This is a genomic window from Paucibacter sp. XJ19-41, from assembly GCF_028462495.1.
In the GTDB taxonomy this organism is placed as follows: Bacteria; Pseudomonadota; Gammaproteobacteria; order Burkholderiales; family Burkholderiaceae_C; genus Roseateles_E.
In genome coordinates, this window is sequence record NZ_JAQOWX010000002.1 from 6,989 (window position 1) to 114,997 (window position 108,009).

104 protein-coding genes and 1 pseudogene are annotated in these 108,009 nt (G+C 65.8%); 56 read left to right on the forward strand and 49 right to left on the reverse strand.

What is annotated here, in order from left to right; genetic code table 11:
- Positions 1–596 (forward strand): YbfB/YjiJ family MFS transporter (locus PO768_RS00865; protein ID WP_272644491.1); only part of this gene is annotated, 596 nt, incomplete at its 5' end.
- A gap of 9 nt (positions 597–605) precedes the next feature.
- Here PO768_RS00865 and PO768_RS00870 read toward each other — a convergent pair.
- Positions 606–1,019, reverse strand: coding sequence for a hypothetical protein (locus PO768_RS00870; RefSeq protein ID WP_272644492.1), 414 nt, complete (start codon positions 1,017–1,019; stop codon positions 606–608).
- Positions 1,020–1,211: 192 nt separating this feature from the next.
- Between PO768_RS00870 and PO768_RS00875 the strand changes: the two genes are divergently transcribed.
- Together PO768_RS00875 and PO768_RS00880 are read left to right on the forward strand one after the other, a co-directional pair.
- Complete coding sequence (locus PO768_RS00875; RefSeq protein ID WP_272644493.1) at positions 1,212–2,009, forward strand: lectin; 798 nt, start codon at positions 1,212–1,214, stop codon at positions 2,007–2,009.
- A 14-nt stretch (positions 2,010–2,023) separates the two neighbouring features.
- Entirely contained in the window at positions 2,024–2,395 is a 372-nt protein-coding gene (locus PO768_RS00880) for an EF-hand domain-containing protein (RefSeq protein WP_272644494.1), read from the forward strand.
- On the opposite strand, the gene PO768_RS00885 is transcribed toward PO768_RS00880, so the two are convergent.
- The 5 genes from PO768_RS00885 to ylqF all read right to left on the reverse strand — a co-directional run bounded on the left by PO768_RS00885 (position 2,392) and on the right by ylqF (position 8,454).
- Positions 2,392–4,536: a 3-hydroxyacyl-CoA dehydrogenase NAD-binding domain-containing protein gene (locus tag PO768_RS00885; protein ID WP_272644495.1), complete on the reverse strand. Its 2,145-nt coding sequence runs from the start codon at positions 4,534–4,536 to the stop codon at positions 2,392–2,394. The two genes, PO768_RS00880 and PO768_RS00885, sit on opposite strands and share 4 nt — an antisense overlap.
- A 1-nt stretch (position 4,537) precedes the next feature.
- Positions 4,538–5,743, reverse strand: a complete 1,206-nt coding sequence (locus tag PO768_RS00890; protein WP_272644496.1) for an acetyl-CoA C-acetyltransferase — start codon at positions 5,741–5,743, stop codon at positions 4,538–4,540.
- A gap of 22 nt (positions 5,744–5,765) precedes the next feature.
- Positions 5,766–6,947, reverse strand: coding sequence for an acyl-CoA dehydrogenase family protein (locus PO768_RS00895; RefSeq protein ID WP_272644497.1), 1,182 nt, complete (start codon positions 6,945–6,947; stop codon positions 5,766–5,768).
- A gap of 2 nt (positions 6,948–6,949) precedes the next feature.
- Complete coding sequence (locus PO768_RS00900; protein ID WP_137941434.1) at positions 6,950–7,420, reverse strand: MerR family transcriptional regulator; 471 nt, start codon at positions 7,418–7,420, stop codon at positions 6,950–6,952.
- Between the two features lie 104 nt (positions 7,421–7,524).
- Positions 7,525–8,454 carry a ribosome biogenesis GTPase YlqF gene (gene ylqF, locus PO768_RS00905; protein WP_272644498.1) on the reverse strand — a complete coding sequence of 310 codons (930 nt, stop codon included), beginning with the start codon at positions 8,452–8,454 and terminating at the stop codon, positions 7,525–7,527.
- 191 nt (positions 8,455–8,645) lie between these two features.
- On the opposite strand from ylqF, the gene PO768_RS00910 reads away from it, so the two are divergent.
- Entirely contained in the window at positions 8,646–8,948 is a 303-nt protein-coding gene (locus PO768_RS00910) for a flagellar basal body rod protein (RefSeq protein WP_137941436.1), read from the forward strand.
- 79 nt (positions 8,949–9,027) lie between these two features.
- Positions 9,028–9,801 carry a ferredoxin--NADP reductase gene (locus tag PO768_RS00915; RefSeq protein WP_269838030.1) on the forward strand — a complete coding sequence of 258 codons (774 nt, stop codon included), beginning with the start codon at positions 9,028–9,030 and terminating at the stop codon, positions 9,799–9,801.
- Positions 9,802–9,902: 101 nt separating this feature from the next.
- Here the strand turns inward: PO768_RS00915 and PO768_RS00920 are convergent, their stop codons facing one another.
- The 9 genes from PO768_RS00920 to PO768_RS00960 all read right to left on the reverse strand — a co-directional run bounded on the left by PO768_RS00920 (position 9,903) and on the right by PO768_RS00960 (position 17,749).
- Positions 9,903–11,141, reverse strand: a complete 1,239-nt coding sequence (locus PO768_RS00920) for an HD-GYP domain-containing protein (protein ID WP_272644499.1) — start codon at positions 11,139–11,141, stop codon at positions 9,903–9,905.
- Between the two features lie 93 nt (positions 11,142–11,234).
- A complete protein-coding gene (locus PO768_RS00925; protein WP_262971349.1) occupies positions 11,235–11,567 on the reverse strand; it encodes a copper-binding protein in 333 nt (110 codons plus the stop codon).
- A gap of 14 nt (positions 11,568–11,581) precedes the next feature.
- Positions 11,582–12,049 (reverse strand): DUF411 domain-containing protein, encoded by a 468-nt coding sequence (locus PO768_RS00930; protein ID WP_137941439.1) that lies wholly within the window; start codon positions 12,047–12,049, stop codon positions 11,582–11,584.
- Entirely contained in the window at positions 12,046–12,549 is a 504-nt protein-coding gene (locus PO768_RS00935) for a cupredoxin domain-containing protein (protein ID WP_336297737.1), read from the reverse strand. The genes PO768_RS00930 and PO768_RS00935 overlap by 4 nt, the downstream gene beginning before the upstream one ends.
- A gap of 13 nt (positions 12,550–12,562) precedes the next feature.
- A complete protein-coding gene (locus PO768_RS00940; RefSeq protein WP_272644500.1) occupies positions 12,563–13,942 on the reverse strand; it encodes a multicopper oxidase family protein in 1,380 nt (459 codons plus the stop codon).
- A gap of 13 nt (positions 13,943–13,955) precedes the next feature.
- Complete coding sequence (locus PO768_RS00945) at positions 13,956–15,362, reverse strand: TolC family protein (protein ID WP_272644501.1); 1,407 nt, start codon at positions 15,360–15,362, stop codon at positions 13,956–13,958.
- 10 nt (positions 15,363–15,372) lie between these two features.
- Positions 15,373–15,636, reverse strand: a complete 264-nt coding sequence (locus PO768_RS00950) for a hypothetical protein (RefSeq protein WP_272644502.1) — start codon at positions 15,634–15,636, stop codon at positions 15,373–15,375.
- Positions 15,637–15,707: 71 nt separating this feature from the next.
- Positions 15,708–16,091 (reverse strand): hypothetical protein, encoded by a 384-nt coding sequence (locus PO768_RS00955; protein WP_272644503.1) that lies wholly within the window; start codon positions 16,089–16,091, stop codon positions 15,708–15,710.
- 38 nt (positions 16,092–16,129) lie between these two features.
- Positions 16,130–17,749, reverse strand: a complete 1,620-nt coding sequence (locus PO768_RS00960) for a methyl-accepting chemotaxis protein (protein ID WP_137941444.1) — start codon at positions 17,747–17,749, stop codon at positions 16,130–16,132.
- A 197-nt stretch (positions 17,750–17,946) separates the two neighbouring features.
- Between PO768_RS00960 and PO768_RS00965 the strand changes: the two genes are divergently transcribed.
- The gene (locus PO768_RS00965; protein ID WP_272644504.1) at positions 17,947–19,467 is read left to right on the forward strand and encodes a BCCT family transporter; all 1,521 of its coding nucleotides are present in this window, start codon (positions 17,947–17,949) and stop codon (positions 19,465–19,467) included.
- A gap of 30 nt (positions 19,468–19,497) precedes the next feature.
- Here PO768_RS00965 and PO768_RS00970 read toward each other — a convergent pair whose 3' ends face one another.
- From PO768_RS00970 to PO768_RS00990, 5 genes are all read right to left on the reverse strand, one after another.
- A complete protein-coding gene (locus PO768_RS00970) occupies positions 19,498–19,827 on the reverse strand; it encodes a TonB family protein (RefSeq protein ID WP_262971341.1) in 330 nt (109 codons plus the stop codon).
- Between the two features lie 43 nt (positions 19,828–19,870).
- Positions 19,871–21,427 (reverse strand): methyl-accepting chemotaxis protein, encoded by a 1,557-nt coding sequence (locus tag PO768_RS00975; RefSeq protein ID WP_137941447.1) that lies wholly within the window; start codon positions 21,425–21,427, stop codon positions 19,871–19,873.
- Positions 21,428–21,605: 178 nt separating this feature from the next.
- On the reverse strand, positions 21,606–22,868 hold the full coding sequence (locus PO768_RS00980) for a cytochrome c (RefSeq protein WP_272644505.1): 1,263 nt from the start codon (positions 22,866–22,868) through the stop codon (positions 21,606–21,608).
- Positions 22,865–23,557 (reverse strand): c-type cytochrome, encoded by a 693-nt coding sequence (locus tag PO768_RS00985; protein ID WP_272644506.1) that lies wholly within the window; start codon positions 23,555–23,557, stop codon positions 22,865–22,867. Before PO768_RS00985 ends, PO768_RS00980 begins: the two co-directional genes overlap by 4 nt.
- A gap of 63 nt (positions 23,558–23,620) precedes the next feature.
- Complete coding sequence (locus tag PO768_RS00990) at positions 23,621–24,319, reverse strand: YggS family pyridoxal phosphate-dependent enzyme (protein ID WP_272644507.1); 699 nt, start codon at positions 24,317–24,319, stop codon at positions 23,621–23,623.
- Between the two features lie 26 nt (positions 24,320–24,345).
- On the opposite strand from PO768_RS00990, the gene PO768_RS00995 reads away from it, so the two are divergent.
- From PO768_RS00995 to PO768_RS01005, 3 genes are read left to right on the forward strand one after another with little or no spacing between them, the layout of a single operon-like run.
- Entirely contained in the window at positions 24,346–25,389 is a 1,044-nt protein-coding gene (locus tag PO768_RS00995) for a type IV pilus twitching motility protein PilT (protein ID WP_137941451.1), read from the forward strand.
- Positions 25,390–25,404: 15 nt separating this feature from the next.
- A complete protein-coding gene (locus tag PO768_RS01000; protein ID WP_137941452.1) occupies positions 25,405–26,541 on the forward strand; it encodes a PilT/PilU family type 4a pilus ATPase in 1,137 nt (378 codons plus the stop codon).
- A gap of 22 nt (positions 26,542–26,563) precedes the next feature.
- A complete protein-coding gene (locus tag PO768_RS01005; protein ID WP_272644508.1) occupies positions 26,564–27,463 on the forward strand; it encodes an NAD(P)-dependent oxidoreductase in 900 nt (299 codons plus the stop codon).
- Positions 27,464–27,477: 14 nt separating this feature from the next.
- On the opposite strand, the gene PO768_RS01010 is transcribed toward PO768_RS01005, so the two are convergent.
- From PO768_RS01010 to PO768_RS01020, 3 genes are read right to left on the reverse strand one after another with little or no spacing between them, the layout of a single operon-like run.
- On the reverse strand, positions 27,478–28,122 hold the full coding sequence (locus PO768_RS01010; RefSeq protein WP_137941644.1) for a BON domain-containing protein: 645 nt from the start codon (positions 28,120–28,122) through the stop codon (positions 27,478–27,480).
- Positions 28,123–28,156: 34 nt separating this feature from the next.
- On the reverse strand, positions 28,157–28,729 hold the full coding sequence (locus tag PO768_RS01015; protein ID WP_137941454.1) for an SIS domain-containing protein: 573 nt from the start codon (positions 28,727–28,729) through the stop codon (positions 28,157–28,159).
- 29 nt (positions 28,730–28,758) lie between these two features.
- The gene (locus tag PO768_RS01020) at positions 28,759–29,139 is read right to left on the reverse strand and encodes a YraN family protein (RefSeq protein ID WP_137941455.1); all 381 of its coding nucleotides are present in this window, start codon (positions 29,137–29,139) and stop codon (positions 28,759–28,761) included.
- Between PO768_RS01020 and rsmI the strand changes: the two genes are divergently transcribed.
- The 6 genes from rsmI to htpG all read left to right on the forward strand — a co-directional run bounded on the left by rsmI (position 29,129) and on the right by htpG (position 36,589).
- Positions 29,129–30,049: a 16S rRNA (cytidine(1402)-2'-O)-methyltransferase gene (rsmI, locus tag PO768_RS01025; RefSeq protein WP_272644509.1), complete on the forward strand. Its 921-nt coding sequence runs from the start codon at positions 29,129–29,131 to the stop codon at positions 30,047–30,049. The two genes, PO768_RS01020 and rsmI, sit on opposite strands and share 11 nt — an antisense overlap.
- 21 nt (positions 30,050–30,070) lie before the next feature.
- Entirely contained in the window at positions 30,071–31,438 is a 1,368-nt protein-coding gene (locus PO768_RS01030; RefSeq protein WP_272644565.1) for a TAXI family TRAP transporter solute-binding subunit, read from the forward strand.
- A 40-nt stretch (positions 31,439–31,478) separates the two neighbouring features.
- The gene (tldD, locus tag PO768_RS01035; RefSeq protein ID WP_137941456.1) at positions 31,479–32,942 is read left to right on the forward strand and encodes a metalloprotease TldD; all 1,464 of its coding nucleotides are present in this window, start codon (positions 31,479–31,481) and stop codon (positions 32,940–32,942) included.
- A gap of 194 nt (positions 32,943–33,136) precedes the next feature.
- Entirely contained in the window at positions 33,137–34,261 is a 1,125-nt protein-coding gene (locus tag PO768_RS01040) for a 3-deoxy-7-phosphoheptulonate synthase (RefSeq protein WP_272644510.1), read from the forward strand.
- A gap of 45 nt (positions 34,262–34,306) precedes the next feature.
- The gene (locus PO768_RS01045) at positions 34,307–34,618 is read left to right on the forward strand and encodes a hypothetical protein (protein ID WP_137941458.1); all 312 of its coding nucleotides are present in this window, start codon (positions 34,307–34,309) and stop codon (positions 34,616–34,618) included.
- A 90-nt stretch (positions 34,619–34,708) separates the two neighbouring features.
- A complete protein-coding gene (gene htpG, locus PO768_RS01050; protein WP_272644566.1) occupies positions 34,709–36,589 on the forward strand; it encodes a molecular chaperone HtpG in 1,881 nt (626 codons plus the stop codon).
- A gap of 7 nt (positions 36,590–36,596) precedes the next feature.
- Here the strand turns inward: htpG and PO768_RS01055 are convergent, their stop codons facing one another.
- From PO768_RS01055 to PO768_RS01065, 3 genes are all read right to left on the reverse strand, one after another.
- Entirely contained in the window at positions 36,597–37,637 is a 1,041-nt protein-coding gene (locus PO768_RS01055; protein ID WP_272644511.1) for a serine/threonine protein kinase, read from the reverse strand.
- A 62-nt stretch (positions 37,638–37,699) separates the two neighbouring features.
- Entirely contained in the window at positions 37,700–38,497 is a 798-nt protein-coding gene (locus tag PO768_RS01060) for a DUF2726 domain-containing protein (protein ID WP_171018134.1), read from the reverse strand.
- A gap of 46 nt (positions 38,498–38,543) precedes the next feature.
- Positions 38,544–39,356 carry a GNAT family N-acetyltransferase gene (locus PO768_RS01065; protein ID WP_272644512.1) on the reverse strand — a complete coding sequence of 271 codons (813 nt, stop codon included), beginning with the start codon at positions 39,354–39,356 and terminating at the stop codon, positions 38,544–38,546.
- A 276-nt stretch (positions 39,357–39,632) separates the two neighbouring features.
- Between PO768_RS01065 and rplM the strand changes: the two genes are divergently transcribed.
- From rplM to erpA, 3 genes are all read left to right on the forward strand, one after another.
- Positions 39,633–40,061, forward strand: coding sequence for a 50S ribosomal protein L13 (rplM, locus tag PO768_RS01070; RefSeq protein WP_272644513.1), 429 nt, complete (start codon positions 39,633–39,635; stop codon positions 40,059–40,061).
- A gap of 10 nt (positions 40,062–40,071) precedes the next feature.
- On the forward strand, positions 40,072–40,464 hold the full coding sequence (rpsI, locus tag PO768_RS01075) for a 30S ribosomal protein S9 (RefSeq protein ID WP_137941463.1): 393 nt from the start codon (positions 40,072–40,074) through the stop codon (positions 40,462–40,464).
- 159 nt (positions 40,465–40,623) lie between these two features.
- Positions 40,624–40,998 (forward strand): iron-sulfur cluster insertion protein ErpA, encoded by a 375-nt coding sequence (gene erpA, locus PO768_RS01080; protein ID WP_137941464.1) that lies wholly within the window; start codon positions 40,624–40,626, stop codon positions 40,996–40,998.
- A gap of 64 nt (positions 40,999–41,062) precedes the next feature.
- On the opposite strand, the gene PO768_RS01085 is transcribed toward erpA, so the two are convergent.
- Positions 41,063–42,172 (reverse strand): anhydro-N-acetylmuramic acid kinase, encoded by a 1,110-nt coding sequence (locus tag PO768_RS01085; RefSeq protein WP_272644514.1) that lies wholly within the window; start codon positions 42,170–42,172, stop codon positions 41,063–41,065.
- A gap of 18 nt (positions 42,173–42,190) precedes the next feature.
- Positions 42,191–43,573, reverse strand: a complete 1,383-nt coding sequence (locus PO768_RS01090; protein ID WP_272644515.1) for a M23 family metallopeptidase — start codon at positions 43,571–43,573, stop codon at positions 42,191–42,193.
- A 220-nt stretch (positions 43,574–43,793) separates the two neighbouring features.
- Between PO768_RS01090 and tyrS the strand changes: the two genes are divergently transcribed.
- Positions 43,794–45,068, forward strand: a complete 1,275-nt coding sequence (gene tyrS, locus PO768_RS01095; RefSeq protein ID WP_272644516.1) for a tyrosine--tRNA ligase — start codon at positions 43,794–43,796, stop codon at positions 45,066–45,068.
- On the opposite strand, the gene gnd is transcribed toward tyrS, so the two are convergent.
- From gnd to gspG, 16 genes are all read right to left on the reverse strand, one after another.
- On the reverse strand, positions 45,069–46,547 hold the full coding sequence (gene gnd, locus PO768_RS01100) for a decarboxylating NADP(+)-dependent phosphogluconate dehydrogenase (protein ID WP_272644517.1): 1,479 nt from the start codon (positions 46,545–46,547) through the stop codon (positions 45,069–45,071).
- Between the two features lie 234 nt (positions 46,548–46,781).
- Positions 46,782–48,236, reverse strand: a complete 1,455-nt coding sequence (locus tag PO768_RS01105; RefSeq protein ID WP_272644518.1) for a metallophosphoesterase family protein — start codon at positions 48,234–48,236, stop codon at positions 46,782–46,784.
- The gene (locus PO768_RS01110; protein ID WP_272644519.1) at positions 48,218–49,171 is read right to left on the reverse strand and encodes a hypothetical protein; all 954 of its coding nucleotides are present in this window, start codon (positions 49,169–49,171) and stop codon (positions 48,218–48,220) included. The genes PO768_RS01105 and PO768_RS01110 overlap by 19 nt, the downstream gene beginning before the upstream one ends.
- 124 nt (positions 49,172–49,295) lie before the next feature.
- Positions 49,296–50,315 (reverse strand): 5'-nucleotidase, encoded by a 1,020-nt coding sequence (locus PO768_RS01115; protein ID WP_272644520.1) that lies wholly within the window; start codon positions 50,313–50,315, stop codon positions 49,296–49,298.
- A 38-nt stretch (positions 50,316–50,353) separates the two neighbouring features.
- Positions 50,354–51,346 carry an AAA family ATPase gene (locus PO768_RS01120; RefSeq protein WP_272644521.1) on the reverse strand — a complete coding sequence of 331 codons (993 nt, stop codon included), beginning with the start codon at positions 51,344–51,346 and terminating at the stop codon, positions 50,354–50,356.
- Between the two features lie 111 nt (positions 51,347–51,457).
- Complete coding sequence (gene gspF, locus PO768_RS01125) at positions 51,458–52,672, reverse strand: type II secretion system inner membrane protein GspF (protein WP_272644522.1); 1,215 nt, start codon at positions 52,670–52,672, stop codon at positions 51,458–51,460.
- Positions 52,673–52,682: 10 nt separating this feature from the next.
- Entirely contained in the window at positions 52,683–54,098 is a 1,416-nt protein-coding gene (gene gspE, locus PO768_RS01130) for a type II secretion system ATPase GspE (RefSeq protein WP_271016698.1), read from the reverse strand.
- A 10-nt stretch (positions 54,099–54,108) separates the two neighbouring features.
- Positions 54,109–56,274 carry a type II secretion system secretin GspD gene (gene gspD / locus PO768_RS01135; RefSeq protein ID WP_272644523.1) on the reverse strand — a complete coding sequence of 722 codons (2,166 nt, stop codon included), beginning with the start codon at positions 56,272–56,274 and terminating at the stop codon, positions 54,109–54,111.
- Positions 56,275–56,279: 5 nt separating this feature from the next.
- Entirely contained in the window at positions 56,280–57,080 is an 801-nt protein-coding gene (gene gspN / locus PO768_RS01140) for a type II secretion system protein N (RefSeq protein WP_272644524.1), read from the reverse strand.
- Complete coding sequence (gene gspM / locus PO768_RS01145) at positions 57,077–57,604, reverse strand: type II secretion system protein GspM (RefSeq protein ID WP_272644525.1); 528 nt, start codon at positions 57,602–57,604, stop codon at positions 57,077–57,079. Before gspM ends, gspN begins: the two co-directional genes overlap by 4 nt.
- The gene (gene gspL / locus PO768_RS01150) at positions 57,601–58,851 is read right to left on the reverse strand and encodes a type II secretion system protein GspL (protein WP_272644526.1); all 1,251 of its coding nucleotides are present in this window, start codon (positions 58,849–58,851) and stop codon (positions 57,601–57,603) included. The genes gspM and gspL overlap by 4 nt, the downstream gene beginning before the upstream one ends.
- A gap of 47 nt (positions 58,852–58,898) precedes the next feature.
- Positions 58,899–59,861, reverse strand: coding sequence for a type II secretion system minor pseudopilin GspK (gspK, locus tag PO768_RS01155; RefSeq protein ID WP_272644527.1), 963 nt, complete (start codon positions 59,859–59,861; stop codon positions 58,899–58,901).
- Entirely contained in the window at positions 59,858–60,493 is a 636-nt protein-coding gene (locus tag PO768_RS01160) for a type II secretion system protein GspJ (protein ID WP_272644528.1), read from the reverse strand. Before PO768_RS01160 ends, gspK begins: the two co-directional genes overlap by 4 nt.
- Before the next feature lie 2 nt (positions 60,494–60,495).
- Positions 60,496–60,858, reverse strand: coding sequence for a type II secretion system minor pseudopilin GspI (gspI, locus tag PO768_RS01165; RefSeq protein ID WP_137941480.1), 363 nt, complete (start codon positions 60,856–60,858; stop codon positions 60,496–60,498).
- Positions 60,855–61,325 carry a type II secretion system protein gene (locus tag PO768_RS01170; RefSeq protein WP_272644529.1) on the reverse strand — a complete coding sequence of 157 codons (471 nt, stop codon included), beginning with the start codon at positions 61,323–61,325 and terminating at the stop codon, positions 60,855–60,857. Before PO768_RS01170 ends, gspI begins: the two co-directional genes overlap by 4 nt.
- A 1-nt stretch (position 61,326) precedes the next feature.
- A complete protein-coding gene (gspG, locus tag PO768_RS01175) occupies positions 61,327–61,767 on the reverse strand; it encodes a type II secretion system major pseudopilin GspG (RefSeq protein WP_272644530.1) in 441 nt (146 codons plus the stop codon).
- A 43-nt stretch (positions 61,768–61,810) separates the two neighbouring features.
- Between gspG and PO768_RS01180 the strand changes: the two genes are divergently transcribed.
- The gene (locus tag PO768_RS01180) at positions 61,811–62,407 is read left to right on the forward strand and encodes a hypothetical protein (RefSeq protein WP_272644531.1); all 597 of its coding nucleotides are present in this window, start codon (positions 61,811–61,813) and stop codon (positions 62,405–62,407) included.
- Positions 62,408–62,410: 3 nt separating this feature from the next.
- Here the strand turns inward: PO768_RS01180 and PO768_RS01185 are convergent, their stop codons facing one another.
- Together PO768_RS01185 and ilvA are read right to left on the reverse strand one after the other, a co-directional pair.
- A complete protein-coding gene (locus tag PO768_RS01185; protein WP_272644532.1) occupies positions 62,411–63,508 on the reverse strand; it encodes a nicotinate-nucleotide--dimethylbenzimidazole phosphoribosyltransferase in 1,098 nt (365 codons plus the stop codon).
- A gap of 59 nt (positions 63,509–63,567) precedes the next feature.
- A complete protein-coding gene (gene ilvA / locus PO768_RS01190) occupies positions 63,568–65,148 on the reverse strand; it encodes a threonine ammonia-lyase, biosynthetic (protein ID WP_442953159.1) in 1,581 nt (526 codons plus the stop codon).
- A 290-nt stretch (positions 65,149–65,438) separates the two neighbouring features.
- On the opposite strand from ilvA, the gene PO768_RS01195 reads away from it, so the two are divergent.
- Positions 65,439–65,861: an OsmC family protein gene (locus PO768_RS01195; protein WP_272644533.1), complete on the forward strand. Its 423-nt coding sequence runs from the start codon at positions 65,439–65,441 to the stop codon at positions 65,859–65,861.
- On the opposite strand, the gene coq7 is transcribed toward PO768_RS01195, so the two are convergent.
- Positions 65,862–66,506 (reverse strand): 2-polyprenyl-3-methyl-6-methoxy-1,4-benzoquinone monooxygenase, encoded by a 645-nt coding sequence (gene coq7 / locus PO768_RS01200; RefSeq protein WP_272644534.1) that lies wholly within the window; start codon positions 66,504–66,506, stop codon positions 65,862–65,864.
- 292 nt (positions 66,507–66,798) lie between these two features.
- Between coq7 and PO768_RS01205 the strand changes: the two genes are divergently transcribed.
- The 8 genes from PO768_RS01205 (at position 66,799) to PO768_RS01240 (ending at position 75,642) form a co-directional block, all read left to right on the forward strand.
- Complete coding sequence (locus PO768_RS01205; protein ID WP_272644535.1) at positions 66,799–67,827, forward strand: porin; 1,029 nt, start codon at positions 66,799–66,801, stop codon at positions 67,825–67,827.
- Positions 67,778–69,418, forward strand: a complete 1,641-nt coding sequence (locus PO768_RS01210; RefSeq protein WP_272644536.1) for a porin — start codon at positions 67,778–67,780, stop codon at positions 69,416–69,418. The genes PO768_RS01205 and PO768_RS01210 overlap by 50 nt, the downstream gene beginning before the upstream one ends.
- A gap of 133 nt (positions 69,419–69,551) precedes the next feature.
- On the forward strand, positions 69,552–70,289 hold the full coding sequence (locus PO768_RS01215) for a DUF3047 domain-containing protein (protein ID WP_272644537.1): 738 nt from the start codon (positions 69,552–69,554) through the stop codon (positions 70,287–70,289).
- Between the two features lie 235 nt (positions 70,290–70,524).
- On the forward strand, positions 70,525–71,508 hold the full coding sequence (locus PO768_RS01220; RefSeq protein ID WP_266004520.1) for an ABC transporter permease: 984 nt from the start codon (positions 70,525–70,527) through the stop codon (positions 71,506–71,508).
- Positions 71,508–72,719, forward strand: coding sequence for a M20 aminoacylase family protein (locus tag PO768_RS01225; RefSeq protein ID WP_137941489.1), 1,212 nt, complete (start codon positions 71,508–71,510; stop codon positions 72,717–72,719). Before PO768_RS01220 ends, PO768_RS01225 begins: the two co-directional genes overlap by 1 nt.
- Positions 72,716–73,657 carry an ABC transporter permease gene (locus tag PO768_RS01230; protein ID WP_137941490.1) on the forward strand — a complete coding sequence of 314 codons (942 nt, stop codon included), beginning with the start codon at positions 72,716–72,718 and terminating at the stop codon, positions 73,655–73,657. The genes PO768_RS01225 and PO768_RS01230 overlap by 4 nt, the downstream gene beginning before the upstream one ends.
- Positions 73,658–73,666: 9 nt before the next feature.
- Positions 73,667–74,650, forward strand: coding sequence for an ABC transporter ATP-binding protein (locus tag PO768_RS01235; protein WP_262971305.1), 984 nt, complete (start codon positions 73,667–73,669; stop codon positions 74,648–74,650).
- Positions 74,647–75,642, forward strand: a complete 996-nt coding sequence (locus tag PO768_RS01240; protein ID WP_137941492.1) for an ABC transporter ATP-binding protein — start codon at positions 74,647–74,649, stop codon at positions 75,640–75,642. The genes PO768_RS01235 and PO768_RS01240 overlap by 4 nt, the downstream gene beginning before the upstream one ends.
- Here the strand turns inward: PO768_RS01240 and lptM are convergent.
- A complete protein-coding gene (gene lptM, locus PO768_RS29195) occupies positions 75,639–75,767 on the reverse strand; it encodes an LPS translocon maturation chaperone LptM (RefSeq protein WP_266004515.1) in 129 nt (42 codons plus the stop codon). The genes PO768_RS01240 and lptM overlap by 4 nt on opposite strands.
- A gap of 18 nt (positions 75,768–75,785) precedes the next feature.
- Here lptM and cyaY point away from each other — a divergent pair, with 18 nt between their 5' ends.
- Complete coding sequence (cyaY, locus tag PO768_RS01245) at positions 75,786–76,136, forward strand: iron donor protein CyaY (protein ID WP_272644538.1); 351 nt, start codon at positions 75,786–75,788, stop codon at positions 76,134–76,136.
- Here cyaY and PO768_RS01250 read toward each other — a convergent pair.
- A complete protein-coding gene (locus PO768_RS01250) occupies positions 76,126–78,528 on the reverse strand; it encodes a penicillin-binding protein 1A (RefSeq protein ID WP_272644539.1) in 2,403 nt (800 codons plus the stop codon). The genes cyaY and PO768_RS01250 overlap by 11 nt on opposite strands.
- A gap of 274 nt (positions 78,529–78,802) precedes the next feature.
- On the opposite strand from PO768_RS01250, the gene PO768_RS01255 reads away from it, so the two are divergent.
- The 26 genes and pseudogenes from PO768_RS01255 (at position 78,803) to PO768_RS01380 (ending at position 107,962) form a co-directional block, all read left to right on the forward strand.
- On the forward strand, positions 78,803–79,882 hold the full coding sequence (locus PO768_RS01255) for a pilus assembly protein PilM (protein WP_137941496.1): 1,080 nt from the start codon (positions 78,803–78,805) through the stop codon (positions 79,880–79,882).
- Positions 79,879–80,490: a PilN domain-containing protein gene (locus tag PO768_RS01260; RefSeq protein WP_272644540.1), complete on the forward strand. Its 612-nt coding sequence runs from the start codon at positions 79,879–79,881 to the stop codon at positions 80,488–80,490. Before PO768_RS01255 ends, PO768_RS01260 begins: the two co-directional genes overlap by 4 nt.
- 8 nt (positions 80,491–80,498) lie before the next feature.
- Positions 80,499–81,197: a type 4a pilus biogenesis protein PilO gene (locus PO768_RS01265; protein ID WP_272644541.1), complete on the forward strand. Its 699-nt coding sequence runs from the start codon at positions 80,499–80,501 to the stop codon at positions 81,195–81,197.
- Positions 81,197–81,736 (forward strand): pilus assembly protein PilP, encoded by a 540-nt coding sequence (locus PO768_RS01270; protein ID WP_272644542.1) that lies wholly within the window; start codon positions 81,197–81,199, stop codon positions 81,734–81,736. The genes PO768_RS01265 and PO768_RS01270 overlap by 1 nt, the downstream gene beginning before the upstream one ends.
- Complete coding sequence (gene pilQ, locus PO768_RS01275) at positions 81,733–83,934, forward strand: type IV pilus secretin PilQ (RefSeq protein ID WP_442953160.1); 2,202 nt, start codon at positions 81,733–81,735, stop codon at positions 83,932–83,934. Before PO768_RS01270 ends, pilQ begins: the two co-directional genes overlap by 4 nt.
- A gap of 61 nt (positions 83,935–83,995) precedes the next feature.
- The gene (locus PO768_RS01280; RefSeq protein WP_272644543.1) at positions 83,996–86,071 is read left to right on the forward strand and encodes a hypothetical protein; all 2,076 of its coding nucleotides are present in this window, start codon (positions 83,996–83,998) and stop codon (positions 86,069–86,071) included.
- A gap of 8 nt (positions 86,072–86,079) precedes the next feature.
- Entirely contained in the window at positions 86,080–86,646 is a 567-nt protein-coding gene (locus tag PO768_RS01285) for a shikimate kinase (RefSeq protein ID WP_272644544.1), read from the forward strand.
- Between the two features lie 37 nt (positions 86,647–86,683).
- Entirely contained in the window at positions 86,684–87,787 is a 1,104-nt protein-coding gene (aroB, locus tag PO768_RS01290; RefSeq protein ID WP_272644545.1) for a 3-dehydroquinate synthase, read from the forward strand.
- Between the two features lie 9 nt (positions 87,788–87,796).
- Complete coding sequence (locus PO768_RS01295) at positions 87,797–88,924, forward strand: deoxyguanosinetriphosphate triphosphohydrolase (protein WP_272644546.1); 1,128 nt, start codon at positions 87,797–87,799, stop codon at positions 88,922–88,924.
- A gap of 52 nt (positions 88,925–88,976) precedes the next feature.
- A complete protein-coding gene (locus PO768_RS01300) occupies positions 88,977–89,684 on the forward strand; it encodes an REP-associated tyrosine transposase (protein ID WP_272644547.1) in 708 nt (235 codons plus the stop codon).
- Positions 89,685–89,800: 116 nt separating this feature from the next.
- Positions 89,801–94,631: pseudogene (locus PO768_RS01305) on the forward strand (glutamate synthase-related protein).
- A 69-nt stretch (positions 94,632–94,700) separates the two neighbouring features.
- Complete coding sequence (locus PO768_RS01310) at positions 94,701–96,167, forward strand: glutamate synthase subunit beta (RefSeq protein WP_272644548.1); 1,467 nt, start codon at positions 94,701–94,703, stop codon at positions 96,165–96,167.
- 7 nt (positions 96,168–96,174) lie between these two features.
- Positions 96,175–96,399, forward strand: a complete 225-nt coding sequence (locus tag PO768_RS01315) for a hypothetical protein (protein ID WP_272644549.1) — start codon at positions 96,175–96,177, stop codon at positions 96,397–96,399.
- Positions 96,400–96,437: 38 nt separating this feature from the next.
- On the forward strand, positions 96,438–96,923 hold the full coding sequence (locus PO768_RS01320) for a type IV pilin protein (protein WP_272644550.1): 486 nt from the start codon (positions 96,438–96,440) through the stop codon (positions 96,921–96,923).
- On the forward strand, positions 96,923–97,534 hold the full coding sequence (locus PO768_RS01325) for a GspH/FimT family pseudopilin (RefSeq protein WP_272644551.1): 612 nt from the start codon (positions 96,923–96,925) through the stop codon (positions 97,532–97,534). Before PO768_RS01320 ends, PO768_RS01325 begins: the two co-directional genes overlap by 1 nt.
- Before the next feature lie 73 nt (positions 97,535–97,607).
- Positions 97,608–97,976, forward strand: a complete 369-nt coding sequence (locus PO768_RS01330; RefSeq protein ID WP_272644552.1) for a type IV pilus modification PilV family protein — start codon at positions 97,608–97,610, stop codon at positions 97,974–97,976.
- Entirely contained in the window at positions 97,973–99,139 is a 1,167-nt protein-coding gene (locus PO768_RS01335; protein WP_272644553.1) for a PilW family protein, read from the forward strand. The genes PO768_RS01330 and PO768_RS01335 overlap by 4 nt, the downstream gene beginning before the upstream one ends.
- Complete coding sequence (locus PO768_RS01340) at positions 99,139–99,795, forward strand: pilus assembly PilX family protein (protein ID WP_272644554.1); 657 nt, start codon at positions 99,139–99,141, stop codon at positions 99,793–99,795. The genes PO768_RS01335 and PO768_RS01340 overlap by 1 nt, the downstream gene beginning before the upstream one ends.
- Before the next feature lie 31 nt (positions 99,796–99,826).
- The gene (locus PO768_RS01345) at positions 99,827–103,384 is read left to right on the forward strand and encodes a pilus assembly protein (protein ID WP_272644555.1); all 3,558 of its coding nucleotides are present in this window, start codon (positions 99,827–99,829) and stop codon (positions 103,382–103,384) included.
- Positions 103,365–104,006: an energy transducer TonB gene (locus PO768_RS01350; RefSeq protein WP_272644556.1), complete on the forward strand. Its 642-nt coding sequence runs from the start codon at positions 103,365–103,367 to the stop codon at positions 104,004–104,006. The genes PO768_RS01345 and PO768_RS01350 overlap by 20 nt, the downstream gene beginning before the upstream one ends.
- Before the next feature lie 124 nt (positions 104,007–104,130).
- Positions 104,131–104,940 carry an ABC transporter ATP-binding protein gene (locus PO768_RS01355; protein ID WP_272644557.1) on the forward strand — a complete coding sequence of 270 codons (810 nt, stop codon included), beginning with the start codon at positions 104,131–104,133 and terminating at the stop codon, positions 104,938–104,940.
- Positions 104,937–105,710: a lipid asymmetry maintenance ABC transporter permease subunit MlaE gene (gene mlaE, locus PO768_RS01360; RefSeq protein ID WP_272644558.1), complete on the forward strand. Its 774-nt coding sequence runs from the start codon at positions 104,937–104,939 to the stop codon at positions 105,708–105,710. Before PO768_RS01355 ends, mlaE begins: the two co-directional genes overlap by 4 nt.
- A 16-nt stretch (positions 105,711–105,726) precedes the next feature.
- A complete protein-coding gene (mlaD, locus tag PO768_RS01365; protein ID WP_272644559.1) occupies positions 105,727–106,206 on the forward strand; it encodes an outer membrane lipid asymmetry maintenance protein MlaD in 480 nt (159 codons plus the stop codon).
- The gene (locus tag PO768_RS01370; protein WP_272644560.1) at positions 106,203–106,970 is read left to right on the forward strand and encodes an MlaA family lipoprotein; all 768 of its coding nucleotides are present in this window, start codon (positions 106,203–106,205) and stop codon (positions 106,968–106,970) included. Before mlaD ends, PO768_RS01370 begins: the two co-directional genes overlap by 4 nt.
- A 28-nt stretch (positions 106,971–106,998) precedes the next feature.
- Complete coding sequence (locus tag PO768_RS01375; protein ID WP_272644561.1) at positions 106,999–107,649, forward strand: MlaC/ttg2D family ABC transporter substrate-binding protein; 651 nt, start codon at positions 106,999–107,001, stop codon at positions 107,647–107,649.
- A 16-nt stretch (positions 107,650–107,665) separates the two neighbouring features.
- Positions 107,666–107,962, forward strand: a complete 297-nt coding sequence (locus tag PO768_RS01380) for an STAS domain-containing protein (RefSeq protein WP_272644562.1) — start codon at positions 107,666–107,668, stop codon at positions 107,960–107,962.
- Positions 107,963–108,009 lie beyond the last annotated feature (47 nt).

The following is a 108,009-nucleotide window of genomic DNA, read 5'->3' on the forward strand; positions in this document are numbered from 1 at the left end:
TGCCGCCGGCCGCCACCGCCGCCCAGGCGGCCGGCAGCGGCCCGGGGCGACGCTGGATGGGCTGGATGGTGGCGGCCTATTTCTGCGCCGGCTGGGGCTTTGTGATCAGCGCGACCTTCACGGTCGCCATCGTCGAGCGCCAGCCGCTGCTGGCCGGGCAGGGGCCCTGGGCCTGGCTGCTGGTCGGCCTGGCCTCGACGCCGGCGGTGTTTCTGTGGGACCGGGTGGCGCGGCGCCTGGGCGAGCTGACGGCCCTGCTGCTGGCCTTCGGCCTGCAGGTGGCCTCGGTGCTGCTGCCGGCCTTGTTGGACGGCCTGGCTGCGGCGCTGGCCGGTGCCCTGCTGTATGGCGCGACCTTCATCGGCATCGTCAGCCTGACCCTGGCGCTGGTGGGGCGGCGCTCGCCGGGCAACCCCGGCAAGGCGATGGCGCGGCTGACGCTGAGCTACGGTGCGGCCCAGGTCAGCGCGCCGGCGCTGGCCGGTGCCATGGCCCAGGCCAGCGGCAGCTACCGGGGCGCGCTGTGGCTGACGGCGGCGGTGCTGCTGCTGGGCATGGGGATACTCGCGCAGCTGCGGCGCGAGGGTGTCGAGTAGCGACCCGCGCTACTTGCTCTTCTCTTCGATCTCGATGCTTTGCAGGGTGCGCCAGTCGGTGCAGCTGAAGTAGGCGTCGGCCAGGATCAGGTCACGCAGCGAGCCGTCGCCACGCACCATGCGGCCGTCCTGGCAGACCAGCACGCCGCGCTGGGCCTTGGCCTCGGCCAGGTGTTTGCCGACCGTGACGCTGTCGCTCATGGCCTGTATGCCCATCAGCAGCAAGGCCAGCCCGCCCAGCAGCAGGGCGGCGGCGCCGACGATCTGCAGAAACTCCCCAAAGGCCGAGGTCGGCGCCGCCGGCCGTGGCGGCGCGACCGGCGCGACGATCTCGGCCACGGGCTTGGGCGCGGCGCGCGGCGGCGCGCTTCTCAGATTCGCGCGGTTGATGCCGGATCGGGGGCTGTTGTTGCTGGCAGGCATGGTGATGAAGAGAGGCGACCGCCGGGCGCGAGAACTTAAGCGCCACGCTCTGATCGCGTGAACTATTCACGCCTCCGGTTTGCTCTGCAGGGTCAGGTTTTGCTTCGGGCGTCCTGGCGATTGGGGGCACCACGCTATGGGCGAGGCCGCCAATCGCGGCTAGAGTTGGGGCGCAACGAAGGGAGATCGACGATGAAGCATGTGAAGACCCATCAGCGGCTGATGGCGACGGCGCTGAGCGCGGCGCTGCTGGCCATGCCGGTGGCGCCCGCCTGGGCCGCAGAGCAAAGCCTGGAGCTGCGCTCCGATGGCGGCTACAGCTCCCAGCGCCTGCCGGCCGGCACGCGCGATGTGGACCTGGATCGGCAGTTATCCGGCAATTGCCGCTTCAACCGGTCCTGGGGCTACGACCTCAGCAGCATGGAAATCTGGGTCAACACCGGTTGCAGCGCGCGCTTCACCCTCAGCGGAAACTTCTCCGACAACGAGCATCGCTCGTCCACTTCGGGCGCCGCGATCGCGGCCGTTGCAGCGATTGCCGGCCTGGCCCTGCTGGCCAGCCATCACAAGAACCGTGATCGCGACGATGACCGGCCCGACGACAACAATGGCAGCGGCTATGGGCGCCAGATCAACTCGGGCGGTGGCCTGTGCCTGGATATCAGCGGCCGCGCCGTCGAGGGTGCGCGGGCCATCGTCTTTGGCTGCCACAACGGCAGCAACCAGCGCTTTGACTGGGGGCGCGGCGGCGAGTTGAAGGTTTCCGGTCTGTGCCTGGATGTGGCCGGAGGCAATAGCAGCAATGGCGCCGAGGTGATCGCGTTCCGCTGCAACGGTGGCGACAACCAGCGCTGGCAGGCGCGCGGCAACCAGATCCGCAGCCGCATGAACGGCAAATGCCTGGATGTGCGCGACGGTCGCCTGCGCCCCGGCCAGGCCGTCCAGCTGTGGGACTGCAACGGTGGTGACAATCAACGCTGGTGGTGGTGAGGGAGGATGAAGCGATGAAGCAAACTCTTATGGCGCTGCTGCTGGTTGCTGCCGGCCTGGCCCAGGCGGCGGACAGCAATGGCGACGGCTACATCAGCCTCGACGAATTCCACAAGGATGTGACGCGCTCCTGGCATGCGCTGGACCTGGACGGCGATGGCCATATCACCGAGGCCGAGCTCAAGAGCATGCCGCGCGGTGCGCGAGGCATGCTGGGCTCGCTGCGCCGGGCCGATGCCGACAAGGACAAGCGCCTGTCCTTCAAGGAGGTGGTCGAGGTCCGCATGGCGGCCTTCGACAAGGCCGACACCGACAAGGACGACCGTCTGTCCAAAGAAGAAATCGAGGCTTACCAGGCCGCGCGCAAAAAGAAGCGTGGCGGCTAGCAGCCGGCCTCGAAGCGCTCGCCGCGCTCGGCCATGCCCAGCAAGAGTGCGGCCGGCGCGAAACGCTCGCCATGCGCCGCCGCCAGCTCGCGGGCGCGTTCGACGAAGGCCGGCAGGCTGCGGGCATTGATGAACTGCAACGCCCCGCCCTCGAAGGGCGCAAAGCCCCAGCCGAAGATGGAGCCGATATTGGCATCGGCCACCGAGCGCAGCACACCTTCCTCCAGGCAGCGCGCTGCCTCGTTGGCCTGGGCAAACATCAGGCGGTCGATGATCTCCTGCTGCGCGGGCTGCTCGACCGCCACCGGGTAGTGGCGGCTCAGTTCGGGCCACAGCGTCTTGTCGCCGTCCGCCCAATCGTAGAAGCCTTTGCCCGCCTTCTTGCCGACGCGGCCGATCTCGCACAGCTGGCGCAGCACCGCCTCGCCCGGGTGTTCTCGGTAGGTCTTGCCCTCGGCCGCGAGGTCTTTGCGCGTCTGGTCCGCCACATGCACGCCCAGGCTCAGGCTGACCTCATCCTGCAGCGCCAGCGGCGGCATCGGCATGCCGGCCTGCAGACCTGCGGCCTCGATGGCGCGCGGGTGCACGCCTTCCTTGAGCATCACGATGCCTTCCATCACATAGGTCGCGAACACGCGGCTGGTGTAGAAGCCGCGCGAGTCATTGACAACGATGGGCGTCTTGCCGATCTGCTGCACATAGTCGAAGCCCAGCGCCAGGGTCTCGGGCGAGGTGGCCTTGCCGACGATGATCTCCACCAGCGGCATCTTCTCCACCGGCGAGAAGAAATGCAGGCCGATGAAATGGGCCGGCCGCTCGCTGGCCTCGGCCAGGCCGGTGAGCGGCAACGTGGAGGTATTGGAGGCGCCCACGGCCCTGGCGGCCAGCTGGGTCTCGGCGCGTTTGGTCACCTCGGCCTTGACGGCGCGGTCCTCGAACACCGCCTCGATCACCAGTTCGCAGCCGGCCAGGGCTGCGTAATCGGTCGTCGGGTGGATACGCGCCAGCACGGCCTCGCGCTGCTCCGGCGTGCTGCGGCCCTTCTTGACCGCCTTGTCCAGCAGGTCCTGCGAATGGCGCTTGCCGCGCTCGGCCGCTTCTTGGGAAACGTCCAGCAGCACCACCTGCATGCCAGCCTGGGCCGAGACGTGGGCGATGCCGGCGCCCATCATGCCGGCGCCCAGGATGCCCAGGCGCTGCACCTGGGAGCGCGGCAGGCCGGCGGGCCGCGAGGCGCCCTTCTTGATCGCGTTGAGCTGGTACCACAGCGTACCGATCAGGTGGCGCGAGGCCGGGCTGACGACGCAGGCCGCGAAGTAGCGCGATTCGATCTCCAGCGCCCTGTCGATGTCGGTGAGCCCGCCCTCGAAGACGCTGGACATGATGTGGGTCAGGGCCGGGTAGTTGCCGAAGCTCTTGGCCGCGGCCATCGAGGGCGCGACCGAGAACATCTGCGCGATGGCCGGTGCGCGCGAATCGCCGCCGGGGTAACGGAACCTGGGCGCATCCCAGGGCTGGACCGGCTTTGGGTTGGCGACGATCCAGGCGCGCGCCTTCCTCAGCGCCTCGTCGACATCGGGGGCCAGTTCGTTGACCAGGCCGCTGGCGAGCGCCTGCGCGGCCTTGATGTCCGAGCCCTCACCCATCCATTGCAACGCCTGCTGCATGCCCACCAGGCGCGGCAGGCGCTGGGTGCCGCCGCCGCCGGGCAATAGGCCCAGCTTGACCTCGGGCAGGCCCAGGCGCGCGCGACCATCGTCCACGACGATGCGCCAGTGGCAGCCCATCGCGATCTCCAGGCCGCCGCCCTTGCACTGGCCGTTCAGGATCGCGACCACCGGCTTGCCGCATTGCTCGAAGCGGCGGATGAAGCGCTTCAGCGCCATCGAGGCCTCGAAGGCTTCTTGTGCCGTGTTCAGCGCGCGCAGGCGGTCGATGTCGGCGCCAGCCAAGAAATCCTTCTTGCCGGAGCGCAGGATCAGGCCGGTGACACCGGCTTGCGGGTCTTCCAGCAGATCGGCCAGTCCGCGCAGCGGCGCGGCGAGTTGCTCGTTGAGGATGTTCATCGAGTGGCCGGGCAGGTCCATCGTGGCGATGACGACGCCGTCCTCGCCCCTCTCGAGATGCAGCGCGGTACTCATATCAGACCCTTTCGATGATCGTCGCGATGCCCATGCCACCGCCGACGCACAGCGTCGCGCAGCCGGTACTCAGATCGCGGCGCTCCAGCTCGTCGAGCAGGGTGCCCAGGAGGATGGCGCCGGTGGCACCCAGCGGATGGCCCAGCGCGATCGCGCCACCGTTGACATTGACGCGCTCCAGGCTGACACCTAGATCGCGCGCCGTCTTCATCGGCACGACCGCGAAGGCCTCGTTGATCTCCCACAGATCGATGTCGGAAGCGGCCATGCCGGCCTGCTTCAACGCTTTCTGGCAGGCCGGGGTCGGGCCGGTCAGCATGATGGTGGGCTCGGAGCCGATCACCGCCGCAGCGCGAATTCGCGCGCGCGGCCTGAGGCCGGCCGCCGCGCCGCCGGCCTTGGAGCCGACCAGCATCAGCGCCGCGCCATCGACGATGCCCGAGGAGTTGCCGGCATGGTGGACATGCGCGATGCGCTCCAGCGTCGTGTACTTGCGCAGCGCGGTGGCGTCGAAGCCCATTGACCCCATCATCGCGAATGAAGGCTCCAGCCTGGCCAGCGTTTCGGGCGTGGTAGCGGGGCGGATGGTCTCGTCCTGGGCCAGCAGCAGCAGGCCGGCGATGTCGTGCACCGGAACCACGGAGCGCGTGAACAAGCCCGCCTCGCGCGCCGCCGTCGCGCGGCGGTGCGACTCGCTGGCATAGGCATCGACATCGGCGCGCGTGAAACCCTCCAGCGTCGCGATCAGGTCGGCGCTGATGCCTTGCGGGATGAAACCCAGGGCCTCGTTGACGCGCGGGTCCATGAACCAGGCGCCGCCGTCGCTGCCCATGGGCCAGCGGCTCATAGCTTCCACACCGCCGGCCACCACCAGTTGTTCGAAACCGCTGGCCACCTTGGCCGCAGCCAGATTGACCGACTCCAAGCCCGAGGCGCAAAAGCGCGACTGCGTGACACCGGCCACGGTCTGGGCCCAGCCGGCGTCGAGCACCGCCGTGCGGGCGATGTCGGCGCCTTGCTCGCCCAGCGGGGTCACGCAGCCCAGCACCACATCGTCGACCAGGCCGGTGTCCAGGCGCAGGCGCTGCTGCAGCGACTGCAGCAGCGTGCGCAACAGCCAGACCGGACTGGCCTGGTGCAGTCCGCCGTCCTTCTTGCCCTTGCCGCGCGGCGTGCGGACGTGGTCGTAGAGGTAGGCGTCGAACATCGCTTGTCTCCTCGGCTGGCGCTCACATGAAACGTGAGGCCAGCTCTTTCATGATCTCGTTGGTGCCGCCATAGATGCGCGCCACGCGGGCGTCGGCGTAGAGCTCGGCAATCGGGTACTCCATCATGTAGCCGTAGCCGCCAAAGAGCTGCAGGCATTCGTCCATCACCTGGCCGGCCAGATCGGTGGTCCAGGCCTTCGCCAGCGCGGCGCGAGCGGCGTCGAGCTCTCCCCTCAGATGGGCTTGCACACAGGCGTCGACCAGCGCACGCGCGGCCAGCAGCTGGCTCTGTACCTCAGCCAGCTTGAAGCGCGTGTTCTGGAACTCCCAGACCGGCTGGCCGAATGCCTTGCGCTCCTTGGTGTAGGCGATGGTGTCGGCCAGCGCCCGCTCGATGGCGCCGACCGCGCTGACGGCGATGATCAGCCGCTCCTGCGGCAGCTCCTGCATCAGCTGCACAAAGCCCTGGCCCTCGATGCCCTGCTCGCCACCCAGCAGGTTGTCCAATGGCACGCGCACTTCGTCGAAGAACAGCTCGGAAGTGTCCTGCGCCTTCATGCCGATCTTGTCCAGATTGCGGCCGCGCCGATAGCCCTCGACCAGGCTGCCGTCGGCGTTCTCGACCTCGACCACCAGCAGCGAGATGCCCTTGGCACCCTTGTCCTCGCTGCGGGTCCTGCAGACCACGATGACGAGATTGGCGTTCTGGCCGTTGGTGATGAAGACCTTCTGACCGGACAGCAGGTAGTGATCGCCGTCGCGCCTGGCGCTGGTGCGCACGCTTTGCAGATCGCTGCCGGTGCCGGGCTCGGTCATCGCGATCGCGCCGATCAGCTCGCCGGTGGCCATCTTCGGCAGCCAGCGGGCCTTCTGCGCTTCGCTGCCGTGATGCAGGATGTAGGGCGCGACGATGGCCGAATGCAGGCCGCCGCCGAAGCCGCTCAGGTTGGCCTTGGCCTGCTCCAGCAGCAGCACCGCCTCATGGCCGAAGTCGCCGCCGCCGCCGCCATAGGCCTCGGGCATCGCGGTGCACAGCAGGCCGTTGGCGCCGGCTTCGGCCCAGGTGTCGCGGCCCATCATGCCGGCCTCGCGCCACTCGGCCGCGCGCGGCACCCAGCGCTGTCTGAAGAAACGCGCCACCGAGTCCTGCAGCATGCGGTGCTCGTCCGTCATCCAGGCGGAGGGGAACAGGGGCAGGGACATCGCTAGTCCTCCTGGGCCGCCAGTTGCTGGCGCACCGCTTCGTTGATCAGGCGCAGCTCGGTCAGCGTCACGTCGATATGGGCGCGCTTTTGTTCCAGCTCGACGATGGCCGCATCGGTGCGTTCCAGCGTCCATTGCAGCTGCCTGGCGCGGCCTTCGCCGTGGTGGCCATAGAGATCGAGGAACTGCTTGATGTCGACCAGCTTGGAGCCGATGGCCTTGGCGCGCAGGATCAGCTTGAGCCGGGCTCGTTCGCGCTGGCCATAGATCCGTGCGCCATTGACACGGCGCGGCGCCAGCAGGCCCTTGTCCTCATAAAAGCGGATCGCGCGCTGCGAGATGCCGAACTCGGCGCACAGCTCGGTGATGCCGTAGATCTGCTCGCTGGGCGCGCTGGCGCTGTGCGCCAGCAATTCCTGCGCATCGCTGTGTTGCTGGTCCAGCACGGCTGTGCTGCTGGCTTGCGTCGTCATGAGGGCTCCGGGCTGGCGATGGCCTGGATGCTAAGCCCCTCACCGAGCTTGCCGGTGATGGTATCTACCGATATGGCAGATAGATGACGTTAAGGGAAGGTGTCTCAGTCAGGCTCGGCGTCGGGCTCGACTCGGCTTTTTTTGCGTTTGTCTTTGCGCTGGGCCTCGATGGCCGCGCCGGCGGCCTGCCAGCGGGCGAATTCCTCGGGGGTTTCCAGCGTGATGCGGCCCAGCAGCGACTGGCGGTATTCATAGACCACGATCTCGGCCGCCTTCTGCAGATTGACGCGGCCGCCACCCAGCATCGCGCCGCGCTTGCGACCAATGGCCTCCAGCAGCTCCTCGTCGCCGAGCCCGGCCACGTCGTCGAGCTTGTAGCGCGCCTCGACCTGGCCGGCGTAGTGCTGGCGCAGATAGTCCAGCAGCTCCAGCGCCACTTCTTCCTCATTGAAGGCGTTGCGGCCGATGGCGCCGCTGGCGGCCAGCTTGTAGCCGCTCTCGGGCACGCTGATGCGCGGCCACAGCATGCCGGGCGTGTCGAACAGGTAGAAGTCGTTCTCCAGCACCAGCTTCTGCTCGACCTTGGTGATGCCCGGCTCATCGCCGGTCTTGGTGGCGCGCTTGCCCATCAAGGTGTTGATCAGCGTCGATTTGCCTACATTGGGGATGCCGCAGATCAGCACCCGCAGCGGCTTGGCCATGCCGCCGCGCAACGGCGCCAGCTCGCGGCAGGCGCTCATCAGCGCGCGCGCCGGGGCCGGCACGCTGGCGTCCAGGCCGATCGCGCGGGTCTCGGGCAGGGCGTTGTAGTGCGCCAGCCATTGCGCGGTGCGGGCCGGGTCGGCCAGATCCTGCTTGTTCAGCAGTTTCAGATTGGGCTTGCCCTCGGTCAGCTGGGCCAGCAGGGGGTTGGCGCTGGAACCGGGCAGGCGCGCATCGAGCAGCTCGATGACCACATCGAGCCCCGCCTTCATGCGCTCCCGGATCGCGTTCCGGGTCGAATTCATATGACCCGGGAACCATTGAATCGCCATCTTTACCTCGGTATTGGCGCGCCACCGGAGCGTGGCGCAAGGGCGGGATTGTCCTCGCAGCGGGCCGCACTACCGCACAGGGTGTGAGGAAATGACGGGGAAATTCCCTTTTGTTCTCAAGTTTGGCGGCGCGCTGCCGATGAAGAGACAAGAATCCCGGCATCACGCCTGTTGTCCTTGGAGTGCTCGCCATGTCGTCCGTCAGCCTGTCCACCGCCTTGTCCGGCATCTCGGCCGCGAACGAGCGCCTGCGCGCGTCGGCCCACAACACCGCCAATCTGCAGACCCCGGGCTTCCGGCCCGAGCGGGTGGTGCAGACCAGCCTGCCCGAGGGCGGCGTGGTGGCCGGTGCCGAGCGCAGCCAGCAGATCCAGGTCTCGGCCGAGCGCGAGCTGGTCGAGCAGCGCAGCGCCACCTACAGCTTTGTGGCCAATCTGCGGGTGCTGCAAACCCAGCTGCGCGCCGAGGGCGCTTTGCTGGACATCAAGGCTTAAGGATATAAGCAAGCGGTATTTGCTGCGGCGCATCAGCGCTCGTTAGAATTCCGGGTTATTACCAGAGCCCGCGTCATTCATGAGTGCTTTTAACGAAGAACAGGTGCTGAGCGTCCATCACTGGACCGACCGGCTTTTCAGCTTCACCACCACCCGCGATACCGCCTTCCGCTTCCAGAACGGGCACTTCACGATGCTAGGCCTGCGGGTTGAGGGCAAGCCGCTGCTGCGTGCCTACAGCGTCGCCAGCGCGAATCACGAAGAGCATCTGGAGTTCTTCAGCATCAAGGTGCCGGACGGCCCGCTGACCTCGCGCCTGCAGCATCTGAAGCCGGGCGACAAGCTGCTGATCGGCCGCAAGCCCACCGGCACCCTGCTGACCGACTATCTGCACCCCGGCAAGAACCTCTATCTGCTGTCCACCGGCACGGGTCTGGCTCCCTTCCTCAGCGTGATCCGCGATCCGGCGACCTATGAGCGCTTCGAGAAGGTCATTCTGGTGCACGGCTGCCGCCATGTGAACGAGCTGGCCTACCAGGACCTGATCACCAAGGAGCTGCACCAGCACGAGTTCCTCGGCGAGTTCGCCAGCGAGCAGCTGTTGTACTACCCGACCGTGACGCGCGAGCCCTTCCGCAACCAGGGCCGTATCACCGACCTGCTGGCCACCGGCAAGATCGAGGCCGATCTGGGCCTGCCCAAGCTGGACGTCGAGAACGACCGCGTGATGATCTGCGGTAGCCCCGGCATGCTGAAGGATCTGAAGGCGATGCTGGAAGCGCGCAACTTCGAAGAAGGCTCGACCAGCAAGCTGGGCCACTTCGTGATCGAGCGCGCCTTCGCCGAGCAGTGATTTAGCGCGCCGTATTCGCCCAGCGGAGCCCGAGGATCCGGCTCTGCCGGTCCTGCGGGCTTGCCCCCTTGAGGGGGTGGCGCGCAGCGCCTCGGGGGTGGTCAGTTGTCCAGCCAGAGCTGCTCGAGGTCCTGGAACCGCCAGGACGCGGGCGGCTCGACGCCAACGATCTTGTCTGCCGCTGCCGGGTCGGCCAGGTCCAGCTCGAAGGCGGGGCTCAGTCGGTGCTGTTCCTGGGCCGTGTAGAAGACCTTGACCCTGGGTTTGAGCAGCGAGTCCTTGCCCTGGGCGACGATGACCGCCAGCCGGTCCGACTGCAGCCGCACCAGCGAGCCCACCGGGTAGATGCCCACCGCCTTGACGAAGTGCTGGAAGATCTGTGCATCGAACTGGCCCTTGGCCTGGGCCATATGGCGCATCGCCTCGCCCGGGTCCCAGGGCGCCCGGTAGGGCCGGCGTGAGGTCACGGCGTCATAGACATCGCAGATCGCCGCCATGCGGGCCAGCGGCGCGATCTTGTCGCCGGCCAGGCCATCGGGGTAGCCGCTGCCGTCGCTGCGCTCATGGTGGTGCAAGACCGCATCCAGCACCGCCGCGCTGAAGCCGCCTTCCTTGCCCAGCATCTCGTGGCCTTTGCGCGCATGGGTCTTCAGCAGTGCCAGCTCCTCGTCGCTCAGACGGCCGGGCTTGCTCAGCAGCTCCGGCGGCATCGCCGCCTTGCCGGTGTCCAGCAGCAGGCCGGCCAGACCGGCCTCGCGCACCAGGTGGTCGGCCAGCCCCATCTGCCGCGCCAGCCCCACCATCAGTGCGCAGACGGCCACCGCATGCATATAGGTGTAGTCGTCCACCGTCTTCAGCCGGCTGATGCTGATCAGCGCGCTGGGGCTGTCGCTGACCGAGCTCATCACGTCCTCGACCACCGGCAGACAGGTCTGGGCATCCAGCGCCTGGCCCATGCGGGCCTGGGCGAACAGGTCGACGACGGCGCCCAGCGACTTGCGGCTCAGGTTCAGCGCCTCGGTATAGCTGGGGCCGGCATCGGCCACGGCGGGATGCGCCGGCGGCAGCGCAGTGACCTCGGGTTCGGGCGACGCCGACGGCGCTGCGGCGGGCTCCGGGCTGGGGGCTTCGGGCTCGGGCGCGACATCGAGGCCCTGATCGGTGTCGATCACGACCTCGGCGATGCCGGCCTCCAGCAGCTTGTGGATATCGCGCGCGTCGCGCAGCAGGAAGCGCGAACGCCAGAATGGGTGGCTCATCCACGAGCCGCTCAGCTGGTGGAGAAACATGCCCAGGCGCAGCTGTGATGTCGGAATGGTTTTCAGCACGGGCAGCAGCATGCCAGCAAAAGCGTGCGGTTTTTGGCGGACCGCCCCCGAGGCCGGTCCTGCCGTGCATTTTGTTGCATCTGCCACCGCCTGTTCACAGCCGCCTCAGCGCTGCAAGGCCACCAGCAGGGTCTTGCCATCCACCATGCGGGCCTGGAAGCGCAGCTTGTCGCCGGGCTTGAGCCCGGCCAGTTGCTCGGCCGGCAGCTCGCCGTCCTGCCAGCTGAACACCATGGTCATCGGCGGCATGTCCAGGTTCCTGATCTCGCCATGCTTGAGCGTGATCTTCTTGTTGGCCAGATCGATGCGGCGCACCTCGCCGTCGGCCCAGGCGGGCGCAGCGGCGGTCGTGTCATGAGTGGGGGCCGTCTGGGCCTGGCAGAGCTGCAGGCTGGCCGCGGCCAGCAGGGCGATGAGGATTTTGTGCTTCAGTTTCATGATGGGCTTGGGGTTCAAACGTGGCGGGAGAAGGTCCGGGTCTTGCCGTTGCGCTGTACCAGCAGTACCTCGTAGGCATCGCGCCGGCCACCGTACTCGGGGCCGTCCATGCCCGGCGAGCCGATCGGCATCCCGGGCACGGCCAGACCCAGCGCGACGGGACGCTGGCGCAGCAGTCGCTGGATATCGCCGGCCGGTACATGGCCCTCGATCACATAGCCGGACACCAGGGCCGTATGGCAGCTGCCCAGGGCCTGAGGCATGCCCAGCCGGGCGCGGGCCTCGCTGTTGCCGATGTCGTGCAGCTCGACGACGAAGCCATGCGCTTCGAGATGCTTGACCCAGACCTGGCAGCAGCCGCAGGCGGCATCCTTCCAGACCGTGATGGCCTGGCCGCGCGCGGGGCCCTGGGCCTGTGTGAGCCCGGTCGCGGCCAGGCCCAGCGCCAGCAGCAGGCGGCGGCGTGTCGGTGCTGTCTTCATCGCTTGCCCTCCTTGGAGCCGGCCGGCTTGACGATGATCTTGCCGCGCATGCCGGCCTGGTAGTGGCCGTTGATCAGGCAGGCGAAGTCGAACTCGCCGGCACGGTTGAAGCGCCAGACGATCTCGCCGCGCTGGCCCGGGTCGACATGGGCCATATGGGCCTCGTCATGTTCCATGCCGGGGAATTTCTGCATCAGCGCGGCATGCTCGTCGAGCTGCTTGGGCGTGCCTATCACCAGCTCGTGCAGCAGCTGGCCCTTGTTGTGGATGCGCAGGCGCAGCGTCTCGCCCTCGCGCACCTCGATGCGATCGGGGCTGAAGCGCATATCGTCGCCCATCGTGATGGCGATCGTGCGGGCGACCTTGGCGGCGTCGCCGGCGATGCCGAAGGCTTGCTGTTCTTTCTTGACCGTGGTGCCATGCTGCGGGCCGTGGGCATGGGCCAGGCTGGCGCTGAGCATCAGGGCGGACAGCAGAAAACGGATCCGGATGTGTTTCATCTGCAGGACTTTTTCAATGAGAGTGATGATGGCCGGGCTTGCGCACCTTGACCTCGGTGGCGGGCTTGGCTGATGCCGCGGGCGCGCGCGGCGGCTCGGTCACGGCGGCGGGCACTTCGTGCGCCACCGTGCCCGGCGCGGCGTGCTTGGCGTACCAGCCGGGATCGCTGTAGTCGCCGGCCTTCTGGTCGCGGCGCACCTTCAGCACGCTGAACATGCCGCCCATCTCCAGCCCGCCATAGGGGCCATGGCCGGCCATCATCGGCGCGGTGTTGTCGGGCAGCGGCATGGTCATCTCGCCCATATCGGCCATGCCGCGCTCGCCCATCACCATGTAGTCGGGGATCAGCTGTGTGATCTTCTTGGCCAGGCCTGTGTGATCGACGCCGATCAGCGTGTCGACGTCATGGCCCATCGCGTTCATCGTGTGATGGCTCTTGTGGCAATGAAAAGCCCAGTCGCCCGGCTCGTCGGCCAGGAACTCGATCTGCCGCATCTGGCCGACCGCGACATCGGTGGTCACCTCGGGCCAGCGCGCGCTCCTGGGCACCGGACCGCCGTCGGTCCCGGTGACCTCGAACTCGTGGCCGTGCAGGTGGATGGGGTGATTGGTCATCGTCAGATTGCCGACGCGGATGCGCACCCGGTCGCCCAGGCGCACATTCAGCGTGTCGATGCCGGGGAAGATGCGGCTGTTCCAGCTCCACAGATTGAAGTCCGTCATCGTCATGATCTTGGGCGTGTAGCTGCCGGGATCGATGTCGTAGCTGGACAGCAGGAAGCAGAAGTCGCGCTGCACCTCGGCGATCTGCGGATGCCTGGCCTTCGGGTGCGTGACCCAGAAGCCCATCATGCCCATCGCCATCTGCGTCATCTCGTCGGCATGGGGGTGGTACATAAAGGTGCCGGGCCGGCGTGCGACGAACTCGTAGACAAAGGTCTGTCCCGGCTTGATCGAGGGCTGTGTCAGGCCCGAGACTCCGTCCATGCCATTGGGCAGGCGCTGGCCGTGCCAGTGCACGCTGGTGTGCTCGGGCAGGCGGTTGCTCACGTAAATGCGCACCCGGTCCCCTTCGACGACCTCGATGGTGGGGCCGGGCGACTGGCCGTTATAGCCCCACAGATGGGCTTTGAAGCCCTCGCACATTTCGCGCACCACCGGCTCGGCGACCAGGTGGAACTCCTTGACACCGTCGCGCATGCGCCATGGGCAAGTCCAGCCGTTCAAGGTGACGACGGGGTTGTAGGGCCGACCGTTGGCGGGCACGAGGGGCGGGGCGGTGGCGGCGCTGGTCTGCTGCACCGCCTCGGGAATGGCAGCCAGGGCCACGCGCGAGACAGCACTCGCAGCGACCGCGCCGGCGCCGAGGAAGAGATTGCGTCGGGAAACCATGATGGTCTTGCTTTCAATGGCCGCCGGCGCTGGCTTCAGCGGGGGCGGCGGAAGAGGAGGAGGCGGCGCTTGCGCCCACCGGCCCGATCAGGGCCTGGTCGAGCTCGGCCTCGGCGAGGAAGAAATCGCGCTGGGCCTCGATCGCCGCCGACACCGCGACGATCTGCGCGCGCGCGTCGGCCAGCAGCTCGAACACGCCGATCAGCATGCCGTTGTAGCGCAGCAGGTTCTCGTCGGCGATGCGCTGCCGGGTCGGCACGATCTCGGTGGCGTAGTGGCGCGCGATATCGAAGGCCGAGCGGTAGCGCCCGTAGGCCTCGCGGGCTTCCGAGCGGGCCTGGATCGCGGTGTGGGCGGTGCGTTCGAGCGCCTGCATATAGAGGCTCTCGGCGCGCGCGACCCGGGCCTGGCCCCAGTCGAACAAGGGCAGCTCCAGGCTCAGCTCGAAGCCGCGCTGGGTCGGCTCCTCCTTGCTGCTGTTGCGGACGATGCCCAGCTCCAGCACGTTGATGAAACGGGTGCGCTGGCTCAGGCCCAGTTCGCTGGCGCGCAGCTCGGCAGCGCGCTTGGCGGCCTGCACATCGAGGCGCTGGGCGATCGCCTGGCGCTCGACCTCGGGCAGCTCGCGCGCTGCGCCGGGCAGCGCGGGCAGACGCTCGGGCAGGTGGAACTTCGTTTGCTCGCCCCACAGGCCCAGCGCCCGTATCAGCGTCTCGCGCTGGCTGCGCGCCTGGGCCTCGGCACGCGCCACGGACAAGGCGGCCTCGGCATAGAAGCCATGCTCGCGGGCCTGGCGCAGCTTGTTGACATTGCCGGCCGCAGCCATGCGCCGCGCCAGTTCGGCACCGGCCTCGGCGGCTTCCATCACCTGACGGCTGTACTGCCGCAGCTGCTCGGCGGCCAGCGCCTGGTAGTAGGCCTCGCGGGCCTGGGCTGCAATCGCCAGCACTTGCAGGGCCAGGTCTTGCTGGGTCTGCCGCAGGCGCAGCGCGCCAACGCGCCGGCTCCGGTCCAGGCTCAGCCAGCTGCCCAGATTCAGGTGCAGGCCGCGCTCGATCTCGGTCTCGCTGCCCTGGCGCATGCGGCCCAGGCTCAGCCCGGGGTTCAGCGGCCGGCTCAGCTGCACCAGATCCGCGTCGGCTACACCCAGCTGATGCAGCTCGGCGCGCAGGCCGCGGTGGTTCAGGAGCGCGATCTGCACCGCGCTATCGGCCGTCAGCGGCAGGGCCAGCAGCTCGGCGACACGGGTGGCCAGGGCCTCAGCTTGCTCGGCATCGCGCGGCCACTGCAGATCCTGTTTCAGCAGGGCCTGGGTTTGCGCCTGCAGCGGCGCGAAACGTTCTTGCGGCTGCAGGCTGGCGCAGCCTGCCAGGGCCAGGCCGGCGCACACGAGTGCCGGTCTCATCAACAGAGGGTTCATGTGGCGGCCCTCAGTGCTTGTGGACCGGCGCCGAGGCGGCGGCTTCCCGCGCGTAGGCGCGCCAGCCGCCGGCTTGCTGGACGCGGCGATTCGCGGCGCGCCAGTCGGCCAGCTCGGCCTCGCTGAGGGGCTTGTAGTGTTGCAGCGCGGAGGGGGGGCGTGCCGGAGGCACCTCGGCCTTGGGGTCCGTCGGGTCGGGCCTGGCTTGCGCCAGCGCGCTCAGGGCGGCGCCGGCGAGCAGGCCGGCCGCCAGATAGGGCAGTGCAGATGTCATCGCATCCTCGCGTGAGGAAAAGTCGAAAGAGAAAGGGCGAGCCGGCATGAAGCCGATGCGCGCCGGACTGCTTACGCGAGGAGGGGTCTGGGTGGGCGTTCGAGCCCGGCCATGGTGATGCTCAGGCGGGCTGCTTCGGGCTGGGCGATGTGCACGCCATGGCCGGCAGGACTGGGCAGGGGCGGCATGGCGCTGGGTAGCGCGGCGCCCACGCAGCAGGCGGCGCAGGCGCTGCACTGGTGGCCGACCTGGTGGTCTGCGTGGGCAGGCGCGTCCTCCGCATGATGGGCATGCTCAGGGCCGGCGTCGTGCTGTGCGGAGGAATGTGTGGACTGACGCCCACCATGATCGCCGCAGCCCAGCATCAAGGTCGCCGCCATGGCCTGCAGGGGCAGAGCCAGGGCCAGGGCCCAGATCAGGGCCCTGAGCCAGTGGAGGGGCAGCAGGCGGCGCATGGGCGCCAGTGTAGTGCAGCCCGCGACTCCGCCGCCGCTCAGGCCTTTGCGGCCTTGGCCGCCTTGCGCAGCGCCACCGCATCCGGCAAGGCCTGCCCCGCCTGGCCTTGCAGGCGGAACACGCTGACGGAGTTTGCGACTTCCTGGGCCTTGTCATTCAGACCCAGGGCCGAGGCCGAGACCTGCTCGACCAGGGCGGCGTTCTGCTGGGTCAGGCTGTCGAGCTGGGCCACGGCCGCATTGATCTGGTCCATGCCCTGACGCTGCTCGTTCATGCCCTGGCTGATGCGGGTGATCAGACCGTGCACTTCCTCGACCGATTGCTGCACCTCGCCCATCGCGCGGCCGGCGTTCAGCACCTGGGTGCCGCCCTCGGCGACCCGCTCGCTGGAGGCCTGGATCAGGCCGCGCACTTCCTTGGCGGCCTCGGTGGTGCGTTGCGACAAGGTGCGCACCTCGGCGGCGACCACCGCGAAGCCGCGCCCCTGCTCGCCGGCGCGTGCGGCTTCGACGGCGGCATTGAGCGCCAGGATATTGGTCTGGAAGGCGATGCTGTCGACCACCTGGATGATGTCGGCGATGCGGGCCGAGGATTGGGCGATGCTGTCCATCGTCGTCGAGACCGCCTGCACCGCCGCCGCGCTGCGCTGACTGACCTGGCGGGCCGCGTCGGCGCGGGTTGCGGCGGTGGCCGCCATCTCGGTGCTGGCATGGACGGTGGCGGTGATCTGCTCCATCGACGAGGCGGTCTGCTGCAGATTGCTGGCCTGCGACTCGGTGCGGCCCGACAGGTCCTGGTTGCCGGCCGAGATCGCCTGTGTGCTCTGGCGCATCTGCATCACGCCGACGCGGGCGTCGCGCACGATGGACATCAGGTTGACGTTGAGCTGGGCCAGCGCGGCGGTGACGCGGCCGATCTCGTCGCGCCGGCCGCTCTTGATCTGCTGGGTCAGGTCGCCGGCGGCGATGCGGTTGGCGAAGCCGACCAGGGCCTCGATAGGTGCCAGCGCCGCGCCGCGCAGATACCAGCCGCCCAGCAGGGCCAGCACCGCGATGGCCAGCGCGCCGGCCCAGGCCATGCCGGAGCCGCTGAGCCACAGGCCCAGGCCCAGGCCCGCCAGCCCGACCAGCAGCACCGTCAGGCTCATGCGGGTGCCCAGGCTCAGGCGCAGCGCCTCGCGCAGCCGCCCGCCCAGCGAGAGATTGATCAACTGGCCCTGGCGCAGACGCAAAGGCCCGTTCTCGCCCTGTTCGCGCATGCGGGCATACAGCGCCTCGGCGGCCTCGATGGCCTGGCGATCCGGCTCGGTGCGCACCGACATGAAGCCGCTGGGCTGGCCGCGCTCGTCCATGATGGGGGTGACATTGGCCTGCACCCAGTAGTGGTCGCCGTCCTTGCGCCGGTTCTTCACCATGGCCGACCAGGGCTGGCCGCTCTGTATGGTCTCCCACAGATCCCGGAAGGCCTCGGGCGGCATGTCCGGATGGCGGATCATATTGTGCGGCTGGCCCAGGATCTCCTGGTGCTCATAGCCGCTGACCGTCACAAAGGCGGCGTTGCAGTAGACGATGCGCCCCTGCAAGTCCGTCGTGGAAACCAGCGTCTCACCGCGTGGGAACGGATACTCGCGCTGGGTCACAGGCCCGTTGTTTCGCATGACACCCCCTGATGGCTCGCGCCACTCGGAAGTGGCGATGGCTTGATGGCGGCCCGCCGCAGCTCTGAAGTCCGCTAGGTCGGGCGGGTCGAGCATAGCGGCTGTCGGCGCGAATTGGCAAACTCATTTCAGGCGACCTTGCGGCATGGCCCGGCCTGCTATGGTGCTGCGCCTGCGCCAAAGAATGGGAGGGCAAGATGCAGTTGATTGTCTCGGCCGGGGTCATCCTGGTCATCGTGGTCTGGGGCCTGCTGGCACCGGGGCAACTGGGTGCGGTGTTCGAGCAAGTCCTGACCCTGATCACCCGCAACTTCGGCTGGCTCTATCTGTGGGTGGTGCTGGGTCTGGTGCTGCTGGCGGGGCTGCTGGCTTTCAGCCGCTATGGCAGCCTCAAGCTGGGTGCCGAAGATGAGGAGCCCGAGTTTTCGCTGGGGGCCTGGTTTGCGATGCTCTTCGCTGCCGGCATGGGCATCGGCCTGGTGTTCTGGGGCGTGGCCGAGCCGATCTCGCATTTCGGCGCGCCGCCGCCGGGTATCGCCGCCGGCACGCCGGAGGCCGCCAATGCGGCGATGCGCTACAGCTTCTTCCACTGGGGTCTGCACCCCTGGGCTGTCTACAGCATCGTGGCGCTGGCGATCGCCTTCTTCCAGTTCCGCCGGGGTGGCGCGGCCTTGATCAGCACCTCGCTGCAGGCCCTGCCGTGGCGGCCGGTGCAGCGTCTGGCCGGCGTCTTCAACGTGCTGGCGGTGATCGCCACCGCCTTTGGCGTCGCGGCCTCGCTGGGCATAGGCGCGCTGCAGATCAATAGCGGACTGCAGGCGGTGTTCGGTCTGCCGATCGGCACAGCCTCGCAGGTGGGCATCATCGTCGTGACCACCGCGCTCTTCATAGCCTCGGCGGTGACCGGCGTCGCGCGTGGCATCAAATGGCTGTCCTCGCTGAACCTGATCGTCGCCGCCCTGCTGGCCCTGGCCATCTTCGTGCTGGGTCCGACCATCACCATCATCGACACCTTCACCAACACGCTGGGCAGTTATCTCAGCGAGTTCGTGCGCATGAGTCTGCGCATGACGCCGTTCCGCGCCAGCGAATGGGTCGGCGGCTGGACCATCTTCTACTGGGCCTGGTGGATCTCCTGGTCGCCCTTTGTCGGCCTTTTCATCGCGAGGGTTTCCAAGGGCCGCACGGTGCGCGAGTTCATCGTCGGCACTGTGTTGGCGCCGAGCCTGGCCGCCTTCATCTGGTTCTCGGTCTTCGGTGGCACGGCGCTGCATCTGGAGGTCTGGCAGGGCGTACCGCTGTCGGAGGCGGTCAAGGCCGACGTGTCGACCGCCTTGTTCGCGATGTTCGATGCGCTGCCGCTGGGCGGGCTGATGTCGGGCGTGGCGACCCTGCTGGTGCTGGTGTTCTTCGTCACCTCCGGCGACTCGGCGGTGCTGGTGCTGGGCATCATGAGCAGCGGCGGCAATGCCAACCCGAGCCGGCGCGTCAAGGTGATCTGGGGCCTGCTGGTGTCGGGCATCGCGATCAGCCTGCTGCTGGCCGGTGGCGTCAAGGCGGTGCAGACGGCCACCATCGTGTTTGCCCTCCCCTTCACCATTGTCATCGTGCTGATGGCGGCCTCGCTGTGGCGCGGTCTGCGCGAGGACTGGCTGGACGAGCAAAGGCGCGAGCGCGCCTTGCGCAAGAAGATGCGCGAGCTGGCCGGCGAGCGCTGAGGGCCTGGGCCTCTCAGCGCCCGGTCTTCTTCACTCTTCGTTGCGGAACACCAGCTTGACCTCGTGGGTCTGCTTTTCGCCGCTGGCCTCGAAGCGCCAGTCCATCAGTGCGCGCGTCACGGCGCGATCAAACACGCGGCGCGGCTCGGCCTCGACGATGGCCACCTCGGTGACCTTGCCCTCGCCGTCGATCGACATCTTGGCCTTGATCACGCCGCTGGTGATCGATTGCTGGGCCGCTTCGCGCGGGAACTCGGGCGGTACCTTCTTGATGATCTTCGGCGCGGCGGCCTGGGCGGCGATGCCGATCAGCAGGGCGCTGGCGGCGAGGACTCGGGCGAGGGTGGAGAGTTTGCTCATGGGAACCTCTTGAAACAAAGGGGAGAGGAAAGGGGGAAAGAAATCAGGCGGCGACCGGCTCGGCGCGGAAGAAGCCGACCGCGTCGAGCAGCCGGGTGGAGCTCTGTTTGAGCTCGTCGGTGGAGCGGCTGAGCTCGTCGACCAGGGTGGTGTTCTGCTGCGTCGTGCGATCCAGCTCGCTCATCGCGTTGTTGACGACGCCGACGCCGGCGGCCTGCTCCTGGGCCGAGTGCGAGATCTCCTCGATCAGCTGGCCCATATTGTTGACCTCGTCGACCACCGAGCGGATCGTCACGCCGGCGTTGTCGACCAGCTTGGTGCCGTTCTCGACCTTGACGGACGATTCCTGGATCAGCACCTTGATCTCCTTGGCGGCGGTAGCGCTGCGCTGGGCCAGCGAGCGCACCTCGCTGGCCACCACCGCGAAGCCGCGGCCGTGCTCGCCGGCGCGGGCCGCTTCGACGGCCGCGTTCAGCGCCAGGATATTGGTCTGGAAGGCGATGCCGTCGATCACGCCGATGATGTCGCCGATCTTCTTCGAGCTGGCGCTGATCTCCTCCATCGTCGACACCACCTTGGCCACCACGCTGCCGCCGGCCGAGGCCGATTGGCGCGCCTTGGCGGCGATGCCGGAGGCCTTGCGGGTCAGCTCGCTGGCACCGTTCAGGTTGGACGCGATCTGCTCGACCGAGGCGGCGGTGTTCTGCAGGCTGGCGGCCGAGCGCGCGGTGCGGTCGGACAGGTCGATATTGCTGCCGGCGATCACGCCCGAGCTGTGCGCCACCTCACCGGCGGCCGAACTGACGCTCTGCACCACGCCCGACAAGGCCGACTGCATCTCGCGCATCGCCAGCAGCATCTCGCCGAGCTCGTCCTTGCTGTCGACCACAATGGTCTGCGTCAGGTCGCCGGCGCTGATCGCCTGGGCGGCCTGCTGGGCCTTGCGGGCCGGCAGCACGATGGAGCGGGCGATCGCCCAGCCGCCACCCAGGCCGATCGCGGCCGCCACCGCGACCAGCAGCGCGGTGATCAGGATCGACGAACGTGCCAGCTCGCCGCCGGACACGGCCAGGTTGCGGGCGTTCTCGAACTGCAGATCGATCAGGCTCTTGAGCCCGTCCTGGTAGGCCTGCTGGGTCGGGCGCACATCGGTGATCAGGCTCTCGCGCGACTCATCCGGATTGCCGGCCTCGGCCACCTTGCGGAACTTGGCGACCGAGGCCATGAACTTGGCCTCGCGCTCGCGCACCTGGGCGATCAGCTCCTTCTCCTTGGCATCGTCGCCTTGGCCCAGGCTGCCGAGCTGCTTTTCGGTGTCGAGCACGGCAGCGTCGATGGCGGCGTTCTGGCGCTTGATCTGGCGCGCCTCGTCCAGCAGGATCAGGTCGCGGGCGGCGCGGGCAATGATGTTGACATTGCTCTCCAGCGCGTTGGCGCTGGCGATCTTGACCAGGCTGGTGTTGGCCGTGCTGTCCAGGTCCTGGGCCAGGCGGTTGGCGTTGCCGGCGCCGAAGCTGCCGATCGCGATCATGAGCAGCACCAGCAGGGCATAGCTCACCGCCAGGCGCTGGCTGATGCGCAGCTGTGACAGAAACTTCATCGGAAGATCCCTCGATTAGGTCATTGGTTTGGACGCCGCGCGGTACGTGGCGTGGCCGGACTATCGGTGCCAATGACCCTCAATTGAGGGGGTGTCTTGTCAGCTCAGTGCAAGGTCGTGACAAAGGCCGCAGTTACACCTCGAAACCAAGGGTTTTCATGGAGTCAGGTCTTGTGGCTCATTTGACGCGCAGCACGTCCAGCGCGGTTACATCGCCGGCCTGATGGCCCCAGCTGCTGCGCAGATGACTGGCGATGGCCGCCAGTTCGCGATCGCTCAGCACGCCGGCAAAGGGCGGCATGCCGAAGGGGCGCGGGTTGCCGGCGGTGGCCGGCGCATAGCTGCCGCGCAGCATCACGCGCAGCAGGTTGTCGCTAGTCCCCATCGTCACCGTGCGGTTGCCGGCCAGGGCCGGATAGATGCCGGCCACGCCGCGGCCCTGCTCGCCATGGCAGCTGGCGCAGTGCTGTTCGTAGAGCTTGCCGCCCAGCTCACGCAGGGCCGGATCGGGCTTCGGAGGCCGGGGTCGGGTCTTGCCCTGGGGCGGCAGGGCTTGCAGATAAGCGCCCATCGCGCGCAGATCGGCCTCATCCAGATGCTGGGTGCTGCCCAGTATCACCTCGCTCATCGGGCCCAGCGCGCTGGCGCGCTCGTTGCGGCCGTGCTTGAGCCAGTCGCGCAGCTCGGCGCTGTTCCAGCCGGCCACCCCGGCCTCGGCCGGGTCCTGCAGCGAGGGCGCGTACCAGCCCAGCTCGCGCAGCGCCCCGCCGCTCAGGTCCCGGGCGTCGGTGAGTGCACCCAGGCTGTTGCGCGGCGCGTGGCAGGCATTGCAGTGGCCCAGACCCTCGACCAGATAGGCGCCGCGGTTCCACTCGGCGCTGCGCGTGGGCTCGGGCGTGAACACGGCCGGGCGGAAGTACAGCGCGCGCCAGACCGCCAGCGCCGCCTGGGTGTTGTAGGGGAAGCGCAGCTCGTGAGCCCGAGGGGGCTGAGCGACGGGGCTCAGGCTTTGCAGATAGGCGTAGAGCGCGTCGCTGTCGGCGCGGGTCACCAGCGCGTAGTTGGTGTAGGGGAAGGCCGGCGTCAGCAGGCGGCCATCGCGGCCGCGGCCGTTATGGAGCGCGCCCCAGAACTGCTCGGCGCTCCAGGAGCCGAGGCCGGTGGCGGCATCGGGAGTCAGGTTCGATGAGAAGACCGCGCCGAACGGGGTCGGTATCGCGCGGCCGCCGGCATAGGGCTGGCCGCCACGCGCGGTATGGCAGCCCATGCAGTTGCCGGCACGGGCCAGATAGGCGCCGCGTTCGACCAGGGCCGGCGTGATCGCGAGCGGGCCGGCGGCGGGTCCGCCCTCGTCCAGATGGTTCAGCCCGTAGACTAGGGCGGCCGCGAGCAGGGCGGTCAATGCGAAGGCCAGCACGCCGACGATGGCGCGGCGCCTCATTGCAGGCCTCCGCAGGCCATCGGCAGCGGCGCGGGCAGGGCAGCCGCGGGCTTGCTGCCGGGCGGCATGGGCTGGGCCGCCAGCCATTGCGAGACGGCATTGATCTCCTCGACCTTGAGCTGCTTGGCGATATGGCCCATGCAGTCGGGTGCGACCGCGCGGCGCTGGCCGCTGCGCCAGGCGCCCAGCTGGCCGTTCAGGTAGTCGCGCGGCAGGCCCAGCAGGCCGGGGATGAAGGGCTGGACGCCGCTCAGCTTCTCGCCATGGCATTGCACGCAGGCCGGCAGCTTGCGCAGCGGATCGCCCTGCAGCACCAGCGCACGGCCGCGTGCCAGCGTGGCCGCGTCCACGCTTGGGGCCTGCGGCGCCGGATAGGGCAGCTCGAGCTGGGCGAAATGGCCGGCCAGCTCCAGCAGATAGGCGTCCGACAGCGGGGCGATCAGATCGCTCATCAGGCCGTAGTCGCGCCGACCATCGCGGAAATTGAGCAGCTGCTTGTAGAGATAGCCCTGTGGCTTGCCGGCCAGGCGCGGGTGGTAGCCGTCGGCGGCGGCGCGGCCCTGCTTGCCGTGGCACAGGGTGCAGGCCTGGGCGCGCTGGGCGATGCTGTCTTCGACGGCCGGCGCCGCGACAGCCGCGCCGGCGACCAGCATCAGGGGCAGGAGGAGTCTTGAGGGCAGGGCAAACATGGGCCTGATGCTGCCGGCTGGCGGCCGCCTTGAGAAGGATCAGATGCGGGACAAACCACCCGATCAGATGGCGGCGGTGCGGCCGCCGAAGATGGCCGTGCCCACGCGCACGATGCTGGCGCCCTCGGCAATCGCGGCCTCCAGGTCGGCGCTCATGCCCATCGACAAGGTGTCCAGGGCCAGGCCTTGCCGGTTGAGCTCGGCCAGCAGGCCCGCCAGCGCGCGGTGCGGCGCGCGCTGGGCCTGCTGGTCGGCGGCGGGCTCGGGAATGGCCATCAGGCCGCGCAGGCGCAAGCGTGGCAGCGCCGCCACGGCATGAGCCAGGGCCGGCAACTCGTCCGGCGCCACGCCGCTCTTGCTGGCCTCGCCGCTGATATTGACTTGCAGGCAGATCTGCAGCGGCGCCATCTCGGCGGGGCGCTGGTCCGACAGGCGCTGCGCGGTCTTGAGCCGGTCGACGCTGTGCACCCAGTCGAAGGCCTCGGCCACCGGCCGGGTCTTGTTGCTTTGCAAGGGACCGATCAGATGCCACTCGATCTGCGCGCGCAGATCGCTCAGCTCGGCGATCTTGTCCAGCCCCTCCTGCACATAGTTCTCGCCGAAGCGGCGTGCACCGGCCGCGAAGGCCTCGCGCACCGCGTCGCCAGAAAACGTCTTGCTGACCGTCAGCAGCGTGACACTTTGCACGGGCCGACCGGCAGCCTCACAGGCCGTTTCAATGCGCTCTTGCAGCTGTTGTAAGTTCTCGGAGATCGTCGCCATAATGGCCCACGCTAATTCGCTCGTTTATGGACATCACCCAACTGCTGGCATTCTCGGTCAAGAACAAGGCCTCCGACTTGCATCTCTCGGCCGGTTTGCCGCCGATGATCCGGGTCCACGGCGATGTGCGCCGCATCAATGTCGAGGCACTCGAGCACCGCCAGGTGCACGACATGGTGTACGACATCATGAACGACTCGCAGCGCAAGGCCTATGAGGAAACGCTGGAGGTCGACTTCTCCTTCGAGATCCAGGGCCTGGCGCGCTTTCGCGTCAATGCCTTCAACCAGAACCGCGGCGCCGGCGCCGTGTTCCGGACCATTCCGTCCAAGATCCTGTCGCTGGAGCAGCTCAACGCGCCCAAGGTCTTTGCCGAGCTGGCGCTGAAGCCGCGCGGCCTGGTGCTGGTGACAGGCCCGACCGGCTCGGGCAAGTCGACCACCCTGGCCGCCATGGTCAACCACCTGAACGAAAACGAGTACGGCCACATCCTGACCATCGAGGACCCGATCGAGTTCGTCCACGAGTCCAAGAAGAGCCTGGTCAACCAGCGCGAGGTCGGCCCGCACACACTGAGCTTCGCGAACGCGCTGCGCTCGGCGCTGCGCGAGGATCCGGACTGCGTGCTGGTCGGCGAAATGCGCGATCTGGAGACCATCAGGCTGGCGCTGACCGCCGCCGAGACGGGCCACCTGGTGTTCGGCACGCTGCACACCTCGTCGGCGGCCAAGACCGTCGACCGTATCGTCGATGTGTTCCCGGCGGCCGAGAAGGAAATGGTGCGGGCCATGGTGTCGGAATCGCTGGTCGCGGTGATCTCGCAAAGCCTGTGCAAGCTCAAGGACGGCACCGGCCGTGTGGCGGCGCACGAGATCATGCTGGGCACCTCGGCGATCCGCAATCTGATCCGCGAGAACAAGGTCGCGCAGATGTACTCGGCGATCCAGACCGGCAACCAGCAGGGCATGCAGACGCTGGACCAGAACCTGACCGATCTGGTCCGGCGCAACATCATCTCGCCGATGGAAGCTCGATCAAAGGCCAAGTTCCCCGAAAATTTCCCTGGTTGATCAAGGATCCCATTCATGGAACGCGACCAGGCCTCGAAATTCATCAACGACCTCTTGCGCCTGATGATCTCGCGCAAGGGCTCCGATCTGTTCCTGACCGCGGACTTTCCGCCGGCGATCAAGGTCGACGGCAAGGTCACCAAGGTCTCGCCCCAGCCGCTGACCGGCCAGCACACCTTGCAGCTGGCCCGTTCCATCATGAACGACAAGCAGGCGGCCGAGTTCGAGCGCAACAAGGAATGCAATTTCGCGATCTCGCCGGCGGGTGTCGGCCGCTTTCGCGCCAATGCCTTTTTGCAGCAGGGCCATGTGGGCCTGGTCTTGCGGACGATTCCTGCCACGCTGCCGACGATTGCCTCGCTGGAGCTGCCCGCCATCCTCAATGATGTCGTGCTGGCCAAGCGCGGCCTGGTCATCGTGGTCGGCGCCACCGGCTCGGGCAAGAGCACCTCGCTGGCGGCCATGGTCGACCACCGCAACGAGAGCACCTTCGGCCACATCATCACGATCGAGGATCCGGTCGAGTTCGTCCACCCGCACAAGAACTGCATCGTGACCCAGCGCGAGGTCGGCATCGACACCGACAGCTGGGAATCGGCGCTGAAGAACTCGCTGCGCCAGGCGCCCGATGTGATCCTGATGGGCGAGCTGCGCGACCGCGAGACCATGGAACACGCGGTGGCCTTTGCCGAGACAGGCCATCTGTGCATGGCCACCCTGCATGCGAACAGCGCCAACCAGGCGCTGGACCGCATCATCAACTTCTTCCCCGAGGAGCGGCGCAGCCAGTTGCTGATGGACCTGTCGCTGAATCTGCGCGCGCTGGTCTCGCAGCGCCTGCTGCCGCGCCAGGAGGGCAAGGGCCGGATCGCGGCGGTCGAGATCCTCTTGAACACGCCGTTGGTGTCGGACCTGATCTTCAAGGGCGAGGTCGGCGAGATCAAGGAGATCATGAAGCGCTCGCGCGAGCAGGGCATGCAGACCTTCGACCAGGCGCTGTTCGATCTCTACGAGGCCAACAAGGTCACCTACGAAGACGCGCTGCGCAATGCCGACTCGGTCAACGATCTGCGCCTGCAGATCAAGCTCAATAGCGAGCGGGCCCGCTCCGGCGATCTGTCGTCCGGCACCGAGCATCTGACCATCGTTTGAGCCATCGTTTAGAGTCGGGTGCATGAATGCACCCACACGCACCTACGAACCCATCCCGCCGCGCCAAGTGGCGTTTCTTGGCCTCGGCGTCATGGGCTATCCCATGGCCGGCCATCTGGCCCGCGCCGGCCATGCCGTGACGGTCTACAACCGCACGGCCGCCAAGGCCCAGGCCTGGGCAGAAGAATACGGCGGCAAGGCCGCTGCAACCCCCGCAGCAGCGGCGGCCGGTGCCGACATCGTGTTCGCCTGTGTCGGCAATGACGACGATCTGCGCTCGGTCGTGCTGGGCGAGACTGGCGCATTTGCGGGCATGCAGGCCGGCGCGATCTTCGTCGACCACACGACGGCGTCGGCCGAGGTGGCGCGCGAGCTCTATGCCGCAGCGCTGGCCGCCGGCCTGCAGTTCGTCGACGCGCCGGTTTCGGGCGGCCAGGCGGGCGCCGTCAACGGCGCGCTGACGGTGATGTGCGGCGGCGATGCCGCGCCGTTCGCGAGCATCCAGCCTGTGGCCCTGGCTTTTGCGAAGGCCGTGACCCTGGTCGGCGCCTCGGGTGCCGGTCAGCTGGCCAAGATGGTCAACCAGATCTGCATCGCCGGCCTGGTGCAGGGCCTGTCGGAAGCGATTGCCTTCGGCCAGAAGGCTGGCCTGGACATGGGTCAGGTGCTGGACGTGATCGGCAAGGGCGCGGCCCAGAGCTGGCAGATGGACAACCGTGGCAAGACCATGGTGGACGACAAGTTCGACTTCGGTTTTGCGGTCGACTGGATGCGCAAGGACCTGGGTCTGGTGCTCGACGAGGCCCGCCGCAATGGCGCCAAGCTGCCGGTGACGGCCTTGGTGGACCAGTTCTATGCCGATGTCCAGACCCTGGGCGGGAATCGCTGGGACACCTCCAGCCTGATCAAGCGGCTGAAGTAAGGCAGGCTCGGCGCCTACTTCGTCGGTGCCGGCTTCGGGGTGATGCGGGCCAGCTCTTCTTCGCTGATCAGCTCGACCGCGCGCACCACCTTCTGCACGCCGCTGACGCCACGCGCGATCTCGGCGGCGCGGGTGGCTTCGCGCTCGGTGACGCGGCCCATGATGTAGACGGTGCCGCGCTCGACCACGACGTAGAAGGCGTTGGAGATCAGGTCGCGGGCATCGACCAGGCTGGCCTTGACCTTGCTCGCGATCAGCACATCGTTGGAGCGGCTGGTCAGCGAGCTCTTGCCGGCGACGCCGATCTCATTGAGCACCCGGCTGACGTTCTCGACCTGGGCCACCAGGCGCTCGGCCGCCTCGCGGTCGGCCTCGGTCGGCGCCTCGCCGGTCAGCAGCGCGATGCGGTTGTAGCTGTTGACATTGATGTGCGCGCGCTCGCCGAACTGCTCGCGCAGCCGGGCGCCGGCCTTCAGCTCGATGCCCTGGTCTTCGATCTGCGTGCCCGAGGTGCGGCGGTCGGTGCTCATCATCACGCCGCCCACCATCGCGCCGCCCAGTATCAGCGGCGCGCAGGCGCTGCTCAGCAGGGCCGCGCCCAGGGTGCTGAGCAGGACGGCGCGGCGCGCCAGCGATAGAGATTTCGGCAAGAACGGCATCATGGCTTTCCAGTGGCTAGGGTTCGGGCGCGGCTCACTCGCCGGCACCCAGCAATTGCAGGTCCACCGCATCGCACAGGCAATGCGACAGCAGACGGTGCGCCTCGGCGACGCGCGCGGCGCGGCTGTGCGGCACGCGGATCTGCACATCGGTGTCGAGCAGGGCGCCGCGCAGGTCTTCGTCCAGATTGCTGGTCAGCGCGATCACGCTCATCTCCTGCGCATGGGCGGCGTCCAGCAAGGCGCCATGGGTGGCGCGGGTGGCGCTCTGCGCCTCGAACATCAGCAGCAGGTCACCGGGATGGCCCAGGGCCTGGATCTGGCGGGTCAGTGCGGCCGTGGCATCGACCTGGCGACTCAATGCGTCCAGGCTCCAGGCCGCGAGGCCGGGGCGCTCCTGCTCGAAGCGGCCGACCAGCAGCGCGGCCATATAGCGGGCGTCCAGATCCGAGAGCCCGAGCCCGCAGCACAGCACCCGGCCGCCGGCGGTGATGCCGTCCACCAGCATCTGCGCTGCGGCGGCCAGCGGCCGCGACAGGCTCTCGGCCACCTGGTACTGCAGGTCGGCGCTCTCGAAGAATTGTTGTTGGATCCGTTGTTCAAGCATTGGCGCGGATCATAAGCCAGGGAAAACGCCTAGCCCGCATCGAAGGCGGCCTGCAGCCATTCGATGGCCTCGCCGTCCAGCGCGACCACATCGAAGCGGCAGGGCGGCGGCGAGGCATAGCGCATCAGATAGCGGCGCGCCGCATAGATCAGGCGGCGCTGCTTGGTGGGGGTGACGCTGGCGGCCGCGCCGCCATGCGAGAAGCCGGCCCGGGCACGCACCTCGACAAAGACCAGGGTGCCGTCGCGATCACGCAGAATCAGGTCCACCTCGCCGGCCCGGGCGCTGGGTCCGCCGGCGACCCGATAATTGCGTTCCAGCAGCCGCAGGCCCTGCTGCTGCAGATGCTGCAGCGCCCGGTCTTCGGCAGCGTCCCCGCTTTTCTTGGGAGAGCCCTTTTTGTCGAACATCGATGCCTCCCTGCTGCTGCAGGCGGCCGCTGCGGCGGCCGGTGGCCAGCAGTATCCCGCAGCCACGCTCTATGTGGTGGCCACGCCGATCGGCAATCTGGCTGACCTGAGCTTCCGCGCCGCCCATGTGCTGAGCCTGGTCGACGCCGTGGCCTGCGAGGACACGCGGGTCAGCGCCGGCCTCTTGCGCCATCTGGGCCTGCACAAGCCGCTGATCGCGCTGCACCAGCACAACGAGCATCAGGGCAGCGCGGCGCTGATCGGCCGGCTGCAGGCCGGCGAACGCATCGCCTATATCTCCGACGCCGGCACGCCGGCCATTTCCGACCCCGGCGCGGTGCTGGTCGCGGCCGTGGCCGCTGCGGGGCTGCGCGTCTTTCCGGTGCCCGGTGCCAGCAGCACCGTGACGGCGCTGAGCGTGGCCGGTGATGCGGCGGCGCAGGGCTTCGAGTTCGCCGGCTTCCTGCCGACCAAGGCGATGGAGCGCCGCACGGCGCTGCAGGCGCTGACCGGCAGCCCGCGCAGCCAGGTGCTGTTCGAGGCGCCGCACCGCATCAAGGCGCTGATCGAGCTGTTGGCCGAACTCTGCCCCGAGCAGCGGGTCACCGTCTGCCGCGAGCTGACCAAGCAGTTCGAGACCGTGCACACCGACGCCGCCGCCGCGCTGCCGGCCTGGCTGGCGGCCGACGCGCAGCGCGAGCGCGGCGAGTTCGTGCTGGTGCTGCATGCGCTGCCGGCAAAGGCCGCGGCCGAGGGCGATATCCCTGCGGAAGCCCTGCGTGCGCTGAGCCTGCTGCTGGCCGAGCTGCCGCTGAAGCAGGCGGTGGCGCTGGCCTCGGACCTGAGCGGCGCCTCGCGCAACCGGCTCTATGAGGCGGCGCTGGCGATCAAGAAGGCCCGCGAGGACTGAGTGATGACGCCGGTTCGCCAGATGCCTCAGGCGCTTCGCGGTGCGCTGCTGTCGCTGCGCGTGCTGCTGCTGTCGGCCGGGCCCTTCGCCCTCCTCGCCGTGGCCCTGCTGGTGCTGGCCTATTGGTGGTTGAATCCCAACCCGCCCAAGCGCGTCACCTTGGCCACCGGCCCGGCACAGAGCGCTTACGAGGAGTTTGGCAAGCGCTACGCCAAGGCGCTGGCGGCCGACGGCATCACGGTCGTGCTGCTGCCCAGCGAGGGCTCGGCGGCCAATCTGCAGCTGCTGCGCGAGGGCCGGGCCGATCTGGGCTTTGTGCAGGGCGGCACGGCCGAGCCGGGCGTGATACAGCAGGAGGGCCAGGAACTGCTCTCGCTGGGCAGCCTGTTCGTCGAGCCGGTCTGGTTGTTCTACCGCGCCGACACCGCCCGCAAGGTGGCGGCCGGCGCGGGCGGCGGCAAGGCGGCGAAGGCCGCCATCGCCAGCGAGGCGCGGCTCAGCAGCCTGGCGCAGCTGCAGGGCCTGCGCGTCAATGTGGGCACCGAGGGCAGTGGTGTGCCCAGTCTGGTGAACAAGCTGCTGGCCTTGAACAAGGTCGAGCCGTCCACGGTGCGGCTCTCGCGGCTGGCGCAGACCCCGGCCACCGTGGCCTTTCTCAACGGCGAGCTCGATGCGCTGGTGTTCGCCTCGGCGCCCGAGTCGCTGATGGTGCAGATGCTGCTGCAGACGCCCGGCGTGCGGTTGATGGATTTCGCGCAGAGCGAGGCCTATGCGCGCCGCTTTCCCTTTCTGACGCCCGAGACCCTGCCGCGCGGCGTGGTCGATCTGGCCGCCGACATCCCGTCCGACGATGTGCGTCTGGTGGCCTCGACCACCTCGCTGCTGGCGCGCGAGGGCACGCACCCGGCGCTGCTGCAGCTGTTCGCGCAGAACGCCCAGACCATCCACGGCGGGGCCGGCTGGTTCAACCGGGCGCGCGAGTATCCGAACACCCGCCACAGCGAGCTGCCGATCGCCAAGGAGGGCGAGCGCGCGATCAACGAGCCGGCGCCGCTGCTGCAGCGCTATCTGCCGTTCTGGATCGCCAATCTGGTCGAGCGCATGTGGCTGGTGATGGGTGTCCTGATCGCGCTGTTGCTGCCGCTGTCGCGCGTGGTGCCGCCGTTGTATGCCTTCCGCATCCGTTCGCGGGTGTTCCGCTGGTATGGCGAGCTGCGCGAGATCGAGGCGCGGGCGGAGGCCGACCCGGCCGCCGCGCCCACGCTGCTGCAGGAGCTCGACAGCCTGGAGGAGAAGGTCGGCAAGATCGTCGTGCCGCTGTCCTACACCGACGAGCTCTACGCGCTGCGCAACCATATCCATCTGGTGCGCAAGGGTCTGCGCCGCTGAGGGCGGTGGCGCTCGGCCGCTCGCTCCTACAATGCCGCTCATGATCTCCCGCGAACCCACTCTTGCCCGCCTGGTGGCGGCCCGCAGCCAGTTGCTGGAGCCCTACGGCCTCAGCGAGCTGGATCTGGCCAAGGCCTTGCGTCTGATCACCGAGCATCGCGTCGATGACGCCGATCTCTATTTCCAGACCACCCGCGCCGAGGGCTGGAGCCTGGAGGAGGGCATCGTCAAGAGCGGCTCCTTCAGCATCGATCAGGGCGTGGGCGTGCGGGCGGTGGCCGGCGAGAAGACGGCGTTTGCCTACTCCGACGATATTTCCGAAGCGGCGCTGATGGACGCGGCCCGCACGGTGCGCACGATTGCTGCGGCCGGGCAGAGCAAGAAGGTCAAGGTGCCGTCCTCGCCGCTGGTGTCGGGCAGCCGCTCGCTGTACGGCGATGCCGACCCGATCGCCAGCCTGGACAGCACCGAAAAGGTGGCCTTGCTGGAGCGCGCCGAGAAGATGGCGCGCGCCAAGGATCCGCGCGTGGCCCAGGTGATGGCCGGCCTGGCGGCCGAGCATGAGGTGGTGCTGATCGCGCGGGCCGATGGCACGCTGGCGGCCGATGTGCGGCCGCTGGTGCGGCTGTCCATCACGGTGATCGCCGAGAGCAATGGCCGGCGCGAGGTCGGCTCGGGCGGTGGCGGCGGTCGTTTCGGCCTGGCCTATTTCAGTGACGCGATGATCGCCAGCTATGTGGATCAGGCCGTCACGGCGGCGCTGACCAATCTGGAGTCGCGCCCGGCACCGGCCGGCGAGATGACCGTGGTGCTGGGCTCGGGCTGGCCCGGCGTGCTCCTGCACGAGGCCGTCGGCCATGGCTTGGAGGGCGACTTCAACCGCAAGGGCTCCAGCGTTTTTGCCGGCCGCATCGGCCAGCGCGTCGCCGCCAAGGGCGTGACGGTGCTGGACGACGGCACCATCCCGGATCGTCGCGGCTCGCTGAATGTCGACGACGAGGGCTGTGCCTCGCAGCGCAATGTGCTGATCGAGGATGGCATCCTGAAGGGCTATATCCAGGACGCGATGAATGCCCGCCTGATGAAGGTCGCACCGACCGGCAACGGCCGGCGCGAGAGCTATGCCCATGTGCCGATGCCGCGCATGACCAACACCTATATGCTGGGCGGCGACAAGGACCCGCAGGAGATCATCGCCAGCATCAAGAAGGGCTTGTACGCGACCAACTTCGGTGGTGGCCAGGTGGATATCACATCCGGCAAGTTTGTCTTCTCGGCTAGCGAAGCCTTCTGGGTCGAGAACGGCAAGATCCAGTACCCGGTCAAGGGCGCGACCATCATCGGCAACGGCCCCGATGCCCTGACCCGCGTGACGATGATAGGCAATGACATGAAGCTGGACACCGGCGTCGGCGTCTGCGGCAAGGAAGGCCAGAGCGTGCCGGTGGGCGTGGGCCAGCCGACGCTGCGCATCGACGGGCTGACCGTCGGCGGCACGGCCTAAGCCGTGCTACATTCGGTCCCCATGTATTCGCCGAAGTCCTATTTCTTTGCTTTCTTTTGGTTCTCGCACCGCACCGGCGGAGGAGAGGCAAGCGCATAAGCAAGTCAGGCGCAGCGAATCTCTAGAAACCGCCGGGCTCAGCCCAGGCGGTTTTTTTTCGTCCCACGGATCAGCAACGGAAAGAGCCAAGCCCAATGAACGCCAAGACGACCTCCCAGCATCAGGCCGAGCGCTGGTACTCGCCCCAGGACAAGACCAGCGAGACCGATGACCAGCGCATCCGCGATGTCACGCCGCTGCCGCCGCCCGAGCATCTGATCCGTTTCTTCCCGATCTCGGGCACGCCGATGGAGCAGCTGATCAGCGGCACCCGGGCCAATATCCGCAAGATCATGCAGCGCAAGGACGATCGCCTGCTGGTCATCATCGGCCCCTGCTCTATCCATGACCCGGCCGCTGCGCTCGAGTACGCGCGTCGGCTGCTGACGCAGCGCGAGAAGTACGCCGACACGCTGGAGATCGTGATGCGGGTCTACTTCGAGAAGCCGCGCACCACGGTGGGCTGGAAGGGCCTGATCAACGACCCCTATCTGGACGAGAGCTACCGCATCGACGAGGGCCTGCGCATCGCCCGCCAACTGCTGCTGGAGATCAACCGCCTGGGCATGCCGGCCGGCAGCGAGTTCCTCGACGTGATCTCGCCGCAGTACATCGGCGACCTGATCTCCTGGGGTGCGATCGGCGCGCGCACCACCGAGAGCCAGGTGCACCGCGAGCTGGCCTCGGGCCTGTCCGCGCCCATCGGCTTCAAGAACGGCACCGACGGCAATATCAAGATCGCCACCGATGCGATCCAGGCGGCGGCCCGGCCGCACCATTTCCTGTCGGTGCACAAGAACGGCCAGGTGGCCATCGTCGAGACCAAGGGCAACAAGGACTGCCATGTGATCCTGCGCGGCGGCAAGACGCCCAATTACGACGCCGAGCATGTGGCCGCCGCCGCCAAGGACCTGCTGGCCGCCAAGCTGGACGACACCTTGATGATCGATTGCTCGCATGCCAACAGCAGCAAGCAGCACAAGCGCCAGCTCGATGTGGCGCGCGATATCGCGGCGCAGATGGGTGCGGGCAGCCAGCAGATCTTCGGGGTGATGGTCGAGAGCCATCTGCACGACGGCGCCCAGAAGTTCAGCCCCGGCAAGGATGATCCGTCCAAGCTGGAGTACGGCAAGAGCATCACCGATGCCTGCCTGGGCTGGGACGATTCGCTGGAAGTGCTGGAGGTCTTGAGCGTCGCGGTCAAGGCGAGTCGCAAGTAGTTCATGCGGCTGAGCGAAAATCGGCTCAGTCACAAGGAGCAAGCGATGCGCAGCGAAGTCAAGATCGTGTTCGGCCCGGACCAGGAAATCAATCTGGTGGTCGACGCCAGCGAGGTCCTGTCCTTCGAGGCCGCCCGCCTCTGGCTGGATGAGCAGTTCGTCAAGAACGGCTGCGAGCCGATGCGGGGCGCCGGCAAGGTTTTGATCGCCGACAAGATCCTCGGCGTGGCCGCCGCCGTCGGCCCGGAGGCCTTCGAGGATGCCGCGTTTGCGCTGGACTATGCCCGCGCGGCCAGTGGCGCGCTGAGCAAGGCGCTGCTGCGGGTCGACATCCCGAAGCTGAGCCTGTCTTACTGAGTCCCTCTTGAAAGAGCGCCACGGCGCCCCCAGATGTGGGGCGCTGTCGGCGCTCTTGCCGTTTTCTCTTACCGATATCGACAAGCCATGATGGAAAAGCAAACCCATTCCTTCCAGGCCGAGGTCAAGCAGATCCTGCACCTCGTCACCCATTCGCTGTACTCCAACAAGGAAATCTTCCTGCGCGAGCTGGTGTCCAACGCCTCGGATGCCTGCGACAAGCTGCGCTTCGAGGCCCTGGACCGGGCCGAGCTGTTCGAGGACACGCCCAATCTGGAAGTGCGCGTCAGCTTCGACGAGGCGGCCAAGACCGTCACCATCAGCGATAACGGCATCGGCATGAGTGCCGACGAAGCGATTGCGCACCTGGGCACCATCGCGAAGAGCGGCACGCGCGAGTTCATGGCCAAGCTGGAAGGCGACCAGAAGAAGGACGCCAACCTGATCGGCCAGTTCGGTGTCGGCTTCTACTCCGGCTTCATCGTCGCCGACCGCATCACGGTCGAGACTCGCCGCGCCGGCCTGAAGCCGGAAGAGGGCGTGCGCTGGAGCTCGGAAGGCACCGGTGACTATGAGGTCGAGACCATCAGCAAGACCGGTCGCGGCACCGATGTGATCCTGCATCTGCGTGAGGGCGAGGAAGAGTTCCTGAAGACCTGGCGCCTGAAGTCCATCATCAGCAAGTACAGCGACCATATCTCGCTGCCCATCCTGATGCGCAAGGAGGAGTGGGACGCCGAGAAGAGCGAGCAGGTCCTGACCGAGGCCTGGGAGCCGGTCAACAAGGCTTCGGCGCTGTGGGCGCGCAGCAAGAGCGAGGTCACCCAAGAGCAGTACGAGGAGTTCTACAAGCAGATCAGCTACGACCAGGAAGCGCCGCTGGCCTACACGCACAACCGCGTCGAGGGCCGCAGCGAGTACACCCAGCTGCTCTACATCCCGAAGAAGGCACCCTTCGATCTGTGGAACCGCGACAAGCGCGGCGGCGTCAAGCTCTATGTCAAGCGCGTCTTCATCATGGACGATGCCGAGGCGCTGATGCCGGTCTATCTGCGCTTCGTCAAGGGCGTGATCGACTCGGCCGACCTGCCGTTGAATGTCTCGCGCGAGCTGCTGCAGGAGAGCCGCGATGTGAAGGCGATCCGCGAAGGCTCGACCAAGCGCGTGCTCTCGATGCTGGAGGCGCTGGCCGACAGCGAGGACGCGGCCGAGAAGGCCAAGTACGCGGACTTCTGGAAGGACTTCGGCTCGGTGCTGAAGGAAGGCGTCGGCGAGGACCATCAGAACCAGGAGCGCCTGGCCAAGCTGCTGCGCTTCGCGTCCACCCATGCCGACGAGGGCGTGTCGCTGGCTGACTACCTGAGCCGCGCCAAGGAAGGCCAGGACGCGATCTACTACATCACCGCCGATTCACTGCAGGCCGCCAAGAACAGCCCGCAGCTGGAGATCTTCCGCAAGAAGGGCATCGAGGTGCTGCTGCTGGTCGACCGCGTCGACGAGTGGATGCTCTCGCATCTGTATGAGTTCGAGGGCAAGCCGCTGCAGTCGGTGGCCAAGGGCGCGATCGATCTGGGCAAGCTGCAGGACGAGGACGAGAAGAAGAAGGCCGAGGAAGCCGCCGAGGCCAACAAGCCACTGCTGGACCGCCTGAAGGCCTCGCTGAAGGACCGTGCCAAGGATGTGCGCATCAGCACCCGCCTGGTCGATTCGCCGGCCTGCATCGTCGTCGAGGAAGGCGATATGAGCGGCCACCTGGCGCGCCTGCTGAAGCAGGCCGGCCAGGCCGCGCCGAGCTCGCTGCCGACCCTGGAGATCAACGCCGATCACGCTTTGGTCAGGAAGCTGGACAGCAGCGCGCATTTCGACGACCTGGCCAACGTCATCTTCGATCAGGCGGTGCTGGCCGAGGGCGGCCATCTGGAAGATCCGGCCGCCTATGTGAAGCGGGTCAACGCGATGCTGCTCGGCTGATCAGCCTTCATGCATCCCAGAAGACGTACTCGTCTTCTGGGGGCACGTTGGGTACAGGCGGCGCTGTGTCCATCGCCTCCAGTTGCTCGCGCAGCTTGGCCACCTGGTCGTTCCAGTAGTTCGGTGTACCGAACCAGGGGAAGGCCTGCGGGAAGGCCGGGTCGCCCCAGCGCCGGGCCAGCCAGGCGCTGTGGTGGATCATCCGCAGGGTGCGCAGCGGCTCTATCAGGGCCAGCTCGCGGCGGTCGAATTCGGCCACCGTCTCATAGCCCTCGAGCACGCAGGCCAGCTGCTGGCGCATGCTGAGGGCATCGCCGGACAGCAGCATCCACAGGTCTTGAATGGCCGGGCCGGTCACCGCATCGTCGAGGTCGACGAAGTGCGGCCCCTTGTCTGGCGTCCACAGGATGTTGCCGGGATGGCAGTCGCCATGCAGGCGCAGCGTCTGCAGACCAGGAATCGCGTCAAAGGCCTGCTGGATCGCGTCCAGGCATTGCTGCACGACGGCGCTCCAGGCCGGCTGGATTTCCACCGGCACGCTGTCATGTGCCAACAGCCAGTCGCGCGCGATCAGGCCGGGTTGAGCACTGTCCCAGCGCAGCCGGTGTGCGAACGGCTGCCGCCGACCGACCCCATGGATGCGCCCGAGCAGCCGGCCTATCCAGGTCAGCACCTCGGGGTCCTCCAGCTCCGGGCCGCGCCCGCCCTGGCGTGCGGTGACCGCGAAGCGCTGGCCACGGTAGTGGCTCAGCGTGCTGGCCGCGTCGTCCTGGCCCAGCATCCAGGGCGCGGCCACCGGCACTTCAGCGTCGACCAGCTCCTGCGCGAAGCCATGCTCCTCCAGGATCTGTTCGTCGCTCCAGCGTCCGGGTCGGTAGAACTTGGCAACCGCAATACGGCCGTCCTCCAGATGCAGCTGCAGCACCCGGTTCTCGTAGGAGTTCAGCTGCAGCATGCGGCCATCGCCATGGAGGCCGACGGCATCGAGGGCATCCAGCATGAACTCGGGCGTCAGGTCGCCAAAGCTGAAATCGTGATCAGTGCTCATCAAAAACGGCTGCGGCGCCAAGCCGGAGGCGGGCGCCGCAGCGAAGTGTCCGGAGCCAGAGCTTAACGGTGACCGTAGCGGGGTGTGTCGACCACCACGCCGACGATGTCATTCGGGGCCTCGTCCGGATACTGGGAGTCGGCGCTCAGCGGCTCGCCGAAGGGGCGGCTGTTGCGAAAGCCGGGCCGGGTTTCGCTGCGGGTCACGGCGACGCTGTCGTAGCGGCTGTCGGGCGCAAAGAAGGAGTCGTGGAACACGGCCGAGTCCTGCCAGAGGTTCTCTCGGCTGCTGCGGCGCGGCGTCTTGCTGCTGATGCTGGGGCGTGCCGGCGCCAGGTTCGGTGTCGGTGCGGGCTGCGGTCCCCGCGAGGCGCTGCTGCTGAAGGGCACCAGCAGCTGCAACTCGGCCGCGCTGGGCAGGTTGTCGATCGGGCAGCGCAGATAGCGCACCCGGCAGGCGCCCAGCACCGACTGCTTGATCTGCAGGCTGCGGCTGGAGGCATGGCGCTCGGCATCCAGGTCCACGGCCGCGAGCACGCGGCCATTGGGGCTGCAGATCGCAAACGTCACATGGGTGGCACCCAGCAGATCAAACCAGTAGCGCACCTGCTTGGCCTCGGTCGGCTGACAAAAGCGCACCAGCGGCAGCTTGGACAGGATGACGTGGTGAGGCAGGGCTTCCTTGAGCAGGCGGTAGACGCGCCGCTCATCGGTGCTGAAGACCGGGCGGGCGCTCAAGGCCCATTCGCTGGGCAGCGGCTTGGCGCCCTGGCTGGGTCGGCGCCAGACCCACAGCAGGGCCAGCGCGACAAAGCCGCAGGCAAAGACCAGCGCGATGATCCACGGAACGGTGGTTTGCATGTCCCTCGTGATCTCGATGAGTGGGGATGCGCCTCTAAACAAGCGCTTATTCAGCTGAATGTAACTGAATATTGTGACAAGCAACCCCGGGCCTACCCCCGGAAACGGGGTAGGCGCGGGAGTTGTCCCGTGATTGAGGGGGGTACTGTTTGGCGGCCTTGCCGGCGTCGTCGAACTGCGACTTGATCTCGGCCACGCCGTCGATGAAGTTGCCGAAGACCCGGGCATGGCGCTTGAACTGGAAGTCCAGTTCCGCCATATGGCGCTCGATGGCTTCGCCGACATGGGAGGCCACGGTGTCCGGCGGCAGGCGCAGCCAGGCTTCGGACTCCGAGCCGTCCCGCTCCACCTTGGCGCCGGCATTGCGGGCGATGCGCAGCATCGGCACGTTCTCGCTCAGCGCATGGATGAACAAGGTGTCGATGCCGCGATTGCGGGCGTGCAGGGCTGCATGCTCGAACAGCCGGGCGCCGAAGCCGCGACCCCGCGCCTTGCCCAGCACCGAGACGCCGAACTCGGCCATGGCCGGCTTGCCCGGCAGTTGCGGCGATGGCTCGTAAGCCAGGTGCGCCATCGCCACCAACTCCAGCCGGCGGTTGAAGATGCCCAGCACCTCATCGCGGTCGAAGTTCAGGCCCATCGCGTACTTGGCAATCTGCTCGTCCGAGGCGGGGTAGCCGAAACGCAGATAGCGGTCGCGCGCGTCCAGCGACAGCAGATGCTCCTTGATGCGGCGCCGATGCCGGCGTGCCAGCGAGCGGATCGGCACCCAGGACGCCCAGCGCTGCAGGGCCGCCGCCGGTCCCCAGGCTGGGGCTGGCTCGGCGGCTGTCGGGCTGGGTGTCTCTGGCGCGGTCATGGCATTGGTCTGGTGAGGAGATTGGTGGAAACCCTGATTTTACATGGCCGACGTCGGCGTCTGTGCGTGATTGCTGTGTTGCCTGTTTGATTGCGGGGTCAGATCTGATACACTCGCGGGCTTTCCCGACATTGGCTGCGGGAAAGAAGTCCGAGCGCAGTGCATGAGAGGTCGCCTTTGATAAGCGGCACCGAATGGCTGGCAAGGATAGGAATCAGCCATCCGACCGCCTGCTGGCCTCTTTATACAGGTTTGCAGGCACTCGAAAGTAATCTCATGAAGACCTTCAGCGCCAAGCCGGCCGAAGTGACGCACGAGTGGTTTGTGATTGACGCCACCGACAAGGTGCTCGGACGTGTTGCCAGCGAAGTGGCACTCCGTTTGCGCGGCAAGCACAAGGCCATTTACACGCCTCACGTGGACACCGGCGATTTCATCGTCATCATCAACGCGGAAAAGCTGCGCGTTACGGGCAACAAGGCCAATGACAAGGTGTATTACCGTCATTCGGGCTTCCCGGGCGGCATCTACGCCACCAAGTTCAAGGACATGCAAGCCAAGCACCCGGGCCGCGCCCTGGAAAAGGCTGTCAAGGGCATGCTGCCCAAGGGTCCGTTGGGTTACGCCATGGTGAAGAAGCTGAAGGTCTATGCAGGTGGTTCGCACCCGCACGCCGCTCAGCAGCCCAAGGCTCTGGAAATCTAAGGAGCGGTTGATGATCGGAAACTGGAACTATGGTACCGGCCGCCGCAAGTCGTCGGTCGCTCGCGTCTTCATGAAGAAGGGCACTGGCCAAATCATCGTCAACGGCAAGACCGTTGATGAGTATTTCGGCCGGCAGACCTCGATCATGGTCGTCAAGCAGCCGCTGATGTTGACCAACAACGGCGAAGCCTTCGACATCAAGATCAACGTCCACGGTGGCGGTGAGTCGGGTCAAGCTGGTGCAGCGCGCCACGGCATCACCCGTGCGCTGATCGACTATGACGCAGCCCTGAAGCCCGAACTGAGCCGCGCCGGCTTCGTCACGCGCGATGCGCGTGAAGTCGAGCGTAAGAAGGTCGGCCTGCACGGCGCGCGTCGTCGGAAGCAGTTCAGCAAGCGCTGATCCTCTGGTTTGCCACTGCGGTGGCATGCCGGCAACAAGGCCGCTGTGTTTTCGCAGCGGCCTTGTTTCATTTCTGATCGCCCACAAATACCCTTGACGGCCATGGCTGCGCTGTTTGCGTAGACAATACAGGCTAGAACTAAACATTCAGGAAATCCTATGAGCGCTGTTCTCGAAACTCCCCTGGCCGGTGCCGACGAGATGCCGGTGCCGCTGATCTTCACCGACAGCGCGGCCGACAAGGTGCGCGATCTGGTTGCCGAGGAAGGCAATCCGGAACTGAAGCTGCGTGTCTTTGTGCAGGGCGGTGGCTGCTCGGGCTTCCAGTACGGGTTCACCTTCGATGAGGCCGTCAACGAGGACGATACCCAGATGAACAAGAACGGCGTCACCCTGCTGATCGACGCAATGAGCTTGCAGTATCTGGCCGGTGCCGAGATCGACTACAAGGAAGACCTGCAGGGCGCGCAGTTCGTGATCAAGAATCCGAACGCGACCACCACCTGCGGTTGCGGTTCCAGCTTCTCGGTCTGAGGCCTGGGCCTCAAAAAAGCAAAGCCGCCTTCGGGCGGCTTTTTCATTGCTGCATGGGGCCCGCTCAGGCGGGATGAAGCGCACCCAGCAGGCGCGGGCCCGCAGCGCCGGTCACGCTTGGCAGATTGCCCGGCAGGCCCTGAACAAAACGCTGGGCCAGCCAGGCGAATGCGGCTGCTTCGACCTGCATGGCCGGAAGGCCCCGGGCGTCGGTCCTCAGCACGGCCACGCTCGGCAGCAAGGCCTGCAGGCGCTGCATCAGCTGGCCGTTCAGCGCGCCGCCGCCGCAGACCAGCAGCTCGCTCGATGCCGGCCCGTGCCGGCGCAGGTCGCCGGCGATGCTGGCGGCGGTCAGTTCCAGTAGGGTGGCTTGCACATCCTGGGCGGCCGCCTGCGGCGCGTGACGCATCAAGAGGCGATCCAGCCAGTCGGGGTTGAACAGATCGCGCCCGGTGCTGCGCGGCGGCGCGAGCTGGAAGTAGGGCTCGGCACGCATGGCCTGCAAGAGCTCGGGCAGCGCCCGGCCTGTTGCCGCCCAGGCGCCATCGGCGTCATAGGGGCGGCCCAGATGGCGATCGGCCCAGTGATCCATCAGGCAGTTGCCCGGTCCGCAGTCGAAGCCTCGCGTGCTGCCGTCGCCGGCCAGCAGGCTGATATTGCTGATGCCGCCGATGTTCAGCACCGCGACATCGCGTCCGTCCTGGGCAAACAGCGCCCGGTGGAAGGCCGGCACCAGCGGCGCGCCCTGGCCGCCTGCGGCCAGATCACGGCTGCGCAGATCGCTGATCACCGCGATGCCGCTCAGCTCGGCTAGCAGGGCGCCGTTGAGGAGCTGTAGGGTGTAGCCACAGCCATCGAACTCGCCGGGCCGATGCCGGATGGTCTGGCCATGGGCGCCGAGGGCGCGGATCTCGCTGGGCTGGTGGCCGCTCTGGCTCAGCAACGCGTCGATCAGCTGTGCATAGGCGCGGGCCACGCCATTGGCCGCCAGTGCGCAACGGTGGGCCTCGTTGTCTCCCGGCGTGTTGAGTGCCAGCAGCTCGGCACGCAAGGCCGCATCGAAGGGGTGGTGGCTGTGGGCCAGCACGGAGATGCCGGCATCCAGGCGTGCCAGCACCGCATCGACACCGTCCAGCGAGGTGCCGGACATCAGCCCGATGAACAGATCGCTCATCGTCCGGTCGGGGGGGCTTCAATCGGCGCCGCTGACGCCCACGCCCATCGATTCGGCCGCCGAGAGCTGGCTCTTGACGCTGGCGACGGTCTGCTGGAACTGCGCCTTGGCACTGGCCGGCAAGGTGATGGCCTCCGAGGCGCGAGCGATCACGCGCGGATCCTGATGCTGACCCTTGACCCGGAACTCGAAGTGCAGATGCGGGCCGGTGGCCCAGCCGGTGGCGCCGACCGCACCGATGCGCTGGCCCTGCTCGATGCGCTGGCCCTTCTTGACATCCATGCGGCTCAGATGCGCGTACACCGTCTGGCGCTCGCCGGCATGACGCACATAGATGACATTGCCGAAACCGTTTTGCCAGCCTGCGAATTCGACCAGGCCATCGCCGACGGTGCGCACCGGCGTGCCGGTCGGCGCACCGAAGTCCGTGCCTAGATGGGCGCGCCACTTCTGCAGAATCGGATGGAAGCGCATCGCAAAACCGGAGGTCACGCGCGAGAACTCCATCGGGCTGGCCAGGAAGGCACGGCGCTTGCTCTGGCCGTCGAAGCCGTAAAAATTGCCCTTGCCGCTGGCCGAATCCTTGTACCAGACGGCCGAATAGCTCTTGCCGTTGTTGACGAACTCGCCCGCGATCACGCGGCCGGCGGCCTGGCCCCAGTTGATCGGCTCGCCATCGGCGGTCATGCTTTCGAACACCACCGAGAAGCGATCGCCCTTGCGCAGCTCGCGGTGGAAGTCGATATCGCCGGAGAACATATCGGCCATCTGCGAGGCGATCGCATCGGGAATGCCGGCCTCGTCGGTGGCGACAAACAGTGAGGAGCGCACCACACCACTGCCCAGGCGGACCTGGCTTTGCAGCGGGGCGGTCTCCAGCTTGGCGCTGAAGCCGGCAGCATGGCGCTGGATGCTCAGTCGGCTGAAATGGGTGGTCTGCTGCTCGGCCAGCTCGGCCGGGAAGCGCACGATCATCGACTGCACGGTGCCGGCGTCATCGGCGCTCAGCTGCACCATCTTGCCGACTCGGCCCTGCAGCACGCGGCGGGCCAGCGGGTCATTGCGCAGGAACTCGGCGGCGGCCGGATCGAAAGCACCCATGCGGCGCAGCAACGAATCGGCGGTGTCGCTGGCGCGGGTCACATCGTTGCGCACCAGCGAAAGCTGATGGCTGGCCAGGGCGCTCAGCTGCTCTTCCAGGTCCAGGGTCTGGACCGGCTCGCTGATCAGCTGTCGGGGCAGGTCGGCGGCATTCGGCGCCAGCGGCGCGATACCGAAAGCGGTGATGGCAAAGCCGCCCAGCAGGCCGACCACGGTGCCGGTCAGTGCCCGTGGGTGCCGGGCCGCGAAAGCTTCGGCGCCTGTCAGCGCCCGCTTCAGTTCCGTTTTCCAGTCAGTCACGCTCAAGATGCCCAAGCCCTGTTGTTGTACCGGGCCGCATGCGGGCCACCCGGCGTGGTCACCGGGGGTGTCCACTAGAATCTGGGGATTGCCGGACCACCCCATTTGGGGGGGATTTGGCAAAACAGCGGCGAGTATAACGAGGCGAAAGCCGCGTCAACGCCAAGAAAACCCGATAAATCAAGGCTTTACCCTGGCCTGCGCACACAACTTTCCAAACATGTCCGAATCGCGAACACCCGAGACCGCCGCCCCGACCTCCGCAGCAGCCGCCGGTGCGACGCGTTATCCGGTCACCGACAAGGTGCGCGAGGCGATGGCGGTCTCGCTGCGTGGGGTCGAGGAACTGCTGCCCGAGGCCGACTGGCTGCAGAAGCTGGCCCGCTCGGAGGCCACCGGCCAGCCGCTGCGCATCAAGCTGGGCCTGGACCCGACCGCGCCCGACATCCATCTGGGCCACACCGTGGTGCTCAACAAGATGCGTCAGCTGCAGGACCTCGGGCACACGGTGATCTTCCTGATCGGCGACTTCACCTCGATGATCGGCGACCCTTCGGGCCGCAACGCGACTCGGCCGCCGCTGACGGCTGAGCAGATCAAGCACAACGCCGATACCTATTACAAGCAGGCCAGTCTGGTGCTGGACCCGGCCAGGACCGAGATCCGCTACAACAGCGAATGGAGCGATCCGCTGGGCGCGCGCGGCATGATCCAGCTGGCCGCCAAATACACGATGGCGCGGATGATGGAGCGCGACGACTTCGCCAAGCGCTATGCCGCGCAGACGCCGATCTCGGTGCACGAGTTCCTCTACCCGCTGATGCAGGGCTATGACTCGGTGGCGCTGAAGAGCGATCTGGAGCTGGGCGGCACCGACCAGAAGTTCAATCTGCTGATGGGCCGCCATCTGCAGCAGGAGTATGGCCAGGAGCCGCAATGCATCCTGACGATGCCGCTGCTGGAAGGGCTGGACGGCGTCGAGAAGATGTCCAAATCCAAGAACAACTATGTGGGCCTGACCGAGCCGGCCACGCAGATGTTCGCCAAGATTCTGTCGATCAGCGATGTGCAGATGTGGAAGTGGTTCCAGCTGCTGAGCTTCAAGAGCCTGGATCAGATCGCCGCGCTGCGCGCCGAGACCGAGGCGGGGCGCAACCCCAAGGAAGCCAAGGTGCTGCTGGCCAAGGAGATCACCGCGCGCTTCCACGGCGCGGCGGCGGCCGACGAGGCCGAGGCCGATTTCAACAAGCGGGCCCAGGGCGGCATTCCCGACGACATCCCCGAGCTGAGCCTCGGCGGCGCGCCGCTGGGCATCGGCGGCCTGCTGAAGGCCGCCGGCCTGGTCAGCTCCGGCAGCGAGGGCTTGCGCATGGTGGAGCAGGGCGGTGTGCGCATCGATGGCGCCACCGTCAGCGACAAAGGCCTGAAGGTGGCGGCCGGTACCTTTGTGCTGCAGGTGGGCAAGCGCAAGTTCGCGCGCGTTACCCTGAGCTGATCAAACCGAGTAGGTGCTGGAGGCCGTGCGGCCGCCGCTGCCGGTCCAGTTGGTGTGGAAGAACTGGCCACGCGGCCGGTCCACCCGCTCATAGGTGTGGGCGCCGAAGTAGTCGCGCTGGGCCTGCAGCAGATTGGCCGGCAGGCGCGCGCTGCGCAAGCTGTCGAAGAAGGCCAGCGCGCTGCTGAAGGCCGGCACCGGAATGCCCTTGGCCACGGCCGTGGCCACCACCTGGCGCCAGCCGGCCTCGCTCTTCTTGATCGCCTGTTCGAAGAAGGGCGCCATCAGCAGGTTCTGCAGCTGCGGGTCCTGCTCGAAGGCGGCCTTGATATCGCCCAGGAAGGCGCTGCGGATGATGCAGCCGCCGCGCCACATCAGCGCGATGCCGCCGTAGTTCAGCCGCCAGCCGTTCTGCTCGGCGGCCGCCGCCATCAGCATATAGCCCTGGGCATAGCTGATGATCTTGGAGGCGTAGAGAGCCTGGCGGATCGCCTCTATGAAGGCAGCGCGTTCGCTGTTGGCATCGGTGATCCGGCGCTTGTCGCCACCGAAGATCCGGGCCGCCTCGATGCGCAGGCTCTTCATCGCCGAGACGCAGCGACCATAGACCGCCTCGGCCATCAAGGTGATCGGGATGCCCAGATCGGCCGAGGAGATCACGGTCCATTTGCCGGTGCCCTTCTGGCCGGCGGTGTCGAGAATCTTGTCGACCAGCGGCGCACCATCCTCGTCCTGCTTGGCCAGGATGTCGCGGGTGATTTCGATCAGATAGGAGTCCAGCTCGCCCCGGTTCCAGTCGGCGAACACCGCACTCATCTCGGCCGGCGTCATGCCCAGGCCCTCGTGCATCAGCTGGTAGGCCTCGCAGATCAGCTGCATATCGCCGTACTCGATGCCGTTATGCACCATCTTGACGTAATGGCCGGCGCCGCCTTCACCGACCCAGTCGCAGCAGGGCATCTCCTGACCATCGGGGCCGGCCACCTTGGCCGCGATGGCCTGGAAGATGGGCTTCACATGGGGCCAGGCCGCCGCCGAGCCGCCGGGCATGATGCTGGGGCCGAAGCGCGCCCCTTCCTCGCCGCCGGAGACGCCGCTGCCGATGTAGAGCAGGCCCTTGGACTCGACGTACTTGACGCGCCGTGCGGTGTCGTCGAACAGCGAATTGCCGCCATCGATGATGATGTCGCCCGGCTCCAGATGGGGCAGCAGCTGCTCGATGAACTCGTCCACCGGGCTGCCGGCCTTGACCATCAGCATCACGCGGCGCGGGCGCTTGAGCAGCGACACCATCTCCTCGATCGAATGCGCGCCGATCACCTTCGTGCCCTTGGCTTCGTGGGCCAGGAATTCGTCGACCTTGGCGGTGCTGCGGTTGTGGGCGACGACGGTGAAGCCGTGGTCGTTCATGTTCAGGATCAGGTTCTGGCCCATTACGGCCAGGCCGATGAGGGCGATGTCGGCTTGCACTTGTGGCATGTTGTTGTCTTCGGCTCGTGGCGAGTCGGAATTTTAAGGGGAACCCGATCCTTATGTTCTCGCCCGCAGATCAGCCTTGGGAATCTCGGCCGCCCTGAAACACTTGGTCGGAATATGAATCGCAACTACCATCGATGCGCTCCAGGCTCGCGCAGTTGATAAGGCGATGAGTTTGAATTCAGGACGCTGCCCTGAATTCAGTTGTTTTGAGGCGTGTGTTGCGGAGTTCGCCAATCATTGGTTCTTGATGAGAGGTTTTACATCTAGGACAGTGTCAAAGATGGTTGCCCCTTCTTTTGCGTCAGTCCGTAGCTCGCGGCTGCATAGCTGAATTCCGTTGCTCTTAAAAGTAAGAACGGAATAGGAATTTCTTTCAGAGCCCGCGCGTCTTTTCTCGTGTGCGCCGGTGCTGCCGCCGGCTACTATGTAGACGCCGCTATGTGGTGCCTCTCCATTGCTTGCAATGTTCTTGTAGTGCGCGAGTCGAGGTGTGTGCTGATGGCCGTGGATCGCCAGATGAACACCTGCTTGATCTGCGGAATCTAATATTTGAATAGCGTCTAGTGTTAAAGAGACTCCGTCGGTGTTTGGGGTGTCGACACGACTTACAGGCATCAGGTGGTGATGCAATGCCAAGATCCTATAAGTTGGGGCTTCTGTCGACTTCCTGCCTAATTCCTCAAGTAATTGAGCGCCGAACTCTCCGATGTAACCGTACTCTGTCCATTTGGTGGAAACCAAGGCGCATGAATTCAGTGTGCAGATCTGAATTGTGAAATCTTCGAGTAGTAGCTCCTGGTTGCGATTAAGAGGTTCGTCAATTGCTGTCTTATTTAGCTTGTAGCGGAAAAATCGATAGTCTCTTTCGTGCTTAAGATCAATTTGCTTATCGATGAGGCTTTCAATATCGGGGCCTGCGCCTGCTGCATATCTCACAATGTCGTGGTTGCCGGGCGCAATGAAAATATTTTCTGAGGATATCCCTAGATCGCGTGCAAGGTCGTTGAGTTCGCGAAGGATGGTGCCCATTGTCTTGTCGGACCAGTCGCCTCTAGTTGTGAAATCTCCCGTGGCAAGAATTCCTGCGATGTCTTGATCTCGTTTGATGCGCTTCAAATCGCGAAGGAGGCATTCAGGTAGTCGCTTCCTAATATCACCGATCTTCGGCGGGTTTTCCGCTGTTGGGAACCCGTAATCGTCGCCGAAGTGAAGGTCAGAAATATGCAACAGGCTGCTCCGCTTAATTCTTTCTGCTCGGGTTGTTGATGGGAGCGTGTTCGTTGACTCGTCGTCTGGTAGCAGGCTTAGAATTGTTCCCTCTTGAAAGGAGTTGCCGATCGCATCATCGTATGGTGATTCAATTATTTCCCCCAGCAGCAACCACGCTGGTATGCGTTTCGCTTTGTCTCTGTAGTAAGCCGGGATGCGTAGGGTATCAACATTGTCCGCGTCACCCTCAACTCGCAAGCATTTGGCTGTGTAGTTTTTTCTTGCATGCCTATTAACCAGTAATACTGTTTTTGCGCCGGATTCGTGCAGTTTTAGAATAACGGTTTGCCCAGGGCTCTCGGCATCCTTCTTCCACCACCCCCACCAGACGGCGCCTTCCTTCTCCAGGATCTGCTTATGCTCTGATATGGTGTCGATGCCCGGGTCTCGGAATCGAAGTGCTAGGCGCGGTGTTTCCATTGAAAAACATCCTCGAAGGGGGTGTCCATAATTTTCCACTCCAGCAAGGAGAGGAAATTTGTGTTCTCCAGCTCTTTTCTTATGTTAATTGAGCTGATGTTTTTTGACTGCAGTAAATTTATCAATTTGACGGCGCCATTCACAATGCCAACTTCGTTGCGTGAACTCCAAATGTCGATTGCTTCAATGCCTTTGGCGCGCCGACTCACGGACTTCCATAGCCAATTGTTTGCTAGAGGGTGATGCTTGATGCCTTCTTTCCCAGAACTTGCCTGTTGGTGTCGGATTGCGAGCTGATAGCTGCGAAAAGAAAATCGATACCATAGCTCTCTCATCATCAAAGGCGGCGCCAATGGGATTGGCTTCCGCTTTCTGATAAGTAGAAGATCGCCTAGTCGCGGATGGGTACGACCTAAAGGAGCGGAGGCTTGGAGTTCGAAGAACGGCGTTTCGTAGGCGACTGCTTCAGTAATAATTGTTACATCGGACCAACTTTCTAGCCAGCTAAGGAGACCCCATCGTTCTTGTTCCGCGCTTGGTCGAGTATCTATCGGCCAAAGAGTGCAAATTATCGTGCCCCTATTGCCAACTGTCTGGGCAGCCCATGCCAACCACCTTAGAAAAATCTCTGGGTACCACGGAGGGTCCAAGGCTGCGCAATCGAAAGTAAGATCTGGAGGTGAATCGAAAGATGGATCTAGATAGATATGGCTTTTCACCAGTTGAAGCGGCTGCCGATCAATTAACAAGATGCGACTGCGTTGGGATTCAAGTTGTCGCGCCACCGATGGCATGCCCAACAGTATGCAACTCTGGGTCCCAATTAGGCTCGAAATTCGTTGAATGGAACTAGTGCAAAAACGCCAATCTGAATCCAGAGGGTGTGGTTCAACAAGCGTTGCGACTATGCGCTCGTTTTCCGTTTCACTGTTCATGCAAGTGTGGTCATCAGGAAGTTTGCCGGTACTGCTCTTGGATGGATCCTCGCACAAGACACTGGCATTGGGTTCCTGCAATGTGTCGAGTCGGTACTGTGCTAGCGAGCGCGTTGCAGTGCAACTAAAGCAAGCACACGTGGTCAACTTGCGCCCGTTGAGCCAGTCTCCGCCGGCGAAACCTTACTTGACCCAGGTGTTCAGTTGAATGAGGGGCAGCAGCACCGCCAGTACGATCACGCCCATCGGGACGATCAGCAGCGGCTCCGGCAAGGTGGCCGCCGCCATCGAGCTGCGCTGCGCCTCGACGCCCAGTTGGCGCGCGGCGAGCACGGCTGGGCACGGCTGAGCGGCTGAGCGTCAGGAGCGGCTGAGGGTCAGGTCTCCCATCTCCGAAAATATGTTCGGCTATGCAAGACGGGAGACTTGACCCCCAGGGTTTGCCTCCCGGTGCGCTGCGGGCGGTGACCAGGGCGGTGCGCACCGTCATCGCATCGGTCTTGTCCTGCTGCAGGCCATGCAGGGCGGCCAGCACCGGCTTGAAGGGGCCGGCGGCCAGCGGCGTCAGCACGCGCTCGCGCTCATGGGCCTGGAAGGCGTCCAGGCCGCCGGCCTGGAAGACCCGCTCGGCCTCGTCGGAGAACAGCACGGCGTCGCCGTCGAAGGCAATGCGCAGCTCGTGGGGATGGGCGTCCGAGGCATGGGCCGACAGCGGCAACACCCGCGCGGCGGCCACACCGGCGGCCAGCGCCGAGCGTACATCGGCCTCGTTGGCGGACAGGAAGAGCTGGGCCTTCAGCGGGCGCAGATAGCGCCAGGGCGACTCACCGCGGGTGAACACGCCACGCTCGATCTTCAGGCCGTAATGCTGGGCCGAGCGGAACACCCGCATGCCCGATATCGGGTCATTGCGCGACAGCACGACGACCTCGACCCGCGGGCCCGCTGCGGTGTTGAAGCCCAGCAGCTTGCGCACCAGCGAGAAGGCCACGCCCGGCTTGGCCGGGATGTCCAGGCGCTGCTGCTGCAGCTGCATATAGGCGCGGTCATCACCGTCTTCGAAGAACTGGTTCTCTTCCTCGAAGTCAAACAGCGCGCGCGATGAGATGGCGACGACCAGTTGGCCGTCCAGATTAGCAGGCATGGCCCATCATAGAGGGGCCATGCGGGCTGATCTCAGGATCAGTGCGTGAAGCCGATAGGCGCGCGCTTGAGTCCGGGCTCCGGCAGGTCTTCGCACAGCACGGTGGCGCGCTTGGCCAGCTTGGCGTTGCCGAAGGCCGTCATCCAGGCACGGCGCATCTCGCGCGGCGCCAGCTCGGCCATGCGGTCCAGCAGCGCGGCGCTGGGCGTCTCGTCGAAGCGCCGGCCCCAGTCGTGCTGTTCACGGATAGCGCTGTAGAGCCGGGCCGCGATGGCGCGGGCCGCCGCGAAGTCGGGCGCCTGCACCTCATAGACATTGACGCGGTTCAGGATGGGGTCAGGGATGGTGCGGGCGTCATTGGCGGTGGCGACCCAGATCACCTGGCTGGCGTCGACCGCGATCTCGGCGAACTCGTCGGTGAAGCTGCCGGCCGTGTCGTGCTCGAGCAGGCTGTAGAGCGAGCCCAGCGGGTCGTAGCTGACCTCGCCGCCGGCCTTGTCGATCTCATCGACCACCATCACCGGGTTCGCATAGTCGCCGTCGATCAGGGCTTCGAAGACCTTGCCGGGCCGCGCGCCCTTCCACTGGCTGGAGGCGCCCGACAAGACCCAGCCGGCGGTCAGCGAGCTCATCGAGATGAAGCCCATGCCGGTGCCCAGCAGCTGGGCGATCTGGCGGGCGAAATGGGTCTTGCCTATGCCGGGCGGGCCCAAGAGCAATAGCGGGGTGATCTCCAGCGGGTCACCGCTGTCCTCGCACAGCGCGATCTGGCGTCGCACATCGTCGAGCACCTCGTGGAAGTTGGGCAACTCCTCGTAGAGCGCGGCCATCGCCGGCAGACCCGAGGGCTTGACCTGGAAGCGCTGCGGGCCCTTGTCCAGCATGCGCTGGTAGGTGTTGCGCAAGGGCTCGTGGTCGCGCTCGGGCAGCTTGGCGAGCTTTTGCTCGACCTCGTGGACGCTGAACACACTGCGCATCTGCGCAATCGGGATGCGGGGGGCCACACAGGCGATGGCGTGAGAGCTGCTCATGAACCGACTCCAGGCCCTGAACCGCAGGGCTCGTGTCTATTCAAGCAAACAGCGGGCCACCGTGCGCATCGAGAAAAGCCCCGATTGCCCAATAGTTCACCGTTCGTTCGCTCATTTCACCCAGGTATTGAGCTGGATGATGGGCAGCAGCACGGCCAGCACGATCAGCATCACGATGGCGCCCATCGCGACGATCAAGAGCGGCTCCAGAATCGTCGCGGCGGCCATCGCGCGGCGCTGCACCTCGGTGCCGAGCTGGCGGGCGGCGCGTTCCAGCATCTGCGGCAGCGAGCCGGTCTGCTCGCCCAGGCGGGCGAACATCGCCAGAATGCCCGGGAAGCGCTTCTTGCCGGCCAGGGCCGAGCCCAGCGGCGCGCCCTCGCGCACCTGCACCAGCGCGTCCAGCGCGTCGGCCCGCATCGCGCGGTTGCCCAGGGTCTCGGCCGCCGCCTGCAGGGCTTTCAGAATCGGCACGCCGGCGCCGGCCAGCATCGCCAAGGTGCTGGCGAAGCGCGCCGCGTTGTAGCCGCGCGCCAGCCGGCCGATCAGCGGCACGCCCAGCATCGCGGCATCGAAGCGCTCGCGAAACGCTTGGTTGCGCAGCATCCACGACAGCCCGCTGAAACCGGCCACCAGGGCCGCCAGCACGGCCCAGCCCCATTGGCGCGCGAAGTCGCTGATCGCCAGCATCGCGACGGTCAGAAAGGGCAGGGCGCGCTTGGAGCCGGTGAAGACGGTGGCGATCTGCGGCACCACATAGGTGACCAGAAAAATCACGATGACAACGGCGATCAGCGAGACGATGGCGGGGTAGGCCATCGCGCCGATCAGCTTGGCGCGCAGGTTCTGGCGTTCCTCCAGATCGTCGGCCAGGCGCTCCAGCACCAGGCCCAGCGCGCCGCTCTGCTCGCCAGCCGCGACCACCGCGCGGTAAACCTCGTCGAACTCGCGCGGCGCGGTGGCCAGCGCGCGCGCAAAGGTGGCGCCGCCGTTGACCTCGGCCTTCAGCTGGGCCAGCAGTTCGGCGATGCGCTGGTCCTCGCTCTCATCGGCCAGCGCGGTCAGTGCCCGCTCGATCGGCAGGCCGGAGCCGACCAGGCCGGCCAGCTGGCGGGTCCAGACCGACAGCGCCGTGGCGCTCAGCACGCGCCGGCTCCAGCGGCTGCCATGACCCTCCTGGCCTTGCTGTTCGACCGGCTGCACGCTCAACGGCACCAGCGCCTGAGCGCGCAGCTGGGCCCGCGCGGCGCGCGCACTGTCGGCCTCCAGCAGACCGGTACTGCTGCGGCCGGCGGCGTTCAGGGCTTCGTATTTGAAGGCGGGCATGGCGGCTGTATCAGTCGCGGGTGACTCGAAGCACTTCTTCGGCCGAGGTGATGCCGGCCGTGATCAAACGCTCGCCATCCTCGCGCATCGAACGCAGGCCCTTGGTCCGTGCCGCCGCCTGAAGCTCGCCCTCGGACGTGCGCTGATGGATCAGCGCGCGCAACTCGTCATCCACCACCATCAGCTCGTAGACGCCGGTGCGGCCCTTGTAGCCGGTCTGCCCGCAGGCCGGGCAGCCGACTGGATGCCAGCGCCCGTCGGGGCCCTGGCGCTTGCAGCTGCCGCAGAGCTTGCGCACCAGACGCTGGGCTTGCACGCCCAGCAGGCTGGAGCTCAGCAAGAAGGGCTCGACCCCCATGTCCATCAGCCGGGTCACCGCGCTGGGCGCGTCATTGGTGTGCAGCGTGGCCAGCACCAGGTGGCCGGTCAGCGAGGCCTGGATCGCGATCTGGGCGGTCTCGTAGTCGCGGATCTCGCCGATCATGATGACGTCAGGATCCTGACGCAGGATGGCGCGCAGGGCCTTGGCGAAAGTCAGGTCGATCTTGGTGTTGACCTGGGTCTGGCCGATGCCGCCGAGCTCGTACTCGATCGGGTCCTCGACCGTCAACACATTGGTCGTGCTGGTGTCCACCGTCTGCAGCGAGGCATAGAGGCTGGTGGTCTTGCCCGAGCCGGTCGGGCCGGTCACCAGCACGATGCCGTGCGGCTGCTGCACCAGATGCTGGAAGGCGCTCAGCACATCGCCGCTCATGCCCAGGCCTTCGAGCGTGAACTTCGATTCGCTCTTGTCCAGCAGGCGCAGCACCGCGCGCTCGCCATGGGCCGAGGGCAGGGTGGAGACGCGCACATCGATGGCACGGCCGCCGATGCGCAGCGAGATGCGCCCATCCTGCGGCAGGCGCTTCTCGGCGATGTCGAGCTCGGCCATGATCTTCAGCCGCGAGATCAGCGCGGCATGCAGGCCGCGGTTGGGTTGCACCACCTCACGCAAGGTGCCGTCGACCCGGAAGCGCACCGAGCTGGCGCGCTCGTAGGGCTCGATATGGATGTCGCTGGCGCCGTCCTTAGCGGCCTGGGTCAGCAGCGCATTGAGCATGCGGATGATGGGCGCGTCGTTGGCCGCTTCCAGCAGGTCCTCGACGGCTGGCAGATCCTGCATCATGCGGCTCAGATCGACCGCGCTCTCAACCTCGCCGACGACGACGGCCGCGCTCGATTCGCTGCCTGCATAGGCGCGGTTGATGCGCTCGGCCAGGCTGGCCTGGGCCTCATGCTCCATGCGGTCGATGCTGTAGAGGCGCTGCACCTCGGACAGCGCGGCCAGTGTCACCAGCGGCGGCGCCCACAGCACCAGCTGGGCGCCGTCGTCCTCCAGCAGCACCGTGTGGGTGCGTGCGAAGGCATAGGGGAGGGGGTGGCGGATCGCCATGGCTTTAGTCCGTCTTGCCTTGCTGGGGCACCGCCGGCTGCGCGCCCGGCAGGATGGGCAGTATCGGCGCGCCGGTGTCGGGCAATACCGGGTTAGATGTGGGCTGGGCGTTCTGCTGCAGCGCGCGTATCGACTCGTAGCGGTCCAGGGTTACCTGGTCGGCGCCGAGCTGGTTGCGCAGCACCACCGGGCGCAGGAAGACCAGCAGATTGGTCTTGATGCGCTTGCGGTTCTCACTCTTGAACAGGCTGCCCAGCAGCGGGACACTGCCCAGGCCCGGCACCTTGTCCTCGCCGTCGGTGTATTCGTCCTTCATCAGCCCGCCCAGCACGATGATCTGGCCATCGTCGGCCAGCACCGTGGTCTCGATCGAGCTCTTGTCGGTGGTCGGGCCGGCACTGTTGGTCTCGCCCTTTACTACCGAGGAATTCTCCTGGTAGATGACCATGCGCACTGTGCCGCCTTCGCCGACCTGGCTCTTGATGCGCAGGGTCAGGCCGACGTCCTTGCGTTCGATGGTCTGGAAGGGGTTGACCGTACCGCCGGTGCCGGCGCCGGTGTTGGTGAAGGAGCCGGTGATGAAAGGCACGTTGCTGCCAATCACGATCTTGGCTTCCTCGTTGTCCAGCGCCACCAGATTGGGCGTCGACAGGATGTTGACGCCGGTCTGGGTCTCGAGAAAGTTGGCGATAGCGCCCAGCGTGTAGAAGTCGCCGACCTTTTTCAGCACGCCGATATTCAGGCCCTGGCTGACGCCCTGGCCTATGGTCGTGCCGAGCGTGGTACGGCCACCGGCCGTGGCGGCCGAGAGATTGATGATGTTGGCATTGCCGCTACCGAAGCTGGTGCCCAGGCCGGAGATGGTGGAGTCGCCCTTGTTGCCAAACAGGTTCTGCCACTGCACGCCGAACTGCCCGGTCTTGCTGACGTCGACCTTGACGATCATCGACTCCACATAGATCTGGGCACGCCTGCCGTCGAGTTGGTCGATCACCGCGCGCACCTGACGGTAAAGCGGTTCGGCGGCGGTGATGATCAGCGAGTTGGTCGAGGGGTCGGCCTGGATAAAGCCGCCGGTCGACGGGCCGGCCGAGGCACTGACGGGCGTCGTCGCAGCCGATGAGCTACCGGTGCTGCTGTTATTGCTGCCGCCGCTGCCGGTGGCGCTGATCGTGCCCTGGGCGGCTGGCGTCAGCTGGGCGTTGTTGCTGGAACTACCGGTGCTGCTGCCGCTGCCGCCGCCCGCGCCACCGAAGGCGGCGCGCAGCACCACGGCCAGCTTGGCGGCCTCGGCATTCTTCAGATGCACGACGCGGATGCCCGGCGCGTCGCCATCGGGCAGCGGCTGGTCGAGCTTGGCTATGGTGGCGCGTGCGCTGGCCAGCCGGGCCGGATTGGCCGCGCGCAGTATCAGCGCATTGCTGCGCGGGTCGACCAGCACGCTCAGCGATCCGCTGGCCTGGCCGGGCGCACCGGCGACGGCGCTGCTGCCGCCCTCGCCGAGTTTTTGCACCAGGGCCGCGATGTCGACGGCCAAGGCATGCTTGAGCGGCACGACCTCGATATCGGTGCTGGACGGCGTGTCCATCGCCGCGATGATGCGCGTGAGCCGCTGCAGGTTCTCGGCGTAGTCGGTGATCACCAGGCTGTTGTTGCCCGGGTTGGCATTGATGGTGTTGTTGGGGCTGATCAGCGGGCGCAGCACGGCCACCAGATTGTTGGCGTTCTCGTGGTTGAGCTTGTAGATCTGGGTCATCACCTGGTCGCCGCGCTGGCTGCTGACGCCCACCGCGACCGCGCCGGTCTGCAGCTTGGCGTCGGCCTCGGGCACGACCTTGTAGAGGCCGCCGGCCTCGACCACCGTGAAGCCCAGGCCGCGCAGCCCGGCCAGATAGCTCAGATAGGCCTCGCGCACGCTCAGCGGCTGCTCGCTGTAGAGCGTGATCACGCCCTTGACCCGCGGGTCGATGACGAACTGGCGGTCCATCATCACGCCGATGGCGCGCGTCACGGCCTCGATGTCGGCGTTGACGAAGTTCAGCGTCACCGGGGTCTGGGCCTTCAGCGCCGGGCCGCGCGCGGCCGCAGTGGGCGTCTGGGCCTGCGCCGGCGCGGCAGCGGCCAGGGCCAGCAGGGCCAGCAGCGGGAGGAGCCGGTGTTTCTTGATCATCTCGTTCATCCAATCGAGATCACCGAACGGGCGCCTTGGCGCCGGCCGATGATGTTCAGAAGATTGTTCAGCGCGGCTTCGCGCTCGGGTGCGGCCTGGGCCTCGCCCTGGAAACGGGCCTTGCCGCCGCTCAGCACGCCCTGGCCGCTTAGCAGCAACGCGCCCTCGAGCGTGCTCAGGCGCAGCGTCGAGACACCGGCCGCTGCCGGATCGGCCGCGACGCTGAAGCGGTAGCTGCCCAGCGGCGCCAGGGTCGAGACACGCGAGGACAGGTTGACGAAGTCAAGGTCCAGCTGGCCCAGCTGGCGCCAGCGCCCCTGCGCCCATTCGAGCCGGAACTCGCGCGCGCTCAAGCGCATGCCACCGCCCAGCTGCAAGGTATTCCAGGGCGTGCCCAGCCCGCCCAGCCAGGCGGCCGGGAAGCGCGTCAGCCAGTCGGCGCCTTGCTGCTGCGGCAGGCTAAGGCCCAAACTGCCCAGGCCCGGTTGCAGCAGGATCTGCAGCTCGCCGTTGATGCAGCAGGCCTGGCGCGCGCTCAGCAGCAGGCCCAGGCCCTTGGGCGCCAGCGTCCATTCAATGCGGCCGGGCAGCAGGCTGGCGTCGCGGCTGCCGGTGCCGCCGGTCAGTACCAGCACGCCGCTGCCGCTCCAGAGGCTACCGCGGGTTTCGGCCAGCAGCAGATGGCCATTGCTAGCCTGGGCCAGGCCACGTGCCAGCCAACTGGCCGGTGCGAACAGGATCAGGCCAATCAGGGCTCCGACTAGGGCGCCGCCGAGACTCCAGCGCAGACTCGGAGGTTTGATCATGCCGGTGCTCCCAGCGCCAGCACGATGCTGCCGCTGAAGCCCTGCGGGCCGCGCTGCAAGGTCGCCTCGACAGGGCGCGCCCGGGCGGCGCTGCGCACCTCGCCGAGCCAAGCTTGCAGTGCCTCGCTGCCGACGCCGTTGAGGCTCAGTACGGCGCGTTCGCCACTGATCGACAGGCGCGCGGCCGGCCCCAGATGCTCGCTGGCCGCCTTCAGCGCCTGCAGCGACTGCGCCGCCGGCACGGCCGGCTGCTCGCGCAGCTCGCGCGCTTCCTGCGCCAGGCGCTGCATCTGCTGCAGCTGGGCATCGAGCTGGCTCAGCTGGCCCGGCGCGGCGCGCACGGTGCGCAGCGCCGGTTGCACCGCGACGCTCCACAGCAGCAGCAGGCCCAGCGCGGCCGCGCCCAGCTGCGCGATGGTGCGCTCGCGCTCACCCAGCGCCTGCCAGCGCGACTTCAACTGCTGCCATTGGGCCGCCTGCTCGGGGCTGAGGGCGAATCCGAGGGTCTTTCTTCTGCTGCTCATAGGGCGCGGGCGCGGCTCAGGGCCATGCGGCCATCATTGATCTCGAGCTGCCAGCCTTCGCTGTGCAGCTGGCGACGGAACTGCTGGATCTGGGCCTCGCTCCAACCGGCGGCGGGGATCAGCAGCCGGCCGGTCTCGAAGGACAGCGCATCGGCCGGGCCGCGCTCGGCCGGCCAGGCGGTGGCGGCGGCGGCCAGCAGTGTTTCCAGGTCCTGTTCGCCGGCCCGGCCGGCGCTGGCGCGCAGCAACTCGGTCTCGCGCTGCATCTGCAGTGGCGCATCAAGGATGGCGCGCACCTGCGGGTGGGTGTTGCTGAGCGTCTGGTTCAGCGCGGCGCGCCGCTCACCGAGCTCGCTCCTGAGCTGCCAGGCCCACAGATTCAGGCCCAGCAGCTGCACCGCCACCAGGCCGGCCAGGCCCCAGCGCACCGGGCGCCAGCGGCTGCTCATCAGGCTGCGCCAGACCTCGCGCAGCGCGCGGATGCCACGGGTGCGCGGTGCCAGTTCGAACTGGCGCAGATTCCAGGGGCTGTTGATGGCGTGCAGTGCGCGCTCGGCGTCGGACAGCGGCGCCACGGCCGTGCCCAGCCAGTGCTCGGCGGCACCGATCACGCCGGGCGAGCCAGTCCAGCGTGCGGCTTGCACCACTGCAGCCGGGAACAGGTCGCGGGCCAGGCTGCCCTGCAGGCACAGCGTGCTGACGCCGTCGGCATGGCTCCAGCGCAGCCCGCATGGATCGGGCTGGGCCGGATCGCGCGCGCTGGCGAAGAAATGGCCGCGCGCCTGGGCCTCGGGCCAGGACAGCGGCGCCAGCCGGTCGACAAAGACCTGGGCCTGTTCCAGATGCGCCAGCTGCTCGACCAGCCAGGCCTTATGCGTCACAACGACCCAGGCCTGCTCGCCGGCTTGCACCCCGGGCTCGATGGCGAAGTGCAGGCTCTCGGTGTCGTCGAGCAAGGCTTCTTCCATCGTGCCGGCCAGCGCGGCGCGCAGGTGGGCACGCGCGGCACGCGGCAGCGCCAGCCGGTGCCAGCTCAGGTCGGCCTCGGCGGGCACCGCGATCACGGTGTCGGCGCGCGGCAGCAGCGCGGCGACGCTGCGACCCTGGGCCGTCGCCTGGACGCCGTCGTGGCTCAGCACATAGTCGTACTCACGGCCGTGCTCGCCACGGCTCAGGCCGTCGGGCGTGGCTTGGCCTTGGGCGCGCAGTCGGCCACGCTGGGGCAGGAGCAGGATCAGGGTGGTCATGGCTTATGGGTGGGGCATTCTAGGAGCAGCTTGTGTCGGCCCGACGCTCATCGTCCGGCTTCGAGCACCAAGTTGACGCGCTGGCGGTTCAGCACCAGCATGTCCAGGTCGCGGCGTTGTACCAGCGAGCGCTCCTCCAGCACCCGTGCCTCGAGCCGCAGCCGGCCGTTGACGATGAAGTAGGAGGAGACGAAGGCGGCGCGCTCGCCGCTGAGCACAACACCCTCGGGCAGCAGGGCCTTGGCGTCTTCCAGATTGCGCATGGGCGAGTTCTGGCGCTGCTGCACGACGCGCTCGGCCGACGCCAGGTCCATGCCGTCGAACAGCGCCGCGATCACCTCGCGCGGCGCGGTGTTCAGATTGACCGGTGTGCGCGCCGGCAGCAGGGTCAGCAGCGGCCGCAGCCGGGCCACGATCTCGGCCGGGATGCCCAGCCATTGCAGCTGCTCGAGGGTCTGCGGGCGCAGCGGCGCCTGGGCCTCGGGCTTGTCAGCAAAGGCGGCGCGCAGCTGGCCGGCGATCTTGGCGGCGGTATCGGCCGGCACACCGGCGCTCTCGCACAGGCGGGTCAGGGTGCGCAACTCCAGGGCCTGGGCGGCCTCGTCGCCGCCGACCAGATTGCGCAGGTTGTACTGGGCCTGGGCATCCAGCAGCGTGCCGGACAGAAAGGCCTCGGGCCCCTCGTCCTTGCCGGTGTCTTCACTGGCGTTCGTGCGGTCGGCGGCCAGAAAGGTCGAGAGCCTGGCTTCGGCCAGCGGCACGGCCCAGACCTCGCCGAGATGGTCGACGGGATCGTTGCGGTTGGCGCGCGCGTCCTCACGCAGTATCAGCCGGGCCCAGTCCAGCGCGCCCTGCAGAATCCAGGCGGACTGCGCGCGAGCACGGTCCGCGGCCTCGATCTGCACCGCCCGGTACTGACGCCACACCATGGCCGAGGCCAGGCTGGCGACCAAGGCGACGATCAGCAGCGCCGTCAACAGCGCGGCGCCCCGGCTCCGGGCGTTTCTCATGATTGCGGCCCCAGCACGACCTGCCGGGTCAGCGGCCCGCCATGGCCGCTGCCGGGCGCGAACTGCAGAATCATCCGCACGCCACCGGGCAGCACCCGGCCGGGGCCGGCCGGGCCCGAGGCCGCGGGTGGCGCCTGCTTGACGTCGTCGCTGGACATGGCATTGCTCCAGGCATTGCCGCGATAGAAGAACATCTGCCAGCCGCTGACGCCGTCCAGCGCCATCAGCTGCCGGTCCTGGTCGGCCAGGCCTTGCTGGCTGCGCTGCAGGGCGTCGTTCAGTGCCGCGACGGTGCTGAGCGTCGCGCTCTCCCAGCGGTAGAGCCGGCCCTCGCGCACGGTCCAGGCCACCAGCTGCAGGCCGCCGGGCTGCTGGCGGGTGATACGCAGGCTGGCGCCGTCGAAGCTCAATGGGCTGACGTCGCCGCCGCCGTCCTGCAGCGAGCGCAGATCCTGTTCCCATTGCGCCAGCACGGTTTGCAGCCGCTCGGTCTGCGCCAGGCTGCCCTGGCTGATGTCGCGGCTGCGCAGCATGCCGTCGATGCCGCGCCAGGACATCACCGCGATGGCGGCCATGATGAGCAGAGCCACCAGCACCTCGACCAGGGTAAAGCCGCGCTCGCGTCCGTGCACCTTCAGTACCTTCCGACGATGGTGGACAGGCTCAAAAGCGGCACGCCCTGATCATTGGCGATCAGCGCGTCGACGCGGCGGAAATTCGGGTTCGGCGTCGGCCGCACGACCAGGCGCCCGGCATAGTCGCGGCCCAGCTGGCTGCAGGCGAACTCGATATCACCGACGCCGGGGAACTGCCGCGCCAGGCGCAGCTCGGTCAGTTGGTTCTCGGCGCACCACTGCGCGGCGCTGACCTGGGCCAGTCGCTCGGCATTGCCGGTCAGCGCGCCGGCCGCCTTCAGCCCGGCCGCCAGCGTGATCGCGACGATGGCCAGCGCCACCAGCACCTCGATCAAGGTAAAGCCTTGCAAAGCTCTCTTCACGGGGCGGTCTCGGGCTCGTGCTGCGGCTCGAACGGCCCTAGGCCGTCGGTCACCAGCGCGATGCGCTGCGCGCCCAGGCGCAGGCGCAGGCGCTGGGCGCCAACCATCGGTTCCGGCCCGAGCTGAACCGAGCGTGCGCCGACGATCTCCACCGCCACCGCCTCGCCCAGCCAGCGTCGCGGCAGCTGCATGCGCTCGGGCAGGCCGCGAAAGCGGAACTGGTCGCCCGAGTCATCGCTGACCGGCGCCCATTGCACCGTCAGCCCGGCCGCACGCGCCTCGGCACGCGCGGTCTCAAACAGTGCCGCGAGGCGTTCGGCCTCGCGCTCCAGCTGCGCCCCGGCCGGGTCGCGCAATGCCAGGCTCAAGGTCGCCGTTGCGATCGCAATCAAGGCCACGACGACCAGCAGCTCGATCAGCGTAAAGCCGCGAACGAGGCTGCTTGACCGTCCGTCGGGCCGTTCCACCCTACTGCCAGGAGCCGATGTCGGCGTCCTTGCCCTCGCCGCCGGCCTGGCCATCGGCGCCATAGCTGTAGACATCGATCTCGCCCTTCACGCCCGGGTTGGCGAACTGGTAGGGGCGGCCCCAGGGGTCGTTGGGCAGCTTCTCGACATAGGGCTTCCAGTTGGCCGGGGCCGGGCCGCTGCTGGGCTTGCGCACCAGGGCCTCCAGGCCCTGTTCGCCGGTGGGGAAGCGTTGGTTGTCGAGCTTGTAGAGCTTCAGCGCCTGCATCAGGTTGTTGACGTCGGTGCGCGCGGCGGTGACGCGGGCGTCATCGGCCCGGTCCAGCACATTGGGCACGATCAGGGCGGCCAGCACGCCGATGATGACGAGCACCACCAGCAACTCGATCAGGGTGAAGCCGCGCGGGCGGCGTGACGTTTTTTTAACGCTGAGGCTTGGCATGGAGTCGCCCGGTTGTCGCATTGGCATGAATCATAATCGGCGCATGCTCGCACGATTGTTGACCTTTACCGTCTGGGCCCTGCTGGCCCTGTGCAGCGCCTTCTGGTTGCTGAAGCTCTTGCCGGCGCCGCTGCCTGTGCCGCCGCAGGCGCTGCCGGCCGCCGACGGTACGGGGCCGCGTGCCGACCTGAGCCGCTTGTTCGGCGCGCCGCAGGCCGCGCCGGTGGCCGAGGTGGCGGTACCGGTTGACGGGCGCTACAAGCTGGTCGGCCTGGTGGCGCCCAAGCAGGGCGGTGGCCGCCATGCCGGCGAGGGCGTCGCGGTGATCACGGTGGACAACGCGCCGGCACGCACGGTGCGGGTTGGTGCGGCGGTCGACGGCGAGTTGCAGCTGCTGGCGCTGGACGGCAATTCGGCGGCATTGGGCCGCCAGGGTGTGGTCAGCCTGCGCCTGACCTTGGCGCCGCCGGTGCCGGCCGCAACCGGCAGCCTGCCGGCCGCCGTCGCGCTGCCGCCGCCTCAGATCAACAGCAACCCGCCGCCGCAGGCCTTGCCGGTGATGCCGCCCGCACAGCAACTGCCGCCGGAGCTCCCGCCCGCCCAGACCGGACAGGACGGCAATACCGGCAATACCCGCTGATCGTCAGCGCTTGCTGAGCGGGCCGCCGGCGGTGCTGAGCGGCTGGGTCAGCATGGGCAGCGGCGCCGAGTCGGTTGCGCCGGGCCGGTCGGCCAGCTCATGCAGATCGGTCAGCAGCGCGCCGGCGCTGCGTATCAGCGGCCAGGCGAGCGCGGCGCCGGTGCCGTCCGCGCTCTGCATGCCCAGTTCCAGCAGGGCCGAGGCATGGAACAGGGCTAGCGCTTCGTCCAGGCCACGGTGCGCGTGGCTGCGGCAGAACACCGCATAGTCGGTCACCGGTGCGGCGATCAACGCGGCGATCTTCAGCGCCGCGCAGGCGGACATGCCGTCGACGATGATCAGCTGGCGTTTGCTGGCGGCCACCAGCATGGCGCCGACCATCACCGCGATCTCGTAGCCGCCCAGCCCCGCCAGCACCTCCATCGGCTCCTGCAGTTCGCGGTGCCGCGCCTGGGCGCCTTGCAGGATATGCAGCAGCCGGGCCAGATCGTCCTGGCGCATATCGGGGCCGGACACGATGAAGTCGCGCAGCGGGCTGTCGGCCAGGCGGGACAGCATCAGCGCCGCGCTTTCTTCCGAGCCCTGGCCAAGGCCGGCGCAGGCCAGCACATTGCCGCTCAGGCTGTCGGCAATCTCCATGCCGACGCGCACGCCGGCATGGGCTTGTTCCATGCTCATCGCCGGGCCGACGCGAGAGTTGCGTGTGCCATGGGCGATCTTGCGCGACAGCAGCCGGGCATGGGGCAACAGCGGCTCGGCGATGCCGCAGTCCACCACGGTCAGCTGTAGTCCTTGCTGACGCGCGAACACCGCGACCGGCAGCCGGTGCTGCAGGGCCAGCAGGGCTTGCTCGCGGGTGGAGCGGCCGTGCAACAGGGCGATGCCCTCCACCGCGATGCCGTGGTCGGCGGCGAACAGCAGCAAGGCGGGGTCGCGAAAGCGCGGGGTCAGGGTGTTCTGCACCAGGCCCAGGCGCACCGCCAGCGGCTCCAGTTCGCCCAGGCCGCCGGCGATCGCGGCGCGCCGATCGACGCGCTCGCGCAAGGCGCGCTCGAGCTCGGGATTGGCGGTCGGCGAGATCAGCGACTGGTGGATGGGCATGGCTGGCTGGATTCTGGGCTATGCGCCGGCCGCCGTCATCCGCACTTGCCCGGCAGCGCTCAGCGCAGGAAGAGCTTGTAGACCGGGTTGCTGCTCTCGTCCTCGTAGGGATAGTTGAGCGAGTCGAGGAAGTCGCGCAGCGCCGCGCTGTCACCCCGCGGCACCTGGATGCCGACCAGGATGCGGCCGTAGTCGGCGCCCTGATTGCGGTAATGGAACAGGCTGATGTTCCATTCCGGGTGCATGCTGGACAGGAAGCGCATCAGCGCGCCGGGCCGCTCCGGGAAGATGAAGCGGTACAGGCGCTCGTTCTTGGCCAGCTCGCTGCGACCGCCCACCATATGGCGCACATGCTGCTTGGCCAGCTCGTTGTCGCTCAGATCGACCGCCGGGAAGCCATGCTTGGCAAACTGGCGGGCCAGCTTGTCGGCCTCTTCGCGCTTGGTGATGGCGACGCCGACAAAGACATGGGCCTCGTTCTGGTCCGAGATGCGGTAATTGAACTCTGTCACGCTGCGCGGGCCGAGCAGCTCACAAAAGCGCTTGAAGCTGCCGCGCTCTTCGGGAATGGTGACCGCGAACAGGGCTTCGCGCTGCTCACCGACCTCGGCACGCTCGGCGACGAAGCGCAGGCGGTCGAAGTTCATATTGGCGCCGCAGGTGATGGCGATCAAGGTCTGAGCCTTGGCGCCAGTCTTGGCCACATATTGCTTGAGCGCGGCCACACCCATCGCGCCGGAGGGCTCCAGGATGCTGCGGGTGTCTTCGAACACGTCCTTGATCGCGGCGCAGACCGCGTCGGTGTCGACGACGATGTAGTCATCGACCAGGGCTTGGGTGATGCGGAAGGTCTCCTCGCCGACCAGCTTGACGGCCGTGCCGTCGGCGAACAGGCCGACGTCCTGCAGTTGCACCCGCTTGCCGGCCTTGATCGAGCGCAACATCGCGTCGGAATCCTTGGTCTGCACGCCGATCACCCGGATCTCGGGGCGCACCGCCTTGATATAGGCGGCGATGCCGGAGATCATGCCGCCGCCGCCGATGGCGACAAAGATGGCATCAATGGGGCCTGGATGCTGGCGCAGGATTTCCATCGCGATCGTGCCCTGGCCGGCGATCACGTCCGGATCGTCGAAGGGATGGACGAAGGTCAGCTTCTGCTCGCGTTCCAATTCCAGCGCGCGGCCGTAGGCATCGGTGAAGCTGTCGCCGTGCAGCACGACCTCGCCGCCCATCGCCTGCACTGCATCAATCTTGACCTTGGGCGTGGTGATGGGCATCACGATGACGGCGCGGCAGCCCAGCTTCTTGGCCGATAGCGCCACGCCCTGGGCATGGTTGCCGGCCGAGGCGCAGATCACGCCCTGCGCACGCGCCTCGGGGCTCAGATGCGCCATCTTGTTGTAGGCGCCGCGCAGCTTGAAGCTGAATACCGGCTGGGTGTCCTCGCGCTTGAGCAGCACCTTGTTGGCCAGGCGTTTGGAGAGGTTCTTGGCGGCATCCAGGGCGGTCTCGTCGGCGACCTCGTAGACCTTGGCATTCAGAATTCGCTGCAGATAGCTGTCACCGCTGGGCATCAGGGCGGGCTTGCCGATGCTGGTGGATCGGGTGGTGCGGGGCTTCCGTGCAGGGCCGGCCATGAATGCTCTCCAATGCGGGGTGTTGCGGCGCAGCATCATAAGCCAGGGCCTGCCGGCGCTTCGCCGCCTGCGTGGGCACGAAAAAAAGCCCGAGTCCTTGCGGGCTCGGGCTGAATCCACCATGGAGGCGGTGGAGGAGACAATGGGTGCAAAGAAGAAAACGCATAGGCGCCAAGGCGCGAACTTGTTCGTTTGTTTTCGTTTGCTTGCTTAGAATTCTACTCGCAGCTTATGTTGCGCCGCAATATTTTTTCACCAAGCGGCGGTGGAAAGTCACAGGGCAAAGCAAGATGGAATGCACGATCAACTGGATGGGGGCCGATGGCATGGCTTTTGTCGCCGAAACGGGCAGCGGCCATCTGCTGAATATGGACGGGGCCCCTGCGGGCGGCGGTCGCAATCTGGCGCCGCGGCCGATGGAGACGGTGCTGGCCGGCACCGGCGGCTGCACAGCCTATGACGTGGTGCTGATACTCAAGCGCGGCCGCCAGGACGTGCGTGGCTGCCAGGTCAAGGTCAAGGCTGAGCGGGCCGAAACCGACCCCAAGGTCTTCACGCAGATCCATATGCATTTCATCGTCAGCGGCCGGGGCCTGAACCCGGGCGCGGTCGAGCGGGCGGTGGCGCTGTCGCATGAAAAGTACTGCTCGGCCAGCATCATGCTGGCCAAGACGGCCGAGATCACCACATCGATCGAGCTGGTCGAGGTCTGATCAGATGCGGTGAGCCGTCACCGTCATCACCTTGGCGGCCAGGCGCATCAGGCCCTTGACTGGGGCCGGCAATTCGCTGGCCCCGGCGGCGAGCGCCTCTTCGGCATGCCGCGCTTCATCGAGTTTCATCTGCTCGACGATGGCGCGTGAGCCGGCATCGTTGGCCGGCAGTCGGTCCAGATGGCTGGCCAGATGCTGCTCGACCTGGCGCTCGGTCTCGACGACAAAGCCCAGGCTGACACGGTCACCGGCCAGGCCGGCGAGCGCGCCCAGTGCGAACGCGCCGCCATACCAGAGCGGGTTCAGATAGCTGGTGTGGCTGTTCAGGTCCAGCAGGCGATCACGGGTCCAGGCCAGGTGGTCGATTTCTTCGGCGGCGGCCTCGTGGAAATGAGCGCGCAGCTGCTCATTGCGGCAGACCAGAGCCTGCGATTGATATAGCGCCTGGGCGCACACCTCGCCGACATGGTTGACCCGCATTAGGGCGGCCGACAGCCGCCGCTCGGCCTCGCTCATTGCGATGGGATCGGCCGCAGCCTTGGGCGTGCTGCGCCCAGCGGTGTAGGCGCCGAACAATGCACGCAAGCCCTTGTCCAGGCTGGCAATCAGGCGGTCTTTGGCGTCAAGTCTTTGTTGGGCGTGCATACGCCAATAGTTTAGAGGCGGCCCTGCTGTTTACCCCTGGCTTGGCCAAGTTTTGGGGCTTCAAATTGCGCTTTGTCAATCACTAGCGCCGTGTTGCTGTTCTGTGACGATTTTGAAGTCCGGGTGTCTCGTTGCGCGATGACAACGATGCCTTGGTTTTTCCTCTCGGTCGGCTGGTCATTCAGGGTTTGCTCTGGTGCAATACAGCAACTTCCGCTGAGGAGGTTGGCCTGATCAGCCCCGCAAGAGGGCTTCCCGGATCGGGGCCTCTTATTCAACCTAGGAGAAACGAATGAAGAAATCCCTGATTGCGTTGGCCGTGCTCGGCTCTATGGTCGGTGCTGCGTCGGCACAGTCGTCCGTCACGCTGTTCGGCGGCGTTGACTTGAACCTGCGCTACAACAAAGGCGCCGGCTTGACCACCAAGACCATGGGCACCGACGGCATCTACAGCAGCCGTTGGGGCGTGCGTGGCGTCGAAGATCTGGGCGGTGGCCTGAAGGCCGGTTTCTGGCTGGAAGCTGCGATCAACCCCGATGACGGCACGACCAATGCGTCGCGTTTCTGGCATCGTCGTACCTCGGTCAGCCTGATGGGTGACTTTGGCGAAGTGCGTCTGGGTCGTTTCCTGACCAACCAGTTCACGGCCTATGCTGACTTCGACCCGTTCGGCACCAATGGTGTGGGTGACTCGAGCAAGTTCTACAGCAGCAATGCCGCTGGCTTGAATGGTGCGATCACCAGCAGCACCCGTGCTGACAACATCGTCGCGTATTACCTGCCTTCGAACCTGGGCGGTTTCTACGGCTCGGCTGAAGTGGCTGCCGGCGAAGGTGCCGCTGCCCCTGGTAACAACAACAAGTACCTGGGCCTGCGCCTGGGCTACGCTGCTGGCCCGCTGAACGTCAGCGCCGCGTTCTCGAACGCTGATCCGGACACCTCGAATGCCGACTACAAGCGCACGACCTTCAGTGGTTCGTACGATCTTGGCGTGGTCAAGCTGATGGGCTTCTACTCGCAGAACAAGTTCGGCGCGTCCAAGCAGAAGATCGGCCTGATTGGCGCCAGTGCACCGTTGGGTAGCGGCACGGTGCGTGCTTCGTACATCAAGGCAACGAACACCTCGCAGATCGCCCTGGGTTACATCCACGATCTGTCGAAGCGTACGGCTCTGTATGGGACCGTGGCCCGCGTCAGCAATGAGCGGGGTTCCAATGTTCGAGTGGCAGGCCCGGCCACGTGGACGGCCAGCACTCTCAACGCGCGCTTCAATGGCGCCGACAACGGCGGCGTCGAAGTCGGCGTGCGTCACCCCGTCTGATTCCGCGCTCGCGCAAGCGAGCTTGTGGATTCAGCGAAACCGTCCCTCGGGGCGGTTTTTTTATGCCTGTTCCAATTCCGTCAAATACGCCTGTCGCACAAGCGACAGGGTTATCGCCTGTGGGTCGGTCGCCACAAACCGATGTCTGCCTCGTCGCCTGCGGCTCAGAATACGAGCACAAGAATTTTTCAAGCAGGAGACATTGATGAGCAAGAAGAAGACCTTCCTGGTTCTGGGCCTGTTGGCCGGCAGCGTCAGCGCCGCCTGGGCACAGTCCTCGGTGACTGTGTACGGCATCCTGGATGGCGGTGTCAGCTACACCTCGGGGATCGCCGGTGGTGCCCGCAAGCAGGTGGTGAGCGGCATCATGGACGGTTCGCGCCTGGGCTTCCGTGGCAACGAGGATATCGGTGGCGGCTATCGTGCGCTGTTCGTGCTGGAGAATCGCCTGGAGCTGGATACTGGCACCAACAGCAACACGCCCGTCTCCGGCACCACCTTCCTGCCGGACCGCTGGGGCAAACAGTCGGCGATCTTCACGCCGACCAATTTCGGCCTGCCCGGCGTCCCACCTGCTGTGGTTGCTGGGGCCACGGCAGGCTGGAATTCGGCCTTGCAAGCCGTGACCACCGCCTTGGGCGGGCGCCTTGCCGCAAACTCGTTTGGCGTCAATATCGGCAATGCGCGATTCTGGGATCGTCAAGCTTATGTGGGCCTGGTCACGCCTTTTGGCGCGGTGCTGGCCGGGCGTCAGTACACCCCGGCTTATGAACTGAATGCGGCCTTCGACACGATGGCCACGCAATCCAGCCTGGCGGCGGGTCAGGTGGCGGCGGTGCCTGCCGTGATCGATATCCGCCAATCGAATGCGCTGCAGTACCGCATCCAGCAGGGCGGCTTGTCCGCCAGCGTGATGGTGGCTGCCGGCGAGGGTTCGACCTCCCAGGGGCGCTTCTATGGCGCGATGGTTCAGTACAAGACCGATGCCTACGGTGTCGGCGTTGGCATGAACGCCAAGGACAATGAACTGGGCCAGCGCTCGCTGCGCTCCATCACGCTGGGTGCATCGGCCAAGGTCGGTCCCGGCACCGTGAGCTTCTTGTACAACGATATCTCCGACCCCAATCCCTCGGGACTGTCGGCGCTGTTGGACGGCTTGCGTTCGGAACTGACCGGTCGGGTCATACCGATGTTCACGGCTGGCATCAATCAGCAGGCGGCCGGTCTCGGTAACTTGCTAGCCAGCCGGATCAATGTCGATGGCCTGGTCAACGACTACAAGTCGGCCTTTGTGCAGGATGCTGCAGCTTTCAGCATCGGCTATCGCATGACCATGGGGCAGCACACCTTCTACACCGCGTTCAACCGCCTGGATGACAAGACGCGTATCAATGCCGACACGGACTCTTACGGTGTGGCCTACAGCTACGCGCTGTCCAAGCGCACCGATCTGAATTTCGTGCTGACGCATTTCGACAACAAGGGCATGGGCCAGGCCGCACCCGGCCAGGCCGGTTTCCTGGGTGGCTTCACCAGTGCGCCGGGCGTGGACTCCAACAATGTGGCGATGGGCATCCGCCACCGCTTCTGAGTGGATGTTCAAGGCGTGATGGCACCGTGGTGCCGTCAACACAAGGCCGCTGCGAAGCGGCCTTTTTTATGCACGCTTATCTGCCGTGACTTTTCACCGAGCGATGATGACGGCCTTGCTCTAGTTTCTTGCCATGCCGTACCGATTCAGACCCTGCCTGCTGCTTGTCCCCGTTCTGCTGATGCTGGGCTGTGCCCAGACGCCCGAGCGGCAGCCGCAGGAGCCGGTGCTGGAGGGCTGGTCGGCGCGCGAGCTGCCGGGCAAGCGGGCCACCCGCTACAGCCTGGCCCGACGTGAGGGCAGGGCCTGTGTTCACGCGCAGGCCGATCAGTCCGCCAGCCTGTGGCGGCGCCGCTTGCAGCTGGATCCGCAGCAGCTGGGTCCGCTGGAGTTCGACTGGTGGATCGCCGGCCAGCCGGGTGGTGCCACGGTGACCGACCCCGAGACCGACGACGCGTCGGCGCGGCTGGTGCTGGCTTTCGATGGAGACGCGAGTCGCTTGTCGGCGCGCAACCGCATGATGTTCGAGCTGGCCCACACCCTCAGCGGCGAGGCGCCGCCCTTCGCGACGCTGATGTATGTCTGGGATGCCCAGGCCGCACCCGAGACCGTGGTGATCAGCCGGCGCAGCGACCGGGTGCGCAAGATCGTTGTCGGCTCCGGCCCCAGCGCCAAGCCGCGCTGGCAGCGCTTCAAACGCGACGTCGCGGCAGACTATCGCCGTGCGTTTGGCGAGTTGCCCGGCCCCTTGATCGGTGCGGCCTTCATGACCGATGCCGACAACACCCGCAGCCGGGCTGAGGCTTGTTATGGGACGCTGGTGTTCCGCGATGGCGAGCAGCGCAGCCTGCCGGGCAGCCTGCTGTTCTGACACTTACTTTCGTCGCTGGCCCATCAGGGCTTTCCCGTTTGTAGCGCCGGGCAGACTTCTCCATGATGGCGCCCAGATGACGTCGCCCCGACTTGGTGCCTCGCTCATCGCTTGCCGTGACAGGCGGGTGCATTGCTTCGAAGAAGCAATGCTTGGCCTGATTCATGCGTACCATGCGCTCAGCAATGGCCCCGATGCACCCCTCACTCTCTGCTGACAAAGCGCCGAACAAGACATGCTAGTTTTTATTCTGAGACGCCTTGCCCAGGCCATCGCCGTGATGCTGACGGTGGCCTTCATTGCCTTCATGCTGTTCCAGTACGTCGGCGATCCGGTGACCAATCTGCTGGGCCAGGACGCGACCCCTGAGCAGCGCGAGCAACTGCGCAAGGACCTGGGCCTGGATGATCCCTTTCCGGTCCAGTTCGCCAAATTCATCGGCAACGCGGTGCAGGGCGAGTTCGGCCTGAGCCTGCGCCAGGGCCGCAAGGTCTCGACCCTGATCGCCGAGCGTTTCCCGGCTACGCTGGAGCTGTCGATGGCGGCCGGTGTGATCGCGCTGGGCGTCGGGATTCCGCTGGGGGTTTATGCAGCGCTGCGGCGCGGCCGCTTTCTCTCGCAGATGCTGATGACGCTGTCGCTGCTGGGCGTGTCGCTGCCGACCTTTCTGATCGGCATCCTGCTGATCCTGATCTTTGCCGTGACGCTCAAATGGCTGCCCAGCTTCGGCCGCGGTGATGTCGTCGCCCTGGGCACGTGGACCACCGGACTGCTGACCGTCGACGGGCTCAAGCATCTGATACTGCCAGCGATCACACTGTCGGTGTTTCAGCTGACCCTGATCATGCGGCTGGTGCGCTCGGAGATGCTGGAGGTGCTGCGCACCGACTACATCAAGTTTGCACGCGCCCGCGGACTCAGCAATAACGCGGTCTACTTCGGCCATGCGCTGAAGAACACCCTGGTGCCGGTGATCACCATCACCGGTCTGCAACTCGGCTCGCTGATTGCTTTTGCCATCATCACCGAGACCGTGTTCCAGTGGCCCGGCATGGGCCTGCTCTTCATTCAGGCGGTGCAGTTCGCCGACATCCCTGTGATGGCTGCCTATCTGTGCCTGATCTCCTTCATCTTCGTCACCATCAATCTGCTGGTCGACATGCTTTATTTCGCGGTCGACCCGCGCTTGCGCATCGAAGGCAAGGCCGGAGGCCATTGATGAGCGGCGCCTACCAGCGACTCAGTGCGCTGCATGGCGAGCTGACCGCGCTGCGGCGCGAGTTGCACGCCATGCCCGAGCTGGGTTTCCAGGAGACGCGCACGGCGGCCCGCGTGGTCGAGGCCTTGCGCCTGTGCGGGGTCGACGAGATCCACACCGGCATCGGGCGCACCGGCGTGGTCGCGCTGATCCATGGCCAGGGCGGCGCGGGAGGCCGCCTGCTGGGGCTGCGCGCCGATATGGATGCGCTGCCGCTGCAGGAAGACAACGACTTCGCCTGGCGCTCGGCCAGCCCGGGCCTGATGCATGCCTGCGGCCATGATGGCCATACGACCATGCTGATCGGCGCGGCCCGCTACCTCGCACAGACACGGGCTTTTGCCGGCACGGCCGTGCTGATCTTTCAGCCCGGCGAGGAGGGCTATGCCGGCGCGCGCGAGATGATCAATGACGGCCTGTTCGAGCGCTTCCCGGTCGAATCGGTCTACGCGATGCACAACTGGCCGCAGATGCCGGCCGGCCATATCGGCATCAATCGCGGCGCGATGATGGCGGCGGCCGATCAGGTCGAGATCGTGTTGACCGGGCGCGGGGGCCACGGCGCGCACCCGCACCTGGCGGTCGATCCGGTGCTGATGGCCGGCCATGTGATCACGGCTGTGCAAAGCCTGGTGTCGCGCAATGTGGCGCCGCTGGACCAGGCCGTGGTCAGCCTGTGCTCGCTGCGTGCCGGCGAACCGGGCGCCTTCAGCGTGATCCCGCGCGAGGCCCGGCTGACCGGCACGGTGCGCAGCTTCCGGCCCGAGGTGCAGCTGCTGATCGAGCAGCGTCTGGCCGAGCTGGTGCAGTCGCTGGCCCAGGGCTTCGGTGGCAGTGCCAGCGTCAGCTACCAGCGCCTGTACCCGGCCACCATCAACTCGGCCGCCGAGGCCGATTTCGCGGCCGATGTCGCCGAGCGTCTGGTCGGCGCGGCCCGCCTCAATCGCGAGCTGCCGCCCAGCATGGGCTCGGAGGACTTCTCCTTCATGCTGCAGGTCAAGCCGGGCGCCTATCTGCGCCTGGGCCAGGCGCGCACCGAGGGCGAGAACTGCGGCCTGCACAACCCCCGTTACGACTTCAATGATGAGGTTCTGCCTCTGGGTGCGGCGCTGTTCGCCGGCCTGGTCGAGCAGGGCCTGCCCCTATCACCGTCCGGAGTATCCACGCCATGAGTTCCCCGAGTTCCCCTGTTGCTGCGGCACCGAATGCCTTGCAGCGATTTTTCGATGGTGATGTCTGGCATTCCTTCCGCGCCTCGCCGACGGCCATCATCGCGGCCATCATCGCCTTCATCTGCGTGTTCTGCGCGCTGTTCGCCGAGTTCGTCGCGCCGCATAACCCGTTTGATCTGGCTTCGCTGGAGCTGATGGATGCGCGTCTGCCGCCGGCCTGGATGGAGGGTGGAAGCAGCAAATACCTGCTGGGTACCGACGACCAGGGCCGTGACCTGCTGTCGGCGCTGATGTATGGCGCGCGCATCTCTCTGTTTGTCGGCCTGGCCTCGGTCGTGCTGTCGATGATCATCGGTGTCGGCCTGGGTCTGCTGGCCGGCTTTGTCGGCGGCAAGGTCGATGCCTTCATCATGCGGGTCTGCGATGTGATGCTGTCCTTCCCGTCCATCCTGGTGGCGCTGCTGATCGATGGCGTCGGTCGGGCCATGTTCCCGAATGCGCACGATGCGCTGGCCTTCGGCGTGCTGATCTTCGCGATCGCGCTGACCGGCTGGGTGCAGTACGCCCGCACGGTGCGCGGCTCGACCATGGTGGAGCGCAACAAGGAGTATGTGCAGGCGGCCCGCGTGATCGGCGTCAGCTCGCTGCGCATCATGCGCAAGCATGTGCTGCCCAATGTGCTGGGGCCGGTGCTGGTGCTGGCAACCATCCAGGTCGCGGCCGCCATCATCACCGAGGCGACCCTGTCCTTTCTGGGGGTCGGCGTGCCGCCGACCAGCCCGTCGCTGGGTACCTTGATCCGGGTCGGCAACGACTTCCTGTTCTCCGGTGAATGGTGGATCACGATCTGGCCCGGCGTGATGCTGGTGCTGATCGCCCTGTCCGTGAACCTGCTCGGCGATTGGCTGCGCGACGCCCTCAATCCCCGCCTGCGCTAAGAGTTTTCTATGACCGCACCTCTTCTTGAAGTCCGCCATCTGCGGGTCGAGTTCCCGACCCGGCGCGGCACCCTGCTGGCGCTGGACGACATCAATTTCGACATCGCGCCCGGCGAGATTCTCGGCGTGGTCGGCGAGTCCGGTGCCGGCAAATCGCTGACCGGCGCCTCCATCATCGGCCTGCTCGATCCTCCGGGGCGCATCGCCTCCGGCGAGATCCTGCTGGAAGGCCGGCGCATCGACAATCTGCCCTATGACGAGATGCGCAAGATCCGCGGCCGCCAGATCGGCGCGATCTTCCAGGACCCGCTGACCTCGCTGAACCCGCTTTACACGGTGGGGCAGCAGTTGATCGAGACCATCACGACGCATCTGAACCTTAGCGAAAGCCAGGCGCGCAAGCGGGCAATCGAGCTGTTGGAGCAGACCGGCATCCCGGCCGCCGCGCAGCGCATCGACCAGTATCCGCACCAGTTCTCCGGCGGCATGCGTCAGCGCGTCGTGATCGCGCTGGCCCTGGCGGCCGAGCCCAAGCTGATCGTGGCCGACGAGCCGACCACGGCGCTCGATGTCTCGATCCAGGCGCAAATCATTTCGCTGCTCAAGCGCATCTGCAAGGAGCAGGGCGCCGCCGTGATGCTGGTGACGCACGATATGGGCGTGATCGCCGAGACCTGCGACCGCGTCGCTGTGATGTATGCGGGTCGGGTCGCCGAGATCGGCCCGGTCCACGATGTGATCCACAAGCCGGCGCATCCCTACACGGCCGGCCTGATGGGCTCGATCCCCGCGATGGACGAGGACCGCGAGCGCCTGCTGCAGATCGACGGCGCGATGCCGCGCCTGAACTCCATCCCCAATGGCTGCGCCTACAACCCGCGCTGCCCCAAAGTCTTCGGCCGCTGCCGTACCGAGCGCCCCGAACTGCTGGCCACAGGCGCGACCCGCGCCTCATGCTGGCTGCATGCTGCCGAGAAGGAAACCGTTGTATGAGCCGCCCGCTGGTTGAAGTCCAGGACCTCGCCAAGATCTTCGATGTCTCGCAGCCCTGGTTGAATCGCGTCGTCGAACGCAAGCCCAGGCAATTCGTGCACGCCGTTGACGGTGTCAGCTTCAGCATCCAGAAGGGCAAGACCCTGGCCCTGGTCGGTGAGTCCGGCTGCGGCAAGAGCACGGTGGCACGCTTGCTGGTGGGTCTCTACAAGCCGACCCGCGGCAAGGTCAGCGTGGACGGCATCGACACCGCCCAGACCTTGGCAGGCTCCGGTGCCCAGGCCCTGCGCCGGCGCATGCAGATGATTTTCCAGGATCCCTATGCCTCGCTGAACCCGCGCTGGAAGGTGCAGGACATCATCGGCGAGCCGCTGCGCGAGCACGGCCTGATCAGCGAGGCCGAGGAGTTGAAGGCGCGCGTCGGCGAGTTGCTGCAGTCGGTGGGCCTGACGCCCAGCGACCGCGAGAAGTTCCCGCACCAGTTCTCCGGCGGTCAGCGCCAGCGCATCTCGATTGCCCGCGCGCTGGCCACCCAGCCCGAGTTCCTGGTCTGTGATGAGCCGACCTCGGCGCTGGATGTCTCGGTGCAGGCCCAGGTGCTGAACATCATGAAGGACTTGCAGCGCGAGCGCGGCCTGACCTATCTGTTCATCTCGCACAACCTCGCGGTGGTGCGCCATGTTTCGGACCAGGTCGGCGTGATGTATCTGGGCCGCCTGGTCGAGGTGGCCGACAAGGCCGATCTGTTCGGCCGCCCGCGCCATCCCTACACCCGCATGCTGCTGGATGCGATTCCCGATATCCATATGAGCGGGCGCGCCCGCACGCCGGTGCAGGGCGAGGTGCCAAACCCGCTGAGCCCGCCCAGCGGCTGCAGCTTCCATCCGCGCTGCCCCCATGCCAACGAGCGCTGCAAGGCCGAGCGCCCGCCGCTACAGGATTTTCAGGGCATCAAGGTGGCCTGCCACGCGGTGGAAGAAGGCCGGATCTAGCGGCCTGTCGTGGGGGCTGATGCTGCCTGTTTGGGGGCAGGCAGAGTCAGCGGGCCTTTTTGCCCACAGGCCGTCAGCAGCAGGGTGATCAGCAGCAGGCCTACACTTGCGTTTGTCTTTTTCATTCCGCGAGTTTATCGGTCATGACCGCCCCTGTTGCCACTCCGCTTGACGATGCCGACTACCACGCCAAGACTCGGGCCGTATTGGACGGCGTCGAGGCCACCGTCGATGCCTGGCTGGAGCAGGACGTGATCGATATCGACAGCCACCGTACCGGTGGTCTGCTGGAGTTGAGCTTCCCGAACGGCAGCAAGATCGTGCTGAACACCCAGCCGCCGCTGCAGGAGCTGTGGCTGGCGGCGCGCGCCGGCGGCTATCACTTCCGCTATGTCGACGGCCGCTGGCTGGAGCGCGAGGGCCAGGAGTTCCATGCCCTGCTGTCGCGCCTGGCCAGCACCCAGGCCGGCCAGGCGCTGAGCTTCAGCGCTTGAATAGATCGAGGATGCTCTTCTTCTCGTCCTCGCTGGCCGACTGAGGCAGGTGGCCCTCGTCGCTGCTGAGTTCACGCACCGCATTGCCGCCGGTGAACTCGTCGTAGTACCACTCGCCGTTCAGATTGACGACGCCTTCGGGGGCGCTGTACTCGGACACCGGGACATTGCGCAACGCGTACTGCATGTATTCGATCCAGACCGGCAGTGACAGGCCGCCGCCGGTTTCGCGACTGCCCAGCTTGCGCGGTTGGTCGTAGCCTATCCAGACCACGGCCACGACCTCGCGCTGGTAGCCGGCGAACCAGGCGTCCATCGAGTCGTTGGTGGTGCCGGTCTTGCCATACAGATCGGGGCGCTTGAGCTGGGCCTGGGCCTTGGCGGCGGTGCCGCTGCGCGTTACCTCCTGCAGCAGGCTGTTCATCAGGAAGGCATTGCGCGGCTCGATCACCTGCGGGCTGTCCTCGGCCTTGGGCGTCGGGGCCTCATAAAGCACGCGTCCCTGGCTGTCGGTCAGCTTGGCGATCAGACGCGGCGTCAGCAGATGACCGCCGTTGGCGAATACGCCATAGGCTTGCGCCATCTGCATCGGCGTCACTGAGCCGGCGCCCAGCGCCATCGTCAGGTAAGCGGGGTGCTTGTCGGCCTCGAAGCCGAAGCGGGTCAGCCAGGCCTGGGCCTCGTTCACGCCGACCGACTGCAGCACACGGATCGACACCATGTTCTTGGAGCGGGCCAGTGCCCGGCGCAAGGGCATCGGGCCTTCGAAAGTGCCGTCGTAGTTCTTCGGCTCCCAGGGCTGGCTGCCGGTATTGGCGGCACTAAAGAACAGCGGCGCGTCATTGACGATGGTGCTGGGCGTCAGGCCTTTCTCCAGCGCGGCCGAATAGATGAAGGGCTTGAAGCTGGAGCCGGGCTGGCGCCAGGCCTGGGTCGCGTGGTTGAACTTGTTCTTGGCGTAGTCGAAGCCACCGACCATCGCGCGCACATTGCCGCTGCGTGGATCCATCGAGATGAAAGCCCCCTCGACCTCGGGCAGCTGGGTGATGGTCCATTCCTCCTTGACCCCGTCCTTGCCGGTCTTGACGGTCTTCAGCACCCGGATGATGGCGCCGCGGCGGATGCGGGTCTTGGGATTGCCCTGCTCGGCCAGACCCGAGGTGGCGGGCTTCAGGCCTTCGCCGAGGATGGTGATCGGGTCACCGCTTTGCAGGGCTGCGACGACTTTCTTCGGGCCGGCTTCCAGCACGACGGCGGGCAGCAATTCGTCGTTGGCCGGGTGGTCGGCCAGCGCCTCGGCAATGCGGGTGTCCAGGTCCTTGGGGTCGGCCGGCAGGTCGACATAGTCCTCCGGGCCGCGATAGACCTGGCGGCGCTCGTAGTCCATGATGCCGCGGCGCAGCGCGCGATAGGCAGCGTTCTGCTCATCGGCACGCACGGTCAGGTGCACGTTCAGGCCGCGGCTGTAGGCCTCGTCGCCGTACTGGCTGAAGATCAGCTGGCGGGCCGCCTCGGCGACATACTCGGCGTGGGTGGTGCTCTCGCTCATCTGTGGCCGGTAGCGCAAGCGCTCGGCCTTGGCCGCGTGATGCTGCTCCTCGTTGATGAAGCCGTTGTCCAGCATGCGGTCGATGATGTATTGCTGGCGCAAGGTGGCGCGGCGCGGATTGCTGATCGGGTTGTAGGCCGAGGGCGCCTTGGGCAGGCCGGCCAGCATGGCCGCCTCGGCGATCGTGATGTCCTTCAAGGGCTTGCCGAAGTAGACCTCGCTGGCGGCTGCGAAGCCGTAGGCGCGATGGCCGAGGAAGATCTGGTTCATATAGATCTCCAGGATCTTGTCCTTGGGCAGGGCGCTCTCGATCTTCAGCGCCAGCAGGATCTCGTAGATCTTGCGTGTCAGCGTCTTCTCGGTGGACAGATAGAAGTTGCGCGCCAGCTGCATCGTGATCGTCGAGGCACCCTGGCTGCGCGACTCGCTGACATTGGCCAGACCGGCCCGCAGCACGCCCAGGTAGTCGACGCCGCCGTGCTGATAGAAGCGCGCGTCCTCGATCGCCAGCACCGCGTCCTGCATCACTTTGGGGATCTGGCTCACAGGCAGATAGTTGCGCCGCTCCTCGCCGAACTCGCCCAGCAGCGCGCCCTCGGCCGACAGCACGCGCAGCGGCAGCTTGGGACGGTAGTCGGTCAGGCCGCTGATGTCGGGCAGATTGGGATAGGCCATGGCCAGTCCCAGGGCCAGCAGCAGCAGCACGCCAGCGCAGCCGGCCAGCAGCAGGCCAGCCAGCCAGGCGAGGCTGCGGCCGGCGAAGAGCAGGACTGGGTGACTGGGTGTTAGGGGTGCGGACTCGGGTGACTGACCCCGCGTGGTCTTGTTCTTGGCGTCGCTCATGGGCCTCCGGATGGCGTCGGCCGATTATAGGAAGACGCTCGCCCGGCTTGCCGCATCCGCAGTGTCGTCACATCCGGACACCACTGGCCGGAAACAGGGCCTTATTCGAGGCTTTTGGGGGTGCAAGAGGCGTGTATGTTTCGCAACGTGGTGTTACGGGCTGTGGCGGCAAAACCATGGGCTGTCATAGGCTTTGCTGCTAGCATTCAAGTAACTTATTAATAGTGCCGCGCTCCTAAAGCGTGTTGGGGCTCAAATTGGGGGAATAAGCGTCATGGGATTACTTGACGTACTGCTGGGTCGCAAGCATCCGCCCATGATTGGCCTGGATATCAGTTCATCCAGTGTCAAGCTGGTAGAGCTGGGTCAGAACGCCAGCGGCGAAATGGTGCTGGAGCGCTTTGCCACCGAATCTTTCGAGAAGGGCTGGATTACCGACGGCCAGATCGAGAAATTCGACGAGGTGGCCGACGCCGTCCGCCGTGTTGTGGCTCGCAGCGGCACCCGCACCCGTGATGCCGTACTGGCGATGCCGCAATCGGCGGTCATCACGAAGAAAATCATGCTGCCCGCCGGTCTGCGCGACGAGGAGCTTGAAATCCAGGTCGAGGCCGAGGCCAATCAATACATTCCGTTCTCGCTCGATGAAGTGAGTCTGGATTTCTGCGTGATTGGGCCCAGCCCGACTTCGGTCGGCGATGTCGAGGTGCTGATCGCGGCCTCGCGCAAGGACCGGGTGCAGGATAGACAGGGTCTTGCCGAGGCTGCGGGTTTGCGGCCGGTGATTTTGGATATCGAATCGCATGCCTCGCGCATGGCGATGGGGCGGCTGATTACCAATCTGCCAAATGCCGGCAAAGATGCATTGGTGGCCTTGTTCGAGATCGGTGCCGACACGACCAGCCTGAAGGTGTTGCGCGATGACGAGATGCTGTATGACCGCGACCAGGCCTTTGGCGGTTCGCAGCTGACGCAGCTGATTTCTCGTCAGTATGGCTTTTCCTTCGAGGAAGCCGAGCAGAAGAAACTCTCCAACGAGTTGCCGGAGGATTTCGAGACGGTGGTGCTGAATCCTTTTGTGGACAGCCTATCGCAGGAAATCGGCCGGGCTCTGCAGTATTTCTTCACCAGCACGCCACACCACAAGGTTCACTATGTGATGCTGGCCGGTGGCACTGCGACGCTGGCCGGACTCAAGGAGCGAGTGACTGAGCTGACCGGTTTTGCCTGCATGGTGGTGAATCCGTTTGAGAACATGGGCTTGGGATCGGCGGTTCGCGAGCCTAAGCTGCGCCGCGAGGCTCCCGCCTATCTGACGGCCTGCGGTTTGGCGATGCGGAGGTTTTTCCAGTGATTCTGATCAACCTGCTGCCTTACCGGGAAGAGAAGCGCAAGCGTCGCAAGAATGCCTTCTTTGTCGGCGTTGGTTTCTCGGCCTTGCTCGGTGCCGGTCTTGTCGCCGCGACCTGGGCCTTGTTGCTGCATCTGACCGACGAGCAGCAATCACGCAACCAGTATCTGGGCTCGCAAATCAGTTTGCTGGAGGCGCAGATCAAGGACATCGCCAATCTGCGTGCCGAGATCGAGGCCTTGAAATCGCGCCAGCGCGCCGTCGAGGATTTGCAGACCGACCGCAATACGCCGGTGCATCTGCTCAATGAGCTCGCCCGCCATACGCCCGAGGGGATTTACCTGACCAGCATCCGGCAGACCGACAAGGTGGTGACCGTGAATGGCATTGCCCAGACCAATGAGCGGGTGTCGGAGTTTCTGCGCAATGCGTCGCGGGGCTCGGAATGGCTGGACAAGCCGGAACTCGTCGAGATCAAGCTGGCGAATCTGAGCGCCAATACCCGCGATCAGAAACGCATGTTCGAGTTTTCGCTGCGCGTGAGCATCAAGACGCCCGCGGCCGAGGCGCCCGCTGGTGCAGCGAGCGCGGTGGCGCCCAAGAGGACCTGAGCAAAGCCATGTCGACCAAGCGAGCTTCCGTCAATATCGATATCAATGCCTGGTTCGAGGGCGTGGCCGAGCAATTTCGCGGCCTCAATCCGAACGAGCCTGGACAGTGGCCCGTCTTGCCAAAACTGGCCGCCTTTGCGGTGGTGGTGCTGGCGGCCGTGGCCTTGGGCTGGTTTCTGGTGCTGGCCGATGTGCAGGCCGCGCTTGATGCCGAGCGCGAGAAAGAACCCAATCTGAAGCAGGACTACCGCAGCAAGCTGGCCCAAGCTGTCAATCTGCCGGAGTTGCGCAAGCAGAAAAGCCAGGTCGAGGAGTATGTGACCCAGCTCGAGAAACAGCTGCCCGGCAAGGCCGAGATGGATGCCTTGTTGTCCGATATCAACCAGGCCGGCCTGGGCCGTGGCCTGCAGTTCGAGCTGTTCCGCCCCGGTCAGATCCTGGTCAAGGACTACTACGCCGAGTTGCCGATTGCCTTGCGCGTGTCTGGCCGCTACCACGATGTGGGTTCGTTTGCCGCTGATGTGTCCAATCTGTCGCGCATCGTCACCCTGCACAACCTCAGCGTGGTCGCGCCGACCGGCAAGGATCTGGGTGGGGCGCTGAGCATGGAGGCCACCGCGCGCACCTACCGGTATCTGGATGCCGGCGAAGTGGCCGAACAGAAAAAAGCAGCAGCCAGCAAGAAGGCTGCGGGAGCCAAAAAGTGATGGACTGCGGCAAGCGCCGGTGGCGCGCTCTGGCAATGCTGAGCCTGGCCCTGTTGGGCGGCTGCGCGGCCGATCTCGATGAGTTGCAGCAATGGATGGAGCAGGAGCGCAAGTCCGCCCGCGCCACCATCACGCCGCTGGTGCCGCCGAAGAAGTTCCTGCCGCAGCCCTATGAGGCGCAGGCCGGCGTCGATCCCTTCAGCACGCAAAAACTCAGTGTGGCGATCAAGCAGGAGGCGGCCCAGCCCAGTTCCCTGCTGGCCGCCGAGATGAATCGTCGGCGCGAGCCGCTGGAGGCCTATCCCTTGGACAGCATGTCCATGGTGGGGAGCTTGACCCGGCAGAGCCGCCGCTATGCCTTGCTGCGGGTCGACAACCTGCTGCACCAGATCAAGGGTGGCGACTACCTGGGTCAGAACTTCGGACGGGTGACCCAGATCAGCGAAACCGAGATTACCTTGCGAGAAGTCGTCCAGGACGCTGCGGGCGAGTGGATTGAACGCACCAGTACCCTCCAGTTGCAGGAGACGGGACGATGAAGAATTTTCAGGAGACCATCAGGATGAGCCTCTGGCGCCATATAGCGGGACCTCTGGCCTTGGCCTTCGGCGCATGTGTTCTTGTGCCGGCGCAGGCCTGGGCCCAGAATGCAATACGCTCGATCAACAGCGTGCAGCAAGCGGGCGTGGAGGTGGTGCGTATCGAGCTCACTCAGCCGCTGAGCGAAGTGCCCAAGGGCTTCACGGTGCAGACGCCGCCGCGCATCGCAATCGATCTGCCGGGCATCAGCAATGCGATGGGGCGCAATCTGGTCGAGATCAATCAGGGCAATCTGCGCTCGGCCAATGTGGCCCAGGCCGGTGACCGGACCCGGCTGGTGCTGAATCTGCGCCAGCCCTCCGGCTACCGCGCCGAGATTCAGGACAGCGCGCTGGTGATCGTGCTGGACAGCGCACCCGGGATTGCGGCCGCTCCGAGCGGCAGCGCCGAGCCGGTGCATTTTGCGCAAAGCCTCAACAGCTCGCCGCAGACCTTGCAGGACATCGACTTCCGCCGCAGTGCCGATGGAACCGGCCGCGTGATCGTCAACCTGCCGAGCAACCAGGTCGGTGTGGACATTCAGCAGCAGGGTCAGAATCTGGTGGTCGAGTTCCTGCGCGCGAATCTGCCCGACCGACTGCGTCGCAAGCTCGATGTCGCTGATTTCGGCAGCCCGGTGCAAACCATCTCGACAACCCAGAACGGCGACCGGGTGCGCATGCTGGTCGAGCCCAAGGGCAATTGGGAGCACAGCGCCTACCAGAGCGACAACCAGTTCGTGCTTGAGGTGCGGCCGGTCAAGGTCGATCCCAACAAGCTGACGACCGGTCCCGGCTATGCGGGCGACAAGCTGTCGCTGAACTTCCAGAACATCGAAGTGCGTGCGCTGCTGCAGGTGATCGCCGACTTCACCAACTTCAATGTGGTGACCAGCGACACGGTGACTGGCAATGTGACCTTGCGCCTGAAGGATGTGCCCTGGGATCAGGCGCTGGACATCATCATGCAGGCCAAGGGCCTGGGGCTGCGCAAGTCCGGCAATGTGTTGTGGATCGCGCCCAAGGATGAGTTGGCGGCCAAGGAAAAGCTGGATCTGGAAACCAAGGCCCAGATCGCGCAGCTGGAGCCGACTCGCACCCAGGCCATCCAACTCAACTACACCAAGGCCGAAGAAGTCGCCAAGGGCCTGACCGGACAGACGGCCGGTCAGGGTGGCGGTGGCGGTGGCGGCAGTGGTGGCAGCAACAACACCCGCATCCTGTCGCCGCGCGGCAGCGTGATCTACGAGACCCGGACCAACCAGCTCTTCGTTTCCGACATTCCGTCCAAGCTGGAGGAAATCCTGGCGATGATCGCCAAGATCGACGTCCCGGTGCGGCAGGTGTTGATCGAGGCCCGCATCGTTGAGGCCGACGACAAGTTCGGCCGCTCGCTGGGTGTCAAGCTGGGTTCGCAGGACTTGCGTGGCCTGCAGGGCGGCATCCCCGGCTACAACGTCGGCGGCAGCAACTATGTGACCATAGGCGGCAACTCGCTGGCCGTCGGCGCACAGACCAACCAGGGCGTGGCGCAGAACTACGCCAACAGCAACTTCGTCAACCTGCCGGCCAATGTCTCTTCGGACAGCTTCGGCGGCGCCACGGCGGCGACCTTTGCGCTGTCGCTGTTCAGCGCCTCGGCCAACCGTTTCCTGAATCTGGAGCTGTCGGCCCTGGAAGCCGATGGCAAGGGCAAGATCGTCTCCAGTCCGCGCGTCGTGACCGCCGACCAGGTGCGGGCCCTGATCGAGCAAGGTGAAGAACTGCCCTACCAAGTGGCCACCGCCAGCGGCGCCACCTCGATCCAGTTCCGCAAGGCCAATCTGAAGCTGGAAGTCACGCCGCAGATCACGCCCGAGGGCAATGTGATCCTGAATGTGGACGTCAACAAGGACAGCCGCGGCACCTTGACGCCGCAGGGCTATGCGATCAACACCAAGCATGTGCAGACCCAGGTGCTGGTCGAGAACGGCGGCACGGTGGTGATCGGCGGTATCTTCACGCTGGATGAGCGGGAAGACATCTCGCAGGTCCCGCTGCTGGGCGATGTGCCGGTGCTGGGACATCTGTTCCGCAACAAGTCGCGGACATCGAGCAAGACAGAGTTGCTGATATTCCTCACCCCCAAGGTCGTGAACGATCGGGTGACGGTTCGTTAATCAAAGGGAGAATGCCCAGCGCTGATCTTGTCCGCGCAGGGTGTAGCAGGAGTCTGAAGAAATGAGCAGCATGCAGTTGATGACGCATACGCCCACGGCTTGGCTGTGGCGCGTGGCAATGAGTTCGGTGGTTGCCCTGGCGCTGAGTGCTTGTGGCGGAGGCGGCGGCAACTCCGGCGACCCAGTGCTTGGGGGCGGAGATCCTGGCACCGTCGTGAAGGTGGCTGATCTGGTGGTGAGCCTCGACAAGGAGTCGGTTCCCAGCACCGGAGCAGAAGTTGTCGCTGTCACCGTGATGGCTGTGGATGCCAACCGTGCGGGCCTGGCGAATGTGCCCGTCAGCTTTGCGATCGATAGCGGCGGCACTGTCAGCCCGGCCGGCACCGTAACTTCTGCAGAAGGAAAGATCTTGGCAACTGCCGAGATTGGTAACGACCCGAGCAAGCGCACGATCACGATCACGGCGTCGGCCAGCGGCATCAACAAGACGGCGAGTTTCGCTGTGGTTGATCCGGTGATCACGGTGCCCAAGGCCGACAAGCTGACCATGGTGCTGGACAAGCCGTCGGTCGGCAATTCCGGCAGCGACGCCGTGACTGCGACGGTGACTGCTGTAGGGGCGGGCGGCAATGTGGTGGTCGGGATACCGGTTTCGTTCTCGGTGGACACCGGCACGGTGGCGCCTAACGGAACACAGACCGACGCACGCGGAGAAGTGACAGCGGCCGTCAAGATCGGCGCCGACAAATCCAATCGTCTGATCACGGTGACTGCGACAAGCGGTAGCCTGGAGTTCAGCGCCAGCTTCCTGGTCAATGGCGCCAAACTCAGCGCGACGGCCCTGCCGGCCTTGCCGGCGCCTGGGCAGGTCGGCAGCAAGGTCGAGTTCCGGCTCTCTGACGTCAACCAGAGCGCCATGCCAGGGGTGGCGGTGAATATCTCTGCTCCCGGTCTGCCCAGCGCCACCGGTTCGACCAATGCCAACGGCGTCTACGTATACGAGTACACGGCCCCGACGACGCCCGGCCCCATCGACATCACGGCCTTGGCAGGCGGAGCCAAAATTGTTCAGACGGTGACCGTCCCGTCGGGTACATCCACCGTGCCCCCGGTCACGGTGGCCGTGACGTCGGCATCGTTGTCTGCCTCGCCCGATGTGGTCCCGGTCAACGAAGCGAGCGCACCGACGGCCAACCGCGCCGAGATTCGCGCGCTGTTCTTCGGCGCGGGCAATGTGCCGGTCAAGAATATACGGGTTCGCTTTGATCGCGATGGCGATGCCAATGCGGTTCCGGGTTCCTTGAACTCGGGTACGTCCTTGGTCTACTCCGATGCGGTCGGTGCGGCGGTCACCAGCTACGTGCCCGGCGTGCGGCCCAGCCCGACCAATGGCGTCACCATTCGCGCCTGCTGGGATTACAACGACTTCGCTGAAGGCCTCTGCCCCAATGCGGTTCGGGCAACGCTGACCGTTGTCTCAGATCCCATCTCGATCACAATTGGTACGAATGAGTTGATACTGACCAGCACCAACACGTTGAACTACATCAAGCAGTTTGTCTTGCAGGTGGTCGACGCGGCGGGCAATCCCAAGGCCGATGTGCAGATCACGCCGTCGATTGATCTTCTTGGCTATTACAAAGGTCGATATATGTGGGACGCCGCATCGTCGACTTGGCTTGTCGGTGTGGATCGTCTGGACACGGGTGCTCATGTCACGGCAGATTCGAGAAATGGTCTGTATGTGCCTTACTGCCAGAACGAGGACGGGCAGGGCAACCCGAAGGCGCGAAATGGCGTGATCGATGCGGGCGAAGACATCAACTCGAATGCACAGCTGGATCCGCGCAAATCGGATGTGTCAATTTCTATGGTCAACGGTGGCAAGACCGACGCGAATGGCAACGCCGTGCTGAAGATCGAGTACGCGAAGAGTGTGGCGAGCTGGGTGGCCTTCCGCATCCAGGCCTCTGCGCTGGGTGTGCTGAGCCCACCTGCTATCTATGACGGTGTGCTTCCTTTTGTTGGTTCTGCAGTCAAGAGTGCCGATATTGCGCCGGCTTTCGTCTTCAGTCCCTATGGGGTGCGGGGCTACATGAACGATAACAATGGCCTGACTTGCCGGAGCGCTAACTGAGCCTTTGCATGTCGGTCCTCATAGCTCTTGTCGGCATGCCCGGCGGTGGCAAGTCCACCGTCGGCCGTCAATTGGCGCGGCAATTGGGCGTGGCATGTGTGGACTCGGATGCCGAGATCGAGAGTCGCCTGGGTCAGAGCATCCGCAGTTTCTTCGACCAGCAGGGCGAAGAGAAGTTCAGGGATGTCGAGTCCGAGGTGATTGCGGAATTGCTGTGCAGCCCGCAAGACATGGTGCTGGCCACCGGCGGTGGTGCGGTGCTGCGCGAGGCCAATCGAGAGGTCTTGCACCGCCGGGCCACGGTGGTCTACCTCCGCTCCTCCCCCGAGGAACTCTTCCGTCGCCTGCGCCACGACACGCAGCGCCCCCTGCTGCAGGTCAAGGACCCGTTGAAGAAGCTGCGCGAGCTCTATGCCCAGCGTGATCCGCTGTACCGGCGCACGGCGCATTTCGTGCTGGAGACCGGGCGGCCATCGGTGCATGCCTTGGTCAATATGATCTTGATGCAGCTGGAACTGGCCGGGCTCGTGGATCCTGCGCGAGTGGCTGCAACGGTGGGCGCGGAGCGTTGCTGAACAACAGCGCTGCGATGCACCCGTACACTCACTGCCCATGAGTAGTGATCGCTGTTCCCCCTCCACGGTTTCCATCGCGCTGGCCGAGCGCAGCTACGACATCCTGATCGGCCCGCAGCTGCTGGATGATCCCGCCACCTGGCAAGGCCTGCCGCGCGCGGCGGCGGCCCTGATCGTCAGCAACGAGACGGTGGCGCCGCTCTATCTGGAGCGCCTGCGCAGCCGGCTGCAGGCCCACTACGCAAGGGTCGATGCCGTGGTCCTGCCGGACGGCGAGCAGTACAAGGACTGGGCGACGATGAATCAGATCGTCGACCACCTGCTGGGCAGCGCCTCGGATCGCAAGACCGTGCTGTTCGCGCTGGGTGGTGGCGTGGTCGGCGACATGACCGGCTTTGCGGCCGCCATCTATATGCGCGGTGTGCCTTTTGTGCAGGTGCCCACCACCTTGCTGGCCCAGGTCGACTCCTCGGTCGGCGGCAAGACCGCGATCAACCACCCGCTGGGCAAGAATATGCTCGGCGCCTTCTACCAGCCGGCCCGGGTGATTGCCGATCTGGACACGCTGGACACGCTGCCGCCGCGCGAGTTGGCCGCAGGCCTGGCCGAGGTCATCAAATACGGGCCTATCGCCGACGCCGACTTCCTCGACTGGATCGAGGCCAATCTGGGCGCGCTGCTGGCGCGCGACAAGGCGGCGCTGGCTTATGCGGTCAAGCGGAGCTGCGAGATCAAGGCCTGGGTCGTCGGCCAGGACGAGCGCGAGCAGGGCTTGCGCGCCATCTTGAACTTTGGCCACACCTTTGGCCATGCGATCGAGACCGGTCTGGGCTATGGCGAATGGCTGCATGGCGAGGGCGTTGGCTGCGGCATGGTGCTGGCCAGCGATCTGTCGGTGCGATTGGGCCTGATGCCGCCGGAGTTTCTGACCCGCATGCGCCGCCTGATCGAGGCGGCCGGCCTGCCGGTGCGGGCGCCGCGTCTGGGCGTCGAGCGCTATCTCGAACTGATGCGGGTGGACAAGAAAAGCGAGGGCGGCGAGATCCGCTTTGTGCTGATCGAGGGCCTGGGCAAGGCCGGCATGCGCGGGGCACCGGATGCGCTGGTGGCCGAGGTGCTTGAAGCCAACGTTGCGGCCTGAGCCTTCCCGATGCCGCTCGCTCGCTACGCCTGTGATCCTCTGAGCAGCCGTGGCCGGCGTTTCGCCGAGCCGCCGGCCCCGACACGCAGCGAGTACCAGCGCGACCGTGACCGCATCGTCCACAGCACCGCATTCCGGCGCCTGGTCTACAAGACCCAGGTCTTCCTGAACCACGAGGGCGATCTGTTCCGTACCCGGCTGACGCATTCGCTGGAGGTGGCGCAGCTGGGCCGCTCGATCGCCCGCACCTTGCTGCTGGATGAGGATCTGGTCGAGGCGATCGCGCTGGCTCACGATCTGGGCCACACGCCTTTCGGACATGCGGGCCAGGACGTGCTGGACGCATGCATGCGCGGGCACGGCGGCTTTGAACACAATCTGCAGAGTTTGCGCGTGGTCGACCAGCTGGAGCAGCGCTACCCGGCCTTCGACGGGCTCAACCTGAGCTTCGAGACCCGCGAGGGCATTCTGAAACATTGCAGCAAGCGCAATGCGCAACTGCTCGAGGCGGCAGAGCCCGGCGGTGTGGCGGCGCGCTTTCTCTGCGGCCAGCAGCCCGGCCTCGAAGCCCAGCTCTGCAATCTGGCCGACGAGGTGGCCTACAACGCCCACGACATCGATGACGGGGTGCGCTCCGGGCTGATCGAGCTGGAGCAGTTGGAAGAGGTGCCGCTGGTGCAGCGCTATCTGCGCCAGGCGATGGCCGAGTTTCCGCATCTCAAGGGAAAACGGCTGCTGTTCGAAACCATACGCCGCATGCTGTCGGAGCAGGTCTACGACATCATCAAGGCCAGCCAGGCGGCCTTGGATGCGGTGGCGCCAGCCGACGTCGATGCGGTGCGCGTGCAGCCGCCGCTGCTGTGCTTCAGCCCCGAGATGCGCGCCGCCAGCACCGAGCTCAAGCGCTTTCTCTTCGCCAAGCTCTACCGCCACCCCCAGGTGCAGGACACGCGGCTGCGCGCCGAACAGGTGCTGCGAGAGCTGTTCGAGATCTACATCAACGACAGCCGCCAGCTGCCCGCCGAGTACACGCAGACCGAGGATGCGCACCGCGCCTGCGCCGACTACATCGCCGGGATGACCGACCGCTTTGCACTGCGCGAGCACCAGCGCCTGACCGGCAAGCAGCTGTTCTGATCTTCCCTTCATACCTTCATAATGGGGTCAGGTTCAATTAAAGCCCGATCCCATGGCCCGACTTCCCCGCCTGGTGCTGCCCGGCCAGCCCCACCACATCATTCAGCGCGGCAACAACCGCCAGGCCATCTTCGTCGATGACAAGGACCGGCAGCACTTCCTCGCCACCTTGCGGGAGTGTGCGCTGACCCATCAGGTTGCCATCCATGCCTATGTGCTGATGGACAACCATGTGCACTTGCTCGCCACACCACAGCAGCTGGATGGCCTGAGCCGCATGATGCAGTCGCTGGGGCGGCGCTATGTGGGCTGGTTCAACCATCGTCATGGTCGCAGCGGCACGCTGTGGGAAGGGCGCTTCCGGGCGGCGCTGATCGAGGGCGAGCGCCATCTGCTGGCCTGCGCGCGCTATATCGAGCTCAATCCGCTGCGGGCCGGCATGGCGGTGGATGCTGGCGCCTACCCCTGGTCCAGCTGCGCCCACCATCTGGGGCGCCGCCGCGATCCTTTGGTCACCGAACATCCGATGTACTGGGCGCTGGGCAACACGCCTTTCGAGCGCGAGGCGGCCTACCGTGAACTGCTGGAGCAGGGCCTCAGCGCCGAGGAAGTCGGGGCACTGACGGCCTCAGCCCTGAAGGGCTGGCCGCTCGGCTCGGCAAGTTTCTTGCAAGGGCTTGCCGCACAGGTCGACCGCCCGACGGCGCCCCGAAGCCGAGGGCGCCCGCGCAAGCGTGTTGATGACTCTGTCCCTAATTAATTGGGGATGTTTGATTCGATGGGTTTTAAATCGAGTCTGACCCTATTTAATCGGACTTGATGGTTTTGCTGCGGCGCAGTACGCTTCGCGCCATTGCTGATAGCGTGGAGAGAGCCATGACCAAGGCCACAGAGTTGCAACAAGCCGAGATCCAAGACCTGGCCGAACATGGCTTGTATCGCCCGTCGAACGAAAAGGACGCTTGCGGCCTCGGTTTCGTCGCCCATATCAAGGGGCTGAAGGCCCACTCCATCGTTCAGCAAGGTCTGAAGATCCTTGAGAACCTCGACCATCGCGGTGCCGTCGGCGCCGACAAGCTGATGGGCGATGGCGCCGGCATCCTGATCCAGATCCCGGACGACTACTACCGCGCCGAGATGGCCCAGCAGGGCATCACCTTGCCGCCCCCGGGCGAGTACGGCGTCGGCATGGTGTTCCTGCCCAAGGAGCATGCCTCGCGTCTGGCCTGCGAGCAGGAGCTGGCCCGCGCGATCAAGGCCGAGGGCCAGGTCTTGCTGGGCTGGCGCGATGTGCCGGTGAACCGCGAGATGCCGATGTCGCCGACGGTGCGCGAGAAGGAACCCATCATCCGGCAGATCTTCATCGGCCGCGGCACCGATGTGATCGTGCCCGACGCGCTGGAGCGCAAGCTCTATGTGATCCGCAAGACCGCGTCGAGCGCGATCCAGGCGCTGAAGCTGACCCACAGCCGCGAGTACTACGTGCCCAGCATGAGCTGCCGCACCGTGATCTACAAGGGCCTGCTGCTGGCCGACCAGGTGGGCAGCTATTACAAGGACCTGGCCGACCCGCGCGTGGTCTCGGCCATCGCGCTGGTGCACCAGCGCTTCTCGACCAACACCTTCCCCGAATGGCCGCTGGCTCACCCGTATCGCATGGTCGCCCACAACGGCGAGATCAACACCGTCAAGGGCAACTTCAACTGGATGCGGGCCCGCGAGGGCGTGATGAAGTCGCCGGTGCTGGGTGAGGATCTGAAGAAGCTCTACCCGATCAGCTTCGAGCACCAGTCCGACACCGCCACCTTCGACAACGCGATCGAGCTGCTGACGATGAGCGGTTATCCGCTGGCGCATGCGGCGATGATGATGATCCCGGAGGCCTGGGAACAGCACGAGCTGATGGACCCGCGCCGCCGCGCCTTCTACGAGTACCACGCGGCGATGATGGAGCCCTGGGACGGCCCGGCCGCGATGGTCTTCACCGACGGCCGCCAGGTCTGCGCCGCACTGGATCGCAATGGCCTGCGCCCCGCCCGCTACTGGGTCACCGATGACGATCTGGTCATCCTTGCCTCGGAGTCTGGCGTGCTGCCGATTGCCGAGGGCAAGGTGGTCAAGAAGTGGCGTCTGCAGCCGGGCAAGATGTTCCTGATCGACCTGGAGCAGGGCCGCATCGTTGATGACGAGGAGCTGAAGAACCAGTACGCCAACGCGCGGCCCTACCGCCAGTGGATCGACAACGTCCGCGTCAAGCTCGACGACATCGAAGTGACCGAGGTCAAGCCTGTGGTCTTCGAGACGCCGCTGCTGGAGCGCCAACAGGCTTTCGGTTTCACGCAGGAAGACATCAAGTTCCTGATGGCGCCTATGGCCACCAACGGCGAGGAAGGCATAGGCTCGATGGGCAACGACTCGCCGCTGGCGGTGCTGTCGAGCAAGAACAAGCCGCTGTACAACTATTTCAAGCAGCTGTTCGCCCAGGTCACGAACCCGCCGATCGACCCGATCCGCGAGAACATCGTGATGAGCCTGAACAGCTTTGTCGGCCCCAAGCCCAATCTGCTGGACATCAATGCGGTGAACCCGCCGATGCGGCTGGAAGTCTCGCAGCCCATCCTGGACTTCAAGGACATGGCGCGCCTGCGCGGCATCGAGTCGCACACCAACGGCAAGTTCAAGTCCTACGAGCTGGACATCACCTACCCGCTGGCCTGGGGTCATGAAGGTGTCGAAGCCCAGCTGGCCTCGCTGTGCGCTTCAGCCCAGGACGCGATCCGCAGCGGCCACAACATCCTGATCATCTCGGACCGGCACCTGAGCGCCAGCCGTGTCGCCATCCCTGCGCTGCTGGCCCTGTCCGCCGTGCACCACCATCTGGTGCGCGAAGGCCTGCGCACGACCGCCGGCCTGGTGGTCGAAACCGGCACGGCCCGCGAGGTCCATCACTTCGCCGTGCTGGCCGGTTTCGGGGCCGAGGCCGTCCACCCCTATCTGGCGCTGGAAACGCTCAGCAGCATGCATGCCGAGCTGCCCGGCAATCTGAGCGCCGACAAGGCCATCTACAACTACATCAAGGCGGTCGGCAAGGGCCTGTCGAAGATCATGTCCAAGATGGGCATCTCGACGTACATGTCCTACTGCGGTGCGCAGATCTTCGAGGCCATCGGCTTGAAGAAGGACTTCGTCGAGAAGTACTTCCGCGGGACCGCCACCCAGGTCGGTGGCATCGGCGTGTTCGAGGTGGCCGAGGAATCGATCCGTCTGCACAAGGCCGCCTTCGGCGACGACCCTGTGCTGGAAACCATGCTGGACGCCGGCGGCGAGTACGCCTGGCGCGCCCGCGGTGAAGAGCATATGTGGACGCCCGACGCGATCGCCAAGCTGCAGCACAGCGCGCGCTCCGGCAAGTTCGAGACCTACAAGGAATACGCGCAGCTGATCAATGACCAGAGCAAGCGCCACATGACCCTGCGCGGCTTGTTCGAGTTCAAGATTGATCCGAGCAAGGCGATCCCGCTGGACGAGGTGGAGCCCGCAGCCGAGATCGTCAAGCGCTTCGCCACCGGTGCGATGTCGCTGGGCTCGATCAGCACCGAGGCCCATGCGACCCTAGCCGTCGCGATGAACCGCATCGGCGGCAAGAGCAATACCGGCGAGGGCGGCGAAGATCCGGCCCGCTACCGCAATGAGCTCAAGGGCATCAAGATCACAGCCGGCACCAAGGTCAGCGATGTGATCGGCAACAAGGTCATCGCGGTCGACTACGAGTTGAAGGAAGGCGACAGCCTGCGCTCCAAGATCAAGCAGGTCGCGTCCGGCCGCTTCGGCGTCACGACCGAGTACCTGGTCAGCGCCGACCAGATCCAGATCAAGATGGCCCAAGGTGCCAAGCCCGGCGAAGGCGGCCAGCTGCCCGGCGGCAAGGTGACCGACTACATCGGCATGCTGCGCTACTCGGTGCCCGGCGTCGGCCTGATCTCGCCGCCGCCGCACCATGACATCTATTCGATCGAGGATCTGGCCCAGCTGATCCACGATCTGAAGAACGTCAACCCGCGCGCCGATGTGTCGGTCAAGCTGGTGTCCGAAGTCGGTGTCGGCACGATCGCGACCGGCGTGGCCAAGGCCAAGGCCGACCATATCGTGATCGCCGGCCATGACGGCGNCCGAAGTCGGTGTCGGCACGATCGCGACCGGCGTGGCCAAGGCCAAGGCCGACCATATCGTGATCGCCGGCCATGACGGCGGCACCGGCGCCTCGCCCTGGAGTTCGATCAAGCATTGCGGCACGCCCTGGGAGCTGGGCCTGGCCGAGGCGCAGCAGACCCTGGTGCTGAACCGCCTGCGCGGCCGTGTGCGGGTGCAGGCCGATGGCCAGATGAAGACCGGCCGCGACGTCGTGATCGGTGCGCTCTTGGGCGCCGACGAGTTCGGCTTCGCGACCGCGCCGCTGGTGGCTGAGGGCTGCATCATGATGCGCAAATGCCATCTGAACACCTGCCCGGTCGGCGTGGCCACGCAGGACCCGCTGCTGCGCGCCAAGTTCACCGGCAAGCCCGAGCATGTCGTCAACTATTTCTTCTTCGTCGCCGAGGAAGCGCGCCAGATCATGGCTCAGCTGGGTCTACGCAAGTTCGACGAACTGATCGGCCGCAGCGACCTGCTGGACACCAAGAAAGGCATCACGCACTGGAAGGCCAAGGGCCTGGACTTCGCCCGCGTGTTCCACCGGCCGGTGATGCCGCCCGAGGTGGCCCGCATCCACAATGACACGCAGGACCACGGCCTGGACCGCGCACTGGACGTCAAGCTGATCGAGAAGTGCCTGCCCGCCTTCGAGCGCGGCGAGAAGGTGCAGTTCATGCAGCAGGTCAGCAATGTGCGCCGCACCGTGGGCGCGATGCTGTCCGGCGAGCTGATCCGCCGCAAGCCCGAGGGCCTGCCCGACCAGACCATCTTCATCCAGATGGAGGGCACCGGCGGCCAAAGCTTCGGTGCCTTCCTGGCCCAGGGCATCACCTTCTATCTGATCGGTGATGCCAACGACTACACCGGCAAGGGCCTGTCCGGCGGCCGCGTTGTCGTGCGCCCCAGCATCGATTTCCGTGGCGACGCCACCAAGAACATCATCGTCGGCAACACCGTGCTCTACGGCGCGACCCGTGGCGAGGCCTTCTTCCGCGGGGTGGCCGGCGAGCGCTTCGCAGTGCGGCTATCGGGCGCCTCGGCGGTGGTCGAGGGCACCGGCGACCATGGCTGCGAGTACATGACCGGCGGCACCGTTGTCGTGCTCGGCAAGACCGGCCGCAATTTCGCGGCCGGCATGAGCGGCGGCATCGCCTATGTCTATGACGAGGACGGCCAGTTCGCCGGCCGCTGCAACCCGGCCATGGTGGCGCTGGACAAGGTGCTGCCGGCCGCCGAGCAGGAAGCCACACTGGAGCGCGCGGTCTGGCACCACCTGGCCGGGTCCGAGCAGCAGACCGACGAGGCCATCCTGAAGAAGATGATCGAGGATCACCACCGCTGGACCGGCAGCCAGCGCGCCCGCGACATCCTCGACCACTGGGCCGCCTCGCGTGCCAAGTTCGTCAAGGTCTTCCCGCACGAGTACCGCCGTGCGCTGGGCGAGATCCATGCAGCCAAGGAGGCTGCCGACACCATTGCTCATGCCAAGGCGCCTGCGTCGGCTGCAAAGGTTTAATTAATTCACTTGCGGGACAGACCGCCCGAGCATCGCGAGTAGCTCTGTCCCCAACTGACTGGAAGAATCATGGGAAAAGTCACCGGCTTCATGGAGTATGAGCGTCTGGAAGAGGGCTATGAGCCCGTCGCCACGCGCGTCAAGGGCTACAAGGAATTCGTCATCGGCCTGAATGCCGACCAGGCCAAGATCCAGAGCGCGCGCTGCATGGACTGCGGCACGCCCTTCTGCAACAGCGGCTGCCCGGTCAACAACATCATTCCGGACTTCAATGATCTGGTGTATCGCGGCGATTGGAAAAACGCCATCACCGTGCTGCACTCGACCAACAACTTCCCGGAGTTCACCGGCCGCATCTGCCCCGCGCCCTGCGAGGCGGCCTGCACGCTGAACGTCAATGACGATGCGGTGGGCATCAAGTCCATCGAGCACGCCATCATCGACCGCGCCTGGGAAGAGGACTGGGTCAAGCCCCAGCCGCCCAAGACCCGGACCGGCAAGACCGTGGCCGTGGTCGGCTCCGGCCCGGCCGGCCTGGCGGCGGCCCAGCAGCTGGCACGCGCCGGCCATGCGGTGACTGTGTTCGAGAAGAACGACCGCGTCGGCGGTCTGCTGCGCTACGGCATCCCGGACTTCAAGATGGAAAAGTCGCATATCGACCGCCGTGTCAAGCAGATGGAGGCCGAGGGCGTGGTGTTCCGCACCGGTGTGCTGGTGGCCGAGCTGCCGGCCGACAGCAAGATCACCAACTGGGCCAAGGAAAGCATCAGCCCGGACGAGCTGAAGAGCCAGTTCGACGCGGTGCTGCTGGCCGGCGGCGCCGAGACCTCGCGCGATCTGCCGGTGCCGGGCCGCGAGCTGGCGGGCATCCATTACGCGATGGAATTCCTGCCGCAGCAGAACAAGGTCAATGCCGGCGACAAGCTCAAGGGCCAGATCCGCGCCGACGGCAAGCATGTGATCGTGATCGGCGGCGGCGACACCGGCAGCGATTGCGTGGGCACGAGCAACCGCCACGGTGCCAAAAGCGTCACCCAGTTCGAGCTGATGCCCCAGCCTCCCGAGGTCGAGGACCGCCCGCTGACCTGGCCTTACTGGCCGATCAAGCTGCGCACCTCGTCCAGCCACGAAGAAGGCTGCGAGCGCGAGTTTGCGATCGCCACCAAGGAGTTCCTGGGCGAGAAAGGCAAAGTCACCGGCGTGAAGACCGTGCGCGTTGAGTGGCAGGGCGGCAAGATGGTTGAGGTGGCCGGCTCCGAGCAGGTGCTGAAGGCCGATCTGGTCTTCCTGGCGATGGGTTTCGTCGCCCCGGTCGCGACCGTGCTGGACGCCTTCGGCGTGGCCAAGGACAACCGCGGCAACGCCAAGGCCACGGTCGATTTCACCGGCGGCTACCAGACCAATGTGCCCAAGGTCTTTGCTGCCGGCGATATGCGCCGCGGCCAGAGCCTGGTCGTCTGGGCCATCCGCGAAGGCCGCCAGGCGGCTCGGGCGGTGGATGAGTTTCTGATGGGGGAGAGCGAGTTGCCGCGCTGAGCCAGCCATGAGCCAGTCAGAAGCCACCTTCGGGTGGCTTTTTTCTTGGCTTGCCTGCTTTCAGTTGTCTGCAACATCGGGATTCGATACCGCCCCGGTAGCAGTTTCTTACGACTGCGCACCACTTGTCAGCGGTCGCTGTCCGTCCATCGAGAAGGGCTGGCAAGTTGTGCGCTATTTCACATCATGCTTCGACCTGGCTGCTGACAATGCGAACAAGCAAGCGGTATAGGGCCGTCTTCCAATCCTTTATCGGAGCCTCGCAGCACTATGAACAAGGACCTTTGCATGTCACCGCGTCGAACTCTGCTGGTTGCCCGATTCCGGCGCGGGTTCACCCTGGTCGAGGTCATGGTGGTCGTGGCCATCATCGGGATCCTGGCTTCGGTAGCGATACCCGCCTATCAAGACTATGTACGCCGCGGGCAGTTGCCGGACGCGTTCGCATCCCTGGCGGACTACCGGGTCAAGATGGAACAGTACTATCAGGACAATCGCCGCTACGGAACAGCGGCCTGCGCCGATGGAGCCGACGCACCGGCTTGGAATTCCTTCAAGCCGAGTGGTAGTGGGTATTTCACCTTTGCTTGCGAGCTCAGCGGAACCCAGGCCTACAAACTCACGGCGACGGGCGCAAAAGGCGCGGCAAAAGGCCATGCCTACACCCTGAATCAGGACAATGCGAAGGTAACCACCTCGTTCAAGGGCGAGAGCAGCAGCAAGGCCTGCTGGTTGCTCAAAGGGGATGAGTGCTGATGGACGCCCTGCGCACTTCCAAGGCGTCAAGCCAGCGCGGCTTGACCCTGATCGAGCTGGTCGTCGTGCTGACCTTGATTGGCTTGTCTATGGCCGTGCTGGTGCCCGAAGCGGGGGCCTGGATTCGTAACCTGTCGGTTCGTAATGCGGGCGAGTCGGTGCGCGCAGGCATTGAAAAAGCCCGGCTGGAAGCGCTGCGACGTAATGCGCCGATGAGTTTCTGGCTGGTCTCCGACACATCAAAAGCACTGTCGGACGGGTGCTCCCTGTCCGGCACCGGTCCTTCCTGGGTTGTCAGCGGCAGCAGCCCGGCAGGCAAATGCGGCGCGGCGGTGTCTGAGACCGTTGATCCGCAACTGGTGGACAAGTGGTCGGCGGCTGATGGTTCCAGTGGCGTGGAGTTGAAAGCGGTCGATGAGGCAGGTGCTGCCGTTTCCAGCGTGACCTTCAACAGCCTCGGTCAGGCGGTGGCCGGAGGCTCGCAAATTGTGCGCATCGATGTCTCGCACAGCACCTCGGGCGCACGCGCGCTACGTGTGGTGATTCAGGCGGGTGGTTCGGTTCGCTTGTGCGACCCGGCCGCATCCGGTGACGATCCACGCCGGTGCTGAGGAGGCAACAGAAATGAACAGTTCAAAAGTTGCAAGCAGACGATGCATGGCGAGGGCCTCACGAGGGGTCGCCATGATTGAAGCGCTGGTTGGGATTCTTATTTTTGCCTTCGGCGTGATGGGTCTGATCGGCCTGCAGGCGTCGATGACCAAGGCGCAGACCGGGGCGAAGTTCAGGGCCGATGCCGCCAACCTCAGTAACGAACTGATTGGCGTCATGTGGAGCGACGCGGCCGGCAATCTGGGGAAGTACGCCAGCGCAAGTTGCGATACGCACGCGCCGTGCAAAGACTGGGCCGGCAAGCTTGACCAACGGCTACCCGCCGCGACGTCGGTGGTGGTGGTTGACGCGCCGAGCGGTGCGGTCAGCATCACCATCGAATGGACGCAGCCCGGGGAGGGCAAGCATCGTTATCAGACCTCCGCAATGGTGCAGCTATGAACAGCATGACGAACTCGCGCATGGCTTCCATCGGAAAGCCTCTCCGAGGTTTCTCGCTGATCGAGGTGATTGTCGGTATGGCAATCGGCCTGCTTTGTACGCTGGTGATCGCCACCGTGCTGAGCTCCGTCGAAGGGCAACGCCGCGGCACAACACAAGGGTCCGACGCGCAGGTGAACGGCACGCTTGCGCTTTACTCGGTGCAGCGCGAAGTGGCCATGGCCGGCTATGGTTTCGCCAGTGAGGCGCCTGCGGTGGGTTGCACGCTGCAGGCGATGTACAACAACGCGGCGGTCACGGCATTGCCGCCAAGACTGGCCCCGGTGATGATCACCCAGGGCGCCGATGGTCGCAGCGATACGCTGCGGGTGCTGGCCAGTTCCAAGTTCATCGACGGCAATGCCGCGACGCGTCATGACATCGGCTATACCGTCCCCACTCGAGTCCTCTCGACTTATGATCCGAACGACCTCGGACCGACGCGGGCCTATCAATACCAGGTTTCGTCCCTGCTGAGCATTGTTCAGGGCGATCTGATGGTGGCCGTCATCGATGCGGCCACCCCTTGCGGGCTCTTTCAGGTGACCGGCGTGCAGGACCATGCGACCATGGGGCGTCTGGTGCTTCGCGCCGACGATTCGCCGAAATGGAATGCTCCGCGTCATCCGGCCCAGGTGGCCAACAACGGTGCGTTCCTGGTCAATCTCGGCCGCGTCTCGGATGTTTCGTTTACCGTGGATGCCAATCAGCGCTTGATGCGCAGCGAACTCAACACCCGCTCCATGAGCCGCATCGAGAACGCGGTGCAGAGCAATATCGTGCTGCTCAAAGCCATGTACGGGCGCGACACCGACGGCAATCTGACGGTCGATACCTATGACTACACCACTCCGACCACCAATGCCGGCTGGCTGAGCGTGCTCACCGTGCGCTTGGTCGTGGTGGCTCGCAGCGCGCAGTACGAGAAAGACAAGGTCACGACCAAGGCACCGCAATGGGATGTGGGCGCCTCGGCGAGTGTCAGCGGGGCGGTGGCCTGCGGGACGAGCAAGTGTGTCGAACTCAAGGTCGACACGCAGGACGACTGGGAGCACTACCGCTACCAGATTTTTGACACCGTCATTCCCTTGCGCAACCAGCGCTGGAAAGCGGGAGGTTCCTGATGAAACAGCTGAAGAAGACGGGCGCCCAGCGCGGCATGGCCTTGATCTTTGCGATGGTGGCTCTGATCGCGCTGACGGTGGGTGCTGTGGCCCTGATCCGATCAGTGGATTCCGGCGTGCTGGCCTTGGGCAATCTTGCTTTCAAGCAGAGCGGCGTGACGGCCGGCGCGAGTGCGACCGAGGCGGCCATGGCCTATCTGCAAGCCAATCTGGGCAGCGGCGAACTGAATTCGAACCAGCCCAAGCACGGTTACTACGCCACTCAGATGGCCTCACTGGATGTGACCGGGCGCACGGCAGGCACGGCCAATGTGCTGGCCATGGTGGATTGGAACGGTGATAACTGCAAGATCAACGGCAAGGAAGTCGGGGCAGCCACCTGCACCACCAAGCCATCGACGGCCATCAATGTGGGTGGTGACCAGGTGAGCTACATCATCACGCGGCTGTGCCGAGACGCGACCGCACCCTCGGCGACCGAGTGCGCGACGCCGGTCACGCAAACCAGCACGCAGGCCATGGGCCGCGGCGCGCTGGACTATGGCAGCCCCGAGCAACTGGGCGTCGCCAGCTACAGCCCCTACTACCGCATCATCACGCGCACCGTGGGCCCCAAGGGCACCGTCAGCTTCACCGAAACCTTGGTGCACTTCTAAAGTGGCCAAGCCTTTATTGTCTGGAGTTGCCATGCAATCCCGAACGCTCAAATCATTCGCCTCCGCCTCCAAGTACCTGCTGCTCGCCGGCTCGGCCGCCAGCATGTTGGGACTTGTCCATGCGGTCCCCACCGAGGTGGCCAGCGCCCCCCTGATCACCGCCTCGGGCACCCCCGTCAAGCCCAATCTGATGTTCATCCTCGATGACTCGGGCAGTATGGCGGCCGAGTATCTGCCCGAGGTCGCGAGTTTCGGCAACACCAAGTATGGCGGGCCATCGGCCCAGTGCAATGGCCTGGCCTACAACCCGGCTACAACGTACGCGCCGCCCTTGAACCATCTTGGCGTGTCGATTGGCGACGCTTCGTTGGACAAAGCCTTTCCGGCCGCGACGGCCCTCAGCGGCACGCATCGCGCTGCCACGCCGTCGCCGCTGGCCATTGCGGCGGCCGGGGACATCATCACGCTGCAGGTGCCCAGTGCTGGCGGCAGCAGTTACGACACTGGCGACGAGGTCACCATCTACAGCGACACCAGCCCCACCCAATGGATGACCGGCGTCGTGGTCTCCTGGGCCAAACCTACGCTGAAGGTCAAGATCAGCGCTAGCCGGTCCATGGCCAGCGGCAGCCTGGTCGGTGTTCGCGTGGTCAGGGCACTGCCCGCGTCCAACGTGTACTACACCTATAGCGGCAGCCAGCCTGCGCTGTCCTATACCTACGGGGAATTTGGTGCTGTGAGTAAAGACAGCACTTTCTACAAAGAGTGCAACAGCAATATCGGTAATACCCCCGGGAAAACGGTGTTCACTGCGGTCAGCGTCGATCTCACCTACGCGAACCTGAAGAACTACGCCAACTGGCGGGCCTATTACAGCAACCGCATGCTGATGATGAAGACCGTGGTGTCCCAGGCCTTCAAGGACATTAATCAGAAATTCCGCATCGGTTTCTCGACTATCAGCAACAAGGAGGCCACCGAGTCCACGAACAAGAAGTTTCTGCACATCCGTGATTTCGACGCCGACCAGAAGGAAAAGTTCTACGCCTCGCTGATGGCAGCGCCCACCAGCGGCTACACGCCGCTGCGAGGCGCCCTGTCCAATGCCGGCCGCTACTACGCTCGCAAGGCACCGGGTCAGGGCACGGAGGACCCGGTTCAGTATTCCTGCCAGAAGAACTACGCCCTCCTGTCATCCGACGGCGCCTGGAACTCCGACAACGAATCCGACAACTACGGCCCCTTCGGGTTGGAGTCTGCAAACGGGAAGCCGGTGAAGGTCGGTGACCAGGACGGCGAAGCTGCGACGCCCATGAAAGATCACAGCCCTTATGCCAATTCCTTGGCCGATGTGGCCATGTATTTCTACAACACCGATCTGCGCAGCGACAAATGGAGTAACTGCAGCGGTTCCATCACCGATGTCGGCGTCTGTCAGGACACGGCGCTTGACCCGGCGACCGGAAAGCCCCAGCACCCGATCCAGCGCATGAATACCTTCACGCTGAGCCTGGGGCAGAATGGCACGCTGACCTACGACAAGAACTACGAGACCCAGCGCACCGGTGACTTTGCGCAACTCAAGGACGGGCACAAGAAGTGGCCCTCGCCCGATAATGATGCCGCGCGTGTGGACGACCTGTGGCATGCCGCCGTCAACGGCCGCGGCGTCTTCTTCAATGCCGCAGACCCCAAGGGCGTCACCGACGGGCTCACTTCGGCGCTGGATAAGATGAATGAGATCCCCGCCTCCGGCGCCGCTGCCGCCACCAGCACCTTGCGCCCGAGCAAGGGCGACAACCAAGTCTTCATTGCGCGCTACACATCCGGCGTTTGGACCGGCGATGTGCGGGCCTACAAGATCGACCCCACGACCGGTGTGCCCAATATTGTTCAGGATCCGAAGGACCCCAAGAACGACAATGCCGACTGGAGTGCGGCCAAGCAACTCGACAAGAGGGAGACACGGAGAATCCTGTTCCGCGCGTCAGGCGGCGCGCTCGAAGAGTTTGACTATGACCGGCTCTCGGCCGCACAAAAGGCAATGTTCGACGGTCGCTGCAGCAGCGCTCCGGTGCTCACGCAGTGCGCGAAGCTGGACACCGGCAAGAAGGACATCGCCAACAACGGCAAGACACTGGTGAACTATCTGCGCGGGGTCGAACAGCCCAATGTGTTCCGCAGCCGCACCAGCAAGCTGGGCGATATGGTGGGCTCGTCCCCGGCCTTTGTCGGCAAGCCGCCGATGAAGTACAAGGACGACGGCTATGCCGCTTACCAAAGCAAGCCCGAGGTGAGTGGCCGCAAGCCTGTGGTGTACGTCGGGGCCAATGACGGCATGTTGCACGCCTTCGACGCGGCGACCGGCGAGGAGCTGTGGGCCTATATTCCAGGGCAGGTGATGGGCAATCTCTACAAGCTCGCCGATGCCGACTATGGCGAGCAGCACCAGTTCTATGTCGACGGTGCGCCGGTGGTGGCCGATGTGCAGGGCAGCGATGGCGCCTGGCGCACGGTGCTGGTGGCGGGCCTCGGGGCTGGTGGGGCGGGTTACTTTGCGCTCGATGTGACAAACCCGGAGAAGCCGGTTTCGCTGTGGGAGTTCACCGAGCCCGGCAAGCTGGGCTTGAGCGTCGCGACGCCGCTGGTGACCAAGCACAAGAACACCTGGGTGGTGGCGGTGACCTCGGGGCTCAACAACAGCGACGGTTACGGTTATCTGTTCATGTTCGACGTGATCAAGGGGCCGGGCGAGTTCCGCAAGACCATCGCAACCGCTGCATTCGATCCCACGCTGCCGGAAGGCATGGGCCCGGCCAATGCCTGGGTGGAGGCTATGGACGACAACACGGCCGTGCGTTTCTACGCCGGCGATATGCAAGGCCGGGTCTGGCGTTTCGACCCGGAGGCGGGCACGGCCTTCCAACTGGCGCAGCTGACCCTGGGCGGCAAGGTGCAGCCGATCACGACACAGCCGCAACTGGCCTTGGTCAACTACAAGGGTTTCAAGACCGCCGTTGTCTATATCGGAACCGGTCGTTTGCTGGCGCAAGGCGATATCGGGCAGGCAAAGCTCGGAACCCAGACGGTCTACGGCATCAGGGATGACTTGAGCGCCGTCCCGCTGGGCGATGTGCGCAACAACGGCGCGCTGGTGGGGCAGACCTTGACCACCTCGGGGAGCACCCGCACGGCCAGCGGCAATCCGGTGGACTGGACCAAGAAGAGCGGCTGGTACGTCGACCTGCCCGATACGGGAGAGCGGGTCAATGTCGACATGCTCTTGCAATTCAACACCCTGACGGCGGTTTCCAATGTGCCGACCTCGGTGGCGTCCTGCTCCGCCGGAGGGTATGCCTGGATCTACTACTTCGACATTGCCAATGGCTCGAACACGGGCAACAACGTCGCGACCAAGGTCGAGGACTCGATGGTGGTAGGCCTCAGCGCCTTTGTGCTTGAGGACGGGCGCAACGGCGTGATCATCAACAAGTCCCTCAAGGACCCGAGCAGCCAGATCCTGCCAACCCCGACCGCCGCTTTCAGCGGAGGTCGTCGGACATCCTGGCGTGAACTCGTGGACCGGTGATAGGGGTTTGTCGAGGGCGTGGTCGTACCTGATCGTCGCGGCGCTCTCGATCCTTGCGCATCTCTGGGTGTTGCAACTGAGTTGGCGGGGCGAGCCGACCCCCCAGGTGACCGGCTCGCGTTCAATGACGATGCGTCTCGTGGCCTTGCCGACGAGGCCGCCCGCAGTGATCGCGGCGAATCAGGTGGCAGTGTCTGACGCAGAGCCTGCGCAGATAGATCTGGTGCCCCCCCCCGAGCCGGTTCCCGAGGCGGTTGTGCAGTCTGGCGAGCCGGACGCAGACCTTGGTTGGGCGGCCTATGTGCCTCGTCCCGAACTCAGCGCTCCGCCGCAGGCGCAACAGCCCGTGCTGCTGGCCTGGCCCGACTTTCGGGGCGATCAAAGCCTCTATACACTGCTGCTGGTGCTCTATATTGACGAGCAGGGGCTGGTCAGGCGCATCGATATCGAAGACAGCGATGCGCCGCCGGTCTTTCAGGACGCCGCCCGCCAGGCTTTCTCGGGCGTTAGCTTTCTGCCCGGGCAGCGCGATGGCGTGCCGGTCAAATCCCGGGTTCATATCGAGGTGAGCTTCGAGCAACCGATGCCGGAGCCGGGCCCGTCTCGGGGCTTGAAGCCTTGAAACCGGGGCCGTCGGGCGCCTGGCGACGTGCCGTCAGTGTTTCCCCTATCATGTCGGCTTTATGGATGCTGGGGCGCAGCCCTTACTCGATAGGCGTATGCCCCCAAGCCACACCTCGGAATCATTGATCAGCACTCCGCTCGTTGAGTTGCGCGACGTCAGCTGCGGCTACGGCGACCGGATCATCCTGGAGCGCGTCAATCTGCGGGTGCCGCGTGGCAAGGTGCTGGCGCTGATCGGCACTTCGGGCGGGGGCAAGACGACGGTGCTGCGCTTGCTGGGTCGGCAGATCAAGCCGATCTCGGGCCAGGTGCTGTTTGACGGCCAGGATCTGGCGGGCTTGGATCAGGACCAGCTGTATGCGGTGCGCCGGCGCATGGGCATGCTATTCCAGTTCGGCGCGCTGTTTACCGATCTGTCGGTGTTCGAGAACGTCGCCTTTCCGCTGCGCGAGCACACCCGGCTGCCCGAAGCGATGATCCGCGATCTGGTGCTGATGAAGCTCAATGCGGTGGGGCTGCGCGGCTCGCGCGATCTGATGCCCTCCGAGGTGTCAGGTGGGATGGCCCGGCGGGTGGCATTGGCGCGGGCGATCGCGCTGGACCCCGATCTGGTGCTCTATGACGAGCCCTTCGCCGGGCTGGATCCGATCTCGCTGGGCGTCGCGGCGCGGCTGATCCGCGACCTCAACGACGCACTGGGACTGACCAGCATCATCGTGTCGCATGATCTGCATGAGACTTTTGCGATTGCGGACCAGGTGGCGATGATTGCCAACGGCCGTGTCGTGGCCCAGGGCACGCCGGAGGAACTGCGGCGCAGCGAGGATCCGCTGGTGCAGCAGTTTGTCGGCGCCCAGCCCGATGGCCCGGTGCATTTCCACCAGCCGGCGGTGCCGGTGGGCGAAGATTTTGGTGTCGGAGGTCGGCGATGATTTTTGCCCCTGTCGGGCGTGCGGTGCGCTTGTCGCTGGCCGATATCGGCGCCAGCGCCCGCCTGTTCTTCCTGTTGCTGGCGCGCAGCCCGCAGGCCTTGCTGCGCTTTTCGCTGGTGCGCGAGCAGGTGTTCTTCCTGGGCAACCGCTCGCTGTCCATCATCGGCGTGTCGGGCCTGTTCGTCGGCTTCGTGCTGGCCTTGCAGGGCTACTACACCTTGCAGCGTTATGGCTCAGCCGAGGCGGTGGGCCTGCTGGTGGCGCTGAGCCTGGTGCGCGAGCTGGGCCCGGTGGTGACGGCGCTGCTGTTCGCCGGCCGTGCCGGCACCTCACTGACGGCCGAGATCGGCCTGATGAAGGCCGGCGAGCAATTGACGGCGATGGAGATGATGGCCGTGGACCCGGTCAAGCGGGTGCTGGCGCCGCGCTTCTGGGGCGGCGTGATCGCGATGCCATTGTTGGCGGCGGTGTTCTCGGCGGTGGGCATCATCGGCGGCTGGCTGGTGGCGGTGCCGCTGATCGGCATCGATGCCGGCGCCTTCTGGTCGCAGATGCAGGGCGGGGTCGATGTCTGGGCCGATGTCGGCAACGGCGTGGTCAAGAGCCTGGTGTTCGGCGTGACGGTCAGCTTTGTCGCGCTGCTGCAGGGCTATACCTGCAAGCCGACGCCCGAGGGCGTTTCCCAGGCCACCACCCGTACCGTGGTGGTCTCGTCGCTGGCGGTCTTGGCACTGGACTTTGTGCTGACGGCCTTGATGTTTTCGATTTGATTCTGGAGAGATGGGCATGCAATCTCGTCGCGATGCGTGGGTGGGTTTTTTCGTGCTGCTGGGGGCCGCGGCCCTGCTGTTCCTGGCGCTGAAGGCTGGCAATCTGCTGAGCCTGAACTTTGATGAGACCTACCAGGTGACGGCCCGCTTTGACAATATCGGTGGTCTCAAGCCCCGCGCGGCCGTCAAGAGCGCCGGTGTCGTGATCGGCCGGGTCGAATCCATCGAGTTCGATGACAAGACCTTTCAGGCCCGCGTTATTCTGAATCTGCACAAGAATGTGGCTTTTCCAAAGGACAGTTCGGCCAAGATCCTGACCTCGGGTCTGCTGGGCGAGCAGTACATCGGCCTGGAGCCGGGTGCGGAGGAGAAAAACCTGGTTGCCGGCGACCGCATCTCGCAGACGCAGTCGGCCGTTGTGCTTGAGAACCTGATCGGCCAGTTCATCAATAACAAGGCGGCCGATATGGGCAGTGCTGCTGGAGAGAAGCAATGAACAAATCCCATGCCGGCCCGTCCTGGCGTCGGCTGGCTCTGCTGGGTGTGATGGCCTTGAGCCTGGGCGGCTGCGCTAGCCTCAAGGGGCCGGGCTCGCCCGGCCAGAAGCTCGATCCCTGGGAGAACTGGAACCGCAAGGTCTTCGGCTTCAACGAGAAGATCGACGAGAACGTCCTCAAGCCCGTGGCCACCGCCTACAGCGAAGTCGTGCCGGCGCCGGCCAGACTGGGCGTGGACAATTTCTTCGGGAATGTCGCCGATGCCTGGTCGGCGGTGAACCTGTTCTTGCAAGGGCGCCTGAAGACAGGCGTGCTGCAGACCATGCGTTTTGCGGTCAACACCACGCTGGGCTTTGGTGGCGTGCTGGACATCGGCACCGAAGTCGGGCTGGAGCGCCACAGCGAGGACCTGGGCAAGACCTTCGGCCGCTGGGGCACCGGCACCGGCGCCTATATCGTCTGGCCCTTGTTGGGTCCTTCGTCGGTGCGCGACTCGTTTGCGCTTCCTTTCGACCGGCGCGCCAGCCCGGCGCTGCTGCTCGACTCCGGCAATGCGCAGTTCGGCATCACCGTTCTGCAAGCCGTCAATGCGCGCTCGAATTTCCTGCGCGCCGGTGAGATGCTGGACGGTATCGCACTGGACAAGTACACCTTTATCCGCGACGCCTACCTGACCCGGCGCGGCAGCTTCGAGGAAGATGGCGGCGACGAGTACGAGGTCATCAGCCCGGAGCCGCCGAGCGACCCTCAGGCCGGGCGTTGAATCCCTGAATCAAGAAGGACCCCCATCGATGAATGCAAACAAACGTGGCCTGATGCGCACCCTGCTGGCCCTGGGCTTTGCCGCCGTGAGCGCGCTGCCGCTGGCGGCGCGAGCGGCCGACGCCAGTGCCGCCGACACGCTGATCCGCCAGCTCTCGCTGGAGACCATCGAGGCCGTCAAGGCCGACAAGGCGATACAGGCCGGTGATGTGCAGAAGATCATCGCCCTGGTCGACGCCAAGGTGATGCCGCACATCAACTTCCAGCGCATGACGGCCTTGGCCGTCGGCCGCTTCTGGCGCCAGGCCACGCCCGAGCAGCAAAAGCGCCTGCAGGACGAGTTCAAGATCCTGCTGGTGCGCACCTATGCCGGTGCGCTGACCCAGGTCAAGGACCAGACCATCGCGTTGCGCCCGCTGCGCGCCAGCCCGGACGACACCGAGGTGGTGGTGCGCACCGAGGTGCGTGGCCGCGGCGACCCGATTCAGCTGGACTACCGGCTCGAGAAGGCCGGCAATGTCTGGCGCATTTACGACGTCAATGTGCTGGGCATCTGGCTGGCCGATCAGTATCGCAACAGCTTTGCGCAGGAGATTGGCGCCAACGGCATCGACGGCCTGATCAAGACCCTGGCCGAGCGCAACCAGAAGGCGGCGGCCGCTCCGGCCGCCAAGTCCTGAGTCGATGCCGGCCTCGATGCTGAAGCTGCCCGAGTCGGTGCGGCTTGATGAGGCGCCCCAGCTCTGGGCGCATCTGCAGTCCGGCCTACAGGCCGAGGCGGCCCAGGTGGGCAATGCGGCGGGCAAGGCTGTGCAGCTCAATGCCGGCGAGCTGCGCCATTTCGACTCCGCCGCGCTGACCCTGCTGCTCGGCGCGGCGCGGCTCTGTACCCAGCAGGGCTTGAGCCTGCAGATCCATAATGCACCCGACAAGCTGCAGGAGCTGGCTCGGGTCTACGGCGTGACCGAGCTGCTCTGGCCGGTGGCGTCCTGACTAGCAGGCTGTTGAAATTCGCCGCATTTGAGACCGGCCCTCACCGA

What these genes read in the sequence shown, in the direction of transcription:
- PO768_RS00870 (WP_272644492.1), bottom strand. Translation starts at nt 1,019, where the DNA reads ATGCCTGCCAGCAACAACAGCCCCCGATCCGGCATCAACCGCGCGAAT.
- PO768_RS00875 (WP_272644493.1), top strand. Translation starts at nt 1,212, where the DNA reads ATGAAGCATGTGAAGACCCATCAGCGGCTGATGGCGACGGCGCTGAGC.
- PO768_RS00880 (WP_272644494.1), top strand. Translation starts at nt 2,024, where the DNA reads ATGAAGCAAACTCTTATGGCGCTGCTGCTGGTTGCTGCCGGCCTGGCC.
- PO768_RS00885 (WP_272644495.1), bottom strand. Translation starts at nt 4,536, where the DNA reads ATGAGTACCGCGCTGCATCTCGAGAGGGGCGAGGACGGCGTCGTCATC.
- PO768_RS00890 (WP_272644496.1), bottom strand. Translation starts at nt 5,743, where the DNA reads ATGTTCGACGCCTACCTCTACGACCACGTCCGCACGCCGCGCGGCAAG.
- PO768_RS00895 (WP_272644497.1), bottom strand. Translation starts at nt 6,947, where the DNA reads ATGTCCCTGCCCCTGTTCCCCTCCGCCTGGATGACGGACGAGCACCGC.
- PO768_RS00900 (WP_137941434.1), bottom strand. Translation starts at nt 7,420, where the DNA reads ATGACGACGCAAGCCAGCAGCACAGCCGTGCTGGACCAGCAACACAGC.
- ylqF (WP_272644498.1), bottom strand. Translation starts at nt 8,454, where the DNA reads ATGGCGATTCAATGGTTCCCGGGTCATATGAATTCGACCCGGAACGCG.
- PO768_RS00910 (WP_137941436.1), top strand. Translation starts at nt 8,646, where the DNA reads ATGTCGTCCGTCAGCCTGTCCACCGCCTTGTCCGGCATCTCGGCCGCG.
- PO768_RS00915 (WP_269838030.1), top strand. Translation starts at nt 9,028, where the DNA reads ATGAGTGCTTTTAACGAAGAACAGGTGCTGAGCGTCCATCACTGGACC.
- PO768_RS00920 (WP_272644499.1), bottom strand. Translation starts at nt 11,141, where the DNA reads ATGCTGCTGCCCGTGCTGAAAACCATTCCGACATCACAGCTGCGCCTG.
- PO768_RS00925 (WP_262971349.1), bottom strand. Translation starts at nt 11,567, where the DNA reads ATGAAACTGAAGCACAAAATCCTCATCGCCCTGCTGGCCGCGGCCAGC.
- PO768_RS00930 (WP_137941439.1), bottom strand. Translation starts at nt 12,049, where the DNA reads ATGAAGACAGCACCGACACGCCGCCGCCTGCTGCTGGCGCTGGGCCTG.
- PO768_RS00935 (WP_336297737.1), bottom strand. Translation starts at nt 12,549, where the DNA reads ATGAAACACATCCGGATCCGTTTTCTGCTGTCCGCCCTGATGCTCAGC.
- PO768_RS00940 (WP_272644500.1), bottom strand. Translation starts at nt 13,942, where the DNA reads ATGGTTTCCCGACGCAATCTCTTCCTCGGCGCCGGCGCGGTCGCTGCG.
- PO768_RS00945 (WP_272644501.1), bottom strand. Translation starts at nt 15,362, where the DNA reads ATGAACCCTCTGTTGATGAGACCGGCACTCGTGTGCGCCGGCCTGGCC.
- PO768_RS00950 (WP_272644502.1), bottom strand. Translation starts at nt 15,636, where the DNA reads ATGACATCTGCACTGCCCTATCTGGCGGCCGGCCTGCTCGCCGGCGCC.
- PO768_RS00955 (WP_272644503.1), bottom strand. Translation starts at nt 16,091, where the DNA reads ATGCGCCGCCTGCTGCCCCTCCACTGGCTCAGGGCCCTGATCTGGGCC.
- PO768_RS00960 (WP_137941444.1), bottom strand. Translation starts at nt 17,749, where the DNA reads ATGCGAAACAACGGGCCTGTGACCCAGCGCGAGTATCCGTTCCCACGC.
- PO768_RS00965 (WP_272644504.1), top strand. Translation starts at nt 17,947, where the DNA reads ATGCAGTTGATTGTCTCGGCCGGGGTCATCCTGGTCATCGTGGTCTGG.
- PO768_RS00970 (WP_262971341.1), bottom strand. Translation starts at nt 19,827, where the DNA reads ATGAGCAAACTCTCCACCCTCGCCCGAGTCCTCGCCGCCAGCGCCCTG.
- PO768_RS00975 (WP_137941447.1), bottom strand. Translation starts at nt 21,427, where the DNA reads ATGAAGTTTCTGTCACAGCTGCGCATCAGCCAGCGCCTGGCGGTGAGC.
- PO768_RS00980 (WP_272644505.1), bottom strand. Translation starts at nt 22,868, where the DNA reads ATGAGGCGCCGCGCCATCGTCGGCGTGCTGGCCTTCGCATTGACCGCC.
- PO768_RS00985 (WP_272644506.1), bottom strand. Translation starts at nt 23,557, where the DNA reads ATGTTTGCCCTGCCCTCAAGACTCCTCCTGCCCCTGATGCTGGTCGCC.
- PO768_RS00990 (WP_272644507.1), bottom strand. Translation starts at nt 24,319, where the DNA reads ATGGCGACGATCTCCGAGAACTTACAACAGCTGCAAGAGCGCATTGAA.
- PO768_RS00995 (WP_137941451.1), top strand. Translation starts at nt 24,346, where the DNA reads ATGGACATCACCCAACTGCTGGCATTCTCGGTCAAGAACAAGGCCTCC.
- PO768_RS01000 (WP_137941452.1), top strand. Translation starts at nt 25,405, where the DNA reads ATGGAACGCGACCAGGCCTCGAAATTCATCAACGACCTCTTGCGCCTG.
- PO768_RS01005 (WP_272644508.1), top strand. Translation starts at nt 26,564, where the DNA reads ATGAATGCACCCACACGCACCTACGAACCCATCCCGCCGCGCCAAGTG.
- PO768_RS01010 (WP_137941644.1), bottom strand. Translation starts at nt 28,122, where the DNA reads ATGCCGTTCTTGCCGAAATCTCTATCGCTGGCGCGCCGCGCCGTCCTG.
- PO768_RS01015 (WP_137941454.1), bottom strand. Translation starts at nt 28,729, where the DNA reads ATGCTTGAACAACGGATCCAACAACAATTCTTCGAGAGCGCCGACCTG.
- PO768_RS01020 (WP_137941455.1), bottom strand. Translation starts at nt 29,139, where the DNA reads ATGTTCGACAAAAAGGGCTCTCCCAAGAAAAGCGGGGACGCTGCCGAA.
- PO768_RS01030 (WP_272644565.1), top strand. Translation starts at nt 30,071, where the DNA reads ATGCCTCAGGCGCTTCGCGGTGCGCTGCTGTCGCTGCGCGTGCTGCTG.
- tldD (WP_137941456.1), top strand. Translation starts at nt 31,479, where the DNA reads ATGATCTCCCGCGAACCCACTCTTGCCCGCCTGGTGGCGGCCCGCAGC.
- PO768_RS01040 (WP_272644510.1), top strand. Translation starts at nt 33,137, where the DNA reads ATGAACGCCAAGACGACCTCCCAGCATCAGGCCGAGCGCTGGTACTCG.
- PO768_RS01045 (WP_137941458.1), top strand. Translation starts at nt 34,307, where the DNA reads ATGCGCAGCGAAGTCAAGATCGTGTTCGGCCCGGACCAGGAAATCAAT.
- htpG (WP_272644566.1), top strand. Translation starts at nt 34,709, where the DNA reads ATGGAAAAGCAAACCCATTCCTTCCAGGCCGAGGTCAAGCAGATCCTG.
- PO768_RS01055 (WP_272644511.1), bottom strand. Translation starts at nt 37,637, where the DNA reads ATGAGCACTGATCACGATTTCAGCTTTGGCGACCTGACGCCCGAGTTC.
- PO768_RS01060 (WP_171018134.1), bottom strand. Translation starts at nt 38,497, where the DNA reads ATGCAAACCACCGTTCCGTGGATCATCGCGCTGGTCTTTGCCTGCGGC.
- PO768_RS01065 (WP_272644512.1), bottom strand. Translation starts at nt 39,356, where the DNA reads ATGACCGCGCCAGAGACACCCAGCCCGACAGCCGCCGAGCCAGCCCCA.
- rplM (WP_272644513.1), top strand. Translation starts at nt 39,633, where the DNA reads ATGAAGACCTTCAGCGCCAAGCCGGCCGAAGTGACGCACGAGTGGTTT.
- rpsI (WP_137941463.1), top strand. Translation starts at nt 40,072, where the DNA reads ATGATCGGAAACTGGAACTATGGTACCGGCCGCCGCAAGTCGTCGGTC.
- erpA (WP_137941464.1), top strand. Translation starts at nt 40,624, where the DNA reads ATGAGCGCTGTTCTCGAAACTCCCCTGGCCGGTGCCGACGAGATGCCG.
- PO768_RS01085 (WP_272644514.1), bottom strand. Translation starts at nt 42,172, where the DNA reads ATGAGCGATCTGTTCATCGGGCTGATGTCCGGCACCTCGCTGGACGGT.
- tyrS (WP_272644516.1), top strand. Translation starts at nt 43,794, where the DNA reads ATGTCCGAATCGCGAACACCCGAGACCGCCGCCCCGACCTCCGCAGCA.
- gnd (WP_272644517.1), bottom strand. Translation starts at nt 46,547, where the DNA reads ATGCCACAAGTGCAAGCCGACATCGCCCTCATCGGCCTGGCCGTAATG.
- PO768_RS01105 (WP_272644518.1), bottom strand. Translation starts at nt 48,236, where the DNA reads ATGGAAACACCGCGCCTAGCACTTCGATTCCGAGACCCGGGCATCGAC.
- PO768_RS01110 (WP_272644519.1), bottom strand. Translation starts at nt 49,171, where the DNA reads ATGAACAGTGAAACGGAAAACGAGCGCATAGTCGCAACGCTTGTTGAA.
- PO768_RS01115 (WP_272644520.1), bottom strand. Translation starts at nt 50,315, where the DNA reads ATGCCTGCTAATCTGGACGGCCAACTGGTCGTCGCCATCTCATCGCGC.
- PO768_RS01120 (WP_272644521.1), bottom strand. Translation starts at nt 51,346, where the DNA reads ATGAGCAGCTCTCACGCCATCGCCTGTGTGGCCCCCCGCATCCCGATT.
- gspF (WP_272644522.1), bottom strand. Translation starts at nt 52,672, where the DNA reads ATGCCCGCCTTCAAATACGAAGCCCTGAACGCCGCCGGCCGCAGCAGT.
- gspD (WP_272644523.1), bottom strand. Translation starts at nt 56,274, where the DNA reads ATGATCAAGAAACACCGGCTCCTCCCGCTGCTGGCCCTGCTGGCCCTG.
- gspN (WP_272644524.1), bottom strand. Translation starts at nt 57,080, where the DNA reads ATGATCAAACCTCCGAGTCTGCGCTGGAGTCTCGGCGGCGCCCTAGTC.
- gspM (WP_272644525.1), bottom strand. Translation starts at nt 57,604, where the DNA reads ATGAGCAGCAGAAGAAAGACCCTCGGATTCGCCCTCAGCCCCGAGCAG.
- gspL (WP_272644526.1), bottom strand. Translation starts at nt 58,851, where the DNA reads ATGACCACCCTGATCCTGCTCCTGCCCCAGCGTGGCCGACTGCGCGCC.
- gspK (WP_272644527.1), bottom strand. Translation starts at nt 59,861, where the DNA reads ATGAGAAACGCCCGGAGCCGGGGCGCCGCGCTGTTGACGGCGCTGCTG.
- gspG (WP_272644530.1), bottom strand. Translation starts at nt 61,767, where the DNA reads ATGCCAAGCCTCAGCGTTAAAAAAACGTCACGCCGCCCGCGCGGCTTC.
- PO768_RS01180 (WP_272644531.1), top strand. Translation starts at nt 61,811, where the DNA reads ATGCTCGCACGATTGTTGACCTTTACCGTCTGGGCCCTGCTGGCCCTG.
- PO768_RS01185 (WP_272644532.1), bottom strand. Translation starts at nt 63,508, where the DNA reads ATGCCCATCCACCAGTCGCTGATCTCGCCGACCGCCAATCCCGAGCTC.
- ilvA (WP_442953159.1), bottom strand. Translation starts at nt 65,148, where the DNA reads ATGGCCGGCCCTGCACGGAAGCCCCGCACCACCCGATCCACCAGCATC.
- PO768_RS01195 (WP_272644533.1), top strand. Translation starts at nt 65,439, where the DNA reads ATGGAATGCACGATCAACTGGATGGGGGCCGATGGCATGGCTTTTGTC.
- coq7 (WP_272644534.1), bottom strand. Translation starts at nt 66,506, where the DNA reads ATGCACGCCCAACAAAGACTTGACGCCAAAGACCGCCTGATTGCCAGC.
- PO768_RS01205 (WP_272644535.1), top strand. Translation starts at nt 66,799, where the DNA reads ATGAAGAAATCCCTGATTGCGTTGGCCGTGCTCGGCTCTATGGTCGGT.
- PO768_RS01210 (WP_272644536.1), top strand. Translation starts at nt 67,778, where the DNA reads ATGGCGCCGACAACGGCGGCGTCGAAGTCGGCGTGCGTCACCCCGTCT.
- PO768_RS01215 (WP_272644537.1), top strand. Translation starts at nt 69,552, where the DNA reads ATGCCGTACCGATTCAGACCCTGCCTGCTGCTTGTCCCCGTTCTGCTG.
- PO768_RS01220 (WP_266004520.1), top strand. Translation starts at nt 70,525, where the DNA reads ATGCTAGTTTTTATTCTGAGACGCCTTGCCCAGGCCATCGCCGTGATG.
- PO768_RS01225 (WP_137941489.1), top strand. Translation starts at nt 71,508, where the DNA reads ATGAGCGGCGCCTACCAGCGACTCAGTGCGCTGCATGGCGAGCTGACC.
- PO768_RS01230 (WP_137941490.1), top strand. Translation starts at nt 72,716, where the DNA reads ATGAGTTCCCCGAGTTCCCCTGTTGCTGCGGCACCGAATGCCTTGCAG.
- PO768_RS01235 (WP_262971305.1), top strand. Translation starts at nt 73,667, where the DNA reads ATGACCGCACCTCTTCTTGAAGTCCGCCATCTGCGGGTCGAGTTCCCG.
- PO768_RS01240 (WP_137941492.1), top strand. Translation starts at nt 74,647, where the DNA reads ATGAGCCGCCCGCTGGTTGAAGTCCAGGACCTCGCCAAGATCTTCGAT.
- lptM (WP_266004515.1), bottom strand. Translation starts at nt 75,767, where the DNA reads ATGAAAAAGACAAACGCAAGTGTAGGCCTGCTGCTGATCACCCTGCTG.
- cyaY (WP_272644538.1), top strand. Translation starts at nt 75,786, where the DNA reads ATGACCGCCCCTGTTGCCACTCCGCTTGACGATGCCGACTACCACGCC.
- PO768_RS01250 (WP_272644539.1), bottom strand. Translation starts at nt 78,528, where the DNA reads ATGAGCGACGCCAAGAACAAGACCACGCGGGGTCAGTCACCCGAGTCC.
- PO768_RS01255 (WP_137941496.1), top strand. Translation starts at nt 78,803, where the DNA reads ATGGGATTACTTGACGTACTGCTGGGTCGCAAGCATCCGCCCATGATT.
- PO768_RS01265 (WP_272644541.1), top strand. Translation starts at nt 80,499, where the DNA reads ATGTCGACCAAGCGAGCTTCCGTCAATATCGATATCAATGCCTGGTTC.
- PO768_RS01270 (WP_272644542.1), top strand. Translation starts at nt 81,197, where the DNA reads ATGGACTGCGGCAAGCGCCGGTGGCGCGCTCTGGCAATGCTGAGCCTG.
- pilQ (WP_442953160.1), top strand. Translation starts at nt 81,733, where the DNA reads ATGAAGAATTTTCAGGAGACCATCAGGATGAGCCTCTGGCGCCATATA.
- PO768_RS01280 (WP_272644543.1), top strand. Translation starts at nt 83,996, where the DNA reads ATGAGCAGCATGCAGTTGATGACGCATACGCCCACGGCTTGGCTGTGG.
- PO768_RS01285 (WP_272644544.1), top strand. Translation starts at nt 86,080, where the DNA reads ATGTCGGTCCTCATAGCTCTTGTCGGCATGCCCGGCGGTGGCAAGTCC.
- aroB (WP_272644545.1), top strand. Translation starts at nt 86,684, where the DNA reads ATGAGTAGTGATCGCTGTTCCCCCTCCACGGTTTCCATCGCGCTGGCC.
- PO768_RS01295 (WP_272644546.1), top strand. Translation starts at nt 87,797, where the DNA reads ATGCCGCTCGCTCGCTACGCCTGTGATCCTCTGAGCAGCCGTGGCCGG.
- PO768_RS01300 (WP_272644547.1), top strand. Translation starts at nt 88,977, where the DNA reads ATGGCCCGACTTCCCCGCCTGGTGCTGCCCGGCCAGCCCCACCACATC.
- PO768_RS01310 (WP_272644548.1), top strand. Translation starts at nt 94,701, where the DNA reads ATGGGAAAAGTCACCGGCTTCATGGAGTATGAGCGTCTGGAAGAGGGC.
- PO768_RS01315 (WP_272644549.1), top strand. Translation starts at nt 96,175, where the DNA reads ATGAGCCAGTCAGAAGCCACCTTCGGGTGGCTTTTTTCTTGGCTTGCC.
- PO768_RS01320 (WP_272644550.1), top strand. Translation starts at nt 96,438, where the DNA reads ATGAACAAGGACCTTTGCATGTCACCGCGTCGAACTCTGCTGGTTGCC.
- PO768_RS01325 (WP_272644551.1), top strand. Translation starts at nt 96,923, where the DNA reads ATGGACGCCCTGCGCACTTCCAAGGCGTCAAGCCAGCGCGGCTTGACC.
- PO768_RS01330 (WP_272644552.1), top strand. Translation starts at nt 97,608, where the DNA reads ATGATTGAAGCGCTGGTTGGGATTCTTATTTTTGCCTTCGGCGTGATG.
- PO768_RS01335 (WP_272644553.1), top strand. Translation starts at nt 97,973, where the DNA reads ATGAACAGCATGACGAACTCGCGCATGGCTTCCATCGGAAAGCCTCTC.
- PO768_RS01340 (WP_272644554.1), top strand. Translation starts at nt 99,139, where the DNA reads ATGAAACAGCTGAAGAAGACGGGCGCCCAGCGCGGCATGGCCTTGATC.
- PO768_RS01345 (WP_272644555.1), top strand. Translation starts at nt 99,827, where the DNA reads ATGCAATCCCGAACGCTCAAATCATTCGCCTCCGCCTCCAAGTACCTG.
- mlaE (WP_272644558.1), top strand. Translation starts at nt 104,937, where the DNA reads ATGATTTTTGCCCCTGTCGGGCGTGCGGTGCGCTTGTCGCTGGCCGAT.
- mlaD (WP_272644559.1), top strand. Translation starts at nt 105,727, where the DNA reads ATGCAATCTCGTCGCGATGCGTGGGTGGGTTTTTTCGTGCTGCTGGGG.
- PO768_RS01370 (WP_272644560.1), top strand. Translation starts at nt 106,203, where the DNA reads ATGAACAAATCCCATGCCGGCCCGTCCTGGCGTCGGCTGGCTCTGCTG.
- PO768_RS01375 (WP_272644561.1), top strand. Translation starts at nt 106,999, where the DNA reads ATGAATGCAAACAAACGTGGCCTGATGCGCACCCTGCTGGCCCTGGGC.
- PO768_RS01380 (WP_272644562.1), top strand. Translation starts at nt 107,666, where the DNA reads ATGCTGAAGCTGCCCGAGTCGGTGCGGCTTGATGAGGCGCCCCAGCTC.